This is a genomic window from Brevibacillus reuszeri, from assembly GCF_002897295.1.
Taxonomy (GTDB): domain Bacteria; phylum Bacillota; class Bacilli; order Brevibacillales; family Brevibacillaceae; genus Brevibacillus; species Brevibacillus reuszeri_A.
This window is the reverse complement of sequence record NZ_BEXF01000026.1, coordinates 1-88,587: the sequence shown is the minus strand read 5'-3', so window position 1 is coordinate 88,587 and position 88,587 is coordinate 1. Positions and strand designations below refer to the sequence as shown.

Annotated in this window: 84 protein-coding genes; 4 read left to right on the top strand and 80 right to left on the bottom strand. The window is 47.9% G+C overall.

Annotated features, from left to right (window positions below):
* Positions 1 to 188: 188 nt before the first annotated feature.
* The 3 genes from C3B52_RS28760 to C3B52_RS28745 all read right to left on the bottom strand — a co-directional run bounded on the left by C3B52_RS28760 (position 189) and on the right by C3B52_RS28745 (position 7,162).
* Positions 189 to 2,216, bottom strand: coding sequence for an Ig-like domain-containing protein (locus C3B52_RS28760; RefSeq protein WP_103109801.1), 2,028 nt, complete (start codon positions 2,214 to 2,216; stop codon positions 189 to 191).
* 152 nt (positions 2,217 to 2,368) lie between these two features.
* Entirely contained in the window at positions 2,369 to 5,491 is a 3,123-nt protein-coding gene (locus C3B52_RS28755; protein WP_103109800.1) for an S-layer homology domain-containing protein, read from the bottom strand.
* A 456-nt stretch (positions 5,492 to 5,947) separates the two neighbouring features.
* A complete protein-coding gene (locus C3B52_RS28745; protein WP_103109798.1) occupies positions 5,948 to 7,162 on the bottom strand; it encodes a TolC family protein in 1,215 nt (404 codons plus the stop codon).
* A gap of 286 nt (positions 7,163 to 7,448) precedes the next feature.
* Between C3B52_RS28745 and C3B52_RS28740 the strand changes: the two genes are divergently transcribed.
* Positions 7,449 to 8,108: a YigZ family protein gene (locus C3B52_RS28740; RefSeq protein ID WP_103109797.1), complete on the top strand. Its 660-nt coding sequence runs from the start codon at positions 7,449 to 7,451 to the stop codon at positions 8,106 to 8,108.
* A 115-nt stretch (positions 8,109 to 8,223) separates the two neighbouring features.
* Here the strand turns inward: C3B52_RS28740 and C3B52_RS28735 are convergent, their stop codons facing one another.
* From C3B52_RS28735 to C3B52_RS28475, 54 genes are all read right to left on the bottom strand, one after another.
* Complete coding sequence (locus C3B52_RS28735; protein WP_235615890.1) at positions 8,224 to 12,297, bottom strand: S-layer homology domain-containing protein; 4,074 nt, start codon at positions 12,295 to 12,297, stop codon at positions 8,224 to 8,226.
* Positions 12,298 to 12,469: 172 nt separating this feature from the next.
* A complete protein-coding gene (locus C3B52_RS28730; RefSeq protein WP_103109795.1) occupies positions 12,470 to 13,570 on the bottom strand; it encodes a glycosyltransferase family 4 protein in 1,101 nt (366 codons plus the stop codon).
* A gap of 27 nt (positions 13,571 to 13,597) precedes the next feature.
* Positions 13,598 to 14,335 carry a WecB/TagA/CpsF family glycosyltransferase gene (locus C3B52_RS28725; protein WP_103109794.1) on the bottom strand — a complete coding sequence of 246 codons (738 nt, stop codon included), beginning with the start codon at positions 14,333 to 14,335 and terminating at the stop codon, positions 13,598 to 13,600.
* A 70-nt stretch (positions 14,336 to 14,405) separates the two neighbouring features.
* A complete protein-coding gene (fabZ, locus tag C3B52_RS28720; protein WP_103109793.1) occupies positions 14,406 to 14,864 on the bottom strand; it encodes a 3-hydroxyacyl-ACP dehydratase FabZ in 459 nt (152 codons plus the stop codon).
* A gap of 164 nt (positions 14,865 to 15,028) precedes the next feature.
* Entirely contained in the window at positions 15,029 to 15,550 is a 522-nt protein-coding gene (locus tag C3B52_RS28715) for a CDP-alcohol phosphatidyltransferase family protein (protein WP_103109792.1), read from the bottom strand.
* 141 nt (positions 15,551 to 15,691) lie between these two features.
* Positions 15,692 to 15,952, bottom strand: coding sequence for a DNA-directed RNA polymerase subunit beta (locus tag C3B52_RS28710; RefSeq protein WP_103109791.1), 261 nt, complete (start codon positions 15,950 to 15,952; stop codon positions 15,692 to 15,694).
* Positions 15,953 to 15,980: 28 nt separating this feature from the next.
* Positions 15,981 to 16,802 (bottom strand): flagellar hook-basal body protein, encoded by an 822-nt coding sequence (locus C3B52_RS28705; RefSeq protein WP_103109790.1) that lies wholly within the window; start codon positions 16,800 to 16,802, stop codon positions 15,981 to 15,983.
* A 16-nt stretch (positions 16,803 to 16,818) separates the two neighbouring features.
* Entirely contained in the window at positions 16,819 to 17,835 is a 1,017-nt protein-coding gene (locus tag C3B52_RS28700) for a flagellar hook-basal body protein (protein WP_103109789.1), read from the bottom strand.
* A 6-nt stretch (positions 17,836 to 17,841) separates the two neighbouring features.
* Entirely contained in the window at positions 17,842 to 18,858 is a 1,017-nt protein-coding gene (locus C3B52_RS28695) for a rod shape-determining protein (RefSeq protein WP_103109788.1), read from the bottom strand.
* Positions 18,859 to 18,938: 80 nt separating this feature from the next.
* Positions 18,939 to 19,223: a sporulation transcriptional regulator SpoIIID gene (gene spoIIID / locus C3B52_RS28690; protein WP_003388385.1), complete on the bottom strand. Its 285-nt coding sequence runs from the start codon at positions 19,221 to 19,223 to the stop codon at positions 18,939 to 18,941.
* Between the two features lie 254 nt (positions 19,224 to 19,477).
* Positions 19,478 to 19,624, bottom strand: coding sequence for a hypothetical protein (locus C3B52_RS36885; RefSeq protein ID WP_164684985.1), 147 nt, complete (start codon positions 19,622 to 19,624; stop codon positions 19,478 to 19,480).
* Positions 19,625 to 19,997: 373 nt separating this feature from the next.
* A complete protein-coding gene (locus C3B52_RS28685; RefSeq protein ID WP_103109787.1) occupies positions 19,998 to 20,732 on the bottom strand; it encodes a M23 family metallopeptidase in 735 nt (244 codons plus the stop codon).
* Between the two features lie 90 nt (positions 20,733 to 20,822).
* Positions 20,823 to 21,836, bottom strand: coding sequence for a stage II sporulation protein D (spoIID, locus tag C3B52_RS28680; RefSeq protein ID WP_103109786.1), 1,014 nt, complete (start codon positions 21,834 to 21,836; stop codon positions 20,823 to 20,825).
* A gap of 194 nt (positions 21,837 to 22,030) precedes the next feature.
* Positions 22,031 to 23,356, bottom strand: coding sequence for a UDP-N-acetylglucosamine 1-carboxyvinyltransferase (gene murA / locus C3B52_RS28675; RefSeq protein WP_103109785.1), 1,326 nt, complete (start codon positions 23,354 to 23,356; stop codon positions 22,031 to 22,033).
* A gap of 18 nt (positions 23,357 to 23,374) precedes the next feature.
* On the bottom strand, positions 23,375 to 24,121 hold the full coding sequence (locus C3B52_RS28670; protein WP_103109784.1) for a YwmB family TATA-box binding protein: 747 nt from the start codon (positions 24,119 to 24,121) through the stop codon (positions 23,375 to 23,377).
* 100 nt (positions 24,122 to 24,221) lie between these two features.
* Positions 24,222 to 24,452, bottom strand: a complete 231-nt coding sequence (locus tag C3B52_RS28665; RefSeq protein WP_103109783.1) for a DUF1146 family protein — start codon at positions 24,450 to 24,452, stop codon at positions 24,222 to 24,224.
* A gap of 143 nt (positions 24,453 to 24,595) precedes the next feature.
* The gene (gene nuoN, locus C3B52_RS28660) at positions 24,596 to 26,122 is read right to left on the bottom strand and encodes an NADH-quinone oxidoreductase subunit NuoN (protein ID WP_103109782.1); all 1,527 of its coding nucleotides are present in this window, start codon (positions 26,120 to 26,122) and stop codon (positions 24,596 to 24,598) included.
* Positions 26,123 to 26,125: 3 nt separating this feature from the next.
* Positions 26,126 to 27,667: a complex I subunit 4 family protein gene (locus tag C3B52_RS28655; RefSeq protein ID WP_103109781.1), complete on the bottom strand. Its 1,542-nt coding sequence runs from the start codon at positions 27,665 to 27,667 to the stop codon at positions 26,126 to 26,128.
* Positions 27,651 to 29,573, bottom strand: a complete 1,923-nt coding sequence (gene nuoL / locus C3B52_RS28650) for an NADH-quinone oxidoreductase subunit L (protein WP_103109780.1) — start codon at positions 29,571 to 29,573, stop codon at positions 27,651 to 27,653. The genes C3B52_RS28655 and nuoL overlap by 17 nt, the downstream gene beginning before the upstream one ends.
* 27 nt (positions 29,574 to 29,600) lie before the next feature.
* Complete coding sequence (nuoK, locus tag C3B52_RS28645) at positions 29,601 to 29,912, bottom strand: NADH-quinone oxidoreductase subunit NuoK (RefSeq protein ID WP_049740885.1); 312 nt, start codon at positions 29,910 to 29,912, stop codon at positions 29,601 to 29,603.
* On the bottom strand, positions 29,909 to 30,418 hold the full coding sequence (locus C3B52_RS28640) for an NADH-quinone oxidoreductase subunit J (RefSeq protein ID WP_103109779.1): 510 nt from the start codon (positions 30,416 to 30,418) through the stop codon (positions 29,909 to 29,911). Before C3B52_RS28640 ends, nuoK begins: the two co-directional genes overlap by 4 nt.
* A 1-nt stretch (position 30,419) precedes the next feature.
* A complete protein-coding gene (gene nuoI / locus C3B52_RS28635; protein ID WP_049740883.1) occupies positions 30,420 to 30,833 on the bottom strand; it encodes an NADH-quinone oxidoreductase subunit NuoI in 414 nt (137 codons plus the stop codon).
* Between the two features lie 80 nt (positions 30,834 to 30,913).
* Positions 30,914 to 31,921, bottom strand: a complete 1,008-nt coding sequence (nuoH, locus tag C3B52_RS28630) for an NADH-quinone oxidoreductase subunit NuoH (protein WP_103109778.1) — start codon at positions 31,919 to 31,921, stop codon at positions 30,914 to 30,916.
* Entirely contained in the window at positions 31,921 to 33,069 is a 1,149-nt protein-coding gene (locus C3B52_RS28625) for an NADH-quinone oxidoreductase subunit D (protein ID WP_103109777.1), read from the bottom strand. Before C3B52_RS28625 ends, nuoH begins: the two co-directional genes overlap by 1 nt.
* Before the next feature lie 3 nt (positions 33,070 to 33,072).
* Positions 33,073 to 34,680: an NADH-quinone oxidoreductase subunit C gene (locus C3B52_RS28620; RefSeq protein WP_164684984.1), complete on the bottom strand. Its 1,608-nt coding sequence runs from the start codon at positions 34,678 to 34,680 to the stop codon at positions 33,073 to 33,075.
* The gene (locus C3B52_RS28615) at positions 34,677 to 35,195 is read right to left on the bottom strand and encodes a NuoB/complex I 20 kDa subunit family protein (RefSeq protein ID WP_049740880.1); all 519 of its coding nucleotides are present in this window, start codon (positions 35,193 to 35,195) and stop codon (positions 34,677 to 34,679) included. Before C3B52_RS28615 ends, C3B52_RS28620 begins: the two co-directional genes overlap by 4 nt.
* Positions 35,186 to 35,557, bottom strand: a complete 372-nt coding sequence (locus C3B52_RS28610) for an NADH-quinone oxidoreductase subunit A (RefSeq protein ID WP_103109803.1) — start codon at positions 35,555 to 35,557, stop codon at positions 35,186 to 35,188. Before C3B52_RS28610 ends, C3B52_RS28615 begins: the two co-directional genes overlap by 10 nt.
* A gap of 306 nt (positions 35,558 to 35,863) precedes the next feature.
* Positions 35,864 to 36,604, bottom strand: coding sequence for a DUF6042 family protein (locus C3B52_RS28605; RefSeq protein ID WP_103109776.1), 741 nt, complete (start codon positions 36,602 to 36,604; stop codon positions 35,864 to 35,866).
* A 221-nt stretch (positions 36,605 to 36,825) separates the two neighbouring features.
* Complete coding sequence (locus C3B52_RS28600) at positions 36,826 to 37,224, bottom strand: F0F1 ATP synthase subunit epsilon (RefSeq protein WP_103109775.1); 399 nt, start codon at positions 37,222 to 37,224, stop codon at positions 36,826 to 36,828.
* Positions 37,225 to 37,251: 27 nt separating this feature from the next.
* Positions 37,252 to 38,661: a F0F1 ATP synthase subunit beta gene (atpD, locus tag C3B52_RS28595; RefSeq protein WP_103109774.1), complete on the bottom strand. Its 1,410-nt coding sequence runs from the start codon at positions 38,659 to 38,661 to the stop codon at positions 37,252 to 37,254.
* 49 nt (positions 38,662 to 38,710) lie between these two features.
* Positions 38,711 to 39,574, bottom strand: coding sequence for an ATP synthase F1 subunit gamma (gene atpG, locus C3B52_RS28590; RefSeq protein WP_103109773.1), 864 nt, complete (start codon positions 39,572 to 39,574; stop codon positions 38,711 to 38,713).
* 74 nt (positions 39,575 to 39,648) lie between these two features.
* Positions 39,649 to 41,160 carry a F0F1 ATP synthase subunit alpha gene (gene atpA, locus C3B52_RS28585; RefSeq protein WP_103109772.1) on the bottom strand — a complete coding sequence of 504 codons (1,512 nt, stop codon included), beginning with the start codon at positions 41,158 to 41,160 and terminating at the stop codon, positions 39,649 to 39,651.
* Positions 41,161 to 41,204: 44 nt separating this feature from the next.
* Positions 41,205 to 41,732, bottom strand: a complete 528-nt coding sequence (locus C3B52_RS28580) for a F0F1 ATP synthase subunit delta (RefSeq protein ID WP_103109771.1) — start codon at positions 41,730 to 41,732, stop codon at positions 41,205 to 41,207.
* Positions 41,729 to 42,232, bottom strand: coding sequence for a F0F1 ATP synthase subunit B (gene atpF, locus C3B52_RS28575; protein WP_103109770.1), 504 nt, complete (start codon positions 42,230 to 42,232; stop codon positions 41,729 to 41,731). Before atpF ends, C3B52_RS28580 begins: the two co-directional genes overlap by 4 nt.
* Before the next feature lie 111 nt (positions 42,233 to 42,343).
* A complete protein-coding gene (gene atpE / locus C3B52_RS28570) occupies positions 42,344 to 42,565 on the bottom strand; it encodes a F0F1 ATP synthase subunit C (RefSeq protein WP_049740871.1) in 222 nt (73 codons plus the stop codon).
* Positions 42,566 to 42,621: 56 nt separating this feature from the next.
* Positions 42,622 to 43,437 (bottom strand): F0F1 ATP synthase subunit A, encoded by an 816-nt coding sequence (gene atpB / locus C3B52_RS28565; protein WP_103109769.1) that lies wholly within the window; start codon positions 43,435 to 43,437, stop codon positions 42,622 to 42,624.
* A 69-nt stretch (positions 43,438 to 43,506) separates the two neighbouring features.
* Positions 43,507 to 43,875, bottom strand: coding sequence for an ATP synthase subunit I (locus tag C3B52_RS28560; protein WP_103109768.1), 369 nt, complete (start codon positions 43,873 to 43,875; stop codon positions 43,507 to 43,509).
* An 11-nt stretch (positions 43,876 to 43,886) separates the two neighbouring features.
* Positions 43,887 to 44,096: an AtpZ/AtpI family protein gene (locus C3B52_RS28555; RefSeq protein ID WP_084766038.1), complete on the bottom strand. Its 210-nt coding sequence runs from the start codon at positions 44,094 to 44,096 to the stop codon at positions 43,887 to 43,889.
* A gap of 137 nt (positions 44,097 to 44,233) precedes the next feature.
* Positions 44,234 to 45,424, bottom strand: a complete 1,191-nt coding sequence (locus tag C3B52_RS28550; RefSeq protein ID WP_103109767.1) for an acetyl-CoA C-acetyltransferase — start codon at positions 45,422 to 45,424, stop codon at positions 44,234 to 44,236.
* Positions 45,425 to 45,575: 151 nt separating this feature from the next.
* Positions 45,576 to 46,394, bottom strand: a complete 819-nt coding sequence (gene bioC / locus C3B52_RS28545) for a malonyl-ACP O-methyltransferase BioC (protein WP_103109766.1) — start codon at positions 46,392 to 46,394, stop codon at positions 45,576 to 45,578.
* Complete coding sequence (locus tag C3B52_RS28540) at positions 46,363 to 47,106, bottom strand: alpha/beta fold hydrolase (RefSeq protein ID WP_103109765.1); 744 nt, start codon at positions 47,104 to 47,106, stop codon at positions 46,363 to 46,365. The genes bioC and C3B52_RS28540 overlap by 32 nt, the downstream gene beginning before the upstream one ends.
* A 1-nt stretch (position 47,107) precedes the next feature.
* Positions 47,108 to 48,343 carry an 8-amino-7-oxononanoate synthase gene (gene bioF / locus C3B52_RS28535; RefSeq protein ID WP_103109764.1) on the bottom strand — a complete coding sequence of 412 codons (1,236 nt, stop codon included), beginning with the start codon at positions 48,341 to 48,343 and terminating at the stop codon, positions 47,108 to 47,110.
* A 15-nt stretch (positions 48,344 to 48,358) separates the two neighbouring features.
* Positions 48,359 to 49,354 (bottom strand): biotin synthase BioB, encoded by a 996-nt coding sequence (gene bioB / locus C3B52_RS28530; RefSeq protein WP_103109763.1) that lies wholly within the window; start codon positions 49,352 to 49,354, stop codon positions 48,359 to 48,361.
* Positions 49,351 to 50,097 carry a dethiobiotin synthase gene (gene bioD, locus C3B52_RS28525; RefSeq protein ID WP_103109762.1) on the bottom strand — a complete coding sequence of 249 codons (747 nt, stop codon included), beginning with the start codon at positions 50,095 to 50,097 and terminating at the stop codon, positions 49,351 to 49,353. The genes bioB and bioD overlap by 4 nt, the downstream gene beginning before the upstream one ends.
* Positions 50,094 to 51,500: an adenosylmethionine--8-amino-7-oxononanoate transaminase gene (gene bioA / locus C3B52_RS28520; protein ID WP_201264958.1), complete on the bottom strand. Its 1,407-nt coding sequence runs from the start codon at positions 51,498 to 51,500 to the stop codon at positions 50,094 to 50,096. The genes bioD and bioA overlap by 4 nt, the downstream gene beginning before the upstream one ends.
* Before the next feature lie 100 nt (positions 51,501 to 51,600).
* Positions 51,601 to 54,765 (bottom strand): phosphodiester glycosidase family protein, encoded by a 3,165-nt coding sequence (locus C3B52_RS28515; RefSeq protein ID WP_103109761.1) that lies wholly within the window; start codon positions 54,763 to 54,765, stop codon positions 51,601 to 51,603.
* 237 nt (positions 54,766 to 55,002) lie between these two features.
* Positions 55,003 to 56,151, bottom strand: a complete 1,149-nt coding sequence (wecB, locus tag C3B52_RS28510) for a non-hydrolyzing UDP-N-acetylglucosamine 2-epimerase (protein ID WP_103109760.1) — start codon at positions 56,149 to 56,151, stop codon at positions 55,003 to 55,005.
* A gap of 18 nt (positions 56,152 to 56,169) precedes the next feature.
* A complete protein-coding gene (upp, locus tag C3B52_RS28505) occupies positions 56,170 to 56,799 on the bottom strand; it encodes a uracil phosphoribosyltransferase (RefSeq protein ID WP_103109759.1) in 630 nt (209 codons plus the stop codon).
* Between the two features lie 149 nt (positions 56,800 to 56,948).
* Complete coding sequence (gene glyA / locus C3B52_RS28500; RefSeq protein WP_103109758.1) at positions 56,949 to 58,199, bottom strand: serine hydroxymethyltransferase; 1,251 nt, start codon at positions 58,197 to 58,199, stop codon at positions 56,949 to 56,951.
* Positions 58,200 to 58,250: 51 nt separating this feature from the next.
* Positions 58,251 to 58,820: a TIGR01440 family protein gene (locus C3B52_RS28495; protein ID WP_103109757.1), complete on the bottom strand. Its 570-nt coding sequence runs from the start codon at positions 58,818 to 58,820 to the stop codon at positions 58,251 to 58,253.
* Positions 58,821 to 59,276 (bottom strand): ribose 5-phosphate isomerase B, encoded by a 456-nt coding sequence (gene rpiB, locus C3B52_RS28490; protein ID WP_103109756.1) that lies wholly within the window; start codon positions 59,274 to 59,276, stop codon positions 58,821 to 58,823.
* Positions 59,277 to 59,416: 140 nt separating this feature from the next.
* Positions 59,417 to 59,887 carry a low molecular weight protein arginine phosphatase gene (locus C3B52_RS28485; RefSeq protein WP_103109755.1) on the bottom strand — a complete coding sequence of 157 codons (471 nt, stop codon included), beginning with the start codon at positions 59,885 to 59,887 and terminating at the stop codon, positions 59,417 to 59,419.
* A gap of 48 nt (positions 59,888 to 59,935) precedes the next feature.
* Positions 59,936 to 60,496 carry a manganese efflux pump MntP gene (locus C3B52_RS28480; protein WP_103109754.1) on the bottom strand — a complete coding sequence of 187 codons (561 nt, stop codon included), beginning with the start codon at positions 60,494 to 60,496 and terminating at the stop codon, positions 59,936 to 59,938.
* A gap of 57 nt (positions 60,497 to 60,553) precedes the next feature.
* A complete protein-coding gene (locus tag C3B52_RS28475; RefSeq protein WP_103109753.1) occupies positions 60,554 to 61,645 on the bottom strand; it encodes an L-threonylcarbamoyladenylate synthase in 1,092 nt (363 codons plus the stop codon).
* A 227-nt stretch (positions 61,646 to 61,872) separates the two neighbouring features.
* Here C3B52_RS28475 and C3B52_RS28470 point away from each other — a divergent pair, with 227 nt between their 5' ends.
* Positions 61,873 to 62,667, top strand: coding sequence for a DUF3298 and DUF4163 domain-containing protein (locus C3B52_RS28470; protein ID WP_103109752.1), 795 nt, complete (start codon positions 61,873 to 61,875; stop codon positions 62,665 to 62,667).
* A 69-nt stretch (positions 62,668 to 62,736) separates the two neighbouring features.
* Here C3B52_RS28470 and spoIIR read toward each other — a convergent pair whose 3' ends face one another.
* From spoIIR to C3B52_RS28400, 14 genes are all read right to left on the bottom strand, one after another.
* Entirely contained in the window at positions 62,737 to 63,489 is a 753-nt protein-coding gene (spoIIR, locus tag C3B52_RS28465; RefSeq protein ID WP_103109751.1) for a stage II sporulation protein R, read from the bottom strand.
* Positions 63,490 to 63,631: 142 nt separating this feature from the next.
* Positions 63,632 to 64,522, bottom strand: coding sequence for a peptide chain release factor N(5)-glutamine methyltransferase (prmC, locus tag C3B52_RS28460; protein WP_103109750.1), 891 nt, complete (start codon positions 64,520 to 64,522; stop codon positions 63,632 to 63,634).
* Complete coding sequence (prfA, locus tag C3B52_RS28455) at positions 64,506 to 65,582, bottom strand: peptide chain release factor 1 (RefSeq protein WP_103109749.1); 1,077 nt, start codon at positions 65,580 to 65,582, stop codon at positions 64,506 to 64,508. The genes prmC and prfA overlap by 17 nt, the downstream gene beginning before the upstream one ends.
* Before the next feature lie 173 nt (positions 65,583 to 65,755).
* Positions 65,756 to 66,253, bottom strand: coding sequence for a sporulation protein (locus C3B52_RS28450; RefSeq protein WP_103109748.1), 498 nt, complete (start codon positions 66,251 to 66,253; stop codon positions 65,756 to 65,758).
* A 103-nt stretch (positions 66,254 to 66,356) separates the two neighbouring features.
* Positions 66,357 to 66,932, bottom strand: coding sequence for a thymidine kinase (locus C3B52_RS28445; protein ID WP_103109747.1), 576 nt, complete (start codon positions 66,930 to 66,932; stop codon positions 66,357 to 66,359).
* A 109-nt stretch (positions 66,933 to 67,041) separates the two neighbouring features.
* Entirely contained in the window at positions 67,042 to 67,242 is a 201-nt protein-coding gene (gene rpmE / locus C3B52_RS28440) for a 50S ribosomal protein L31 (RefSeq protein ID WP_005827805.1), read from the bottom strand.
* Positions 67,243 to 67,347: 105 nt separating this feature from the next.
* Positions 67,348 to 68,613: a radical SAM protein gene (locus tag C3B52_RS28435; protein WP_103109746.1), complete on the bottom strand. Its 1,266-nt coding sequence runs from the start codon at positions 68,611 to 68,613 to the stop codon at positions 67,348 to 67,350.
* A gap of 70 nt (positions 68,614 to 68,683) precedes the next feature.
* Positions 68,684 to 69,586 (bottom strand): M23 family metallopeptidase, encoded by a 903-nt coding sequence (locus C3B52_RS28430; RefSeq protein ID WP_103109745.1) that lies wholly within the window; start codon positions 69,584 to 69,586, stop codon positions 68,684 to 68,686.
* 72 nt (positions 69,587 to 69,658) lie between these two features.
* Entirely contained in the window at positions 69,659 to 70,939 is a 1,281-nt protein-coding gene (gene rho, locus C3B52_RS28425) for a transcription termination factor Rho (protein WP_103109744.1), read from the bottom strand.
* A 65-nt stretch (positions 70,940 to 71,004) separates the two neighbouring features.
* The gene (gene glpX / locus C3B52_RS28420) at positions 71,005 to 71,961 is read right to left on the bottom strand and encodes a class II fructose-bisphosphatase (RefSeq protein WP_103109743.1); all 957 of its coding nucleotides are present in this window, start codon (positions 71,959 to 71,961) and stop codon (positions 71,005 to 71,007) included.
* 28 nt (positions 71,962 to 71,989) lie between these two features.
* A complete protein-coding gene (locus C3B52_RS28415; protein ID WP_103109742.1) occupies positions 71,990 to 73,273 on the bottom strand; it encodes a UDP-N-acetylglucosamine 1-carboxyvinyltransferase in 1,284 nt (427 codons plus the stop codon).
* 81 nt (positions 73,274 to 73,354) lie between these two features.
* Positions 73,355 to 73,999: a fructose-6-phosphate aldolase gene (gene fsa / locus C3B52_RS28410; RefSeq protein WP_103109741.1), complete on the bottom strand. Its 645-nt coding sequence runs from the start codon at positions 73,997 to 73,999 to the stop codon at positions 73,355 to 73,357.
* Positions 74,000 to 74,014: 15 nt separating this feature from the next.
* Positions 74,015 to 74,869, bottom strand: a complete 855-nt coding sequence (gene fba / locus C3B52_RS28405; RefSeq protein WP_103109740.1) for a class II fructose-1,6-bisphosphate aldolase — start codon at positions 74,867 to 74,869, stop codon at positions 74,015 to 74,017.
* A gap of 106 nt (positions 74,870 to 74,975) precedes the next feature.
* Complete coding sequence (locus C3B52_RS28400; protein ID WP_049740841.1) at positions 74,976 to 75,350, bottom strand: response regulator; 375 nt, start codon at positions 75,348 to 75,350, stop codon at positions 74,976 to 74,978.
* A gap of 160 nt (positions 75,351 to 75,510) precedes the next feature.
* Here C3B52_RS28400 and C3B52_RS28395 point away from each other — a divergent pair, with 160 nt between their 5' ends.
* Complete coding sequence (locus tag C3B52_RS28395; RefSeq protein ID WP_103109739.1) at positions 75,511 to 76,305, top strand: lipid II flippase Amj family protein; 795 nt, start codon at positions 75,511 to 75,513, stop codon at positions 76,303 to 76,305.
* A 58-nt stretch (positions 76,306 to 76,363) separates the two neighbouring features.
* Here C3B52_RS28395 and C3B52_RS28390 read toward each other — a convergent pair whose 3' ends face one another.
* Positions 76,364 to 77,965 (bottom strand): CTP synthase, encoded by a 1,602-nt coding sequence (locus C3B52_RS28390; RefSeq protein ID WP_103109738.1) that lies wholly within the window; start codon positions 77,963 to 77,965, stop codon positions 76,364 to 76,366.
* Positions 77,966 to 78,281: 316 nt separating this feature from the next.
* Positions 78,282 to 78,839 carry a DNA-directed RNA polymerase subunit delta gene (gene rpoE, locus C3B52_RS28385; protein ID WP_103109737.1) on the bottom strand — a complete coding sequence of 186 codons (558 nt, stop codon included), beginning with the start codon at positions 78,837 to 78,839 and terminating at the stop codon, positions 78,282 to 78,284.
* Positions 78,840 to 79,105: 266 nt separating this feature from the next.
* On the opposite strand from rpoE, the gene C3B52_RS28380 reads away from it, so the two are divergent.
* Positions 79,106 to 79,651, top strand: coding sequence for a DUF1572 family protein (locus tag C3B52_RS28380; RefSeq protein WP_103109736.1), 546 nt, complete (start codon positions 79,106 to 79,108; stop codon positions 79,649 to 79,651).
* A 51-nt stretch (positions 79,652 to 79,702) separates the two neighbouring features.
* Here the strand turns inward: C3B52_RS28380 and icmF are convergent, their stop codons facing one another.
* The 7 genes from icmF to C3B52_RS28345 all read right to left on the bottom strand — a co-directional run.
* Positions 79,703 to 82,954 carry a fused isobutyryl-CoA mutase/GTPase IcmF gene (gene icmF / locus C3B52_RS28375; RefSeq protein ID WP_103109735.1) on the bottom strand — a complete coding sequence of 1,084 codons (3,252 nt, stop codon included), beginning with the start codon at positions 82,952 to 82,954 and terminating at the stop codon, positions 79,703 to 79,705.
* 84 nt (positions 82,955 to 83,038) lie between these two features.
* The gene (locus tag C3B52_RS28370; RefSeq protein ID WP_103109734.1) at positions 83,039 to 83,671 is read right to left on the bottom strand and encodes a TetR/AcrR family transcriptional regulator; all 633 of its coding nucleotides are present in this window, start codon (positions 83,669 to 83,671) and stop codon (positions 83,039 to 83,041) included.
* A 206-nt stretch (positions 83,672 to 83,877) separates the two neighbouring features.
* Complete coding sequence (locus C3B52_RS28365) at positions 83,878 to 85,020, bottom strand: acyl-CoA dehydrogenase (protein WP_103109733.1); 1,143 nt, start codon at positions 85,018 to 85,020, stop codon at positions 83,878 to 83,880.
* Between the two features lie 69 nt (positions 85,021 to 85,089).
* Complete coding sequence (locus tag C3B52_RS28360; protein WP_103109732.1) at positions 85,090 to 86,232, bottom strand: acyl-CoA dehydrogenase; 1,143 nt, start codon at positions 86,230 to 86,232, stop codon at positions 85,090 to 85,092.
* 32 nt (positions 86,233 to 86,264) lie between these two features.
* Positions 86,265 to 87,116: a 3-hydroxybutyryl-CoA dehydrogenase gene (locus tag C3B52_RS28355; RefSeq protein WP_103109731.1), complete on the bottom strand. Its 852-nt coding sequence runs from the start codon at positions 87,114 to 87,116 to the stop codon at positions 86,265 to 86,267.
* 13 nt (positions 87,117 to 87,129) lie between these two features.
* The gene (locus C3B52_RS28350; RefSeq protein WP_103109730.1) at positions 87,130 to 88,308 is read right to left on the bottom strand and encodes an acetyl-CoA C-acetyltransferase; all 1,179 of its coding nucleotides are present in this window, start codon (positions 88,306 to 88,308) and stop codon (positions 87,130 to 87,132) included.
* A 187-nt stretch (positions 88,309 to 88,495) separates the two neighbouring features.
* Positions 88,496 to 88,587 (bottom strand): IS3 family transposase (locus C3B52_RS28345; RefSeq protein ID WP_164684983.1); only part of this gene is annotated, 92 nt, incomplete at its 5' end.

The following is an 88,587-nucleotide window of genomic DNA, read 5'->3' as shown; positions in this document are numbered from 1 at the left end:
TAACTCAAAACTAAATGATTGGAATTTTTGCCCCTTTTTAGCCATGAAAAAAAGCACCCCCTAAAATAATCATCGGTTTTAACACCAGGGTGTTTTTCCAATGTCTACTTTAAGGGGTGCACTTCACCTGACGAGGGGGATGCTTCTGTTCGTTGAATTTCTTCTTTGAAAGAAGCTATGTTGCTTTCTTACTCAGCTGCAGCTGCAGTAACTGTTACTTTTGCTTGAGCGTTCAGGTTAGCAGTTGTTGCTGCGTCTTTCACAGCTCCAGCAGCGATAACTACTTGGCTGTCAGCAGCGCCGCCAGTGATGATTACTTTGTTATCATCAACTGCCCATTTACCTTCTGCCCATGTGCCTTCAGTAGGTTCTGCAGCGAAGCCATAAACAGTACCGTCAACAACAAAGTTTTTGGTAGCTGCGTCATCAGAAGCGTCTACAGCTTCTGTGAAGGTTACAGTAACTACTCCATCAGCAAGTACAGAGGACACTACGACTGGAGCAGCCTTGTCTGTCGCGTCGGACAGATCAGCGTTTACTGCTGCGGATTTGTTAGCAGATGCATCTGCAAAAGCTTCAGCTGCGATAACCAGCTTGTTAGCTTCAACAGCGTCAGTAGCGAACAGTTCGCCAGCTGTTTTTGGTGTCAGTGTTGCAGTTTTGCCATCTGCAGAGAGAGTAACAGTTGCTACTACATCTGCAGCAGCGCCAGTAGCGTCAAAACCGCTAACATTTACTTCTTTAGTAGCATCATAAGTTGCTGCTTCAGACAAAGTGAGTTTGATTTCTTTAGCAGAAACCAGCTCTTTTGCAGTTACTGTAGGAGCAACTACGTCGATGTCGTATTTGGATACAGGTGTTGTTTCTTCGTTTTGAAGAGCAGCAACAGTTGTATCTACTACTTCACCAGCAGCGAGTACGATACCGTATTCTTTGCCAGCAGTCAGCGCTACAGAAGAGCTACCAACGTTTTGGATCAACAATTGGTTGTTTTCCAGTTTCAGACCAGCTACGCGAGCTTCTTGGGAAGCTGCTTCTGCTTTGGAATCCAGAACAGAAAGCTCAACAGTATTAGAAGTAACAAATCCAGCGCGGTCTTGTACTTTCACATTTACTTTGCTGTCAGCAGCGTATACTGGGATGTTGAAGGTTACAACCGCATCGATTTCACCGGAAACACTCTTCACGAATGTTACGTTGCTAGCTGCAGGTACTACTTCGTTTGTTACGAAAGTGAAAGATTTCTCGATCGCTTCGTTTTTGGTACCGAAGGAGTCTTTTACAACATCTTTCGCGATGGTTACTTTGTAGTTGTGTCCAACAACCAAATCGCCGGAGAACGCAACTACCAGGTTACCATCAACGATGGTTGGTGTGCTGCCTACAGTGTGTGTTTTAGTAGCATCAGTCAAGTCAGTGATAGTTACAGAGCCTGCTGCCAAAGCTTCGTCAGTGATGTCTTTGTCGAAGTCTACAGTAACTTGTGTTTTGCTATCTACTTTTACTTCTTTCACTGCAGGAGCAGTAGTAGAAAGATCGATTGCGAATTGGTTTTTATCAAGCGCAATTTCGTTTTTGTTGATGAAAAGAGTGTAAGGTTGGCCAACAGAAGTAAGGCCAGCAACAGTCAAAGTAACTGTTTTGTTGTCAGCAGAGAGTACTGCTTTTGTTACTCCACCAGCTACAGGAGCAGAGTTTTTGTCAAGAATTGTGAAGTTGGAAGTGATTACTTTAGAAGCATCAACCTCGTTGTTGAAAGCAACAGCGATTGTTGTTGCGTTAATAGCACTTACCGATTCAACTTTCAAATCACCAGGAGTACCCTCAAATGGAGTTCCATCTGGATTTCTCTTAACTGATTCTACTGTCCCGTCTTCTTTAACAGCATTGAAACCAGTTGCACCGTCGATGTCAGCAAACATTTCATCTGTAACATCTACGAAATGAGATTTTGGATTGCTAACAAATAGCAATTCTGCAAGGTTTCCACCTTTTGCTTCGCCATCTTTGCTTACATAGATAACGTCAGGAACAGTGTTAATCATTTCATCCAGGAACGCATCCATATTGAGTCCCATAGCTTCAAAGCTATAGTATTTGTCTACATTTCCACCGATGTATACACCAGCTTTTGGTGCTGCTGCGAAAGCAGACGCTGCCATACTAGCAACGAGTGCTGTAGACAACACGGAAAGTACTAACTGTTTTTTCTTCACGTACTACCCCTCCAGATCTGTTATCTGTTTAGATATTCTGTGTATTCGTTAAAATGATCTAATAAGTTGGGACTGGTGCCACGTACGAAACGTTAGCACCAGCCAAAATTATTAGATTCTTACTCAAACACTAGCTGATCAGTAAACTTTGATTAGAAAGTTACTTCTTCAGTGATAGTTTGTTCTTTACCATCTTCATCTGTGTAAACCACAGTCAGTTCACCAGTTTGGTCAGCTTTACCAATTGCGGAAGCAGTGAAAGAACCGTCTTTGATGGTTACTTTTGTTGATTTAGTACCAACTTTAAAAGTGAAGGACTTCAGGGAGCCATCATTTTTGATTTTACCAGAAACAGTGTAGTTGAATACTCCTGGGAGCAATTCACTTTCAACTGCTTCACCTTTGATACCAGAGAGCTCAGGTGTTTCACCGTCTGGTTTTGGAATTGGTTTTTGAGCCAAGAAAGCTTCTACAGACTTCTCGGAAATGTCGTATTTCTCGATCTCGTCTTCGCTAGAAACGATTACTACGTAGTCGAAACGAGTTCCGCCAACATCTTCAGCATCGATCAATACGATGTAGTCGCCTTCTTCTACGCCGTCTGCACCATCGAGGTCATCGTATACGTCGAAGTAAGCAGTGGACGCTTTCGTGTACAGAGGCTTTTTGTTGTAAGTGATGGTGTTGCCATCAACTTTGTCAACGCGAGCCACTTGCATGTTGTCGATTCCAGCTTTAGACCAATCTTTTTGATCAAGGATTTCAGGGTAGCTATCGTCGTCGATCGCGTTACCGTTGACTACTTCCCATACATCGTCAACTTCGATTTCATCATCGGAGTTCGTAGTGAACGCAATGAAATCTCCGCGTTTGATGCCTTTGTAGTCTCTGAGATCTTCTTTGTCGCCATCCAATTTGAACTCTTTTGTAACAACGGAATCTCCGTCTTTTGTTACCAAAGTAACAGAGTCTTGTTTGTTGGATGTACCATAGTCTTTAACCATACCGAATCTTACATCGCTACCCAATCCTGTACCTTCTACTACGAAGATAGCTTCTACTTCGCCTTTGTCTTCGTTTACAGTGTAGTATACAGAAACGTCGCTCTTATCAGCGATGGATTTGAACTTAGCAGTACCAGGCGATTTCAGCTCAGCGCGTTTGTCTTTAGTGATTTCGCCAGTCATTTTGAAGATTGCAGTTTTGTCAGTTACTTCGTAGTCGCCAACAACGTTGTCATCTTCATCAGCCAGTTTATCCCAAGCGGATCCAGAGGAAGCGATCAGTTTAGTATCCAGGATTCTAACTTTGTCAACTTCACCTTTGGAATCGTAGTTCAGTTCCAACAGAACAGTGCTGCCATCTTTTCTAGGCTTCAAGATGTCAATCAGATCGTTTGCTTTACCGTTCTTGTCGTAGTTTACACCTTTAGAATCGTAGATGTCTTTTTTGTCGAGAGAGATGTTTTCTTTCTTACCTTTTTGAGTCAAAACTACGAAATCAAAAGTATCTTTGCTTGTGTTTTCTGTAGCTTGACGAGTTACGATAGCTTTTGGTTTACGATCGTCGATCGCATCTTTCGTTTCGATGTGACGAACACGGCCAGAAGCATCCAGGTAGAGTTTTACTTCTTCTCCATCGAGGTTGCTAATCAGATCCAGATTGCTGCTGTCGATCTTCTTAACATCTTTGTTAGAATTCTCGGAGTAGGAAGCGTTAGTGTATACTTTCATAGTTTTGCCACCAACAGTTACACGGATGTCTTTGCTGTTACGGCTAACTACTTTCTCAACTTTACCTTCTACTACGTTGCGGTTAGCGAAGATGAGGTATTTGTCTTCATCGCCATCAGCATAGTAGATGCTGTAAACATCGAGTTCTTTCAGATCGCTGAATTTAGCTGGTTTGCCATCGAGGAATACGATGAAATCTTTTCCTTCGTCCAGGTCTTCCAGCTCGTTGAACTTGGAGCTATCCAGGTTCGTAAGTTTTTTCTTGTCAGCGTCGATTTTGGAGATAACTTTGGAACCGTATTTAACGCCTTTAACGCTCTTGTCGATTGTTTGGTCGTCAATCACGTGGATGTAAGCAATCTCGTTAGCATCGTTCAGTACAACTTTAACACCATAAGTGTCGCTGCCTTTGTCTTTAATGATCTTTTTCAGACCATCAACTGGATCGTTGTAACGAGTGAAGTTGTAAGTAACTTTGGTATCTTTAGTCAAACGGTAGGATTTACCGCTAGCATCCAGTTCCAATTTCATATCGTCCAGATCACTCTTAGACAGGCCAGTAGCGTCTGTGTAAGCTTTTCCTTTAACAAAGAAGTCACTTACGCGGTCCATAACAACTTCTTCGTCCTCGGAGCCTTCCATCCAAACGATAACATTTTCTCTGTCATCTTTGATCCAAACTTGTACTTTTTGGCCATCGTATTCGTTAGGGTTGATACCGTCAGCTACTTTGTAAGTAGTGTTGCCCAGACCAGCATCTTTACCGTTCAAAGTAACTTCGTTAGCTTTGATTTTGCCCAAGCCGATAGCTGGAACGTTAGTTACGAGTGGCAAGTCATCGGAATCGTTACCTGCTTCGTGAGCCCAATCCATGTCACGTACAGTAACTTTCAGATATTTAGTCAAGAGAGTTTTGTCAGTGATTTCGAAACGAATGTCAGTTCCGAATTCTTTTTGCTCCATCAGGTCAACGCGAAGAGCGTTGTCGAGCATTTTGAATACATCACCACGAACTGCTGCATTGTTAGGGTTGCTGATACCTTTTGCAATGTTCAGCTCGGAAGCTTTGGAGATCATGTTGTTTGGCCAAGCGCTAGTGTTAACAGATGGCTCATAACCCAAAGCACGAACGATCATAGTTACTGCTTCAGCGTAAGTAACTTGGTTTTGTGGTTTGAAAGATTTGTCCGGGAAACCTTTTACGATTTCTTCGCCGGAAGCTACGTTTACGAAACCAGCAAACCAATCAGTAGAGTTAACATCAGTATATGTTTTGTTGAATTGTGCAAGCTTAGCACCTTGCTCCAGTCCGCGAGCGCGAACGATCAGAGTTGCAAACTCAGCACGAGTAATTGTTCTGTCTACACCGTAATCGCCGTTGCCATAACCTGCTACCAGGCCAAGAGCTTCCAAACGTTTTACGGTTTTTTCCATTGCAGCGTCCATTTTAGGAGCTGTAGTTGCATCTTCTGCTGCGAAAGCCATTGGAGCAACAGAAAGTGCGAGTGCACTAGCCAATACACTGTTAACGACCTTTTTCATAACCTTGTGTTCTCCTCCTCTAGTATAAACAAATTGTTCTTGGGGAATATTTGTTGTTAATCTATCTTTCTTTTTAAAGCCCGAATCCTGCAAGCGCGTGTCACCTCCTTTCGCAGGACAGCTTCGCTTTTTCTGTGTTAAAAACCTCTAGTATATTCAGTATTGTGTAAAATGCAACAATCACTAGTGTAACACAAGTGCTAGAATTCGTGAATCTTTTTTACACAATTCCCCGTTTTTCGTGTGACATCCTATTAAACGCCTGAGCAGATCAAAAGTTGCGGTGCCTTCGAAAAAAAGTTTATCTTTTTTTTTGAAGATCATATTCACCTGTATTATGTACGAAGTGACATCCGCCACACTTCGTATTATAGGGTACGCGGGGCGGGCTGTCACCATTGAACCTTTTTCCAATTCCATTCAAAACCTTACAAATCTTTCTTGGCTGCGTAATGTTTAATTGCCAAGAGACGTTTCAAAATTTACAACTGCCAGGTTATAGGAAAGAATCGCTTTTTGGTATTGATTCTCTCTGCTGGACAGCTCTTCTTCTGCCTGAACAACTTCGAGTGTAGTTGCAAGACCGTTTTCAAAGCGCAGATTAGTCAGGCGATAGCTTTCTGCCGCAGAATCCTTCGCTTTCTTTTGGAAATCGATTGATTGTCTCGCAGCGTCTAGATTGAGATATGCTTGCGCAACTTCTTTGGAGATTGTGCGTTTTTGCTCTTCAATTGTTTTTTCTGCTTTTTCTACATTATTGCGGGCAATTTTTCCAGGCATAGTGGAAAGGAAAGAGTATTCACTGATCAGCTTGACATTCAATTCAGCCAGTTTGAGCTCTTCCTGTACCTTTGTCATTTCCACGCGTTTGGAGAGTGCCTGTGCCTGTGCTTGCTCCATCGTCATGGTAACTGGTGCTGTTTGTTTATTAGAAGAAGTTACTTTCCATTGCTTGGTCAGCTGTACACCAAGAAAATCATTCAGATCCATGATCGCAACCTGTACGCTGTTTTCTGCTTGTGTCAGAGCAGCCTGTGCTCCTGCTACACCCATTTCCGCTTGCAGAACATCTGTTTTTGCTTTTGTACCTACATCAAAAGCAGCCTTTGCTACCTTGAGCTGTTGCTCGGCACGTTGCAAACTTTGTTTCTTCAGTTGGTAGTCATCTTGTGCAAAGATCAGATTGTAAAAGGCATTTTGCGCACCGAGCTTGATTTTACTTTCTGTCGCAGTTACCGCCAGTGCATTCAGCTTTTTAGTCAATTCACCTTGTGCGTTACCCACCTGCTTCGCCTTTGCAGCTTCGAGGGTATCTCTCATCTCTTCTGGCATGTCGGCGTTTGTTTTATAAGAAAGAGCTTGGTTTAAGTCTGCGTTTTTCGCATCAATCCGAGCATTCTCGAGTGTAACGTTAGTTTTCAATGCCTGTTCAATTGCTTTTTCAAGCGTAAGCTCTTCCGCTGTAGTTGCTGCAGGTGTAGAGGTCGTTCCTGTCTCCGCAGCTACTTTATTTGGTGTTGCTTGTGCTTGGGTTGGTGCCGTCGCAGTCGTTTTCGCTGCCTCAGAACCTGTATTTGCAGATGCAGTCAAGGTTCCTGCGCCAATCGCTGTCGTCAACACGGCTGCCAAACTGATCGTCATCCATTTTTTGCTTGAGTATGGAAAGTTCACTTGTTTCCACTCCTTTAAATTGTATTGAGTATAAAATCTTTCACCACTTGAAATATAACAGTTTGTCCCAAAATCACTATATCACAGAGTAAAGTTTCGTACACGAAAAATTAATGATATGCCAGCATTTTCATAAGGGATCATGCACACTTTATCATGTATAGATCCTCCCTTTCCGTTTTAGTCCATTCTTGCCCCATAGATTACTACGATTATGTGTCAAAAACATTTCAGTATTCGCCAACAATTCTTGCACATGCTATCCTTTTCTTGAGGTGAATGAACGATGCTTACGCAATACAAGACTGTAGCAGGTTACGGAGAAGACGTGATCGTTATTGAGCGTTCCCGGTTCATCGGTTACGCACAAAGGGTAACAACAGAAGAAGAGGCAACTGCGTTTATTGCTATGATTAAAAAGAAGCATTGGGATGCTACCCATAACTGCTCTGCTTTTGTCATAGGCGAAAATGATCAGATTCAGCGATCAAGTGATGACGGCGAGCCGAGTGGTACCGCGGGTAAGCCCATTTTGGAATGTATTAAGAAAAACGGTGTCAAGGATACCGTCGTAGTCGTAACCCGTTATTTTGGCGGAATCAAGCTGGGTGCAGGCGGACTGGTACGCGCTTATACCGCTGGCACAGTCACGGCACTAAAGGCAGCCAAAATTGTAGTACACACTCTGCACCAAACAATCTCTGTCAGTGTGGATTACACCTGGTGGGGAAAGGTCGAAAATGACCTGCGAATCGGTGAGTTTCGAGTGAGTGGTACTGATTTTACGGACAAGGTAACGGCGCATGTTCTTATACCCGAGGGTGAGCAGGATGCTTTTGTAGAGCGTATGGTGGATTTAACGAATGGACAGGCTCAGATTCATCTAGGCGAAAAAGAGTATGTAGAGGTTCCTGTAGAGGCGGTCGGGGATGATGGTGGGGAGTAATTTACGAAAATTAGATTTACAAATAACTGGAGACATACGACAAGAAAAGCTGAAGAGGCAGATGACCCCTTCAGCTTTTCTTCTATTATATACGTGTCAGGTTATAGTAGGTGACTTACTGCTTAGGAAGCTTTTTGAGTTGTGTCATGATGCGAACCGTGATTACAGCCATCTCCGCACGAGTCAAATCACCTCTTGGATTAAAACGATATGTCGTTTTTTTTGCAGTAGGATCGTTCGGCTCACCATTCATAATTTTCGCCTTGGTAACCGCAAGCACAGAAGGAACCGCATAGTAACCAGCCAAATGAGCATCTGTGAACATTTTGCCTAGAGCCAGTTTTGCAGCGTCAGGGTTTCCTGTCTTCAGGTTTAACGCTCTTGCAATCATGATGGTTGCTTCTTCTCGAGTCAACGAATCATCTGGGAAGAAACGTTCTGCATCTTTGCCACGAACAATACCTGAACGAGCAGCTGTCTCAATATACTCGTAGCTCCAATTCCATGGATTGTTGTCATTTCTATCCACGTCACTGAATGTAGGTGATGCCGGTCTTGTTTTATTATCGTCCTTGTAAGGCCCCGCATTAATTGGCATATCGAGCGCTTTTACGATCATTGTAGCGAACTCTCCGCGAGTGATTTTCATATCCGCACCAAACCAGTTGAAATCTGATTTCTCCATAATCCCTTTGGAATACAGTGTTTCAATGGCATCACGGGCGAATTCGTGGCTCACTACATCAGGGAAACTGTTTTTAATTTTTAAAACCATGTAATAACCAAATCCTCTGAACGGGACGGTTACAACCTTTTTCCCCGTATTCACTACTCCACCAATATTCACCCAACCCTCACCGTTGTTGTACATGATGGCTAACGTAGTATTGGCTGCATTCACAATTGAAGAATCGTACTTAATGGAAAGGGTCCCCTGTTTACTTGGAACCAGATTATCCTTTGCTCTTCTATGCCAAACACGAATATCTATTTCTTTTCCGTTAATGAGGACATCATCTTCCTCATAATAAGGATCTTGCCCTCCCGGTGCATCCTTGATTCCACCGTCAATATAGTACAGTGGACTGGCATAGTTGAAATTATCATCAGGATCCAAAATCCCTTCCATTACGTCCTGATCATAATCACTTGGTTCAATATCTGGATCGACTTGTCCACTTGAACGATCCGCTATTCCAAAATAAAGTGGTACATCAATGTGAATATCCCTCTTCGGATCATTCACCTCACCCCCTACACGATCATCAGAAGGTGATAACAATACAGTACCCGAAGGAAACTTCAGTTCGAGAGATTTATCAAATAAGCTGAAATTCACTTTTTTACCTAATACATCTCGATAAATCGCACCACTTACAGAAGAACTTGCATTGTAAATCTTGATTGAATCATTATTTTTATTCCCATTAACCTCAACCGTGTACTTAATCGTATTGAGTCCGGGTTTCAATGACACGGTACTCTCGAAAATATAGTACCCATTCGTTGGAATCGGTCTTCCAAACTTCTCATCGTACTCAAATACAGGGTCTGTCGTTTTATTTGCTACGACAGCATTTTTTCCAAACAAGATTCTTTCTGCGTTCTCGGCATAAATACGGATTTTCGCACTGTTTGCGTTGACTGTTACATACTCGTCACCTTCGCGCTTCATAGGCTCCAGAACTACCCACGAGTTTGTTGTCTGTTTGATGATGTATTTTTGTCGTGTGATCAGGTCGCCTTTTGAAGCTGAAATCTCAAATGTCGTAGTGCCTCCTTCTTGTAATACAAGAGGGAACATCGGTAAACGCTTAGTAGCTTCTTCTTTGTCCATTGATGCAAAAATATTTAGCAAGCGGACATAATCAAAACCATCCATCGTTGCTTCAAATTCGTTATCGCTGGATTTATTCGAGGACTCAAAGTTGCTATTCTCAAACAAGGTTCTAAGCTTATCACTTGAACTGCCTTTGATTGCCTCGTTTATACTTTTCAGGTAGTCGGAATCAACTTTTTGGAACTCCCATTGTCTTGTATTTTTACTCTCATCCGTTTCTTTGTCTTTAAAAACAGCTATAGTCTTACCATCTTTTTTTACAGTTACTTCGTCTGCTTTTTCAACTTCAAAACTCATACTGCTTAGGAACATTGCATTCGTACTGTAAACTGTGTCGGTCGATTTTTTCGTTAGGACAACAGATTCTTTGTCTTGCTCGATTTCAAACTGGACCTTATTAATTTTTGGCACAACTTCATTTACGTAGCTAATGGTGTATTTGAAGGTTAACTTTGGATCATTTAATAGTCTTACTTCTAATACTCGGACACCTGAATTCTTTTGATTTTGGAGAGCTTTTCCGAGATCTTTTGATGAAATAGTGAACTTTGAGGGATCACCAGAAACAGTTTCAAAATTAACCTCTTCATTATTGTCTATTACTACTTTTAGGTTACCTTTTGTTACTACATTACCTGAAGCATTTTTAACTTCTTTTACGATAGGTGCATAGTTTCGTACCACACCTGTTAAATCTCTATCGTTTAACGGATTATCTAAATCAGTGACGTTAAAGCCTTTTTCTACATAAACTGTTTTCCCCGAAGGATCTACATAACTGAGTTGTACATGCGAAACAACTTCAGGTCGGATTTTAAAATCTCTCGTAATCTTGTTTGTGCCTGCCTGATAAATAATCCTAACATTTGTTTCTTTCGAAGGTACTTTCTTGACTGAAATCCGGAATAAAGATTTATCTTTACTATCAACTGTCGTTTCAAAATCTTTTGCAGGATCAAGCTGCTCATCATCAGCAGTAGTAGCGCTATCATAGGTGTACGTAACAGAAAATTTATTCTTGTCACTTTCATTAATTTGTTTCGTTTTCATTTCAATCGTATATGGCGAGGAACGAATAATATTTACTCCCGTCATATCAATTGGCTGATTTCCTTCTGATGATAGAATCATGCTTTCAATTCTAGGCGAACTGCTGTCTAAGTACTGAAACGGATATTTATGGTTGCTTATCTCGACTTCATTAGGAGTCTTGGTCACCGTACCACTTTCATCCGTTGTGACTAGGTTATAAGGATACTTGAAAGCAAAGTTATAAGCATCTCCATTCACAAATTGCCCAGAAGTATTAGTAAAGGTTGTTGTAAAAGTGTAGCGCAGGTATTCTCCTAATTTATCTCGATACGTCATATCTACAGCTTTAACTTCGTTAGCTAGATATGGAGTCGTGCTTCCGTTTTTATAAATACGTAAGTATCCTGGTTCAGTAATTGTCGCTGGGGTACCCGATTTAAAAGGCTCAATGTTCGTAGCTGTATGAATAAGCAGGTCTCCTGTTACCGTAAAATTCTGATTCAGGTTTTCATCAATAACAGTTGACGTTCCGGACGAATTAAGAGGCGTATTGCCCACTTTTACATTGTAAAGATGATCATTCTTCCCTTGAGTTGAATACTCATCCGTATATATGATGGGCCGCTCAATTAAATCGATCTCCTTATTATCCGCGAGAGCTGTAATTCTTAAGTTATTTAGACCCTTAACGAGCTCCAAATCAATGGCAAAGGATCCACCGTCATTCACTTTTCTTGTATTGTATGTTTTATTAGTAGTCATATTCTCTACTCGGACATTAGTTGCATTAATCGCACGTCCAGTAATAGCAGAAGGTCTAGATGAATAGACAATGGTAGGTACAGTCACATCTGTGGATACAAGGACATTCCCCACCTTCAAATCACTGAATATCGGAGTGTCATTGTAAATGACGTAAAATGTAAATTTACCATCTTCACCCGTATTCGTTAATTCATAGAATCGAATTTCGTTCATGCCTGGTTTCAGACCAACGTTAAAAAACGTAAAAGTAGAGGTACTCTCTACAATCGTAGGCTGGTCACTCAGACTCTCTTCAACACCGCTATTTTTTCTTTTCAGTCGTAGGTTTTTTGCATCCTTTAACCCTACAAAGGTTCCACTAATTGTCATTCGCGGTTCGTAATGAATATAGGGGTCATTCTGTGTACCTTTAGAATATCCTGTAAGCGTAATTCCCCCACCACCAATATAACTCGCTGCGATTCCCGCTTTTAATGTCCCAGGTACTATTCCTGAAATGACCAAGACAGCAACGATCATCGCAATAAAAATGGATCTGATCTTTCTTTGCATTTGATACACCGTTTATCTCACCTCTCATAGTTTTCATATCACTAAGTTTGGTACCTATTCCTCCCTTTCTTTATCGGACAATTTTCCCCTTCACTTAAGAGTTTCCTCCTAATTCTTGGACAGAAAAAAAGCCCCCATGTCACCATTGTGACACAGAGGCTTTACTCACCTGTTAATTCATCCGCCGCTGCTGCTCGGCGTATTTCACTTTCAACCGTCGATACGTATTAATCAAAGGACGATGTCGTCTGCTGACGAGCCCCACAATTTCCGTCCCAAGATGAATCGCAATCAAAAGCATCACCATTACAATGATCGTGGTCCACTTGGTCGTCTTGGTCAACAGGATTGCCATCGTACCGAAGAAGATGCTGATCGAATAAATCGTCAGAACGGTAGAGCGGTGAGACAAGCCCATGTTGAGCAAGCAGTGATGCAAGTGCCCTTTGTCCGGGCTGGAAATTGGCTTTTTGTTCACGATGCGGCGCACGATTGCAAAGAACGTGTCCCACAGCGGAACGCCCAGCACGACGATCGGGATGATAAAGGAAACGAACAACGCTTCTTTAAAGCCCATGATCGACAATGCAGCGAGGTTAAAGCCTAAAAAGAGCGAACCGGTATCGCCCATAAACAGGCGGGCCGGATGAAAGTTAAAGTACAGAAAACCAAGAATCGCTCCGAGGAGCACGAAACAGTACGTTGCGACTTTATAGTCTCCCATCAATAGCGCCACTACTGCCATGGTTCCCGCCGCAATCGCGGAAACACCAGCGGACAAACCATCCAGACCATCAATCAGATTCACTGCATTGGTTACTCCCACGATCCAGAACATCGTAATCGGAATCGCGAGCCAGAACAGCCATCCACTGCTAAAATCAATGCTGCCCATGTAAGGCAGATTGACCACGCCAATTTTCAATCCGAATGGAATGACAACAATCGCCGTGGCGATGAGTTGTCCTAACAGCTTCCACTTTGGAGAAAGCTGATATTTGTCATCGAGCATTCCAACAGTCATGACAATCGTACTACCGAAGAAAATCCCGAGCATTTCAGACATGCTGGTGTACGGGACAAACAAAAAGAATGCAACCATATAGCCTAGGTAAATGGCCAAGCCCCCCATACGCGGCATGATCCGCGTATGTACCTTGCGCTGGTTGGGAGCATCTACAGCTCCAACTTTTTCGGCCAGCTTTTTGACGTACGGTGTTGCAACAAACGATATGATCAGCGAAGTCAAAAATCCGAGGATTAATGTAGACATCGACTGTTCTCCTCTCTACGGATGCATCTAGGAACGGCTACTCCATTTTTCTTTTAAAACGGTTAAGACAAACCGCGGAATAGCCAGCTGACGCTTCCAGCGAGAAGGCTGGGAAGCAAGTCGATAAAACCATTCCAAATGCAACTTCTGCCATACTTTTGGAGCGCGCTTTACTTTCCCGGAAATTACGTCAAAGCTTCCGCCTACTCCCATCATGAGCGATGCATTCAATCGTTCGCGGTGCCCTGCCATCCAATTGTCCTGCTTGGGGGAGCCCAATGCTACGAACAACAGATGAGGCGCAGCTTCAGCGATCTCCTGTACAATTTGTTCTTCATCAGCTTCTTTAAAATATCCATCTCGATAGCCCACCAAGCGCGCCCTCTGATAACGTGCTTGCAGCTTTTGTGCAGCCAGCTCGATTACTTCTGGGCTCGCACCGAGCAAATAAACTTTCCATCCATATTGATTCGCTTCTGTCATCAGCGCTTCGAGCAGCTCGACTCCTGTCACGCGCTCGTAGATAGGCTGATTGGTCCATTTCGCTGCGTATACGATTCCAATTCCATCGGGAACAACATAGGCTTGTTCTACAATAGAGCGAAAGCCCTGATGTTCTCTCGCTAGCATGACGATTTCCGGATTGGCCGTGACCACATGGGTCTTTTGTCCACCCTCAATCCGTTCGACCATGTATGCGACTGTATCGCGAAACCCGCGAGTAGAAAACGGCACATCTAATATTCTTGCGACCTGTTTGGCCAAATTTTTCACCTTCAATGCATAAGTAGCCCAATAGCCATTTTACCCGAAAAGAAAAGCACATTCAAGATAGTCATGAATGTGCTTTATCTCCAGCGGTCAATGCAAACATCATGCCGCCCTCTGCTACCACTTTTCCATCTACCAATGCTTTCCCATTCGCTTTCACGACAGTACCACGAACACGAGTCAGCTCAACATCCAGAGTCAGCGTATCGCCGGGCTTTACCTGATCCTTAAAGCGGAATTCATCAATACCTGCGAACAGGCCAATTTTTCCTTGATGTTCCTGTAAGCTAAGCATCGCTACCCCACCGACCTGTGCCAATGCTTCCACAATAAGGACGCCAGGCATGACCGGATAACCAGGAAAGTGGCCCTGGAAAAATGGCTCGTTCATCGTTACGTTTTTAATCCCGACAGCTCGCTTGCCCGATTCAAGCTCCACGATTTTGTCTACCAGTAAAAACGGGTATCGGTGAGGAATGATTTCCTGAATTTGTACGATATCTAGTGGCGCCTTAATTTCCATGACTCCCAACTCCATTTCCATACTTATCTAGACTTGTCCATGCATGAAGACCTGACAGCAAACTGAGAATAAGACAACTCCCGCCTTTCGTCAATCGAAGGGAACGGGGTTAAAATAAAGGAGCACTTCCTTCCTATGTCGGAAGTGCTCTTTTTCTGCTCACCTTACGTGCGATTCAACAATCGAAACTTCCCCAGATAAATGACGCTCGTAATAAACGAGAATGCAATTACTGTCCAGAGAATCATTTCACCGTACTCATATCTATACATGATTAATGGGATTACCACGTACAAAAAGACAGTTGTCAATTTCCCATACGTATTGGCTGGCACTGTTTTTTTACCGCGAAGGTGATAAACAGCTCCCGTTACAATCATAGCCACTTCACGTACAAAGAAAAACAGGGCGGCCCACATGCTAATCCGCTCCGTTACAAACAATGACGCAATCACTGCCAGCATCATCAATTTATCAGCCAGAGGATCTAACACGATTCCAAGCGTGGTCACGAGCTTATGCTTTCGCGCAAGGTACCCGTCCGCAATGTCAGTCAATCCCGCTATTATCAGAATAGCCAATGCGATCTCTACATGATACGGGTTTGCGGAAAAAAAGACGTACAGGTACAAAGGGATGAGAACGATGCGAAAGAGCGTAAGCAAATTAGGAAGATTCACGGACATCCCTCCGTATAAGAAAAGTCGCTTCCTTTTTCAACCACTCGGTTTATTATACTCTGTGGACAAACACCGCAACAAGTCCCCTCAAAAAAAGTAGCCCTAACCAATCGGTTGGGCTGGCAATCATGACTGCTAGTTCCTCGTTTATGTCTCGGCAAAAAGCAAGTCCCACATATGTTTGTATGTACCCAAATCAAGCACTTCAGAAGCTGGCTTATGCCCGACCACACCGTAGCCGATCATCAGGCCTATAACCAGTGAGAAAAAGAGCAGGAGTGGGACCAACACGATCTTGGCTACTGTAATTCTCCAGTTTTTACCGCTCCGTTCACGCACTTTCGCCTTAGTTTTAGCTTTAGCCTCTTGGGTATCACGCGGGAAACGTTGTCCCTTCTCTCGTTCCATTCTTCTCTCCCCCGTCATGCCGATTGGATTACCTGCTTCTAATCGAATTCGCAATGCCCATCATCCGATCACTGATTCCGATCGCCCGTGAGTTCAACTGGTAAGCGCGCTGTATGTTGACCAGCTGCGACATTTCTTCTGTCATGGTGACATTGGAGCCTTCCAATGCGCCTTGGCGCACAGTTGCGATTCCTTCAAGCACAGCGTCTGCGTATTTATCTGTTAGTTTGATTGGATCGTCTATGTCTGCATCATATAAATCTTTTCCTACTTGTTGCAGCTGATCCGGGTTATTTACTTTCCAGATGCCAATCTCCGCTACCGGATTTTCATCATCACCATTGAAAACTCTGCCCTCACCATCAATCCGTATCGGTTGGTTTGGATCTGTCAGTTGAACAGGAATTCCGCTTTTATCCAATACGTAGTCGCCTGCTGGTGTTGCTAGCGTATACCAGTTTAGCGCCTTGTGCCTCGTGATTTTAAAATTGCCGTCACGTGTGAGGAAAAAATCATCTCGGTTATCTGTCTGTCGACTAATAGCAAAATAACCGTCGCCTTCAATCATAACATCCGTTGGCACATCCGTTATTTTAACACTTCCTTGCCCAAGATCCAGTTTCGTAAGTCCTAGGCGCGCACCGCTGCCAACACGTAAACCAAAAGGCGTATTACGATTTTGATCGTCTACTCTCGGCTGCTCATTCATCGAATCAGATAATAATTCGGAGAAAGAGGCGTGCCGACGCTTGTAACCAATCGTATCCAAGTTTGCAAGATTACTGGCTGTATTATCCAATGCCTGCTGAATTCCACGCATGGCTGATGTGGATATATTTAAAGATTGCATCCTGTTTCCCTCCTTATTATCCGTTTACTCGACCAATTTCGTTCGCTGCCTTTTCCAGCGTGCCGTCAATCGTAGTAATGACTCTTTGATTCGCTTCATAGGCGCGCAGCACACTCATCATACTCGTCATGGTTTGAGCAGGGTCAACATTCGAACGCTCCTGCCAGCCCTGTTGAGTTCCGTAGCGACCTCTTACTTTGGGGTCAGTATAGACATTATTTGCTAGTGCATCAATGTCCTCTTGAAGTGCCGTCTCTATTCTTACGACGTCGTTATCGACATCATACTGTCCTTCCAGCCGAAAACGATCTGACCCTTCTCTCACCAGCTTCCTGGACGGATCTGAAATGACATTCAGTCCAAGGGTCACATTCAGTTCTTCAAGCTTTGTTTCCGCCGGTTGACCTGGTGTGTTATCCAGATACTCAATCCACAATTTCCCTTTATCATCAATCTTCAGGTTTTTTCCGGCGTTTTCATTAATGGCTGCTGCCGCTGTATCCGGATTTTTATTGACCTGTATCGCCCTGTTGGCATTATCCAGCACGTAATACCCTTCAGCCGTAACCAAATATCCTTCCGAGTTCACGCTCCAGTTGCCATTTCTCGTGAACCGAATATTTTCGCCATCTGCTGGTTGCGTGAGGTCATCGATCCGAGCAACACTATAAAACAAGCGCCTTTCATTGCCATCCTCATCCGGCTGAATGTTGTCCAACAATGCGACATCATACGGATTATGCGTCTCCTCGATATCCCCTTGCGTAAAGACAGGGAGCGCCTCTGACATGTATATCCCCGTGCTCAATCGGCCGATCATGGCAGCCTGTCCACCCATGTTAGGGATTCCCGGAATATCTGGCCCCGTATTATCACTAACACGTGAAATCAATTGCTCTGGAAAAGAACGCATCAACGCCAGGTCCTGTTTGAAGCCTGGTGTGTTGATGTTAGCCAAATTGTTTGCGAGCGACTCATGCTTGTTCTGCAGGGCCAACATTCCTGACGCAGACGTATACAAGCCTCTAATCACGTAATCTTACCCCCTGAATAACCGCTTATTCCGGTGCGCTGGTACCTTATCGAGGTAGTCCAGCATCATTCCTGTCCCTTTCGCTACGCACATCATTGGCTCGTCCGCTACTAATACTGGAACTCTCAATTCGTCTGCCAGTATTTGATCGATGCCATGCAAAAGAGCGCCGCCGCCGGTCAGGAAAACACCCTTATCAATTATATCGGCAGAAAGCTCCGGAGGTGTTCGTTCTAAAACAGATTTTGATGCTTGTACAATAGCACTAACCGACTCGGCCAGGGCTTCTTGGACTTCGCCCGATCGAATGGTAATTGTTTGCGGAAGCCCGCTTACCATGTCTCGACCACGAATGTCCATTTCGTCCTGGCGCCCGTCGGATACGGTTCCGATCTGAACTTTGATATCTTCAGCCGTTCGCTCACCAATCAGCAGCTTGTATTTGTTTTTTATGTACCGCATAATGGCCACATCAAATGTATCTCCTGCAATTTTGATGGAGGAAGACGTCACAATATCGCCCATAGACAGTACCGCTACGTCAGTTGTACCTCCACCAATATCGACTACCATGTTGCCGGACGGCTGAAAAATATCCATGCCTGCGCCTACTGCAGCTACTTTCGGTTCTTCTTCAATGTATACTTCCCGCGCTCCACCACTGCGTTCTGCAGCTTCACGAATCGCCTTTTGCTCAACAGATGTAATATTGGTCGGGCAGCAGATCAATACACGCGGACGTGCAAACATGCTTTTCCCACCGATTTTCGTCAAAAAGTGCTTGAGCATGGCTTCTGTGATTTCAAAGTCCGCAATAACACCTTCTCGCAAAGGTCGGATCGCCACAATGTTACCTGGGGTGCGCCCCACCATACGATGTGCTTCGTTCCCCACAGCCAATACTTTCCTTGTATTACTGTCTATAGCCACGACAGATGGTTCATCTAGGACAATGCCCTTGCCTTTCACAAAAACCAAAACATTGGCCGTCCCCAAGTCGATTCCGATATCTTTGCCAAACATGAAAGGTCCTCCCTGTTACCAGTTACATTTCTATCTAATATCATAGGCTCTTCTACGTGAGAGGACAAGGAAATTCTTTCTTATACACTTTCCTCCTGTTCAACACGCACTTTTTTACTACGACGTTTGTACTTGATCTTGGTTGCTTCACCGCCACGTAAATGTCTGATGGCTTTGTGGTATTCCAGAATTTCCTTTACTTGGTTGGCTAACTCTGGATTTATCTCAGGCAACCGCTCAGTCAAGTCCTTGTGCACTGTACTTTTGGAAACACCGAACTCTTTGGCGATCATCCGAACCGTATTTCTCGTCTCTACAATATATCGGCCGATTTTGATGGTCCGCTCTTTGATGTAGTCGTGCACGTCACTCGCCTCCTTGTATCTACATTGTCTGATACAATATATGGGTGGGTGCGGACACATATTCTACGTTTCCAAGCCTGACAAGCCAGCACGGCCCCATCTTTTTTCAACAGTTTGTACCACTTGGGGGATTTTGCGTAGTGGAGAGAAGCCGATTTCCAGGCTCCGCTCCGGTCTCCATCCGCAAGGATGACTGTTTTGTCCGCTACACAACGACTCGCGGGGGAACGTAAAAGTGGTAGCCGCTACGCCGTTTATTCAGGGTTACGTTCCTTTTTCCCGCGATTCGTCACTCCGCTGGGTAGGATTCCGCGAGTCGCTCGCCTGGAAATCGGCTTCTCTTTCGTTACGGTTGTTTTTCTGCGATCCGTTAAAAGAAAAATAATTTTTCGCCAACGCAAGAGCAGTGAATACAATCAGGAGTTTCCGACCTCAATGTTTATGCTTGCAAGTATTCAAAAAGACTTATCATTTTCACTTATCTTTTGAAAAGCTAGCTACGCAGGAGAAGAATATTTCCAGGCGCAGCTCCTTGTGAAGTCCTGCTTAGCGGAGCGACGAGCGGCGGGAAACAGAATCGCAACCTTGTTCATACTGCGTAGCGGCTACTGCTTTTGCGATTCCCCGCCGCTCGTCGCGGAGCGGACAGTCTATACTTCCAAGTAGGACGGAGCAGAGAGCGAAGCATGGAAATATTCTTCTCCCCACCACAGCCCCTTTCCAACACAAAAAACCACCTGCAAAAGTAATCTCTTTTACAGGTGGCTCACTAACTTATTGATTTTTCGCTTCAGTTTCCGGAGATACCAGATACTGCTCTGGATTTACCGCTTTGTTATCAACGCGGACTTCAAAGTGAAGATGAATGCCAGCGTCTTTTTCATACTCATTGCGTCCAGCAGATCCAAGAACTTGACCTTGTGTTACTTCATCGCCTGGTTTAACTGTTACATTGTCCAAGCTTTGATACACAGTGACCATTTTGTCAGCGTGCTCCACCTCGACTACTTTGCCAACCAGCGGATCAACTTCGACTTTCACTACCTTACCAGCCAAAGCAGCAATGACATCAAAGCTCTTGCCATCTGTTGCCTTCAGGTCAATACCAGTGTGCGGGAAGAAAGAATTATTGTACTTCACCAGCGCTTTTTGCTGATTTTCTTTGGAGGCTTGCTCATCATAGAAGCTCATCCCCAGATCGTACGTAACTCCTTTTCCTACAGGCCATGCGAGTGGTTGTGGAGTGCTTGCAACAGGTACAGACGGATTTTCCTGCGGTGTTGTCTCAGGATTTGCAGGTGTTGTTACTGCCGTGTTCTCATTATTGACGCTCGTCAATTTTGACACTGTGTCCATGACGCTTCCCTGATACCACATCACAAAAGCGAGAATGATTGCTGCGGTTCCGATGTAGATCGCGGGAAATGCCCACTTCTTACCCAATACTTTTTTCCAAGAACTTGACTTCTTGAATGGAATCGGTTGATTTTGATTTTTTTGATCTTCCATTTTATTCATCACCTCATCCCTCAGTATCGCCAGAATTTTAGCGTATAAACCTGAGAGAGTAGGGAAAAGTAAAAATTTGCTCACATTTAACTAGACTTGCAAAATACGAGTGTAATCCTGCAGGTTGATGCCCTGATAAAAATACTTCACGATCTGCTCTGCACTCTTTCCGTTTTTAGCCATCCCGTTTGCTCCCCACTGGCTCATTCCGACACCGTGACCATAGCCTTTTGTCGTGATAAATACCTGGTTTCCTCGCAGGTCCATCGTAAAAGAGGAGGAGTTTAGATTGAGCTTTTCACGAAACTCCCTTCCCGTAAACTCTTTTCCACCAATACTAATTTTCCCGACGCGATTTCCTGTCGTCGTCCTCTCGATTCGGTACCATGCTCCATTCGTAGATGCTTCCTGCGTGAGTTTGACTCCCAGATCCTTTTCTAGCTCTGCCGTTGTTTTGATGACGGTCTCTTCATAACGCGGAGATTGAATATCCCAAGGACTTGCTACGCTTTTTAAATAGGGAATCGGCTTTTCCCAGTACTCATCGGAGTTTTCTGTGAATCCATTGCTAGTGGAAAAAAACGTAGCGTCAATCGGCTCACCATTGTACGTCAGCACGACACCTGCAGTTGCCCGTACGGCCTGTGTAATGCGCTGGTTTTTCCATTCATATTGATCTTTCCACCGCTCACGCCGCTGATTCTCATCCATATAGACCTGATGACGAACGGTATCCAATACCTGTCCCCCTGCTGGCACATCATCGAACTTCCCTTCGTTCAGTCTACGCACGATATATGTCCTGGCTGCCAGAGCTTGTGCCTTGAGGGCCTCCAGCTCGAATTCTGCTGGCATTTCGGCAGCAACAACGCCTGTTATATACGTTTCCAGCGGCAATGTTTCCACCACCTTTTTCTCCGTGCGATACACCTTGATGGGAAGCGACGATATCTCCTGAGTCACCTGATTGCTCGGAGCTGAGACAGGTACATGGGCTGGACCTGCAATCTCTCCCCCAGGCGAAAAGAAATGGACGAGTGCTGCAGGTACCATTACGAGCAAGATCGGCAATACGATAAACCAAATGAGTAGATAGCGTTTCATGCAAGTGATCCTCCCCGCTTTGTGCTAGACACTCCCATTTTATGAATACCGCTCAGGCGATAGAACGAGAGAATGAGAGGGAAGCGAGAATGACCGTTCCTATGAAGCTCTTGCATAGAAAACAACAAAAAAGCGTGCAAAACTGTCACCAGTTCACACGCCTTTTTGTTTTTGCCATCTAGTTGACATATTGGTCAAGCAAAATTAGGAGAGAAGCTTACTTTCACCGTTTCGGTCACTGCAGCATCACGCTTCTCTGTTTCAGGTACGTATCGTTCCACGTCTGCGCCTAGTGCAAGCAGCTTTTCCGTAAAGTTTACGTAACCGCGATCAATGTGGTGCAAGGCAGATACTTCCGTTACACCCTCTGATACCAATCCAGCCAGCACCAGTGCAGCACCTGCACGCAGGTCTGTCGCTGCTACCTTGCTGCCTGTCAGCTTGGAGCCGCCTTCTACTATTGCGCTGCGACCCTCAATTTTAATATTGGCATTCATACGGCGGAATTCTTCCACGTGCATGAAACGATTCTCAAAAACAGTCTCTGTCACGATGCTAGTCCCCTCAGAAACGAGAAGCAGTGCCATCATTTGCGATTGCATGTCTGTAGGGAAGCCTGGGTATGGCAATGTTTTCAAATCAACCGCTTTGAGTGCACCTGTGCGGCGAACACGAATACCGTTCTCCTGCTCATCCACTTCCACGCCCATTTCACGCAGCTTGGCCGTTACGGATTTGAGGTGATCACAAATAGCGCCTTCGACAAAAACATCTCCACCCGTAATCGCGGCAGCAACCATAAAGGTACCTGCTTCAACACGGTCTGGAATGACACAATGCGTGCATCCAGTCATTTTTTCCACGCCCTCGATACGGATCGAACCCGTACCAGCGCCGCGGATTTTTGCCCCCATCCGGTTCAGGAAGTTGGCCAAATCTACAATCTCCGGCTCTTCTGCCGCATTCTCGATCACGGTCGTACCCTCTGCCAAAGCAGCAGCCATCATGATGTTTTCGGTAGCTCCTACACTCGCAATATCGAGGTAGATTTTCGCGCCCTTCAATCGGCCTTGTACGGTTGCTTCAATAAACCCTTGTCCGATCTCGATCTTGGCTCCCATGGCTTCAAACCCTTTTAGATGCTGATCGATCGGGCGGGTACCAATGGCACAACCACCTGGAAGAGCGACACGAGCCTTCCCTTTTCTGGCCAAAAGTGGTCCCATCACGAGGAAGGACGCACGCATTTTGCGAACCAGTTCATAGGAGGCTTCCACACTAGTCAGCTTGGAAGCGTTAATTGTCAGCACTTCGTGATCATATGTAAGGGAGATTCCCATCGTTTTCAAGAGGTCGCAAATCGTCCTGACATCGTCGAGTGCAGGCACGTCCGAAATGACGCATGTCCCTTCCTCGGCCAGGATAGATGCTGCAATAATAGGGAGTACGGCATTTTTCGCGCCAGAGACTTTTACATTCCCTGTCAATGCCTTACCACCGCGGACAATAATTTTATCCAATGTGTACCCCTCCGCGTGCTAATATTCCGCTGTGATGATTGGCGTTCCTACAGTGACCCAGGTTCCAGCATTGTTGCTATCACGATGTGTGGCTACCTGCAGGTTCATCTTTTGTCCGTTTAACGCGATGAACGGTTCCCACATAGGGGTATGCCCGGAAATACTGACAACCGTCTCATCCTGCAAACGTTCGAGTTCTGTTGCCTGAAGGGTGTTAAAAATCGACAAAATCTTACCCTCCTGTTGGTCAACACTCATATTAACATTGTACATTCCGCGAATACAAGTGCTAATTTGCGGAATAAAGTTGGCTTTGCTCAGGGCATTCGCGAACGTTTCCTGTATTTGTTCAATATATAGTAGGGTTTGACGACTTCCTGACAACTGTAGCACTACATACGTGTCAAAAGAACCATTTTTGGGGACACCTGTAACCTCATAGCGCAGTTGTACGTCGTCATGCGAATACGCAGATTGATACACAAGGATATTGTTTTTCCGCGAGAACTCGATATTGGGAAAAGGAATCTCTAGTTGTTTCGCCCATTTTTCCGCCAACTCTTTGACTTCTTCCGGATGCAGGACCTGCCCCATAGCGGTACGGGCACGCACCTGAATCGTCAATCCTGTAGCTCCAGAGTCTTCCAAAGCACCTAGCAGCTGGGCAGCCACTGGCTTCACTTCTGTCGCCTGCGCAGGCATCCAATAAACTACACCCATGACAAACAATAGAGCTAGAACGATCCAACCAGACCATTTCCCCATGACTACCCTCTCCCCATTTCACGTACATCTCTTTGTACTTCTCATTTTGCACATGAAAATGGGTGGATATACCAGCAATCTCTAAATGATGTTTGGGCAATTACGAGAACATGTTCCCAAATGCAAGGGACCAGCCCAAGTAATCGAGGAAAAAGCGCGATACCTCATAGCCGATGACAATCGACAGGAAAATCTGTAACAGCTTGGCCTGTGCGCCACTTGGCCGCTTTACTATTTTTTCAAAGCGAAACGATTGGAGAGCCCACCATGCCAATCCAATAAACACGATCGATAAAATGATGCTCAGAAAGCCGTAAATTTCTTGTGACACGCTCGTATCCTCCTGTAAGAAAACCTCTATCGAAGCCTCTTCAAGGGTGAGGCTCCCTTCTTTCTAGTAACAGAAAAAGGGACAGCCCTCCAAAAATGGGCTATCCCTTCTATTGTACATGAAGTACGTATCAGTTACGAGTCTCACTGAAAGTTTGGTGGAAGCATGTTTCCAAAATCAAACGACGGATTGAAATGTGTCTGTACATAGTCTGTAACCAGTCCCGGAAACGCCCCAAAGAATACGGTAGCGACCGCCATGACGAGCACAAATACCCAAATGCCTTTTGGTACTGCTAACCTCGCTTCTGTAGTGCCTGGACGCATGTACATTTGTCGAATAATCCCGAAGTAGTAGTAATAGGAAATGACGCTGGTCACAATCATAATCGCACTCAGCCAATAGTTCTCCTGTGCCAATGCCCCCATGAACAGATAAAATTTCCCGAAGAAGCCTGCGGTTACCGGGATCCCTGCCAGAGAGAGCAAGAAAATGCTCATCGCGACCGCCATGATCGGAGACCTGTGATACAAACCGGCAAAGCCTTTCAAATCCTCAGTTTGCTGCTCCTGTGCTACTACCATGATGACGGCAAAAGCCCCAAAGCTGACTAGCAGGTACGCAAACAGATAGAAAATTACTTCACTGAAAAAGAGCGTTGTCGGTGGTACAAACGGCACGAGCAAATAACCAGCCTGCGCAATACCAGAGTAAGCCATCATTCGTTTGACATTCGTTTGGCGAATCGCCATGGTGTTCCCGATGATCATCGAAGCTGCTGCCATGAGGCCCAGATACAGGCTGCCCTCTTGGAAAAAGAATCGTCCTACGCCGTCCGTAACGTTAAAGAACGAGATCATCACTACGCGGAACAGCAAGGAAAAGCCTGCAGCTTTCGAAACGACCGCGAGAAACGCCGTGATTGGAGTAGGAGCGCCCTGGTAAACATCCGGTGTCCACATATGGAACGGAGCCGCAGAAATTTTGAACGCTAAACCAACCACTAGAAAAGCAAACGCTACATAAACAAGGAACTGATAGCCCGCCATGCCAGCCTCTGCCAAACGCATGGAAATCTCATAAATATGGGTCGTTCCCGTCAAGCCGTAAATGTACGACATCCCGAACAAGGTAATCGCTGTGGCAATTCCTCCAGAGACGACATACTTGAATGCCGATTCATTCGATTGTAACGATTTTTTTCTCATTCCGACAAGAATATAGGAAGACAGGGACAAAAGCTCCAAGCCAACAAACAGCGTAATTAGATCGGCCGAAGAGGCCATGACCATGGCTCCCAATAAACCTGTCAGCAAGAGATAATAATACTCACCCGAGTGCTGTACCTCCCCTTTCTTTAAATAGGAAAGGGAGATCAAAAGAGCAAAGGCCGTACCACCCAGGAAAAGCAATTTGAAAGCATTCCCGTAGTCATCAATGCGGATCATGTCTGCCATATAGCTATACGGCTTATCGAGCGTATTTACGTTTACAAACACGAAGACTGCTGCAAGTACCACACCCACCAAGGAGAGCCAGCCAATCACCTGCTTGCCGAGACGTTTCCCTGCAAAAAGATCTAACAGTGACAACAGCGTGGCAAAACCAAGGATGATAAATTCGGGCAGAAGGTAACTCCAGTCATATGAGAAAATATCTTTAACGTCCATGGATTACCCTCCTATTCCCGTGACGATGGGTACGATCGTTTTTAGTGCTTGTTGCATCGGATTGCCAAGTACTGCCGGGTACACACCAATCAGGATAATGCATCCCAAAAGAACGACCATCGGAATGACTTCCATCGGTTGCGCATCCGCAATACCCGTAAAACGGCTAGGTGCCTGCCCAAATGTCGTTTTCAAGATCGCTCGCAGTAAATATACCGCTGTCAAAACGATTCCGATTGCCCCCACTGCTGCAAGCACAGGCATTCGCCCGAACAATCCCAGGAAGGCGAAGAATTCGCTGATAAATCCTGACATGCCGGGAAGACCGAGAGAAGCCATACCACCTGCCAGCAAAACACCGCTCACGAACGGCATTGACTTGGCCAAGCCGCCTAAATCGTCGAGCATCGAGGTCTGGGTACGGTCCCAAATGACGCCAATCAGGAAGAACAACAGCGCCGAAATAAAGCCGTGCGATATAACCTGGAACATCGCGCCTTGAAACCCGATTGTATTCATCGACGCAAAGCCTAGCAGCACGATTCCCATATGGCTAATACTGGAGTAAGCCATCACCATCTTCAAATCCTTTTGTACGAAAGCAAGCACCGCTCCATACAGAATGTTGATGATTCCCAGTACTGCCAGCCACGTAGAGAACTGGTACGCCTGTTCAGGAAAAAAGCCGATTCCCATGCGCAGCAAGCCGTATGCACCCATTTTCAACAAAATCCCCGAGTGGATCATAACGATGGAAGGCGGCGCCTGAACGTGCACCTTCAGCATCCACGTATGGAATGGAAATACGGGCAGCTTGATCGCAAAGGCGATGAACAAAGCCATAAACAGTCCAAAGCGGAATTCTGGAGTAAGTGCCGCTGAAATCGGATGCTCCGGTGTCGTCAGAATGGCACCAATTTGGTCAATATTTAATGTGCGCATCACGACAAAAATCACGATGAACGCGATAAGCATGATCCCTGAACCAATTCCGTTGTACAAAAGAAACTTGTTTGCCGCCTGCTCACGCTCTCCGTATCCCCAGATTCCAATAAGGAAGTAAGTAGGAACCAGCGTCAATTCGAAGAAAATGAAGAACAGGAACAGGTTATCTGCTGCAAAAACCCCCAGCATTCCGATCAACAGCAGATGAAACAGGATAAAAAACTCTTTCAACCGCTTTTTAATCTGCCAGGAAGCAACTGCTGCAAGAGTTGCGATAATCGCTGTCAACAAGATCAGCGGCATCGAGATACCATCTACACCAAGCTCGTAGTTGATATCAAAGGTAAATACCGCGCCTGTCTGTGCCATCCCGATCGGAATCGATATCCAGTCGTGCTTTTCGATGAACTGAAGATTGGCCGTGTCGTAATTGAAAAGCCCAAACATCCACAGAGCCAAAATGAGTGGTAGCAAGGTACCGAGGATACCGACCAGCTTGATCGTTCCACCCTTGTGACTCGGCATAAATGCGATAATGATGATCGCCAGCAGCGGGGAAAACACCAGTGACGACAAGAGGATATTAGTGACCGAATCCAAAGAGTCCACCTCCCTGTGCCGTCAAGCTAATAGCGATAATGAGCAGCAGCAATCCAAACAGCACCACAGCTCCGTAAGACTGGATTTGTCCGCTTTGGGCTCTGGCGTGCAGAGACCCGATTCCCTGCGTAATCTTCGCTGTCAATCCTACTAATCCATCCACTACGTACTTGTCAAATGCGTTCAAGATAAAGCCCAGCCATCCGAGTGGACGAACAATTACATAATGGTAGAGCTCATCAACAAAGTACTTGCGGTAGGAAAGCTGATAGAGCCATGGCATTGCTTCGGGAATGGTGTCGGACGGAATGGATTTTTTTCCGTACATGAAATACGCCAAAACCACTCCGAGAATCGAGATTACCAGCGCTACGATTTGCAGCCATGCCGCAGCGTGCTCGCCTCCGTCTCCAAATACACTTGTAATTGCCGCACCTGTTCCTGTAGATAGCAGCCAGTCAGAGAGCATCGGAGCATAAGGTGTATTCACAAAACCTGCTACAACGGCAAGCAATGCCAGGATCAGCAGTGGCCCTGTCATCACTGCAGGAGACTCATGTGCCTCATGCTTGCTCCGCGGCTCTCCTGCAAACGTCAGGAAGAAGAGTCGGAACATATAGAAGGCGGTAAAGAAAGCCGCCAACAGCGCGATAAACAATAAATCATAACGGTGCGCACCGTACACCGCTCCCAAAATAGCTTCCTTTGACCAGAAGCCTGCAAACGGGAAGATCCCCGCGATTGCCAAACAGCCGATCAAAAAGGTCAGTGCAGTCACAGGCATCTTTTTCCACAGTCCACCCATCTCAAATACATCCTGTGTATGTACGGCATGGATGACGCTGCCCGCTCCCAAGAAGAGCAACGCTTTGAAAAAGGCGTGAGTCATCAAGTGGAACGAGCCTGCTACATATCCAGCTGCGCCCGCTACGCCAAGGGCCATCATCATGTACCCGAGCTGACTGACGGTTGAATAGGCAAGCACGCGTTTGATGTCGCGTTGTGTGAGACCAATTGAAGCTGCGAATATCGCTGTAAAGCCACCCACGTACGCCACTACGGTCAATGCCGTTTCCGAAGCGATGAACAACGGATAAGTCGCCGCGACCAAGTACACACCAGCTGCAACCATCGTAGCAGCATGGATCAGGGCAGATACAGGTGTGGGACCTTCCATGGCGTCAGGCAACCATGTGTGCAGCGGGAATTGACCCGATTTTCCCATAGCTCCCACGAAAATGAGGATCGCAGCCAATGTAATCATCCATGGCTCCAAGCGCCCCAGTGCTACACTCTCAAAGATTTGCGAGTATTCAAAGCTTCCTGTCCACCAGAACAACAGGCAAATTCCGATGAAAAGCCCCAAATCCCCGATACGCGTCACGATAAAAGCCTTTTTGGCAGCAGCCTTCGCTTCGCGTTTGAAATAGTAGTAGCCTACGAGCAGGAATGAACAGACACCTACCAACTCCCAGAAAATGTAAACCTGCAGTAGATTGGGCGAGATAACCAGCCCAAGCATGGAGAAAGTAAAGAGTGCCAGATACTGATAAAACACGGGAAAACGTTCGTCCCCATGCATGTAGCCTTTTGAGTAAATTTGAACCAGCAGGCTGACTAAAGTCACGATGACCAACATCATGGCATTGAGCTGATTGACTTCAAATCCCATGTTGATGATAATATCGCCGACCTGCAGCCAATCGAGTACGAATTTGTAGTCCGCTGCTCCATTCTGGAATCTCGCCCAAAATGTAAGCAACGCAATCACGAATGAAACAGCCGTCAGCGAAATGCCGATCAAGGCCGCTCCTTCTTTCAGCTGGCGACCAAATGAGACGATCACGATGAAAGCAAGAAGCGGAAACAGAGGGATCAGCCAGGCATAATGAAAGAGAGTATCCATCTTTGTCCTCCTTATCAGGTCTCCATCTTATCGTTTCATTTGGTCCATTTCGTCTACGTTGACAGTAGCTTTGTTACGGTACAACGCAATCAAAATGGCTAATCCCAATGCTACCTCAGCAGCAGCTACGGTCATGGTAAACAGCGTGAAAATTTGTCCTGCCACCGCTGGATACAAGCCGAATTTAGAAAAGGCAACCAGATTGATATTCACTGCATTCAGCATCAGCTCGATGGATAGCAGCACGACGACTGCATTGCGCTTGGTCAGTGCTCCATACAAGCCGACACAAAAGAGAATCAGAGCGACCATCAAATAGGAGGTAATGCTTACCGTCATTCGTTATCCCCCTCCTTTTTCGCCATAATGATCGCACCTATCAATGCGACCAATAGCAGTACGGACAACAGTTCAAACGGGATGACGTACTTGGTGAATACCTCTATACCGATTTCTTTGGCATTGCTCACCGTGGAAGCCACTGGTGCTGGTGGAGCGGGCCATGGTGTATTTTGAACCCCCCAGAACAACAGTCCGAATATGCCAGCCACGAACAGCAGGATAAATCGGTTTTTCCACGTCCGTCCTGTTCCTTCGTCGTTGGCATCATGCTTGGTCAGCATGATCCCGAATAGCATCAAAATCGATATGGCACCTGAATAAACGAGTACCTGTGCTACCCCTACGAATTCTGCACCTACCAGCACGAACAGTCCCGCAATGCTGATAAACGTAATCCCCAGTGAAATGACCATGTGTACGACGCGGGTAAAGCTGATCATGAAGACGGCGCCACCAATCGTCAGAAGAGACAGGATGAAAAAGGCTACAAATTCGCCGGTCATGCTAATTCTCCTCCCTGACGTTCGTATTGTTGGCGTCCAGCCATTTCAAGTTCTTGTACAATTCATCCCTGCTGTAAGCAGCAAGCTCAAAGTTGTTGGTCATCACGATCGCTTCCGTCGGACATACCTCCGTACAGAGATCGCAAAGAATGCATAGCTCAAAGTTAATGTCGTACGTGTCAATGATTTTCCCCTTTTTCTCTGGGTCAGGATGCGGTTTCCCCGTCAATTGAATACACTCAGTCGGACATACACGCGCGCATTGATTGCAGACGATGCATTTTTCCGGTGAAAAGTGCTGAATGCCGCGAAAACGGGGCGGCATGGGAAACGGCACATCCGGGTAGAAATGGGTTACCTTTTTTTCTGTGAGCTTTTTAAATGTATACCCCAGGCCTTTGGCCAGTCCTAGCATGTGTGTCACCCCTCAGAATTTGAGAACTTGGCTGCGCCGAGCAAATGGCGAAGCCTGCGCTATGAAACACGAGCCGTCTATTAAAACATGCCGTTCTGGTAAGAGACAACGACTGCTGTGAGCAGGATATTGAGCAGCGCCACTGGCAACAGCACTTTCCAGGCAAACGACATCAGTTGGTCGACACGCATGCGCGGCATCGTGGCGCGAATCCAGAACTGGAGGAAGACGTACAGCGAAAATTTAAGAATAAACCAAACGATCCCCGGAATAAAGTCCAACGCTGGATGAATCGGCAGCCATCCACCCAAAAAGAGAATCGTGATCAATGTTCCCATACCAAACATATACACGTATTCAGCAAGCATGAACATCGCAAACCGGAAACCCGTGTACTCGACGTGGTAGCCACCTACCAACTCTGACTCTGCTTCCGGCAGGTCAAACGGGGAACGATTCAGCTCAGCCTGTGCAGCAATAATAAATACACAAAAACCGATGAACTGCGGAACGATATTCCAGACATCCCGCTGAGCTTCGACAATTTCGCGAAGATTCATGCTGCCCGTCAGTAGAACGATACCCACTACGGACATGACCAGCGGCACTTCATAGCTGATCATCTGCGCAGCGGAGCGGAGACCCCCGATCAGCGAGTACTTGTTATTGGATGCCCAGCCTGCTGTAATGACGCCTAACACCGTAATTCCGGATAGAGCGATATAGTACAGTAGGCCGATGCCCAAATCAGCGAATTGAATGCTTTCTGTAAAAGGCATCACAGCCAGTACAGCAAAGGCAGGCGCATAGGCTAAAATCGGCGCTAAAGTAAACAGCGCTTTGTCTGCATCCTTGGGACGGATATCTTCTTTAAGCAGGAGCTTGGCTACGTCCGCAACAGTTTGCAGTAAACCGAGTGGACCTACTCGATTCGGTCCGATCCGCAGCTGCATCCATCCGATTACTTTTCGCTCAAAGTAAATGGCGTACGTAACGAACCCCAACAACACCGCAAGCAGTACGACTGCAGCCAGGATAAACCAGATAGCGGTTCCCCATGAGGGTGTTTGCTGCAAGAGTGCACTCATTAACAGTCAACCTCCCCAAGCACGATGTCGATACTGCCCAGAATGGCGATCATGTTGGCGATGCTTTCTCCCTCCAACAACTTGGGCAGAATTTGCAGATTCGTAAACGATGGACGTCTAAATTTCAATCTCCAGGGCTTATCCTTACCTTGGCTGGCGATATAGCAGCCGATCTCTCCACGTGGTGATTCGATGCGGACATAAGTTTCGCCTGCTGGCGGACGGATCACACGCGGTACCTTGCCCATAACTTCGCCCTCGCTAGGGAATTGCTCGAGCGCCTGCTCAAGTATGCGCAACGATTGCTCGATTTCGGCCATGCGCAGATTGTACCGTGCCATGCAATCTCCCTCAGTAGCTGTTGGTACATCGAATTCAAAGCGGTCATAAATACAGTACGGTTCGTCCTTGCGCAGATCCCATTTTACACCAGTAGACCGCAGCATAACACCTGAGAGCGAGTAATCCAAGGCTGTTTTGGTGTCGAATTTTCCAATACCCTTGATGCGGCTGATGAAAATTTCATTGCCGGTCACTAAATTATGATAGTTGTTCAATTCTTTCTTCATGTATTGGACGAAATCTTTTGCCTTGTCTGTCCAACCTGGCGGCGCATCCCACTTGACTCCGCCCACACGCATGTAATTAAAGGTCATGCGCGCGCCACACAGCTCGTTAAACAAATCAAGAATCGTTTCCCGATCACGGAACGCATATAGGAAAGGACCCATCGCCCCAATGTCGAGCAGATACGTTCCCCACCAAACCAAATGACTCGCCACCCGGTTCAGCTCCATCGCAATCAGCCGCAAAAACTGGGCACGCTCGGGAATTTCCAGACCCATCATTGTTTCTACTGCATGACAGAGCACATAGTTGTTGGTCATAGCTGACACGTAGTCCATCCGGTCTGTATACGGGATGATTTGTGTATAGGTCAGGTTTTCCGCCAGCTTTTCTGTGCCACGGTGCAAATACCCCATTACTGGGACGGCTTCTTTGATCGTCTCCCCATCAATCTTTACGACCAATCGAAATACTCCGTGTGTACTAGGATGCTGTGGTCCAACGTTCAAAAGCATCTCTTCCGTGCGAATTCCTGTGTCAGAAGAGGTCTCTATTTGAGTTGTGAGGATGTTCTGGTTCATCTTCTAAACCTCCTCGTCGTATTGCACATAATCTTTGCGTAGCGGGTAGCCTACCCATTCGTCTGGCAACAGGATTCGACGCATATCCCTATGTCCCGGGAAATGAATCCCTAAAAGATCGTATGTTTCCCGTTCATTCCAGTTGGCTCCGTGCCAAATGTCCATAACAGATGCAACACTTGACTGCTCCCGGCTCGTTTTGACCTTTACTGCCACACTGTGCCGATTCTTGTAGGAATAAAAATGATAGTAAACCTCTAGCCGATCCTCATAGTCAACACCATGCAGATTGGCTAAGTATTCGAAGCCTAATTGCTCGTCATCCCTTAAAAACTGGGCTACTTCATGCCACCGTTCATTTTGGATCGTCAAGGTAGGAACCTCTTTTGCTAATTCATTAATATACGCAGCTTCAATTACGTCTTTTCCAAACACATCTGTAATACGTGCGACGTACTTATCAAGATACGGTTGGTTTTTAGACGGTGCCTTCGGTGCTTCCTCCTCAGCAGTTGCATCTCCGGTCTGAGCAGCCTTTGCCTTTGCTGCGGCCGCTGCGGCTGCTTTCGCTTTTGCAGCTGCTGCTGCTTTAGCCTTGGCATCATCGTTACCTGCGTCTGAAGCATCTGCGCCAGCTCCACCAGCTTCTCTTGCTGCTTTTGCCTTCGCTGCGGCTGCTGCGGCAGCTTTTGCTTTAGCCGCTGCTGCTGCCTTTGCCTTGGCATCTGCATCTCCGCCTGCTTCTGCAGCTTCTGCGCCCTGCTCTGCCGCTTCCTTTGCCTCTTTCGCAGCCTTTGCTTTTGCAAGCGCCGCTGCTGCCGCTGCTTTTTTCGCTTCCGCTTTTTCCTCAGGCGTCATTTCGGAGACTGGCTTTGCTGGCGGAGCTGCTTCCGTTCCTGCTCCAGCTTCGGCTTCCTTCGCTGCTTTCGCCTTGGCGATAGCTTCAGCTGCCGCTGCCTTCTTCGCTGCCGCCTTTTCCTCTGGTGTCATTTCAGAGATTGGCTTTGCTGGCGGGGCTTCTTCCGTTCCTGCTCCAGCTTCTGCTTCCTTCGCTGCTTTCGCCTTGGCGATGGCTTCAGCTGCCGCTGCCTTCTTCGCTGCCGCCTTTTCCTCTGGCGTCATTTCGGAGACTGGCTTTGCTGGCGGAGCTTCCGTTCCTGCTCCAGCTTCAGCTTCCTTCGCTGCTTTCGCCTTGGCGATGGCTTCAGCTGCCGCTGCCTTCTTCGCTGCCGCCTTTTCCTCTGGCGTCATTTCGGAGACTGGCTTTGCTGGTGGGGCTGCTTCCGTTCCTGCTCCAGCTTCAGCTTCCTTCGCTGCTTTCGCCTTGGCGATGGCTTCAGCTGCCGCTGCCTTCTTCGCTGCCGCCTTTTCCTCTGGTGTCATTTCAGAGATTGGCTTTGCTGGTGGGGCTGCTTCCGTCTCTGCCGCAGCTACTGCCTGCGGTTCTTCCTTTATGTGTTGATCTGCCTGTGATTCTTCCCCGGCAGTCGCTTCTGTTTGGGGCTGTTCTTCTTGTTCTCTTAATTTTCGCAAAGCTTCGGCCTTGGCTCGGGCCTCAGCCGCTGCCTTCGCTTTTTCCTCTGGCGTTGGCTTGCGATTTTCGTCCGTCATTGACTGGTCACCTGCTTCCCAGTCTTCGCTTCATAGCGAATCTTTTCCTGAAGCTTGTTGATTCCGTAAATTAATGCTGCCGGATTCGGCGGACAGCCAGGAATGTACACATCGACGGGTACGATTTGATCTACCCCTTTTACCACGCTGTAGGAGCGCACGTACGGTCCGCCTGCGGTCGCACAGGACCCCATGGCAATTACCCATTTTGGTTCGGGCATCTGATCGTACAGTCTGCGCAGAAGCGGGGCCATCTTTTTCGTTACCGTACCAGCTACGATCATCACATCAGACTGTCTTGGCGAGGCACGAAAAATGACACCAAATCGGTCAAGGTCATACCGCGCTCCACCTGTTCCCATCATTTCGATTGCACAGCACGCTAGACCAAAGGTGAGTGGCCAAAGCGAATTGCTGCGAACCCATCCTTTTACCGTTTCCAGTGTCGTAAACATCACGTTTCGATTCAGTTCTTCTTGTAGTTCAGGCGCAATACTTGTCAGATCTAGTTCCATTCCAGCACCTTCTTTCTCCACGCGTAAATCAGTCCTACTACCAGTAAGGAGATAAAGATGACCATCTCCACCAAGGCAAACAGCCCCAGCTCTTTGTAAGCGACGGCCCACGGGTACAGAAAGAGCGTTTCTACATCGAAAATGACAAACATCAGGGCAAAGATGTAATACTTCACATTGAAGCGTACCCAACTGTCACCGATCGGAATGTTACCGCTTTCATAAGTAGTTTGCTTTTCACGTGTCGGTTTCTTTGGACGCAACAATGAACCAACAAAACTGACAGTAGCCACGGGCAACAGCACACCAAGAATCAAAAAGATCGCGACGATGACATAATTGTTGGCATAGATGTCAATCACCCAGTTCCCTCCGCTTCTACAAAGGTATAAATCCATTTTGTACTGCCCTTTTAAAGAGGCTAAACCTGCATTAAAAGGCACTGCCTGCAGCATCAAGGATGATGGTATGATCGCTGTCACTTTTTTGATACTGCTAGAAAAAAATACCTTTATCATTATATCAAATTGCCCACAGAGTGTCTAACGAAAGCCTTCCTTCTGTGCCATAAATAGGGAAAAAACTCAGGGTAAATGCCCTAAGTTTTTCCAACGGAGTATGATGACCAAACGAATCGAATATCGGGGTCACCATCAATATACGTTTATTTATTGGACGTTAGAAGAGAATTGTTGTCCCAGGAAGTCCTCATAGATTCTTTCCCATACGATCGTGAAGGCCATTGGCTCATCATCTGGAATATCCAATACGTTTTCAATCGCTTCTTCCATATATGGAGTCAGCTTGATCAGAACCTCAGCCAGCATCGCGTCATTAGTACCCAGCATTTCCTTCAGGTCTGCCTTGGAAAGGTTGAACGTATTCTCCTCTTTTTCGTGCAGCATCATGACCAAACGGCTAAATACCGGATGTACCAAGGATTCCAGCTTGAGATGAGCCAGAGCCATAGACTCAGCTTCACTCAATTGGAACAGCTCGGATGCATCTGGGAATGGCTGAACAGGCACGTCCCATGCGTCGCCATTATCAATAACCAGCCCCCACTTGATGAAAAGCTGGATTGCCTCTTCACGGGAAGTTGGATATTCAATATTGGAGCGTCCCAGGAATGATTTGAAGCGATTCAACAGGTTCACATAGCCCTTAAAATCTTCCTCAGATTTAAATCCTTCAGCAACAGGCTCTGTAAAAGTGCCTTGCAAAGCCTCAATCTCATCCAAAGCTTTTTCCATTTCAGCTTTTGTTTCTTTTTCTGTAACTACGTAGCATATAGCTTGAAACAGAACATTCATTTCATGAGACAATACACTTGACCAACCATTGGCTCTAAAGCCGTTAGGAATCACTACGCCATCTTGATTATGGCGGATATCGCGAACGGTTTGCATCAGTTACACTCTCCTTATAATCCCAGTCGCCAATGCCGTTTCATTCCGCTGTCATCCTTATCGAACACGCTTGTCGGCAGGGCATTAGGTTTATTATACACAGAAACATTAGGCAATTACCAACTGGAAATATCATGCCCTGTTACCACCTGTGCTCATTCATGTATGCGAAGCGAAAAATCCCCGCTGCCACAAAGGGCGCGGGGATATCAGCTTACGCTTTACTTCGTTACGTCGAGACGTGCCATCGCACGTTGCAGCGCGCGTTCTGCACGCAGTACGTCGAGCTCGGCATACTTCTCAGCCAAACGCTTTTCAGCGCGAGCTTTCGCTGCCTTCGCGCGGTCGACGTCGATGTCTCCCGGCAATTCAGCCGTTTCAGCAAGGATGGTAACTTTATCGCCGCGCACTTCCATGAAGCCGCCGCTTACAGCCATCAATACTTCTTTATCGCCTTCTGTCTTAATCCGAACTGGCGCTATTTTCAGCGGGCTGACAAGCGGCATATGGTTCGGCAAAATACCGAGGTCACCTTGAACGCCGCGAGCAATGACCATTTCAGCCTGACCGCTGTAGACAACCCGTTCAGGAGTTACGACTTCAACTGTCATTTTACTCATTTAATCGTCTCCCCTTTCCAGGGTGTCTTACGCCATTTTCTTCGCTTTTTCTACCGCTTCTTCAATGGTACCTACATACAGGAACGCTACCTCTGGCAGATGATCGTGCTTGCCTTCGAGGATTTCCTTGAAGCTGCGAACAGTTTCTTTCAGTGGTACATATTGACCAGGGTTACCTGTGAACTGCTCAGCAACGTGGAAGGACTGGGACAAGAAGCGTTGAATACGACGAGCGCGTCCAACTACTTGCTTGTCATCATCGCTGAGCTCATCCATACCAAGGATCGCGATGATATCTTGCAGTTCTTTGTAGCGTTGCAGGATTTTTTGTACGCCACGAGCTACATCGTAGTGTTCTTGACCTACGACGTCCGGAGACAGAGCACGGGACGTAGACGCGAGTGGGTCTACCGCAGGGAAGATACCAAGCTCAGCGATAGAACGCTCCAGGTTAGTTGTAGCGTCCAAGTGAGCAAATGTAGTAGCTGGAGCCGGGTCAGTATAGTCATCCGCTGGTACATAAATCGCTTGAATAGACGTTACGGAACCTTTTTTCGTGGAAGTAATGCGCTCTTGCAGCTGACCCATTTCGGTAGCCAGTGTTGGCTGGTAACCTACCGCAGATGGCATACGGCCGAGAAGTGCGGAAACCTCAGAACCCGCTTGAGTAAAGCGGAAGATGTTGTCGATAAACAGAAGAACGTCGCGGCCTTCTTCATCACGGAAATATTCCGCCATAGTCAGACCGGTCAAAGCTACACGAAGACGTGCACCAGGTGGTTCGTTCATTTGACCGAATACCATCGCAGTTTTCGGCAGAACGCCTGCGTCTTTCATCTCGTGGTACAGGTCGTTACCTTCACGGGTACGCTCCCCTACACCAGCGAATACGGAAATACCACCGTGCTCTTGCGCGATGTTGTTGATCAGCTCTTGAATAGTAACGGTTTTACCTACACCCGCACCACCAAACAGACCGATCTTACCACCCTTGATGTACGGAGCCAAAAGGTCAATTACTTTGATCCCTGTTTCCAGGATTTCAACAGTAGTTGCTTGGTCTACGAAATCAGGAGCTTTACGGTGAATTGGGTCACGACGATCTACTTGACCGAGGTCTTGCAGGTCGATCGGCTCTCCCAAAACGTTAAATACGCGTCCGAGAGTAACTGCACCCACCGGAACGGAGATAGCTGCACCAGTATCAACCGCTGTCATACCGCGAACCAAACCATCGGTGGAAGACATCGCAACGGTACGAACCAGGTTATCACCCAGATGAGTAGCAACCTCAACAGTCAATTCGATGTCGCGCTCGCCAGCGCTTTGTGCTTTATGTTGAATCTTGATCGCATTATAAATGGCAGGCAGGTGTCCGCGGTCGAACTCGACGTCAACAACCGGACCCATTACCTGAACCACGCGTCCATTCGCCATCTTACTTCTTCCCTCCTGTAAAACTAAATTGGGAGCTATTCGCTGCCACTTAAGCCTGTGCGTTTGCACCTGCAACGATCTCGGAAATCTCTTGTGTAATGGCTGCCTGACGTGCACGGTTGTAGATCAGCGTGTAACGGTTGATCATATCCGTAGCGTTGTCGGTCGCGTTGCCCATTGCTGTCATACGGGAACCTTCTTCGGAAGCCTTCGCTTCCAGAAGCGCACTGTACACCAGTGTTTCCGCGTATTTTGGCAACAGATCGGCCAATACTTCTTCCGAGGACGGCTCGTACTCGTAATTGATTGCGCGCACATCAGTGCTCTCGGGAGCTTCCAACGGCAGCAAACGTTTTACGGTAGGTATTTGCGAAATTGCACTTTGGAACTTGTTGTAGCACAGGTACAGTTCGTCAATTTGTTCATTCGCGAACAGTTGAACCGCCGCACCGGCAATTTTCTTGATATCAGCAAAGGCAGGGCTGGCTGGCAGACCTGTAACCTCTTCAACAATCGGGTAGTTCCGTTTATTGAAGAAGTCGCGACCTTTACGACCGATTACAAAAATACCGTACTCATCCTTGGACTTGTGCTTTTCACCGATCGTTGTAATCACGGCACGAAGCATGTTGGCATTATAACCACCCGCAAGACCACGGTCAGAAGTGATAACAATGTAACCAGTCTTTTTCACTGGACGCGATTGAAGCATCGGATGCTTGGAACCAGAGGTCCCACTTGCGATACTTGCGATCACTTCCTGGATTTTATCAGCATACGGACGTGCTGCCTCAGCCTTCTCCTGGTTACGGCGAAGCTTTGCAGCCGCCACCATTTTCATCGCTTTCGTGATTTGACGCGTATTTTTTGTACTTTTGATACTGCGTCGAATCTCACGTATTCCTTTAGCCACTCGTTTTCACCACCTTGAGGACGCATGTCCGGGCCCTCAGCCCGGCATGCATCTGATGTCTATCAGGTTAACGATTAGCGAGTTACCGAAAAGCCTTTTTTGAACTCTTCGATCGCTGCGTTCAATTCTTTTTCATCTGGGAGCTCATGCGTCGTACGGATATGCTCCAACAGTTGTGGTTTGTTGGAATCCAGGTAGGACAGAAGCTCCTTCTCAAAGCGGCCTACGTCTCCAACTGGAATATCATCCAGGAAACCTTTTGTTGCTGTATAGATAGAAGCGACTTGCTTCTCAACAGGCATTGGATCGAACTGACCTTGTTTCATGATTTCCATCAAGCGCTCACCACGTGTCAGACGAGCTTGGGTCGCTTTGTCCAGGTCAGAACCGAACTGAGCAAATGCAGCAAGCTCACGGTATTGAGCCAACTCAAGCTTGAGTGGACCTGATACCTTTTTCATCGCCTTGATTTGCGCCGAACCACCTACGCGGGATACGGAAAGACCAGTATTTACAGCAGGACGTTGACCTGCGTTGAAAAGGTCTGTCTCAAGGAAGATCTGACCATCGGTGATGGAGATCACGTTCGTTGGAATGTATGCAGAAATGTCACCCGCTTGGGTTTCAATGAACGGCAGAGCTGTAATAGAACCGCCACCCAGATCATCAGACAATTTCGCAGCGCGCTCCAGCAAGCGGGAGTGCAAGTAGAAAACGTCACCAGGGTATGCTTCGCGACCTGGAGGACGACGGAGCAACAGGGACATTTCGCGGTATGCAGAAGCCTGTTTAGACAGGTCATCGTATACGCACAGAACGTGTCCGCCCTTGTACATGAAGTATTCACCCATTGTTACACCACAATAAGGAGCCAAGTACAGCATAGGAGCTGGGTCAGATGCTGTAGCGGATACGATGATGGTGTACTCAAGAGCTCCTGCTTTACGCAGGGTTTCTACGATGTTTGCAACGGTGGATTGCTTTTGACCGATAGCAACGTAGATACAAACCATGTTTTTGCCTTTTTGGTTGATGATCGTGTCGAGCGCCACGGATGTTTTACCCGTTTGGCGGTCTCCAATGATCAACTCACGCTGTCCACGACCAACTGGAATCATCGCATCGATTGCTTTGATACCCGTTTGGAGCGGTTCGTGTACGGATTTACGCGCCATAACACCAGGAGCTGGGCTCTCGATAGGGCGGAAACCATCGTTTGCGATTGGGCCTTGACCATCGATTGGTTGACCCAGTGGGTTTACTACGCGACCAAGCATCGCTTCCCCAACTGGAACTTCCATTACGCGGCCGGTACGTTTTACAGTATCGCCTTCCTTAATGTCGCGGAAAGGTCCCATAATAACGACACCCACGTTATCTGCTTCCAAGTTGAGTACCATACCCATTACGCCATTTTGGAACTCGAGGAGTTCACCTTGCATGGCTTTTTCCAAACCGTGAACGCGGGCGATACCGTCACCTACCTGGATAACAGAGCCTACATCCACAACTTCGATTTCAGATTTAAAGTTAGCGATCCGCTCTTTAATGAGGGAGCTAATCTCTTCTGGTCTGATTGCACTCACTTAATTCACCCCATTCATCCAACTTCTTAAAGAGCCATCGAACTTTACGCGTGATGCGCAAAGGTTTCCAACTTCGTTTTCAGGCTGCCATCATAGAGACGGTCGCCAATCTTGATAATAATGCCGCCGAGAATCGTAGGATCTACGATCGCTGTTAGACGCAGCTTTTTGTTCAGTGTTTGACCGAACTTCTCAGCAAGCTCCGCTTGTTCTTCAGCAGAAAGCGGTTTTGCACTTGTAACTGTCGCATCTGCGAAGCCACGTGCATCGTTTGCCAATTGAACGAAAGAGCTGTAGATATCAGACAGCTGAACCTCGCGTCCATTTTCAATCAGGACGTTCAAGAAGTTGAAGCTCTCTTCACCTACGTGGCTTTTGAACAGTTCGTCAGCCAGCTTGCTTTTCGCATCTGCTGCAATGTGCGGGTGCTGCATGATCTTTTTCAGATCTTCGTTTCCTTCAACAGCCTCCACAATCGCACCAAGGTCAGCTTCTACCTGATCAATCTTTCCACGCTCGCTCGCTACTTCAAAGAGAGCGCGAGCATAGCGTTTCCCTACTGCGCTACTCATAGGCGATCTCCCACTTGTGCGAGAAATTTATCAACAGTAGACTTTTGAGCAGCTTCGTCCAGTTCTTTTTCGATAATCTTGGAAGCCAAGAGTACGGAAAGACCAGTCATTTGCTCACGCAGTTCGAGTTTTGCTTTTTCTACTTCACGAGCCAATTCAGCACTTGCGTCCGCTTTCATACGCTCGGATGCAGCTTGTGCTTCAGCTACGATTTTGCTTGCTTCATCAGACGCTTGCTTTGCAGCACGGTCAATGATTGCTTTGGATTCAGCACGAGCTTCATCCAGCACGCGGCGTTGTTCAGCCAGCAGTGCTTCTGCCTCAGTGCGATTGCGTTCAGCCGAGGAGATTTGGCTTTCAATATGCTGACGACGCTTTTCCATGATACCCACGATTGGGCCCATAGCTAATTTACGAACTAGCAAGAGCAACAACAAGAATACAATTGCTTGGGTTAAGAGCGTTCCCCATTCCAGGGAGACAGCACCAAAGTCTAACATTCGTTTCACTCCTTCCTGCGAAAAGAAAGATGTATCTTCAAGGTTTAAACCTTATATTCCAAAAATAGAGGCGGGTAACAAGCGCCCGCCTATGTGTTACTAGTTGCTCGCTTACAGACGACCGTAAAGGATGAAACCGATCGCAACAGCGATAATCGGAACTGCCTCTACCAGACCAAGACCCAGGAACATGAGACCCATCAGGTTACCACGTGCTTCTGGTTGACGAGCTACGCCTTCAATTGTACGAGAAATTACCAAAGAGTTACCGATCGCTGCACCAAGAGCAGCCAGACCAAATACGATACCAATTGCTAATGCCAAACCTTCCATTGTTTAAAAACCTCCTTAGTGTTGTAAAACCGAGAATGAAATACGGAAATAGCTGATTAATGATCTTCGTTCACTTGCTGTGACAGGTAAACCATCGCCAGCGTTGTGAAAATGAACGCCTGTACAGAACCGACGAACACGGAGTAGCCCAGCCATACGAACAACGGAATGCTACCGAAGATTCCTACACTGAGCAGGAATGAGATCAAAACCTCACCTGCAAAGATGTTACCGAATAGACGCAAAGGAAGCGTCAGCGGCTTAATGATGAACTCCTCCAAGATGTGAATCGGGTTCAGGAATGTATGTTTCAACCATCCGCCAAAGCTCTTCTTGATTCCCAAATAGTGTGCGTACAGAAGAACGATGAACGCCAGAGCGAAGGTTACGCTCGGAGTTGCGGTTGGCGATTTCCACCAGCCAATGACTACACCGTGAGAGTGCGGATCGCTAGAAGTCAACTCTTCCTCCAGCTTAGCCATCTTTTGCTTCTTCATATCTTCACTCGTGGAAGCTGTCAACATGTCTTTGACCGGTTGGCTAACTTCATGACCATCACCATTGTGGTGAGACGTATTTACGTTAAAAACAAGTCCCAACTGGTTGCCAAGGAAAATATACAGGAACAAAGTGAGTGCTAAGGACACAAAACCCGCAGCCTTCTTTGGTGAGATATAGCTTTTTGTGATACCAGTTACAAAGTCAACAATCCATTCCATCACGTTTTGCGCGCCGCTTGGAGTAGCGGAGGTCAGATTGCGGCTCATACCGATACACATAAAGAGTACCACCAGAGAGGTTACCAAAATCATGAGAATAGTGGAGATGTCGAATACCATGCCCAACCATTCAAATCGCAGAGAATAATGCATGTATTTCACCCCTTTCTTCCGCGCGAGTATGTTTCATAAGCTACATCATAAAGAAAGAATCCCTACTATCTATTTAAAGGAGCGATACACAAAAAGGAAACTGAGAATCTGAAAGAGGAACAAACCAATCAGCACTCCAGCGAGACCAAACAAGTGGGGAAAACGCATGGTCAAGAAGACGGCAAATCCTGCAACAACAAGGCGTTGTAGCATGCCAGTCCCTTTAGGTCGAACACTTGGGTCGACAGCCATCTGACCGATGCGCCAAGTTTTACTAAAGAGGACTGTTCCATTCACGAGACTTCCAGCCATCCCAAGCAGGAGGCTTTGCAGAAAAAAGCGATATGATGGCAATACCGCCCACAGTATCGTAGCGATTGCCATACAGAAAAAGGCATAGCGAAAAGTGGCTCGCATAGCCGAAGAAAACGTTTGCATGTCCCATCTCCCTAGAGGTAACCGCGAACAATGCGGTAGACGCTGTACACGCCAATACCTAATCCTGCGAGCAATCCAACCATCAGAAACAGAGGGTTGGTAGCAAAGAAGCCATCCAGGTATTTCCCTAGAAGAACCCCGCCGATGACACAAACGGCCATGTCGACACCAATAAGGGTAACTAACGTGATAGCCCGCCAAGGATTATCAATTTTCGACACAGAGCAACATTCTCCTTTCATACATAAGGAGAGGGCTGGTGTCAAGTACCCCTTTGCCCTCATCCATATTAACGAAGAATTATTCCCTTTGTCAATGTTCGGCTTCGTCTGTACACAAAGCGTTCACAATTGAAACTTTATATTTTTTCAATGATGGTTGCAACGCCTTGACCACCGCCAATACACAGCGTTGCTAACCCATATTTTACCCCGTCTCGTTTTTGTAATTCGTGGACAAGTGTAACCAAAATTCTTGCCCCACTTGCACCAATTGGATGACCTAAAGCGATAGCTCCACCATTAACGTTCAGCTTTTCCCGATCGATTTCAAGTGCTTTTCCAACAGAAAGGGACTGGACGGCAAATGCTTCATTCGCTTCGATCAAATCCATGTCGGATAATGACAGTCCGGCTTTCTCCATGACTTTTTGTGTCGCAGGAACAGGGCCGTACCCCATAATGCTAGGATCGACACCAGCGCTTGCATTGGCAACAATACGTGCGAGAGGCTTGACACCCAGCTCATCTGCTTTTTCACGAGACATGATTAATAGAGCAGCTGCGCCATCGTTGATACCTGATGCGTTACCTGCTGTTACTGTTCCATCCTTTTTAAATGCCGGCTTCAGCTTGCCTAGCATCTCAGCTGTCACACCTGCACGAGGGAATTCATCTACGGAGAAAAGTAAAGGATCGCCTTTTCGTTGCGGGATCGCTACAGGTACAATCTCATCTGCAAAGCGTCCAGAAGCGATTGCTTGCTGTGCTTTTTCTTGGCTCCAAGCGGCAAACTCATCCTGCTCTTCGCGTCCGATCTCGTATTTTGTGCACAGGTTCTCTGCAGTGATTCCCATGTGATAATCATTGAACGCACACCACAAGCCATCCCGAATCATCGAATCTACGACTTTTTGATCGCCCATGCGATATCCGGAGCGCGCTCCCTCCATCAAATAAGGTGCCTGGCTCATGCTTTCCATGCCTCCAGCGAGTACCACGTCGGCATCTCCGCTTACAATTGCCTGAACAGCCAGATGAACAGCTTTGAGACCGGATCCGCAAACCTTGTTAATCGTCAAGGAAGGCACTTCATTCGCAAGACCTGCTTGAATCGAAGCCTGACGAGCAGGATTTTGACCGAGACCTGCAGAGAGAACATTTCCCATGATCACTTCATCTACCGAATCCTTGGATACGCCTGCACGCTCAAGCGCTGCCTCCAGCACGACTGCCCCCAGCTTGGTGGCACTGACACCTGCTAGTGTCCCTTGAAAGCTTCCTATCGCAGTGCGCACGGCACTCACAATAACGATCTCTTTATGACTCATCATTTACACCCCTTACGAACAGGATAGTCAACCTTCATATGATTCCCTCTTTTTTTACAAATTCCTGCAAGAAATCGCTTTCTTTTGGAAACTTATCTGTAAAATACAAATCGTCACACTCTCATGCGAGGAGAATGTTTATTTCCTCCTACTAGCCGCGCTTCCCGTGCACGTATATGATTTCATACGTTACAGGTATGCCTTGCTCACTTCTGTATTGCTGCTCATAGTTTTCTATCATCTTTAGCATCAGCTTCCTGCGCCCCAAGCCAGCCGCCTGATCGCGACTTGTATTGGCACCGATCGCTTTGACCGAATAGAGAAAGTCTCGTACCGATGGATATGTCAGGATAACCTTTTGGCTCGTTGCCTGAATATCCTCATAGCCGACATTTTCTAGCATCTGAATCCATTGACCTGCATCCAAGAGGGATAACCCGTGTCGTACGCTCTCCTCTCCCAAACTGGCATGTGCTCGTGTGAACGAATCGTGCAGCTCACAAAAGGTATCCGTTCCAAACGTCGAAAAAAAGAGAGACCCGTCTGGTCGCAGCAATCGATAAAGCCCACTTAGTGTACACTCCGGCTGCACAAACCATTGAAAGCATGCACCGGACAGAATCAGGTCTTTGGACTTTTCCGGCTGATTCCATACCCACTCTTCGGCATCCCCTTGAATAAATGTGCATGATAGTTGAAGCTGGTCCATTTTCTCCTGAGCTTTTTGCAGCATACCCGGCGCCACATCCAGCGCCTCATAGCTTGCCTCATGAAAATGCTCGCGTGCCAAATGTGTCAAGCCACCTGTTCCACAGCCAATTTCAAGAATATGCCTGATCCTGCTGCTTTGGCGAGTCGATTCCTTTATCATCGCAAGCAAGCCTGCGGCCATCTGTTTTTGCACCAAGGCGTACTTTTCATAGGATTCTGCCTTTGCACTAAAACGGCTGCTGACGACTGAGCTCCCCATCCATTCCCACCATCCTTTTTATCGCTTCGCCAATCACGTCTGGGTAGCTAACAGGTGGAGCATGACCACAACCGACTATCGGCAATAATGAAGCACCTGGTATGAGCGCAGCAAGCTCTTCCCCTGCTGCCAGCGGACAAATGACGTCCTCTGTCCCATGAATCACGAGCGTAGGACATGCCAGAGAGGAAAGCAGCGGTCGACAATCCTCTGCGCACAAATACCCAAGTCCAGCTACTAACGCCTGTAGACTCCAGTCTGAACCGGATAAAATATGTATGGGCAAACCAGCTGCTAACTCCCGGTCTTTTTCTGTCAGCATCCGTTCCACGAAATCCGTCATGACCCGCTTACGATCCAGTGGCAACAAATGCTTCATACGCAGTAGCAAGGCCTCGCTCCAGCCTTTTTCCCGTTCGGCTCTTGCGCGGACAAAGCGAGCGGTGCTTCCAATCAGGACGAGTCCAGCTACCGGATACGCTGAAGTAAGGCGCATAGCCAGCATCCCTCCCATAGACCAGCCAACTACAAGCAGAGAACGAACATCTACACCGCTAACAGCTTTTTCGACCGCTTCATAAAAATGATCCGGACCCTCCACCCGAGAATAATTAGGGGCGATGTGACGACACAAAGGAAGCCGGGCACGAATCGCACTCCAGCACTGCTCTGACATACCCCATCCGGGCAGCCATAATATAGTCCTCTCCATATCACCCCTCCTTTGTTTGCACAATACAGCTTGGGGCAAAGCTAGCTAATTCTGATTGCATCAGTTCGCCATGTATGGCTGCAAGCTGGTCCGCTGCCCATTCCAGCTCGGCATGAGTGTGCGTTGCCATCACTGTAAAACGTATGCGCGCACTGCCAGCTGGGACTGTGGGCGGGCGGATTGCAACTGCTGAAATACCTTGTTCGCAAAGCAGCTTGCTGTATTGCAAAGTCAGCTCGTTGGCTCCCAGCATCAGTGGAATGATCGGAGTATCTCCGTCTCCAACCAAAAAACCGCGTGAACGCAGCATTTGCCGAAACAAAACGGCATTCTTCTTGACTGTGTCCCGTCTCCACGTCTCCGTCTGGACAAGCGACAACGCCTCTAAGACAGAACCGATAACAGCAGGAGGCAGCGCGGTTGAATAGATGAGAGAACGCGCTTTGGAGGTCAAATAGCGAATGACCACCTGATCGGCGCAAGCATATGCGCCATAGACACCAAATGCCTTGCTGAAGGTTCCGATCAGCACATCTACCTTTTCAGCAACACCCATTTCATGACAAAGCCCCTGTCCCTCATCTCCACGCACTCCGCCTCCATGTGCCTCATCCACGATCAGCATGGCCCCAAAGCGTTTTTTTAGCACCACCAGCTCTGTGATGTGTGCTGTATCGCCATCCATGGAAAAGATGCTGTCCGTAATGATCCATTTTCGCCCGGCATGCTCGTGACGGGATAGCAGCTCCTCCAAATGCTCCAGATCATTGTGTCGGTAGCGAACATGCTTTGCACGGCTGAGAATAATTCCGTCCACGATACTGGCGTGATTCCAGCGATCGCTAAATACGATGTCACCTCGACCGACTAACGACGAGATCACTCCTGTATTAGCCTGGTAGCCATTCGCAAACACCAGTGCGCCCTCCCGTTGCTTCCAGACAGCCAGCTCTTTCTCCAGCTCCTTATACAGGGCGTAGTTCCCATTGACCAGTCGGGAGGCAGTGCCGCCTGCCCCCCATTTATGCGCTGCTCTTGCTCCGGCGTCCACGATACGCCGATCATGTGCCAGCCCAAGATAGTTGTTGGAGGATAGATTCAGTAGCCTACGCCCCTCCACACAAATCCAGGTTCCTTGGTCTTCACCACTAGGCTCTACAGCCTGTAAGCTCCTGGTCGTTGCTTCTTGCTCCATCTGCCGCCATTCTTCTTCCAGCCATGGATATCGCTTGTCCATTACGCTCTCTCCCGCCTACAGCGCACACAGCTCGATTTCAAAGCCGAGGTCTTCAATCATTTGATGGTCGGTTGTGATTTCTTGTCCCGGGGTCGTCAAATAATCCCCTACGAATAGCGAATTAGCGGCATACAGGGACAATGGCTGCAAGCTTCTCAGATTGATCTCCCGTCCTCCAGCGACACGAATTTCTTTATCCGGGCAAACGAATCGGAACAGGGCGAGAACACGCAAAGCTTTTTGTGCTGGTGTACGGCCCATATTCTCTAATGGGGTTCCGGGAATCGCATTTAAAAAGTTGACCGGAATCGAATCGGCATCGAGCGCACGCAAGGCAAATGCCATTTCCACAATCTCCTCATCGCTTTCGCCCATGCCGATAATGACCCCTGAGCAAGGAGACAAGCCGGCCCGCTTGGCAGTATCTACGGTATCTACCCGCTGATCATACGTATGGGTCGTAGTGATGTCCTCGTAATGCTTGCGGCTTGTATTCAAATTGTGGTTGTAGCGATGGACTCCCGCCTCTTTTAAGCGAGTCGCCTGATCATCGCTGAGAATACCTAAACAGGCGCAAATTTTGAGTGGCATCGTGGCGCGAATTTCCTTTACAGCTTCCTCTACTTGGCTCAGTTCCTTTTCGGTAGGTCCACGCCCTGAGGCTACAATGCAATATGTACCTGCCCTTCGATTCATTGCTTCTCGTGCACCTGCCAGTAGCGTTTCTTTATCGAGCATCGTGTATTTGGCAACAGGCGCTGTCGAAACAATCGATTGAGAGCAGTATCCGCAATCTTCTGGGCAGAGCCCGCTTTTTGCATTGAGAATCATGTTTAGCTTTACTTTTTTCCCAAAAAAGTGCTTTCTGACGAGGAATGCAGCGTTCATCAAAGAAAGCAGCTCATCATCTTCTGCCTGCAACACTTGCAATGCCTCTTCCTGCGTCAATTCTGCCTTTTGTATAGCCTTGCTTGCGTAATCCGTCCACTCTATGCCGATCGTTTGTGTCATCTGCTCATCTCTCCCGTTTTCTTTTGGCTTCTGATACAACTACGAATCTCCTCAAGATCAATCCGCTCCCGAACAAGGGAAACAAGCTTCTGCTGGTGGAGGTTTTTTTCGATCCACGGAAATGTTCCCCAAACCGGCACCTGACCATAGCGCTCAATCATACGGGCGTTCGTCTTCACGCTCTCATCCGCGCTTACCTCCGGGCTAGTTTCATTCAAAATGACTCCTGCTACCTCTATACCAAGCTCACGAGCGTACCAGATAGATAAAAGGGTATGGTTGATCGTCCCCAGCCCAGCCCGCGCCACCAACAGCAGAGGCAGTCTCAAGCGAGCCGCCAGATGCGCCATCATCTCCGTACGGGTTAACGGAACAGCCAGACCCCCAGCCCCTTCGACCAGCAATGCCGAATGACGCTTCTGTAACAATCGCCCCGCGTCTACTACCTCATCCATGGTCAAGCTTTTGCCGGCTGCTTCTGCTGCAAGCAGCGGTGTCAAAGGTGCAGGAAAAACGAGCGGTGCAATTTCGGTGCAAGAGTCCTCTACGCCACTCAGCTGCTTCAAGCGATAAGCATCACTATCCGGGTCATTTGCCAATGCCCCTGACTGAACAGGCTTCCATACGCCGATGTCCTCTCCGTCGTCTCGCAAAGCAGCGGCGATTCCAGCAGTGACCATTGTTTTGCCTACACCCGTATCTGTCCCCGATAGAAACAGCCCGGAGAATTCATGCTTGTTCATAGCTGTTCCACCGCTTTCTGGGTGGTTACCTCCCAAATGGATTCAGAGAGGATTTGGACCATTTCACTGAGTTCCTCGTTGGTAGACGCTAGCGGCGGAATCAAGACAATCACATTCCCCAATGGACGTGTCAAAAGCCCCTTTTCTCTAGCCAGCTGGCAAACTCGCACCCCGATTCGCTCCTTCCATAAATAAGGCTCCTTGGTCTGTTTATCGCGAACAAGCTCAATCCCGGCCATTAAGCCTTTACTGCGAATCTCACCGACATGAGGCTGGTCTCCAAGCGGCGCGAGCATGCCCTGCAGAACGTCTGCTTTCGCTGCTACCTCCGCAATCAGTCCCCGCTCCTCCATCAGGCGCAAATTTGCCAGCGCTACAGCACACCCCAAGGGATTGCCCGTAAACGAATGTCCGTGAAAAAACGTTTTTTGCTCTTCATAGTCAGCGTAAAACGCGTCGTAAATTTTCTCTTTGACCAATGTGGCGGCAACAGGCAAATAGCCTCCAGTAATCCCTTTGGCAACCGCCATAATGTCGGGCACTACCTCATCGTGCTCGCAGGCAAACATTTTTCCTGTCCGCCCAAAGCCTGTTGCTACTTCGTCCGCGATTAGCAGCACATCATAGGCTTGCAGGAGCTCAGCAATTTTCTTCAAGCAGCCATCTGGCATGATAATCATGCCACCTGCTCCCTGCACGACTGGCTCGACAATCATCGCCGCTATCTCATGTCCTCTCTCGGATAAGAGCCTCTCCAAACGCTCCAGCGTGTTTTCCACTGCTGCACTCTTCCCACCATCTCTGTACGGATATGGATACGGAATAACATGAGGCGAAAAAAGCAGCGGCTTGTACACCTGATGATAAAGCGGAATCGCTCCTACGCTGGTTGCCCCGATCGTATCGCCATGGTAGGCATTGTTCATCGTAATGAAAGAATGCTTACCTGCTATTCCGCGATTTTGCCAATACTGAAACGCCATTTTCAAAGCGATTTCTACCGCAGTCGCTCCATTGTCCGAATAAAATACTTTGGTTAAGCCTGGCGGAGCAATGCGCACCAGCTGTTCTGCCAAAAGAATCGACGGTACATTAGCCATGCCCAGCAGTGTAGAATGCGCTACCTGACCTAGTTGTTCGATAATGGCTTCGTTGAGCTCTGGAACATTGTGACCATGGACATTGAGCCACACGGAAGAAAACCCGTCATAATACGCACGTCCGTTCACATCAATGAGCTTGATGCCCTCTCCTCTGGTAATAATCAGCGGCTCCTCTGCTACGTAATCCTTCATTTGCGTAAAAGGATGCCAGAGGTACTGCTTGTTTTTGGCAGCAAGCTCACTATACGAATATGACAACCAAATCACCTCTTTAGTTAACAAATATTTGTTAACTAACATTTTAAAATGGTTAACTCATTTTCGTAAAGAGTTTTTCTTCCAGAACGCAAAAAGACCAAGCTCCTTTTTACAGGTAGCTTGGTCTTTTTCATATCGCTCTTTATTTCGTTTGATGCAAAATCCGGTACAGCGCCACAACGCATACAGCACGACTTGTTGCACTGTTCGGCTGATATTTCCCATTTACCGGATCAATCAACCCAAGACCGACCATGTTGGTAATGGACGCAGATGCCCAGGATGGCCACGTCCCCTTATCTGAAACGGTCTTGGCCGCTCCTTTTTTATTCAAAAGACGGTCCAGAATAACGGCTGCTTCCGCACGAGTCACGGTTTGATCCGGACGGAAGGTTTTATCTGCATACCCTTTTACCAGACCCTTGGAGACGGCAACCTGTACAGCTCCTTGCGCATAAGCAGGCACCTTGTCCTTGAAGTTTAGTTTAGGAGTAGCGGGGAGATCCCATTCAAACGTCCGAGCCAGCAAGGTCACAAACTGTGCTCTGGTCAAAGAAGCGTTGGGGCCAAAGGTCGTTTCGGTCAGTCCTTTTACGTACCCTTTTTCCGCCATGTAGCTGATTTCTGCTTTAGCAGGGTGGTTCTCGATATCGACAAATGGAGAAGCTCCTGTACCCGCGTTGTCCAAATAGTACGGTACGTATTTGCCATAGCTGTTCACTTCATATGACCACTGACCCTGTGCGTTGACAGTGCCCAGAAGCGGATCAAGTGTTTGATTGGCTTCATTTACGAACAGCAGCCCAATTCCTTTGCCTGCAATCCATTGCTTCGGTGCAAGTGTCAAGTGCAGTGGCGATGTTGAAATTTGGTCCTCTTGACCAGCCTTCAGATCGCCTGGCTTGATCGTAAAGGAGTAATCAGCTGGTACATAGCCAGGGAGTGACTGCGTCACAATCGAATCAATCTCCACTGTTGCGCTCTCCAGGAATGCTGCTGCATTGACCATGGAGTAGTTCAGATCCAGCTCTTTACCCAATGAGATGCTTCCAGGAAGCTCAGGGACAACTGCTGTATCGCTTGGCTGACCTGTCTGGTTTGGCAAGAGCAGCGAGAATTCATCGAAATACAGCGTTCCTTTATCTTGCGTGATTCCATCATTCGGCTGGTCAACGACGTACACACTCTTCAATTGCAATGGATATGCGACGCCGCTTGGGAAGTATCCTTTGACCTGCTTCCAGCCTGTCCAGTCGATTTCTTTTGCCAGATCGACGTACACGCTCTTGCCGTTTGCATCGATTGCTTCAGCTCTTAGCCAATGTCCACTGTTGTCGCCATTCACCCATAAGCCTAATCCTAAAGGCTTACCTGGAATCGCAACTGGACCCGGGCCTAGGATGCCATACGCAAAACGCATGCCGCTGCTTGGTGCTCCTGAGAAGTTGTACACCAGCTTGGCTGCTTTCTTCGTTCTGAATACTTGATCGGTAACGGTCGTAAAGGAACCACTGGAGCTGATGCTCGTAGGATTTCCTGCATGGTACATGCCCGTCAGGTTGTCAAAAGTGAGCCATGGCTCTTCAAACTGTCCAACCGCGATTGGTACGTTGGTAGACACACCATCATAAGTGATCGTCAAGGTTGCATTGCCAGGTACGTTTCCTGCTACCAGCTGGAGCTTGTCGTTTATCGTAGCGATGTCAGAATTGATGCTAGTCTGTACGCTCAAAGGCGTTGCTTGTACGACTGAGCCTTTCTTTGTCTTGATTTTCACATCAAGATTCAAGGCTTGTCCCGGTGCGATCGTCAGAGGATTTGGCGATACGACGATCTGCTGGACATCATTTCCAGAAATCACATGAATCTCTTTATTTTGCGACACATTTCCGAGTCTTGCTGTCAGTGTAATTTGACCCGAGCGGGCAGGTGTAAAATGCTGTCCGTTTACAGTCCCCGCCTCAGACTGACTGGCATCCCAAGTGACGTTGGAGGCATTAATCGCGTACGGCTGGTAATGCGTGTCATACCCTTTGGAAGCTGTCAGCGGAATGCTTTGACCGATCAGCACATCGGATGGAACATCAATTTGGAATCCTCTTAATTCTCCTGGCGGTGCTGTGTTGTAAACGGCAAGCCCCGTAGGAACGCGTCGTTCTGACCCGCCACTTGGTTTGTTGGACAAAGTGGCATATGTATCTCCCAGTGATCTGGTTGCCATCGTCGTGGAGCCACCGCCATCAAAGTTGACTGCGCGATACGAGCCCAGCTCCGCCATAATTTTTGCCAGCTCGTCGAGGTAAACCCCATTGCTTCCATCAATCGTAACCATGTAGAGCGTTTTGCCGTCCCCGGAAACCCCGACAGCTGTACGCGCTGTTAATGAAGTAATCGATTTATCTGCCTGGAAAGAGGTCAATGCTTTTCCCTGGTCCACCAGCAGCACGTTCCCGCCAACCGCCTGTGTCAAACCAATGTTTTGAGGTGTCGTCTGGTATTCAGCCACTGCGCTGGCACCAACAGGGAGGTTTTGCTTGAGAAAAGCAGCGGCTTCGCCATGCCCCCACAGAACGAATCCGTTATAAGGGATAGGTGCCCCCGGCTGGTTCATGCGCACTTCTTTGACAACATGGTCAACCACAACTACCTCTACAACATCCTTGTAGCCTGTAATAGCTCCAAGGCTTGTCTTACCAAAAGCAGGTGTATACAGATTCAGCTGGTTTTGGTGACTTTTTCGGCCGTCACTCGGATTGTATTCTTCCTTGTTCACACCCTGCAGCGGATAAGTCGCACCGCTACCTGTTGTCACCTTTCCGCCAAAGCCGAACTTGTCAATAAAGGCTGTCTTGTCGCCCTTCAGTCCCAAGCTGTACCAGTACGAGATCAAACCCATCGAAGAAATCGTCTGCTCGTCCTTCACTACAATACCGAACGGCGCACCGCGTTTGGACATATTGAAAAAGTCAGCATTGATCGCAGCTACTGCACCCGTTTCCCGCGCCATTTGGGTTACGGTTTGTCGGTCAGTCAGCTTGCCTGCCGTCCCGTATACAGGCTTCACTTCTACATACTGATTGTTCAGATCCACCTTGGTTACCATTACGGTAATGGGCTTATCCGCAAAAGATTTCGTGTATTTGAGTAAAGTGGTTCCCTCTCCAATCGGGGTCTGCCACACCATTTGCAATGCGCTGCTTTCCGCTCTAGCCTGTGCAACATTCGTCGCAAGCGGCGCAAACGGAACAAAAGCTCCCCAGGCCATTGTCGTAGCCGTGAGCAGCGTCACTATTTTTCGCGCTCTCATATTGTGACTCCTCTCCATTTTCCAATCTTGTGTCTGTAAGTTATGTATGGGTACAACTAAAATATAGACGCATCATAGTGGGTGATAGTTTCGCGTAATCGCTATATTCATAATTAGAAAAACATACCAACTATATAACAACTGGCAAAAAAAGAAAACCCTCCCGGTTACTTGAATAAACCGGATGGGTTCTCACAGCTTGATGACGCTTATTTAGAGCCATATTATTATGGTTGATTATTGACCTGTCCGAAAAGGTTCTGGACGCTCAGCACGCATTCCGAAATGATGCAAGATCGCTTCGACAATTCGTCTGGACGCTTCCCCATCGCCGTAAGGATTGGCTGCATGTGCCATGGCATTGTAAGCTTCCTGGTTAGTCAGCAGTTCCTTTGCCATCGCGTACACCTCTGCTTCATCCGTACCTGCCAGCTTCAAGGTCCCAGCTGCGATACCTTCCGGACGCTCTGTGGTATCACGTAGCACCAGCACTGGCACACCAAGAGAAGGAGCTTCTTCTTGTACTCCGCCAGAGTCAGTCAGAATTAGATGAGCACGACGTGCAAAGTTGTGGAAATCAGTCGCATCCAAAGGATCAATCAACTGGATGCGGTCATGACCACCAAGCAGCTCTTGTGCTACTTCCTGCACAGCCGGATTCAAATGAACAGGATAAACAACCGCGATTTCCGGATGCTCGTCCACGAGTCTTCTAACCGCTCGGAAAATTTGGCGCATCGGCTCACCCAGGTTCTCGCGACGGTGAGCAGTCATCAGCACCAGCTTATGGTCACCTACACGGTCCAGCACTGGATGCGTGTAATTTTCACGCACAGTTGTTTTCAGCGCATCAATCGCTGTATTACCAGTAATGTAGATGCGCTCCTCTGGCTTGGCTTCACGGCGCAGATTGTCTGCAGAGCTTTCTGTTGGTGAAAAATGCAGGTCTGCCATGACACCAGTCAATTGACGATTCATTTCTTCCGGGAACGGCGAGTACTTGTCCCACGTACGCAAGCCAGCTTCCACGTGACCGATTGCCACCTGGTTGTAAAAAGCAGCCAGACTGGCAACAAAGGTCGTAGACGTATCACCGTGAACCAACACGATGTCCGGCTTCACTTCCTTCATTACTGCATCCAGACTTTCTAGCGCACGGCTAGTCAGACCAACGAGTGTTTGTCTTTCCTTCATAATGTTCAAGTCAATGTCCGGCTTGATTTCAAAAATCTCCAGCACCTGATCGAGCATTTGGCGATGCTGGGCGGTCACGCAAACGATAGATTCGATCTCTTCGCTGTGCTTGTTTAGCTCGTGCACCAGTGGAGCCATCTTGATCGCTTCCGGGCGTGTGCCGAATACCGTCATTACTTTACATGTTTTCATCGGTTTTTCCCTCTCCAACTACTTCGTGCCGTACAAGCGGTCTCCCGCATCCCCCAAACCAGGCACGATGTATCCATGGTCATTTAAGTATTCATCTATAGCGGCTACGTAAATATCCACATCCGGATGCTCATCCTGCACCATTTTGATTCCTTCTGGAGCAGCAATGAGACACATCAGCTTCAGGTTTTTCGCACCGCGATTTTTCAATGCAGTAAGCGCAGCAACAGCAGATCCACCCGTTGCCAGCATTGGATCTGTTACGATCAGCTCGCGTTCAGCGACATCGGAAGGCAGCTTGACGTAGTATTCCACTGGCTTCAATGTCTCTGGATCACGATAAAGACCTACGTGTCCTACCTTTGCAGCTGGAATCAGCTTCATCAGACCGTCTACCATACCAAGACCTGCACGCAGAATCGGTACCAGACCTACTTTTTTACCAGCAATTACATTCGATTTACAAGTAGCTACTGGCGTCTCGATTGTCGTTTCCTCGAGCGGCATTTCACGCGTGATTTCATAGCCCATCAGCGTAGTTACCTCGTCCACCAGCTCACGAAATTCCTTGGTTCCCGTATTCTTGTCACGGATAAACGTAACTTTATGCTGAATTAGTGGATGGTCAAACACATATACACGGCTCATTTAAGCTCCTCCGTTTCCCTATCAATGCATCTTTTTCATAATAGCGAAGGAGTGTGCCGACGTCAATTTGCCCAATCTTCATTCTTTTGTTGTACAAAAAGACAGGCCCGCATGAAAAAACTCCATGGGGCCTGCTATAGTAGCGTCTATTAGATATTCAAGCCTTCGTACATTGGGTAGCGTTGGCACAAAGCTGCCACACGTTGACGTGCTTCTTCGTGTTTCGCTGCGTCTTCTGGATTTTTCAAAGTGAGTGCGATGATCGCTGCTACTTCTTTCATCGCCTCGTCGTCAAAGCCACGGCTAGTCACAGCTGGGGTACCCATACGAACACCGCTTGTTACAAACGGGCTTTGTGTATCGTAAGGAATGGTATTTTTGTTTGTCGTGATGCTTACTTCATCCAGAAGATGCTCGGCTACTTTACCAGTCAAACCGATTTTGCTTACATCAACCAGTACGAGGTGGTTGTCGGTTCCATCAGATACGAGAGTCAAGCCTTCTGCTTTGAGAGCTTCTGCAAACGCACGTGCATTTTTTACGATATTATTCGCATAATCTTTGAAGTCTGCTTGCAGTGCTTCACCGAAGGAAACCGCTTTTGCCGCGATTACGTGCATCAATGGTCCACCCTGTACGCCAGGGAATACGGATTTGTCGATTGCTTTTGCAAACTCTTCCTTGCACAGGATCAAACCGCCACGTGGACCACGCAGTGTTTTATGAGTAGTGGAAGTAACGAAATGCGCATGTGGAACTGGATTTTGATGCACGCCTGCTGCTACCAGACCAGCAATGTGCGCCATATCTACCATGAAATAAGCGCCTACTTCATCAGCAATTTCACGGAACTTGGCAAAATCGATCGCACGTGGGTATGCACTCGCACCTGCAACGATCAGCTTAGGCTTGTGCTCCAAAGCTTTGGCACGAACATCATCATAGTTGATCAAATGAGTTTCTTGATCTACTCCGTACTCTACGAAATTGTACAAGGTACCGGAGAAGTTAACAGGGCTTCCGTGAGTCAAGTGACCACCATGGGACAGGTTCATCCCGAGTACAGTATCGCCTGGCTGCAGAATGGTGAAGTAAACAGCCATGTTCGCTTGTGCGCCAGAGTGTGGCTGTACGTTTGCATGCTCAGCGCCAAACAGCTCTTTTACACGATCGCGAGCGATGTTCTCAACGATGTCTACGTATTCACATCCGCCATAGTAACGACGGCCTGGATAGCCTTCTGCGTATTTATTAGTCAGTACAGTGCCCATTGCTTCCATAACGGCACGGCTAACGAAGTTTTCAGATGCAATCAGCTCAATCTTGTCGCGCTGTCTTCCGAGTTCCAGTTGAATGCCTTCTAATACTTGTGGGTCCTGTTTACGCAAAAATTCTAGCATGATTTATCTCTCCTCCTTGAATATGGGCTTGGACTGCTTTGAAAGCCCTTTTTAGGTACAGCTATCAGTAGGGGGTGTAACTTCGTATACCGCTCGGGCGCCACCAATCAGCTTGGGTCTTGTAGAAGCGGCTGTAACATGGGCTTCTCCCACGCTGCGCAGCGTCGGGCGAACAGGTACCGCGACATGCTTCAAATGCATGCCGATAAAAGTATCGCCGATGTCAATTCCGGCATGAGCCTGGATATGCTCGACTACCACGGGGTCCATCATCTGTAAAAAGGCATGAGCTGCCATGGAACCACCTGCTGTAGGAACCGGAACAACCGAAACCTCTTCTAGTCCGTTGCGCTCCATTACTTCACGCTCGAGCACCAGCGCTCTGTTCAAATGTTCACAACATTGAAATGCAACAGCAAAACCAAGCGGCTCCTGCGCAGTACGAATCCCTCGATAAATCGCGGCCGCTACGTCCTTGCTGCCTGCTTTGCCAATATGATTTCCGAGAACCTCGCTGGTACTGCATCCGATCACCATGATTTGTCCTGTCTTCATGTTGGCAAGACGAGCCACTTCTGCGACTATCTCATGCACTTGATTTTCGATGGCGGACAGATCCACTTACTTCCCTCCCGCGTGCTTCTCTTCAATCTGGGTGATCTTGTCTACACGGCGTTCATGGCGTCCACCCTGAAATTCTGTTTCCAACCAAATTTTCACGATATCGAGTGCAAGTCCAGGACCAATGACACGCTCACCCATAGCCAGTACATTTGTATTGTTATGCTCACGGGTTGCTCGTGCAGAGAACGTGTCGTGTACCAAGGCACAGCGGATACCAGGGACCTTGTTGGCAGCAATCGACATGCCGATGCCTGTCCCACAAACCAAAATCCCACGATCAAACTCGCCCGCCGCCACTTTTTCAGCTACTGGCAAAGCATAATCGGGATAGTCTACCGATTCCTCACAAGTACAACCGAAATCTTCCGTTTGGATGTTCATGGAAGTCAGAAGCGTCTTGATCTCTTCCTTTAGCTTATATCCACCGTGATCAGCAGCAATCGCCACTTTCATCTGTCATCCCTCGCTCGTTTTATAATCTCAATCATTATACATCAAAATGCGCCAAGTAAAAAGTGAACATTTTTTACTTCAAACCAAAACAATGTTCGTGCTATCGACATAAAACAAGGTCCTGACTCTCTGCCAGCACCTCATTCAGCTCCAAATTCACGAAAACGCGGGTGTTGCAGCATCGCAAACAGCCTGTCCAACGATTCCTCAATTTCCTCTGCACACAGCCGATAATCTTCAAGTGCGCCCCCGAACGGATCGGCAATATCGGTTATCCCTTCTACACCAACGAACTCTCTAAGCGTATACACCTTGGGCAGCGCCAAAGGAAAAAAGGTTTGTATCGCGTGCTTGTGACTGTTCGTCATCGTTAATATGACATCCGACCATTCAATTAGCCCCTCATCTAGTCGGCTTGATGTATGTGCGTGCTCGATTCCTCGTTCATCCAATACCTGCTTGGCGTGCAAGGAAGCCTCTTGTCCTGGAAAAGCCGCTACTCCAGCCGAGCGTACTTCATAGCCACGGCCTGCCGTTTTTGCACGAAACATCGCCTCTGCCATCGGGCTGCGACACGTATTCCCCGTGCAAACAAACAATATGCGCTTCACGAAACGCCCCTCCTTGTGTCCAGCAGCTTTGTGCAGTCGTTATGTCGCCTATAAGATAAATTTTAACCCAAAACAAAACAAAATAAGCCCACCTACTAGTTCGCTGTAATCCCCCAGCCATCCTCCCACGCTTTTTCCGAGCAATAGGCCAAAGTATGACATAGCTCCTCCCATAATACCAAAAAGAGCGATCGCCAAAACCCTGTTTACTTCGATTAAGCCAAATGAGAACCCAACGGTAAGAGCATCCAGACTGACGCTGAATGCAAAGAGCAACAGCCCGAATCCTTTAGTTTTTAAGACACTGCGCTGATCTCCATGGATAAAACCGTTCCATAGCATATGCATGCCGATGGCCATCAGGACCCCACCGCCAATAAAAACGGCTATATCCCCGACCAAATCGGATAAATAAGCACCGACAAAAATCCCAATTACAGGCATAGCCACGTGGAAAAGCCCGATTGTAATACTCACCTTCAAAATTTCCCTCAAGCGGATTCCTACCATGCCTACGCCGATCCCGAGTGAAAAGGCATCCATACTTAAGGCAAAGGCAATCATGAGCAAGGTCAAAAATTGCCCCCATTGAAACAAGACCTGATCCAATCCGCCTCCCCCTCCTTGTCTCTTCACCTTATGCGGACAAGGAGGAGTTTAGACGCTTTATACGGATAGAATTCGACCGCCTGCGGCCTTCTCTAGCCGATTCATTACAGCCATGCCCAGTCCATCCCGTGAGAAGGTTTCTCCCACAATGAATTGAACCTGATGATCATCAAAATCACGCAATACAGCATACAGCTGCTGCGCTACCTCTTCCAAATCAGCGTGAGAGCCAACCGAGAGGACGACATCAGCTTCCGGCTGCTGCTCCCAATAAGAGAGCGATTCTTCCGTAGCGAGTACACCCGTTTTTTGACCATGCTGTTTGGCATCGCGGAGCATTTCGGTCATTTTTTTCCGCACGTGATCAGCTTCTCCCGTTACCAGCCACAGCTCACCTTCAGGAGCATAATGAGTATATTTCATCCCAGGAGCACGAGGGGTTTCTACTGCCCCCACCTGAAAGGACGGGTCCAACGCAACCGTTCCGATTACCGCTTCCATCTGCTCACGGGTAATTCCACCTGGCCGCAAAATGATTGGTGGGTCGACAGTTACATCGATCACTGTTGATTCCACTCCCACACCTGTAGCCCCTCCGTCCAGAACGCCTGCTACTCTACCTTCCAAATCAGTGAGCACATGGGCAGCGGTCGTAGGGCTTGGACGTCCAGAACGATTGGCACTGGGGGCTGCAATCGGCACGCCAGCTTCCTCAATAATAGCAAGTGCCACCGGATGATCCGGCATGCGTACACCGACAGACTCCAGACCAGCCGTCACCAAGGATGCTACCCGATCTGTTTTTGGCAGGATAATCGTTAAAGGCCCTGGCCAAAAAGCATCCATGAGCTGCTTGCCTTTTGTCGGAATCTCCCCAGCTACTGTAGCCAGCTGCTCACTCGCACCTATATGAACAATTAGCGGATTGTCGCTCGGTCTGCCTTTTGCTAGAAATATTTTTTCCACAGCTTCGTCGGATAATGCATTCGCTCCCAATCCATAGACCGTCTCAGTAGGAAAGGCTACGACTTCTCCAGCGCGCAGAAGACTGGCGGCATCCACAATCTGTGTACAACTCCGGAGTTTTTCCACAGTATTTTCCACATCGTTATCCACAGACCAGACTTTTGTCATTTGATTTGTTTCCATCGTGAAAATATCCTTTCTCTAGCTCGTTTCATAATAATTGAGTGCCTTTAGTATAGTTGCGCAGGTAAAAGTTTTCAACAGCCTGTGGGTAACTTGTGAATAACTTTATCCCATGTACGTGGAAAACATGATTGTTACCTGTTTTTAACTTATTTTTTCTGAGCTCTGTAGTAAGATGAGCTTAGAAAAAAAATCTACCTGTCCTCATGAAAGGATTGTGAATCGATATGTCATCCTTTAAATCCGCTGCTACAAGCTTACTCGGAACTGCTGTCCTACTCACAGCTGTAGCAGTTCCAGCACTTGCTGCCCCTGCTGCTACTTCTCCCGCTAAACCAGTTGCTCCTGCTGTCCAAGTGCAAAAACCACAGGCACAAGGAGTTGTCATCACTCCTAAGACCATTTTGTCAGAGACGAAAGAACATGCCATCAAAGTAAATGTTCCTGTCATCAGCGGTCTCGAAGATAAAGCATTCCAGGCACAATTGAATGCTGCTCTGCTCAAACAAGCCCAAGACGCGATAGCAGAAACCCAGCAGGGAGCAAAGGAAAATGCCGCAGATGCTAAGAAATACGGCTATGATTTGCGACCATATGCCCTCGATATTTCCTATGAAGTCCAATCCACCGGCAAGCTCGTTTCGTTTTCAGTTCAAACCTATGTTTATACTGGCGGGGCACATGGGATGACGGATGTAACCTACTACACCATTGCCAATCAGCCAAAAGCAAAGCAGCTGACTTTAGGTGATTTGTTTCAGCCTGGCTACAACTACCGCACGATTTTAAATCAATTGATTAAGCAACAAATTAAGGAAGTGAACGCAAAGGAAGGATTTGAAGTCTACTCGTTTGAAAGCATTGCTGACAACCAATCCTTCTCGTTTGAAAAAGGAAATCTGGTCATCCATTTCAGTCAATACGAAATTGCGCCGTATGCTGCTGGAATGCCTTCCTTTACCATTCCCGCTCATCGCTTCCAAAATCTCTTGAAACCGGAAATTGCAGCACTGCTAAAGTAAAAAGCTTCTATACGCCTACGCACAAACGACACCTGACATTTGCTCGGTGTCGTTTGCTTTTTCTATATCTTACGAGAACCAGCTCTCCAGCTTTTCCCACAGATAAAATCTGACCTGTACTTCAGGAGCAGGTGCAGGCTCTACCTTCTCCATGGAAATGCTTGTTTGCTGTTGCTCTGGCTCCAAACGAGCTTGGCGCCACTGCTGCAATTCTGAAAGCGAGCTGTCCATCGAGCTGATCGAGGAGGTGGTCTGCGAAATAGCATTTCCCACTGACAAGCTGTCTGCTCCTTCCGTCTGCTCCTTGCTCACTTCCGCTGCTGCGGCAACTGCATCGCCGTTGGACATATCGATAAAGCAGAGTGGCGGGAATAATACGCACCACCAGTTTTGTCCTTTAGCTTCCCCGATTTGTACACGCAGTGCCTCATAATTTCCAGCAGGGTACACATAAGAGCCGTACAATTTAGTCGGAAAAGGCACTTGGCCGAAATCTACCACAGCTGTATAGGAAAAACCACGTTCACGTATCGTTTTGTCTACCACTTCCTGCAATACTGGCAAATTAGCCTCAACGACCTCCTGCGCTTCCTCAAAAGACTTGATATCGTCAGCCCAAGTTTCCATCTGAGCAATGAGTGCATCCCGTACTTCACGCTTCAACCATTGATCCTGAACCGAATCACTATTGGCAATGATGCGCAACCGAATTGATTCCTGAGGGATCGGCCCATTATCCAAAACATTAGCCGAAGTAAGCTGTCCCTCCCAGCTCATCATAAGCACGATCAACGTAAATCCTAAAAGTAGCGTCCGTTTCATATCCTTCCGTCTCCCTCTCTACTGATCTTCCGAGTCTCTTTTCTCTTCTTAGGATCAGTATGGACAGAAGCTTCGAGATTCAAACGTCGACTAACGAATATTCGCGCAATTTCAGCAAAAAGACGGCGAGAGGACTACGCCTCTACCGTCTTACGCCGATAACAACCCGCTCAATTCCAGCCAAATCATTGACGATGCTCACGGCTTCAATAACACCTGAGCCTGTCATCAAATCTGCTACATCTCTTGCCTGGTGAATCCCTACCTCAAAAGCAACGATTGCTTTCGGCCTCAGTATCCGTGGCAATGCCTCACACAAGCGCCGATAAAAAACAAGTCCGTCCGCGCCCCCATCCAAAGCCATCCGCGGCTCGTGAACGCGCACTTCCTCGTCCAGCTCATCCACATCACGACTCGGAATATACGGCGGATTGGAAACCAAAATATCAACTTGTTCACCAGCCTGCAGGAGTGGCTCTACTAAATCCCCCTGTAAAAAGCGGACAGTAGCGCCTAGTCTTTCTGCATTTTCCTTCGCAATGGCTGTCGCTTCCGGTGACAGGTCCACCGTTGTTACATTCCAGTGCGCACGCTCGCTAGCAATGGTAATACAAATCGCTCCACTGCCGGTACCGATATCGGCGACTGATAGCTTTTCATCTGCTTGCCATAGCTCGTCTGCCAGTCTGATAACCTGCTCGATTAAAATTTCTGTCTCCGGACGAGGAATCAGCACACCAGGACGGACATGGAACACACGCCCATAAAACTCCTGAGAACCAAACATGTACTGAAGTGGTTCAGACTGTGCACGCCGCTGGCAAAGCGCAACCAATCGCTCGATCACATCGCGAGAAATAGGCTCCATCTGTGAGATCAAAAACCGCGTACGGTCTAGGTCCAGGCAATGCCGAATCAACAGCTCCGCTTCGAATAAAGGGTCTTTTGCCCCGTGCTCCCGCAAAAACGAAGAAGCCCGCATTTGGGCTTCTCGAATCGTTTTGACATCAGACCAATCAAGCGGAGTGTGCATGGCTTTTCAAAAGCTCCGTTTGTTCATGCATGATGAGGTTATCGATCACTTCATCCAGCTCGCCTTCCAGAACGGATTCCAGACGGTGCAGTGTCAAACCGATGCGGTGGTCGGTTACACGGCTTTGCGGATAATTGTACGTACGGATGCGCTCGCTACGGTCGCCAGTACCAACCAGGCTTTTCCGCGTAGCATCTGCTTCCGCATTTTGCTGCTGCATGTAAAAGTCATACAGACGTGCACGCAATACGCGCAGCGCCTTGTCTTTATTCGAGTGCTGGGACTTCTCATCCTGACAGGAAACCATGATACCTGTAGGAATATGCGTAACACGCACCGCCGACTTGGTGGTGTTAACGCTTTGTCCACCCGCTCCACTGGAACAGAAGGTGTCGATGCGGATGTCTTTTTCGTGTACTTCCACTTCCACGTCTTCCGCTTCTGGCAGAACAAGTACAGTTGCTGTAGACGTATGAATACGTCCGCCAGATTCAGTCGCCGGGATACGCTGCACACGATGGGCACCGCTCTCGAATTTCATTTTGCTGTAAGCACCGCGACCGCTGAGGGAGAAAACGATCTCCTTGTAGCCGCCGATATCGGTAGGACTTGCCTCCAATACCTCGATTTTAAAGCCGTTACGCTCAGCAAAACGTGTATACATACGGAAAAGAACAGCTGCAAACAAGGCTGCTTCCTCACCGCCTGCCGCACCGCGCACTTCCACGATCACGTTTTTGTCGTCGTTAGGGTCTTTTGGAAGCAGCAGGATTTTCAAGCGCTCTTCCAATTGCTCCTTGCGTGCAGTCAGTTCGCTGATTTCCAGCTTAACCATTTCACGCATTTCATCATCGAGCTTTTCTTCCTGCATGGCTTTTGCATCATCCATCTGACTTACAACTGATTTATATTCACGGTATGTTGTTACGGTTTCTTCCAACGATGACTGTTCTTTGGACAGCTCGCGCAAGCGCTTTGTATCACTAATGACGTCGGGGTCACATAGGAGATTGGTTACCTCTTCAAAACGCTCTTCAACAGCAGATAAGCGTGTAAACATTGTATTTCACCCCATAACAAAGAATGACTAAAAAAACAATCATAACAGATAAATTATAGGAGGAAAGTAGAAATAAGTCAAAGCGCATTATTTTACTGGGAATCTTTTTCAAAATACAAAAACAGGCCCGGGATTCCCGAGCCTTTCTACACGCTTCCCTTTTGCCAAAAAGGTTAACGATGGAATCCTTCATTGGAGGTTACGTGAAAATCATACCGTGGTATTTTCTGCTTCAGGGCGGCAATGACGTCTTGTTCAACCGTCCGCGCCTGCCCAGCAGTAATGTTGTGCACGAGATCAAGAGTAACATATGCATTTGCACCGTTTAAGGTGATACGAGCGCCCTCCACACCCGGAACCGATTTAGCCATCATTTCCATGTTGTTCATATCGATTTGGGAATTCCGTACATTTGATTGTCCGATGATCATATTCGGGTTTTGATTGCGCCCCATCAAGGAGTCTCGATCCTGTGTATGTGGTGCCGGGCGATGTAGTGTATCTCCGCTACTCTCTCCGGCTATCGTAGCCGGACGCTGCCCCTCTACTCTTTGTGTATTATAGCTTTTCTCCTGGGTCGTGCTGCGACCACACCCAGCAGTCAGGACAGACGAAAGAACAAGCACGCCCACAACTGCCAGCCCGCTTTTCCAAACCGACGTTTTACGCATGAAAAAGCCACCTCCTGTTTTGCTTTAGTCTGCGCATCCCATGACGGGCTCATGCACATCCAAAACGGAGGTAGCTTCTATCCAGAACGTTATGCAAAATGCGTTAGCTATTGAGCGGCGGACGATAGTAGTGCTGGCGACAAACGCTGCTGTATGTATCATTTCCAGCGATTTCAATCGTCTCTCCAGTATATACCGGTTGTCCATTTTTGAATTTTAAAATATGGGTCGCCTTTTTATTGCAGTACACACAGACGGTCTTGATCTCTTCTACCTTATCCGCCTCACAGAGCAGCGCCGCACTTCCCGGGAAGAGCTCATTTTTAAAGTTTTTCAAGAGACCGTAAACAATAACAGGTATGCCTAAGCGATCGACGATCAAAACGAGCTGCTCGACGTGATGCTTGCCAATAAATTGCGCTTCATCCACTAACACACAATCTGGCTTGACTGCTTCGGCTGCTACGATTTCGTACAGGTTTGTCTCTTCGCTAATCGGAATCGCTTCTCGGCTGATCCCTACGCGCGAAGCCACTTTGCCTACACCGAAACGATCATCCACCGCGGGAGTAAACACCATGACCTTTTTTCCCGATTGCTCGTAATTGTGCGCGACCGTCAGTAACTGAATGGATTTCGAAGCGTTCATCGCCCCATATCGAAAATATAATTGTGCCACGTTTCTATCTCCCTTTGCCCAGAAGTGGTTATTCATTTTCTCTGAAAAATGGCCAGACAAAAACAAAACCAGGTAGATCGCTCTACCTGGTTGCTCCAATCCTTTCCGATTAGGAAAGATTGTATTTGCGTTTGAAACGGTCTACACGTCCGCCAGCGTCAACGAATTTTTGTTTTCCTGTGAAGAAAGGATGGCAGTTGGAGCAGATCTCCACTTTCAACGCTTGTTTCACGGAACCGGATTCAAATTCGTTACCGCATGCACATGTAACAGTTACTACGTTGTACTTAGGATGAATACCTTGTTTCATCTTATCTACACCTCTTTCCGCCCTGAATCGTTTGCCGAAACAGAGTTATATCAACACATATCAGATAGTAGCACGCTGACAGCCGAAATGCAACAGCTTGGACGATTAGGCCATGTTTTTCCTGCGCTGAAGCTCCTCTGGCGGAATATGCGTAAACGAACCGATTACCACATCTGGCAATTCTTCCTGATAAATTTCAATCGCCTGCTTCATTCCAAAAACCTCACCTTGTGCCTTTGGAATCATGGACAGATAGCTTTCTGGATCGATGTTCAGATTTCGCATCTGGATCAGCTTGATTCCTGTTCGACGAATGAAGTTAATCATAGCCTCCATCTCTTCTTCACGGTCAAAAACACCCGGGAAGCAGAGGTAGTTAATCGAGGTGTATACCCCTTTGGAAGCCGCATACTCAGCCGAGCGCGCAACATTTTCCAGCGTATAGTTGCGAGGGCGGTAATAAGCGTTATAGTGCTCGTCAATGGCACTGATGATACTTACGCGCATCAGGTCGAGGCCTGCGTCTACAATCCCTTTGATGTGGTCGGTCAGACCCGCATTCGTATTAATGTTAATGAAGCCCATATCAGTTGCCTCACGGACACGTCGCATTGCCGGAACGATGATGGAAGCCATCGTCGAAGGCTCGCCTTCACAGCCTTGGCCAAAGCTGATGATGCTCTCTGGTGTTTGCAAATGGTGGAGCATGACCTCAACCAGCTCGTCCTCTGTCGGCTTGAAATTCATCCGGGTTTGCGGTGAAGGGAAGCCGCTGTCCTCTGGCTGCTCGGAAATACATCCGTAGCAACCCGCGTTACAGGTATAAGAGACAGGCAAGCTGCCTTCCCAGCGGTTGAAAAAGTTATTGGAGGCTGTCAGACACTCGTATTCCAAAGCACAATGGGACAAGTGGTTTAAAATCCGGTTTTGCGGGAACAGCTCCAATGTCTTTTCCACTCGCTGACGTAGCTCATCCATCGGAAAGTTCAGCGGGTCCCATTTATAAATATCATCACTCGCACGACCAGCGACCCAAAAACGATTGTCCTTCCAAACAACAGCGGAATAGCCAAACAGGGGCAGCTTGCTATCCTTGTTGCTTTTTACGTAGCCTGGCAGCAGCAGACGTGTAATCCCCTGCGGCACGAGCGCTCCTACAGCCGTACAGCCATCCAGCTTGACCATTTCACCGGTCTCTGGGTTCATTCCGATCGGTACTGTATCTGGCAAGCTGACCAGCGTAGCTCCTTCCGGGAGCGGGATTAATTCTTCTTCCAGTACTTCTGTCAATATATCTCCGTTACGAGCCACAGCGAATAAGCCGGGGTGATCGTAAACATTGCCTTTTTCATCTGCGTATACTAAATGCATAGGGAAATCGCCTCACTTCTTTGCTTTGCCCATTGTATCGCATTGAAAAAGCAATGTAAATTGTGAAGGGTTACCTGCCGAGGTATGGGAGCGGGTTAATCGGCACATCGTCCTGCCTCACTTCAAAGTGTAGGTGATAACCTGTCGAGTCTCCTGTCTGACCCATATAGCCGAGCATGTCCCCGGCATCCACCATTTGCCCAGGTGCTACAGAAATACTGCGCATATGCGCGTAAAACGTTTGGAGACCGTCTCCATGATCCAACACGACCATGCGACCATACCCAGAGCGGTTTGCCCCTGCCTCCAAAACCGTACCTGCCTTTGCAGCGTAGATCGGTGTTTGTGATTCTGCTTGGTTCCACAGATCTACCCCTTTATGCGCTCTTCCCCAACGAACGCCAAATCCGCTCGTAATCGTCGCCTCTTTGACCGGCCACTCCATCCCGCCTCTAATCCTGCCTACCACCTGTCTACTCGCTGCTTGCGTCGTATTCCGTCTTTTGGCAAGCTCTTCCGTCTGCATCTGCTTCGTGCCCGCGATAGGGATGTAGAGTACCTGTCCAATATACAGGTTGTCCGACAGCCAATTAAGCAGCGGATTGCGCTCAATCAACAGCTCCCTGCTGACACCATATCGCTGCGAGACATAGTTTAATGTTTCTCCTCTTTTCACCATATGAGTGACTTCGTCTTGACTGATAACGAGCTTCATCCCTACCGCAAGAAGATGAGGGTTATTTATCTTGTTGGATTCTACTAATTTTCTTAAAGTCAGCCCATACCTTTGGGCGATTCCTGAGAGAGTGTCCCCCTGGCGAACTGCGTACATCATCACGTTTCCTTTTGGCGACGCATTCGGCCGGGCCAGGCTCGCATACGGATTAAATGCTTGGAACAAAGCCTGCTCCACAACGGCCGTTTTCGCTTCCTCCTGGCTCGTTACCGGAGCAGTTACTTGCACGTACTCCACAGAAACACTCCTCCTTTTTTCAGCCACTCCTTCCTAACGGTATGCCTTTAGGCAAAAAAAAATGACGGAGAGTCATGAAGAACTCGCCGTCGTATTTGCTGTTTTCCCCCGACCTTGCTTGGATTCCAGGGTTTGTAAAAATTCGTCATTTGTCTTGGTATCTGCCAGCTTTTTAATAAATGAATCCACAAACTCGTTTGTTTCATTCATATTTTTACGGATCATCCACAGCTTATCCAGCTCTTCTTTGGTAAGCAGCAGCTCTTCGCGGCGTGTTCCAGAGCGACGAATATCGATCGCTGGGAAAATGCGGCGTTCTGCTAGCTTGCGATCCAAATGGAGCTCCATGTTTCCCGTACCTTTGAATTCTTCATAAATCACGTCGTCCATGCGCGAGCCTGTCTCTACCAAAGCAGTTGCCAGGATCGTCAGGCTGCCGCCCTCTTCAATGTTACGCGCAGAACCAAAGAATCGTTTCGGACGGTGGAAAGCCGCTGGGTCAATCCCTCCGGATAGCGTACGTCCACTTGGTGGAATCACCAGGTTGTATGCACGTGCCAAACGAGTAATCGAATCGAGCAGAATTACTACATCTTTTTTGTGCTCAACCAGACGCTTCGCTCGCTCCAATACAAGCTCAGCTACTTTGATATGGTTCTCCGGCAGCTCGTCAAACGTAGAGGCCACTACCTCACCTTTGACTGAGCGCTGCATATCCGTAACCTCTTCTGGGCGCTCATCAATGAGCAGCACAAACAAATGAATATCAGGGCGACTCTCTGTAATGCTGTTGGCAATCTCTTTGAGTAGCATCGTTTTCCCCGCTTTTGGCGGAGCAACGATTAATCCGCGTTGTCCAAGTCCAACAGGAGCCAGGAGATCCATCAGGCGGGTAGAAACTCGTTCAGGAGCTGTTTCCAACACAAGCTTGGTTTGAGGATACAGCGGTGTCAAAGCGGGGAAATGAAGACGCTCTGCAGCTGTTTCAGGGTCTTCTCCGTTTACTGCTTCTACTTGCAAAAGGCCGAAATATCGCTCGTTTTCCTTTGGCGGACGGGCTTTACCCGACACCACATCCCCCATTCGCAGATCGAAGCGACGAATCTGCGATTGGGAGATGTAGATATCCTCCGAGCTCGGGAGATAGTTGATCGGGCGTAGAAATCCATAGCCTTCTGGCAGGATTTCCAAAACTCCCTCCATAAACATCAGACCGTCTCGTTCAGCTCTCGCGCGAAGAATTGCGAAAATCAGTTCTTTTTTCTTCAGCTGCGAGTAGTAAGGAATGTGGTATTCCTTTGCCAGCTTATAGAGATCAGTCAGTTTCTTTTCTTCTAGTTCAGAAAGTAACATACATCCACCACTCTTTATTTACTTTAACGCTTCTATGGAGCTAGACCCTACGAGCATCACTCGATCTACAAAGTCGTTCTGCGTTCCAAACGGTGGTTCCCCTCAATGAATCGTACCGTACCTGTTTTCGCGCGCATAACCACGGAGTTTGTGGTTGCCCGCATTCCTTGAAAGCGAACGCCTTTTAACAATTCACCATCGGTTACACCTGTAGCAGCAAAAATAGCGTCGTCGCCTTTTACCAAATCGTCCATGAACAGAACCTGATGTGGATTCGTTAACCCCATTTTCACACAGCGTGCGATCTCTTCATCATTTTGTGGCAACAGTTTTCCTTGGATTTCTCCACCCAGACATTTTAGCGCTACAGCAGCCAATACACCTTCAGGCGCTCCGCCAGAACCAAACATAATGTCTACACCGGTATTTGGAAAAGCGGTGTTGATTGCAGCTGCAACGTCTCCGTCCGAAATCAAACGGATGCGTGCACCCGCTTCGCGAATTTCATGGATAATTTTTTGGTGACGATCCCGATCCAATACAATCGCAACTAGATCACTAATGTCTTTTCCTTGTGCCTGTGCGACAGCTTTTAAATTATCCCGAATAGGAGCGTTAATATCTACTTTGCCCACCGCTTGCGGTCCTACTGCAATTTTCTCCATATACATATCAGGAGCATGCAACAAATTTCCCTGGTCAGCAATCGCAATAACAGAGATGGCTCCCCAGGTTCCTTTGGCGAGAATGTTGGTTCCTTCCAAAGGATCGACGGCTACATCCACGGCAGGAGCTACGCCTTGGCCCAAACGCTCTCCAATGTAGAGCATCGGTGCCTCATCCATTTCTCCCTCACCGATAACAACAACTCCGTCCATTGGTACTTTTTCAAACTCTTTACGCATGGCGGTTGTTGCTGCATCATCAGCCTCATCTTTTTTCCCTAGACCCATCCAACTGGCAGATGCCAAAGCTGCTGCCTCGGTCACCCTAACCAATTCTAGTGTTAAACTGCGTTCCATTCTGGAAGACTCCTCTCCTGGTGGTTGGTTAACGCTGGTGGTTTTCTGAAGGCTGCAAGCCTACCCGTTGAACATCTGCTCCCAACGCTTGTAGCTTTCCTACTAAATTTTCATAGCCGCGATCAATATGATCCAGCCCTTCCAGCTCAGTCGTACCGCTCGTCGCTAATCCAGCGATGAACAAAGCTGCCCCTGCGCGCAAATCTGATGCTACGACCTTGGCGCCGTTCAGCTTGACTCCGCCCTCAATCACTGCGGAGCGCCCCTCGACTTTGAGTGTTGCACCCATGCGTCGCAGTTCATCAACATGGCGAAAACGCGAGCTATAGATGTTGTCCGTCACAATGCTTGAACCTTTTGCCAAGGTCAAAAGAGTTGTGATCGGCTGCTGCAGATCGGTTGGAAACCCAGGATATGGACTCGTCTTTACGTCGATAGAACGATATCCTTCCTGTCCGATTACTTGAATACAATCATCCAGCTCTACAACTTGTGCTCCGATTTCGCGCAGCTTGGCAGTAAGTGACTCTAGGTGCTTGGGAATGACGTTCTCCACCAGCACATTGCCATTGGTCGCTGCTGCTGCAATCATATACGTGCCTGCCTCAATCCGATCAGGAATGATCGTGTGACGGCAGCCGCGCAATCGTTCCACACCCTGAATACGGATCATATCCGTACCGGCGCCTTTGATGTTCGCACCCATATTGTTCAATAAAGTAGCTACATCAACGATCTCCGGCTCACGCGCAGCGTTTTCAATAATAGTCACGCCCTCGGCTTTGGCAGCAGCGAGCATGATATTGATCGTAGCTCCGACACTTACGAGATCGAGATAAATGCGCGCGCCTTGCAGACGTCCATTTTTAGCGCGGATGGTCATTACACCATTCTTGTTTTCCACCTCAGCGCCCATCATCTCAAAGCCTTTGATATGCAAATCGACAGGACGAGGCCCTAAATCACAGCCGCCTGGCAATCCGACCTGCGCTTCTCCGAATTTGGCCAAAAGCGCGCCCCAAAGATAATAGGAAGCTCGAAGCTTTTTGATCCGACCATTCGGCATCAGCATCAGTCGCATCATGCGTCCGTCTATTTCCATCCAGTCTTCTTCGAACAGCACGTCAGCTCCCATTTCTTGCAGGAGCTCATGATAAATATCGACATCCTGAATACGGGGCAGATTTTCGATGACAACGGGTCCATCTGCCAGCAACGCGGCTGGAATCAGTGCGACTGCGCTGTTTTTTGCTCCGCTGATGGTTACCGTCCCCGCGAGCGGTTTCCCACCATTGATGATCAGCTTATCCATGCTTTGCTCTCCTCAGGCGTAATCGGGAAAGAAGCACCTTCCCCAATGGAAAAGGTGCTCGGACTTTCAATAGGTGTCCTATTATTTTTGCATGCTTGCCCAGTCAGCTAGGAATTTTTCCAGTCCGCTATCTGTCAGCGGGTGAGCAATCAGTTGTTTGAATACTTTTGCTGGGATCGTCGCGTAATGCGAACCGCGGCGAGCTGCCTCTGTCACGTGGACAGGGTGGCGAACGGACGCTGCGATAATTTCGGTATCAATCCCGTGTACAGAGAAGATCTCTGCGATATCCTCGATCAGTTGCATCCCGTCTTGTCCAATGTCGTCCAAACGACCCAAGAACGGAGATACGAAGCTAGCGCCTGCACGTGCAGCCAGCAACGCCTGATTTGCTGAGAATACCAGGGTTACATTGGTTTTGATTTTACGCTTGGAAAAGTATTTCGCTGCTTTCAGTCCTTCAGCAGTCATCGGCAGCTTGATTACGATGTTTTTGGACAGAGAAGCTAGCTTCTCTCCCTCTTCTATCATGCCCTTTGCATCAACGCTAATTACCTCAGCACTGATCGGGCCATCAACGATATCAATAATTTCTTTCAAAGTCTCGACGAAATCACGGCCTTCCTTTGCTACCAAAGAAGGATTTGTGGTAACGCCCGCAAGAACGCCCCACTCGTGAATTTCGCGAATTTCTTCAACATTTGCTGTATCAATCAAAAAACGCATGATAGGCCTCCTTGGTTACGCGCGGTTGCTACTGCCGAATAGACGCATTTTGCCTTTGACTACTTCCTTGATCGCATCGCGAGCAGGACCCAGATATTTGCGCGGGTCGATCTCATTCGGTTTGGCAGCTAGTGCTTTGCGTACCGTTTCGGTGCATGCGACTTGACTTTCTGTGTTTACATTGATTTTTCCTACGCCCAGACTAATCGATTTTACGATAGCTTCGTCTGGAACTCCGGAACCACCGTGCAGCACGATTGGCGCACCGATGTTGTTCGCTACTTTTTCGATGATGTCAAAGCGGATTTTTGGAACCCCTTTGTACATACCGTGTGCTGTTCCTACAGCGATTGCTACATAGTCTACTTTGGTCTCTTCCCAGAAGCGGATCGCTTCCTCAGGATTTGCCAGGGTAGCATCTTCCTCGTCAACGGACAGGTCATCTTCTACCCCACCGATGGTACCGAGTTCACCTTCAACAGAAACGCCAACTGCATGCGCAGCCTCAACAACCTGCTTGGTCAGGCGAAGGTTATCTTCAAATGAATGGTGGGAGCCGTCAAACATAACGGAAGAGAATCCTGCGCGAATGCATTTCATAACCATGTCAAAGTTGCTACCATGATCAAGATGCAACGCTACTGGAACTCCTGAGCGTTCTGCTGCCACTTTGGCAATGGCTACGGTATAATCCAACCCCATGTATTTAAGTGCCCCTTCAGAAACACCAAAGATTACAGGCGATTTTTCTTCCATCGCTGCTTCCGTAATCGCTTGAGTAAACTCCAGATTGTTCAGGTTAAATTGACCGACGGCGTATTTATGCTTCCTGACGTCTTCGGTAAAAGCGGTCATAGGTACCAGTGGCATTATTGTAAATCCTCCTCTAGCAGACTTCAGTCATGTGGCTTATTATACCACAGTCACCAGCTTGTTAACAGGTACGCTTGTACCCATACAAGCGAGGCATAAAAGACTAGCAAGCCAGCTGCTGATGAACGGCCATCCGCAGTTCGTCTATATCGAATGGTTTGGTAAAATGCGTCAAAGCGCCAAGCTGTGTTGCTTCTTTAATCATGTCCAGCTCTCCGTACGCTGTCATCATGATTACTTTGATATCCTGATTGATTTTCTTGATATGCTTCAAAATTTCGATTCCATCCATGCCAGGGATCTTCATGTCGAGAATGACCAGATCTGGCGATTCCTTTTCCACGATCTCCAGCGCCATTTTCCCATTTGCTGCCTGAAACGTCTTGTAGCCTTCCTTACCCAGTACCTCATACAGCAAAATACGGATTCCATACTGATCGTCAACAACCAGTACTTTTTTATCATGTTTGTCCAACACTTCGATTCCCCCCTGACGAAAGCCTTTTCCTTAAATCATTAGGGTTCGCCTAAAATCAGGAAACTCCTGCCGGACCACGTTGAAATTTTCCCACTTCAATCACTTACTGTATAATAGGAATACCATTTTTCAGCTTGAGTGAGGAGTGCTGATTTCTCTCATGGATGCTTTATGGCTGATCTGTTTGTTAACATTCGTTATTCACACTACAGAGACCCTGTCCTACGGAATCCGTTTTGCAGGAGTTTTGACAGGCAGATTGGCCGTTGCCTTGTCACTCGTCGGGATCGTCCTACTGATATCGCGTACCTCCAACCTGGTTCAAGGGCCATTCACTGGCGGCTTGATGGACCAGGCGGCTATCTCTCATACAGATCCAAGTATGAAGCTCCACTTGATCATCGGTGCGTCCTCTCTGGGCACATTGGCGGCTATTTTTTTGTTTCCGACCTTTGTTCAGCTCTCCAAGCGATTGATTTCGCATCTGGAGCTTGCGGGGTCAATTCCGCAAATGCTGCGCACAGCTGTGACGGTAGATAGTATCAGGCGCGTTCGCCATCATGTCCGTATTCCTAACCTGCAGTTTATCTCACGCTTTCGTATCCAGGGAATCCCAAAACGGCTTCTGCTTCTCAATGCGCTGGGGACAGCCGTTTACACAAGCAGCGTGCTCGCAAGCCTCTACGCCATTCTTCTGGTGCCGGACTACAAAGCAACGGTATTGATGTCATCTGGGATGATCAACGGATTCGCTACCATTTTCATGACCATTCTGGTAGACCCCCAGGTGGCTCTTTTAACCGAAAAAGCCATGCAGGGACAAGCTACACACGAATCCATACGCAATATGTACCTATGGCTGATGATCTCTCGCTTTTTCGGCACGATATTGGCGCAAATCCTGCTTGTTCCAGCAGCGTATTGGGTGGCTTGGCTCGCTCCCCTTTTTCACTAGGTAACAGAGAAAACGCACCAACGACGCTCGGTCGCTGGTGCATTTTTTATGGTGCCATTTATTTGTTCAGGTTCAGGGAAGCTTTTACAAAATCACGGAACAACGGTTGTGGACGGTTTGGACGAGAAGTAAATTCTGGGTGGAACTGTGTAGCCAAGAACCAAGGGTGGTCTGGAACCTCCACGATTTCTACCAAACGTCCATCTGGTGTAGTACCTGCGATGCGAAGTCCTTGCTCCACCAATTGTTCACGGTACTCGTTGTTCACTTCATAACGATGACGATGACGCTCATATACTAATGTACTGCCGTAAGCTTGTGCAGTCAGGCTGCCTTCTTCCACTTTGGAAGGACCAACGCCAAGACGCATGGTTCCGCCCTTGTCCTCGATTTCCTTTTGCTCTGGCAACAGATCGATAACCGGGAACGGTGTGCTTGGGTTGATTTCGGAGCTGTTTGCTCCGTCCATACCTGCAACGTGGCGAGCGTATTCGATAACAGCAATTTGCATACCCAGGCAAATACCGAAGAAAGGTACTTTATTTTCACGAGCATAACGCGTAGCGATGATTTTGCCTTCGATACCGCGATCACCGAAGCCACCTGGTACGAGAATTCCGTTTACATCGCTGAGCAGTTCGCCTACGTTTTCAGGCGTTACTTCTTCTGCGCTTACCCATTTGATTTCTATGTTAGAATCATTGGCATATCCAGCATGGTATAGTGCTTCTGCAACAGACAAATAAGCGTCATGCAGCTCTACATACTTACCAACGATTGCGATAGTTGTTGTTTTGGACAGGTTTTTGATCTTGCTAACGAGTGCTTTCCATTCGGTCATATCTGCTTCGTGGCAGGTCAGGCCGAGATGGCGGCATACGTAATCGTCCAAGCCTTGTGCTTGCAATTGAAGGGGAACATCATAAAGCGTCTCTGCATCCACACACTCAATAACAGCGTTTTTGTCGATGTCACAGAACAGAGCAAGCTTGTCTTTCATCTCTTGCGTCATAGGTTGTTCTGTACGTGTAACGATGACGGTTGGTTGGATACCCAGGCTGCGCAATTCCTTCACGCTGTGCTGAGTCGGTTTTGTTTTCATTTCACCTGCAGCCTTGATGTAAGGAACCAAGGTCACGTGAATGTACATAACGTTCTCACGGCCGATATCGCTTTTGATTTGACGGATTGCTTCGAGTACTGGCAAGCTCTCGATATCGCCAACAGTTCCGCCAATCTCTGTAATAACTACATCTGCTCCCGTTTCGCGGCCAGCGCGGAATACACGGTCCTTGATCTCGTTGGTAATATGAGGAATAACTTGAACCGTTCCGCCCAAATAGTCACCACGACGCTCTTTTGCGATGACTGTGGAGTAAATTTTACCACTCGTTACATTGGAGTTTGCACTCAGATTGATATCAATGAAACGCTCGTAGTGGCCCAAATCCAGATCTGTTTCCGCACCGTCATCTGTAACGAATACTTCCCCGTGCTGATACGGGCTCATCGTACCCGGGTCAACGTTGATGTATGGGTCAAATTTCTGGATGGTTACCTTCAGTCCCCGATTCTTCAGGAGTCGGCCCAGAGAAGCCGCTGTAATTCCTTTTCCTAACGAGGATACGACCCCGCCTGTCACAAAAATATACTTCGTCATCGTTAACGTCCCCTCTTTCCCTAACCCTTAAGTTGTAGTGAAAAAACCTTGATCGTGGCCTACTCAAGAAGAAGCGACCGCGTCTTTGCGGAAGGTTTTACCGCAGTGATTCCAGATGCAAATGGCTTCGCACACCACTTTTCTACACGAAAAAATACGAATGAAGACGGCTCCCAAAAAAAGAAAAACAAAAGCGAGTCCTATCCCGTGCAGACATGGGGTAGGGGCACTTTTGTTTTATAGTTTCCCTTATTTAAACTTCTTCATGTGAAGCCCAAGGAGTATTTTATCTGTCCATCAAGCGGAAGTCAAGGACTTATAATTTCTCTTCATCCTCATCGACGTCGTCAGCCGAATCCTCATCTTCCATCTCTTCGTCTTCAAACATTTCTTCCTCTTCTTCTATCTCTTCTTCGTCGATCTCGCCATCAATCTCTTCTTCCTCGATCTCAGCGTCTTCATCAACGAAATCATCTTCGTCTTCAAAAATGACAACATCGTCTTCTTCGAATTCTTCAACGCCCTCATCTTCGGCATCGTAGTCATCGAAGTCGTCGTCCAGAACCACTTTCTTCTTCTTGGTTCCGCCGCCTTCTTGTGTTTCCTCAACGGTATCAGTCGGGTACCAACGCTTCAAGCCCCAGACATTGTCACCAAGACAAACGAAACGACCATCAATATTAATTTCTGTGTATACTTGAGCGATGATAGCCATGAGTTGTTCGTTTGTCATCTTACGCAGGGTAACCAGTTCATCCATCAGCTCGCGGAAGTTGTAGGTACGATTGGTTTCACGCAAGATTTCATACGCAATGTCAACCAATGCCATCTCACTCAGTTTCTCGGAATCAATATGAGCAAACAATTGACTCACTCAGGGCACGTCCTTTCCATTAGAAAACTATTGGCTTCAATACAGTCCTCGCCACAATCAAGAGACGCAGGTTTTGTATAGGTAAATCAGGAATAATAGCGGATTCTTCGATTGTACAACATACGAAGGCTATCATACAGTATTCCTTATTTTAGACGAAAATGCAAGGCTTTCAAACGGGGGCAGTCCATTTATTATCGACACCCATTCCCTTCCCGTTTTTTCCCATTCCCTGTATCATCTTTATGTATACAGGAAAGGGGAGAATGCCAGTGGATCTAGCACAAGAATTTCTTTCATGTACAATCGACAAATTTCGTGAAGTAAAAAATTTGGCCGAAAGAACAATGGATCAGCTCACACTTGAAGAGCTTCATCAATCGCCTTCCAGCGAGTCGAACAGCATCGCTGTCATCGCCCGGCACCTAAGCGGAAACATGATTGCGAGATGGACAGACTTTTTAAACAGTGATGGAGAAAAGACTAACCGCAATCGTGACCTGGAGTTCGAAGGCGGTTACCAAAGCAAGGAAGAGCTGCTCTCTGCTTGGGAAAAGGGCTGGACCACTCTGTTTACAGCTTTGTCCTCCCTTGGGCCTGATGATCTGATGAGGACTGTGACGATTCGAAATGAACCCCATACCGTGCTAAAAGCGATCCAGCGCCAGGTCTCCCATTATTCCTACCATGTCGGTCAAATCGTGTATGTCGGAAAGCAGATAAAAGACACTGCCTGGCTATGTTTAAGCGTTCCCCGCGGAAAATCAGAAGAATATACAGAGCAAGTAAAAAATCAACACGCAAACAACTAAACTTCGCGCGTCAGCAAACAATCCCTCGGCATAGCACCGAGGGATTCTTTTTTACATATTTCTGCGGTATTGTCCGCCTACTTCATACAAAGCTGCACTTATTTGTCCCAAAGACGCTACCTTCACCGTCTCCATTAGCTCCGCAAAGATGTTGCCGCCTGCCATCGCCACTTCCTGCAGCTTCCGCAAGGCTGCCTGTGACTTGTCACGGTTGCTCTCCTGGAACGCACGGAGATTGAGAATCTGCTGCTCCTTTTCGTCTTCTGTCGCACGAGCCAGCTCGATCTCGTAATCGTCCTCAGACGCGTTTGGATTAATAAAGGTGTTCACTCCGATAATCGGCAGCTCACCTGTATGCTTTTTCATCTCATAATACATAGACTCATCCTGGATTTTGCCACGCTGGTATTGTGTCTCCATCGCACCCAGCACGCCACCACGTGAGCTGATACGCTCAAACTCCTGCATAACCGCCTCTTCAACCAGATCAGTCAGCTCGTCGATGATAAACGCACCTTGCAGTGGATTTTCATTTTTGGCAAGACCCATCTCTTTGTTGATGATCATCTGTATCGCCATCGCACGGCGCACAGAGTTCTCTGTCGGGGTCGTGATCGCTTCATCATACGCATTGGTATGAAGAGAGTTGCAGTTGTCGTAAATCGCTACCAGGGCTTGCAGAGTCGTTCTGATATCGTTGAAATCCATCTCCTGCGCATGCAGAGAACGCCCGGAGGTCTGGATGTGATATTTCAGCTTTTGACTGCGATCATTGCCGCCATATCGATTTTTCATCACGGTAGCCCAAATACGGCGAGCTACACGTCCGATGACCGTGTACTCAGGATCGAGTCCATTGGAGAAGAAAAAGGACAGATTCGGCGCAAAGTCATCAATGTGCATGCCACGGCTCAAATAATACTCCACGTACGTAAAGCCGTTAGACAGCGTAAATGCCAGCTGCGTAATCGGATTGGCTCCTGCCTCCGCGATGTGATAGCCAGAGATGGAGACCGAATAGTAGTTACGCACTTTGTTGTCGATGAAATACTGCTGGATATCCCCCATCATGCGCAAGGCAAACTCGGTGGAGAAAATGCATGTATTTTGTCCCTGATCCTCCTTGAGGATGTCCGCTTGCACCGTTCCACGGACAGTCGAGAGCGTATACACTTTAATTTTTGCACTCTCTTCCTCAGTAGGCTGACGCCCCTCACGTTGGATAAATGCTTCGATTTGCTGCTCAATCGCCGTATTCATGAACATCGCCAAAATCATCGGAGCCGGTCCGTTGATCGTCATAGATACAGAAGTGCTCGGCGCGCACAGGTCAAAGCCTGCATACAGCTTTTTCATGTCATCCAGCGTACAAATGCTTACGCCACTCGTACCGATCTTCCCATAAATGTCTGGGCGATAATCCGGGTCTTCCCCGTAAAGGGTAACCGAGTCAAAGGCTGTACTGAGTCGCTTCGCTTCGTCATTTTGCGACAGGAAATGGAAGCGTCGATTCGTCCGCTCAGGAGTGCCCTCACCAGCAAACTGCCGCTTCGGGTCCTCTCCTTCCCGTTTGAACGGAAAGACACCTGCTGTATAAGGAAACTCCCCTGGCACATTTTCTTTTAACGACCATTTCAGCAGCTCGCCCCAGTCCTGATAGTCAGGAACAGCCACTTTGGATATACGTGTACCTGATAAAGACTCGCTGAACAGCTTGGTGACGATTTCCTTGTCACGGATTTTGGTGACGAACTGATCTTGCTTGTATGCTTCCTTTAGCTTTGGCCAGTTTTCGAGAATACGCTTGCATTCTGGATGGAGCTTTTCTTCGAACAAAGTGATCTGCTTCTCAAGTACACCTACCACTTCAGCTGCAGCAGAATCTCCCGAGGCAAGCAGCGTTTCCTTTGCTCCATGCAGCTGAAACAGCTTGCGCGCGATGGCAGACTGTTCTTCTGCGTATTGACGATAGTTTCTCACTGTATTGGCTATCTCTTGCAAATAGTTGATTCTTTCTGTCGGAATCAACGAAGTTTTATGAATTTTTACAGGGGTCGTATCCAGACCGTCAACAGCCCATTCCACACCGGTTTTCTCGACGATTCGATGCATCAATGCCGCGAACAATACATTGGTTCCAGGGTCGTTGAACTGGCTGGCAATTGTACCGTATACAGGCACCTTTTCATCTGGAAGCTCAAACAGCTGGTGGTTTCGGCGATACTGCTTGCGTACCTCCCGCAGAGCATCCTCCGAGCCTTTGCGTTCAAACTTGTTAATCGCAATCAGATCGGCAAAGTCGAGCATGTCGATTTTTTCAAGCTGAGAAGGGGCACCGAATTCGCTGGTCATCACGTACATGGAGACATCGCACACTTCCGTTACTTGCGCATCTCCCTGACCGATCCCGCTGGTCTCTACAATAATCAGATCAAAATGAGCCGCACGTGCTACCCGGATTGCGTCCTTTACTGCTGCGGACAGCTCCATCCCGGATTTTCGTGTAGCTAAACTGCGCATATAAACGCGCGGTGTGGTATTGGCATTCATGCGAATACGATCGCCAAGCAATGCCCCACCGGATTTTTGCTTGGATGGGTCGACAGACAAAATCGCGACTGTCTTATCTGCATATGTGCGAACAAAACGGCGAACCAGCTCATCGGTAAGCGAGCTTTTTCCTGCACCCCCCGTACCTGTGATCCCGAGTACAGGGATAGTGGCTTCTGGTTCACTCAGATTGTTTTTGAGCGGCTCGGCCCATTCTGCCTGATCAACCGCATACTCCGCAACGGAAATAAGCCGCGCTATCGCCTGGTGATTTTGTTCTTGCAGTCCTGCAACCTCGGCGCCAAGCTGCTTGACGGTAGGGAAGTCAGACCTCTGAATCATATCATTAATCATGCCTTGCAGACCTAGATGTCTGCCATCATCAGGTGAATAGATTTTACAGACTCCGTATTCCTCGAGTTCTCGAATCTCGCGTGGAACGATGACACCGCCTCCGCCACCAAATACGCGGATGTGCTCAGCTCCTCGCTCGCGCAACAGATCAATAATGTACTTAAAATACTCCACATGACCACCCTGATACGAGCTGATGGCAATTCCTTGCACATCCTCTTGTATGGCAGCCGTCACGATGTCGTCAACAGAGCGGTTATGACCTAAATGGATCACTTCCACTCCAGATGATTGCAAAATGCGACGCATAATATTGATCGAGGCGTCATGACCGTCATACAAGCTGGCTGCGGTCACAAAACGAACCTTGTTTTGCGGACGATACACTTCGGTTTCCATCGTTCCACTCTCCCCGAGAATCTTTTTAGAAAAGCAGTTCAAAAAGACCCGACATAAGCTCCGGACTCTCTAAACGTTTTCTATTCATTCGGAGACACTAATTTCACGAAGCAACAGTGTAATCTGCTTCTCGGTGTACTCCTCTAATGAATAGTGCTTGTGCAGCGCCCAGCGGCGGAATACCCACATCTCACCCAGCACCATGATATTGTCAGCCATCAGCTTGACATGCTTTTCATCAATGCGCAGTGATCCGTCGTCAATCCCGCGATGCAGGATCTCCACAAAAATTTGCGAAATTTCTTCCTCACGCCCCAGCACATAGCGAAGCGTTTCTTTTGGAAGTGATTTGGATTCTTGATAAATGAGCAATACGCGGTCGCTCATCTGGTCCATCACACGAATGAGGCTCTTCAATGCGAGCTTTAAAATTTTCAGACCCGTTCCGTTAAAGTTAATCGCTTCACGCAAACGAGTTTCCATCTCCGCATGGATCGCATCGCATACGAGATAGAGAACATCTTCTTTTGACTCGATATATTCGTATAAAGTCCCGATACTAAAACCAGACGCCCGAGCAATCTCTCTCGTCGTTGTTTTATGGAAGCCTTTATGAATAAAGAGATGAACAGCAGCCTCAATAATCTGTTCCCGCCGTTTTTCAATCAGCTTCGGGTCCTTTACTAGGGACGGTATGGTTTTTCTTTTTTCGGACACAACAAATCCACCTTTCCAACCGACTGAGCGTTTGGTCAGACACCTTATGGAAAAGAAAGGCGCAAACACTCTACTCAGTATCGTTTCGCAACCATTATACGCGAGTAAGAGCCTAATGCCAAACCTTTCTTTTCCCGTTCCTACATACAGAAAAACCGTTTACCGCTATGAAAATTTTTTCTGACGCATTTTATAACATAGTGATTCTATTCTTTGAGCAAGTAATTGCTAATAACAACACGCTGAATTTCGTTGGTTCCTTCATAGATTTGGGTGATTTTTGCATCCCGCATGAAGCGTTCCACCGGATATTCACGCGTGTAGCCGTAGCCACCGAATACTTGCACAGCTTCGGTAGTGACTTCCATCGCCGTATCCCCTGCAAATACTTTGGACATCGCAGAAGCTTTTCCGTATGGCAAGCCTTGATCCTCCAACCAGGCAGCTTGGTACGTAAGCAGACGCGCCGCCTCGATTTTGGTCGCCATATCCGCCAGCTTAAACTGGATAGCCTGCAGGGCAGCAATTGGTTTGCCAAACTGTTTGCGTTCTTTGGCATAATCACGCGCATGCTCGAATGCTCCTTGAGCAATTCCCAATGCTTGCGCTGCGATTCCGTTTCGTCCTCCGTCCAAGGTCATCATCGCGATCTTGAAGCCTTGGCCCTCTTCGCCCAGCATGTTTTCTACTGGTACGCGGACGTTGTCAAAATTGACCGCGAGTGTTGGCGAGGAGCGAATCCCGAGTTTCTTTTCTTTTTTCCCCATCGTAAAGCCGTCCATGCCTTTTTCCACGATAAAGGCTGTGATTCCTTTGTGCTTCAGCTCAGGACTGGTTACAGCAAAAACGATGTAAATTTCGGCTTCGCCTGCGTTGGTAATGAAGATTTTGCTACCATTTAATACGTAGTGGTCTCCATCTAGTACCGCAGTCGTGCGCATTCCCGCCGAATCAGAACCAGAGCCTGGCTCCGTCAAACAGTATGCACCCATTTTCTTTCCTTCTGCCAGCGGACGCAGGAACTTTTGCTTCTGCTCCTCTGTACCAAACTTGTAGATTGGCCAGCTAGCCAATGAAACCTGTGCGGACAAAGTAACGCCAATCGAGGCGTCCACACGGGAGAGTTCTTCCACTGCAATGACGTAGCTCAAATAGTCAGCGCCTGCCCCGCCGTACTCTTCCGGCCATGGAATACCGGTCAGTCCAAGCTCTGCCATCTGTTCGAAAATGGAACGGTCAAAACGCTCTTCCTCATCACGTTCCGCTGCTGTCGGAGCCACTTGGGTCTCGGCAAAGTCGCGGATCATTTTTCGCATCATGTCATGTTCTTCAGTCAGTTGGAAATTCATATCTATCACTCCCCCATGTGCTGTTCGCAAGTCCGTGCCCGAGAATGTCCCCCGCCGGACTTTGCTCTATTAGTCAGCAAGCAAATGCTTGGCGATCACAATACGTTGAATTTCGTTGGTGCCTTCATAAATTTGCGTAACCTTGGCATCGCGGAACAACCTTTCAACCGGGTATTCTCTCGTGTAGCCATAGCCGCCAAAGATTTGCACAGCTTCTGTCGCCAGCTCCATCGCGGTATCGGTCGCAAAGCGTTTCGCCATGGACGCTTCCATCCCACAGGAAATGCCCTGACTTCTGAGCCATGCTGCACGATAGACCAGCAGGCGGGCTACCTCCGCCTTTGTTGCCATATCGGCAAGCTTGAAGCCAATCGCTTGCTGTTTGCCGATTGCTTGACCGAATTGCTTGCGCTCTTTTGCATACTCCGTGGCGTACTGCACCGCTGCCTCGGCAATTCCTAATGCTTGTGCAGCAATCCCGATTCGACCTGAGTCCAGATTAGCCATTGCGATGCAAAAGCCTTCTCCTTCATCACCCAGCAGATTAGCGGCAGGTACACGTGCATTGTCGAAGACCAGCTCTGTTGTATAGGAGCCGTGCAGGCCCATTTTCTTTTCTTTTTTCCCAACGGAAAATCCTGGTGTATCCTTTTCCACGATAAAGGCAGAAATTCCTTTTGTTCCTTTGCTGGAATCGGTTACAGCAAACGCGATATACGTATCTGCTTCGCCGCCGTTTGTGATAAACACCTTGTTTCCGTTGAGGATGTACTCATCACCTTGTCTGACGGCAGTCGTCCTGATACTGCTCGCATCCGAGCCAGCATGAGGCTCCGTGAGCGCAAACGCTCCGAGATATTCGCCACCTGCCAGCTTTGGCATGTATTTTTTCTTCTGCTCGTCAGTCCCGAAATAAAGAATCGGATTCGTGCCCACTGAAGTATGCACAGACAAGATCACGCCGACAGTTGCACTCACTTTAGATATCTCGTGAATCGCCAAAATGTAGGAGATAAAGTCCGCTCCAGCTCCGCCCCATTCCTCGGCGATCGGAATTCCCATCAGCCCCATTTCGCCCATCTTCTTAATAATGTGACGCGGGAATTGATCCGTTTCCTCCATGACCGGGACGAAGGGCGCTATCTCCTTTTGGGCAAAATCGCGCACCATGCGTCGCATCATTTCTTGTTCTTCATTTAATCGAAAATCCATGTCCGTCCTACCTTTCCATACGAATTTCTCTGTTAGTTGTAAACGTAGAAACCTCGACCGGATTTTTTACCGAGCCAGCCCGCTTTCACATATTTCCGCAGAAGTGGGCATGGGCGGTATTTGGAGTCCGCAAATCCTTCGTGCAGGACCTCCATGATGTAGAGGCATGTATCCAGACCGATAAAATCAGCGAGCTTGAGCGGTCCCATCGGATGATTCATCCCCAGCTTCATCACTTCGTCAATCGCCTCTGGAGTTGCAACGCCTTCGTATACACAGTAGATCGCTTCGTTGATCATCGGCATCAGCACGCGGTTAGAGACAAATCCCGGGAAGTCGTTCACGCTGACAGGCACTTTGCCCATCTGCTTGGATAGATCCTCTGTAAGCTGGTAAACCTCGTCCGCTGTTTGCAATCCTCGAATAATTTCGACCAGCTTCATCACTGGAACCGGGTTCATGAAGTGCATTCCGATTACCTTTTCAGGGCGTTTGGTGACAGCCGCGATTTCGGTAATAGGCAACGAGGAGGTGTTGCTCGCCAGGACAGTATGCGGTGGGCATACTTCATCGAGCTTGGTGAAAATTTGTGTTTTGACAGCCATGTTTTCGGTAACTGCCTCTACTACAAAATCTACATGCTGGCCGTCAGCCAAATCAGTCGACAAAACGAGACGAGAGAGAATCGCTTGTTTTTCCTCTTCACTGAGCTTGCCTTTTTCCACGTTGCGTGAAAGATTGCCTGTGATCGTAGCAAGACCGCGCTCGACGAATTCTTGTCGGATGTCATTCAGATATACCCGAAAGCCTGCCTGCGCTGCTACTTGAGCGATACCGCTGCCCATTTGTCCCGCTCCGATGACCATAATCGTTTGTACGTTCATGAAAAAGGCCTCCCTACTCCACTTTAATCAAGATAGCGTCACCCTGTGCCGCTCCACTGCATATCGCTGCGATGCCCAAACCGCCACCGCGTCTTTTCAGCTCATACGCGAGGTGCATGATAATGCGTGCTCCACTCGCTCCGATCGGGTGACCGAGCGCGATCGCTCCCCCGTTTACATTTACTTTTTCATCATCCCATCCAACGATTTTGCCGCTTGTCAGCGTTACTGCTGCAAACGCCTCATTGACCTCAAACAAGTCAATTTCATCGAGGGAGATTCCCGTCTTTTCCAAAAGCTTGTTGATGGCGAGGCCCGGAGTTGTCGCAATATAAGGAGCTTCTGCCCCTACCTGTGCATGTCCGAGGATTGTTGCGAGGGGCTTGATCCCGAGCTCCTCTGCTTTGGCATCGGACATCAACACCATTGCTGCTGCACCATCATTAATCCCGGGTGCATTGCCCGCCGTAATCGTTCCGTCCTTTTTATAAACCGGCGGCAGCTTGGAAAGTCCCTCTATTGTTGTATCCGGACGCGGTCCCTCGTCTTTGGTGACCTGCACTGGCTCGCCTTTTCGCTGGGGAATCGATACGGCTACAATCTCTTCGTCAAAGCGTCCACCGGCAACCGCCAGTGCTGTACGCTGCTGGCTGCGGAGTGCCCACTCATCCTGAGCCTCACGTGTGATTTCATACTCTTCTGCGACATTGCTTCCGTGAACCGCCATCGGCACCTGATCAAACGGACATGTAAGCCCGTCGTACATCATCAGATCACGAACTGTCGCGTCTCCCATCCGCATCCCGTAACGAGCGTCTGGCAGGGCATAGGGCGCGTTGCTCATGCTTTCCATGCCACCTGCGACAATAATTTCGCCATCACCCGCACGGATGATCTGATCTCCCATCGTAACGGCTCGCATACCGGAGGCACATACCTTGTTGATCGTCTCGCTCGCTACATCCCAAGGCAGTCCCGCTTTTCTGGCGGCTTGACGGGACGGTACCTGACCCGCTCCTGCCTGTACGACCATGCCCATGATGACCTCGTCTACCTGGGCACCTGAAACACCGGAGCGCTCAAGTGCTTCCTTGATCACTACCGCTCCCAAATCTACAGCAGACAAAGCTTTCAATGAACCTCCAAACTTACCGAACGGGGTACGTGCTGCCCCCACAATCACTGTCTTCATCGAATGACCCTCCATTCTGCTGCAGAATAGCTCATCAACAAAAATTGAATTGATCGAGCGTTCGCTCATTTTGTATATCTACATTTTGCCGTCTTCCATCCGATTAGTCAATGAATTACGAAAAAAAGAACAGCCTGACTTTTCCTGCTTGTTGAAGTGACCCCATAAAGTTGGACACGTATTTTATTTAAGCAATCTGAAGGGTTTGAGTTCGGTATTGTACTGGACTCAAGCCTTTTAATTTTGTCTTGATTCGCTTGCAGTTATAGTAGTCGATAT

What these genes read in the sequence shown, in the direction of transcription:
- C3B52_RS28755 (WP_103109800.1), bottom strand. Translation starts at nt 5,491, where the DNA reads ATGAAAAAGGTCGTTAACAGTGTATTGGCTAGTGCACTCGCACTTTCT.
- C3B52_RS28740 (WP_103109797.1), top strand. Translation starts at nt 7,449, where the DNA reads ATGCTTACGCAATACAAGACTGTAGCAGGTTACGGAGAAGACGTGATC.
- C3B52_RS28735 (WP_235615890.1), bottom strand. Translation starts at nt 12,297, where the DNA reads ATGCAAAGAAAGATCAGATCCATTTTTATTGCGATGATCGTTGCTGTC.
- C3B52_RS28730 (WP_103109795.1), bottom strand. Translation starts at nt 13,570, where the DNA reads ATGTCTACATTAATCCTCGGATTTTTGACTTCGCTGATCATATCGTTT.
- fabZ (WP_103109793.1), bottom strand. Translation starts at nt 14,864, where the DNA reads ATGGAAATTAAGGCGCCACTAGATATCGTACAAATTCAGGAAATCATT.
- C3B52_RS28715 (WP_103109792.1), bottom strand. Translation starts at nt 15,550, where the DNA reads ATGTCCGTGAATCTTCCTAATTTGCTTACGCTCTTTCGCATCGTTCTC.
- C3B52_RS28710 (WP_103109791.1), bottom strand. Translation starts at nt 15,952, where the DNA reads ATGGAACGAGAGAAGGGACAACGTTTCCCGCGTGATACCCAAGAGGCT.
- C3B52_RS28705 (WP_103109790.1), bottom strand. Translation starts at nt 16,802, where the DNA reads ATGCAATCTTTAAATATATCCACATCAGCCATGCGTGGAATTCAGCAG.
- C3B52_RS28695 (WP_103109788.1), bottom strand. Translation starts at nt 18,858, where the DNA reads ATGTTTGGCAAAGATATCGGAATCGACTTGGGGACGGCCAATGTTTTG.
- C3B52_RS28685 (WP_103109787.1), bottom strand. Translation starts at nt 20,732, where the DNA reads ATGGAAGATCAAAAAAATCAAAATCAACCGATTCCATTCAAGAAGTCA.
- spoIID (WP_103109786.1), bottom strand. Translation starts at nt 21,836, where the DNA reads ATGAAACGCTATCTACTCATTTGGTTTATCGTATTGCCGATCTTGCTC.
- C3B52_RS28670 (WP_103109784.1), bottom strand. Translation starts at nt 24,121, where the DNA reads ATGGGGAAATGGTCTGGTTGGATCGTTCTAGCTCTATTGTTTGTCATG.
- nuoN (WP_103109782.1), bottom strand. Translation starts at nt 26,122, where the DNA reads ATGGACGTTAAAGATATTTTCTCATATGACTGGAGTTACCTTCTGCCC.
- nuoL (WP_103109780.1), bottom strand. Translation starts at nt 29,573, where the DNA reads ATGGATACTCTCTTTCATTATGCCTGGCTGATCCCTCTGTTTCCGCTT.
- nuoK (WP_049740885.1), bottom strand. Translation starts at nt 29,912, where the DNA reads ATGACGGTAAGCATTACCTCCTATTTGATGGTCGCTCTGATTCTCTTT.
- C3B52_RS28640 (WP_103109779.1), bottom strand. Translation starts at nt 30,418, where the DNA reads ATGACCGGCGAATTTGTAGCCTTTTTCATCCTGTCTCTTCTGACGATT.
- nuoI (WP_049740883.1), bottom strand. Translation starts at nt 30,833, where the DNA reads ATGCTAGGACTGGCCAAAGGCCTGGGGTATACATTTAAAAAGCTCACA.
- nuoH (WP_103109778.1), bottom strand. Translation starts at nt 31,921, where the DNA reads ATGAGTGCACTCTTGCAGCAAACACCCTCATGGGGAACCGCTATCTGG.
- C3B52_RS28625 (WP_103109777.1), bottom strand. Translation starts at nt 33,069, where the DNA reads ATGAACCAGAACATCCTCACAACTCAAATAGAGACCTCTTCTGACACA.
- C3B52_RS28620 (WP_164684984.1), bottom strand. Translation starts at nt 34,680, where the DNA reads ATGACGGACGAAAATCGCAAGCCAACGCCAGAGGAAAAAGCGAAGGCA.
- C3B52_RS28615 (WP_049740880.1), bottom strand. Translation starts at nt 35,195, where the DNA reads ATGGAACTAGATCTGACAAGTATTGCGCCTGAACTACAAGAAGAACTG.
- C3B52_RS28605 (WP_103109776.1), bottom strand. Translation starts at nt 36,604, where the DNA reads ATGCAAACCGTTCGCGATATCCGCCATAATCAAGATGGCGTAGTGATT.
- C3B52_RS28600 (WP_103109775.1), bottom strand. Translation starts at nt 37,224, where the DNA reads ATGAGTAAAATGACAGTTGAAGTCGTAACTCCTGAACGGGTTGTCTAC.
- atpD (WP_103109774.1), bottom strand. Translation starts at nt 38,661, where the DNA reads ATGGCGAATGGACGCGTGGTTCAGGTAATGGGTCCGGTTGTTGACGTC.
- C3B52_RS28580 (WP_103109771.1), bottom strand. Translation starts at nt 41,732, where the DNA reads ATGAGTAGCGCAGTAGGGAAACGCTATGCTCGCGCTCTCTTTGAAGTA.
- atpF (WP_103109770.1), bottom strand. Translation starts at nt 42,232, where the DNA reads ATGTTAGACTTTGGTGCTGTCTCCCTGGAATGGGGAACGCTCTTAACC.
- atpE (WP_049740871.1), bottom strand. Translation starts at nt 42,565, where the DNA reads ATGGAAGGTTTGGCATTAGCAATTGGTATCGTATTTGGTCTGGCTGCT.
- atpB (WP_103109769.1), bottom strand. Translation starts at nt 43,437, where the DNA reads ATGCATTATTCTCTGCGATTTGAATGGTTGGGCATGGTATTCGACATC.
- C3B52_RS28560 (WP_103109768.1), bottom strand. Translation starts at nt 43,875, where the DNA reads ATGCAAACGTTTTCTTCGGCTATGCGAGCCACTTTTCGCTATGCCTTT.
- C3B52_RS28550 (WP_103109767.1), bottom strand. Translation starts at nt 45,424, where the DNA reads ATGAGTCATAAAGAGATCGTTATTGTGAGTGCCGTGCGCACTGCGATA.
- bioC (WP_103109766.1), bottom strand. Translation starts at nt 46,394, where the DNA reads ATGGGGAGCTCAGTCGTCAGCAGCCGTTTTAGTGCAAAGGCAGAATCC.
- C3B52_RS28540 (WP_103109765.1), bottom strand. Translation starts at nt 47,106, where the DNA reads ATGGAGAGGACTATATTATGGCTGCCCGGATGGGGTATGTCAGAGCAG.
- bioF (WP_103109764.1), bottom strand. Translation starts at nt 48,343, where the DNA reads ATGGACAAGCGATATCCATGGCTGGAAGAAGAATGGCGGCAGATGGAG.
- bioB (WP_103109763.1), bottom strand. Translation starts at nt 49,354, where the DNA reads ATGACACAAACGATCGGCATAGAGTGGACGGATTACGCAAGCAAGGCT.
- bioD (WP_103109762.1), bottom strand. Translation starts at nt 50,097, where the DNA reads ATGAACAAGCATGAATTCTCCGGGCTGTTTCTATCGGGGACAGATACG.
- bioA (WP_201264958.1), bottom strand. Translation starts at nt 51,500, where the DNA reads ATGTTAGTTAACAAATATTTGTTAACTAAAGAGGTGATTTGGTTGTCA.
- C3B52_RS28515 (WP_103109761.1), bottom strand. Translation starts at nt 54,765, where the DNA reads ATGAGAGCGCGAAAAATAGTGACGCTGCTCACGGCTACGACAATGGCC.
- wecB (WP_103109760.1), bottom strand. Translation starts at nt 56,151, where the DNA reads ATGAAAACATGTAAAGTAATGACGGTATTCGGCACACGCCCGGAAGCG.
- upp (WP_103109759.1), bottom strand. Translation starts at nt 56,799, where the DNA reads ATGAGCCGTGTATATGTGTTTGACCATCCACTAATTCAGCATAAAGTT.
- glyA (WP_103109758.1), bottom strand. Translation starts at nt 58,199, where the DNA reads ATGCTAGAATTTTTGCGTAAACAGGACCCACAAGTATTAGAAGGCATT.
- rpiB (WP_103109756.1), bottom strand. Translation starts at nt 59,276, where the DNA reads ATGAAAGTGGCGATTGCTGCTGATCACGGTGGATATAAGCTAAAGGAA.
- C3B52_RS28475 (WP_103109753.1), bottom strand. Translation starts at nt 61,645, where the DNA reads ATGGAAACAAATCAAATGACAAAAGTCTGGTCTGTGGATAACGATGTG.
- C3B52_RS28470 (WP_103109752.1), top strand. Translation starts at nt 61,873, where the DNA reads ATGTCATCCTTTAAATCCGCTGCTACAAGCTTACTCGGAACTGCTGTC.
- spoIIR (WP_103109751.1), bottom strand. Translation starts at nt 63,489, where the DNA reads ATGAAACGGACGCTACTTTTAGGATTTACGTTGATCGTGCTTATGATG.
- prmC (WP_103109750.1), bottom strand. Translation starts at nt 64,522, where the DNA reads ATGCACACTCCGCTTGATTGGTCTGATGTCAAAACGATTCGAGAAGCC.
- prfA (WP_103109749.1), bottom strand. Translation starts at nt 65,582, where the DNA reads ATGTTTACACGCTTATCTGCTGTTGAAGAGCGTTTTGAAGAGGTAACC.
- C3B52_RS28450 (WP_103109748.1), bottom strand. Translation starts at nt 66,253, where the DNA reads ATGCGTAAAACGTCGGTTTGGAAAAGCGGGCTGGCAGTTGTGGGCGTG.
- rpmE (WP_005827805.1), bottom strand. Translation starts at nt 67,242, where the DNA reads ATGAAACAAGGTATTCATCCTAAGTACAACGTAGTAACTGTTACATGT.
- C3B52_RS28435 (WP_103109746.1), bottom strand. Translation starts at nt 68,613, where the DNA reads ATGCATTTAGTATACGCAGATGAAAAAGGCAATGTTTACGATCACCCC.
- rho (WP_103109744.1), bottom strand. Translation starts at nt 70,939, where the DNA reads ATGTTACTTTCTGAACTAGAAGAAAAGAAACTGACTGATCTCTATAAG.
- glpX (WP_103109743.1), bottom strand. Translation starts at nt 71,961, where the DNA reads ATGGAACGCAGTTTAACACTAGAATTGGTTAGGGTGACCGAGGCAGCA.
- C3B52_RS28415 (WP_103109742.1), bottom strand. Translation starts at nt 73,273, where the DNA reads ATGGATAAGCTGATCATCAATGGTGGGAAACCGCTCGCGGGGACGGTA.
- fsa (WP_103109741.1), bottom strand. Translation starts at nt 73,999, where the DNA reads ATGCGTTTTTTGATTGATACAGCAAATGTTGAAGAAATTCGCGAAATT.
- fba (WP_103109740.1), bottom strand. Translation starts at nt 74,869, where the DNA reads ATGCCACTGGTACCTATGACCGCTTTTACCGAAGACGTCAGGAAGCAT.
- C3B52_RS28395 (WP_103109739.1), top strand. Translation starts at nt 75,511, where the DNA reads ATGGATGCTTTATGGCTGATCTGTTTGTTAACATTCGTTATTCACACT.
- C3B52_RS28390 (WP_103109738.1), bottom strand. Translation starts at nt 77,965, where the DNA reads ATGACGAAGTATATTTTTGTGACAGGCGGGGTCGTATCCTCGTTAGGA.
- C3B52_RS28380 (WP_103109736.1), top strand. Translation starts at nt 79,106, where the DNA reads ATGCCAGTGGATCTAGCACAAGAATTTCTTTCATGTACAATCGACAAA.
- icmF (WP_103109735.1), bottom strand. Translation starts at nt 82,954, where the DNA reads ATGGAAACCGAAGTGTATCGTCCGCAAAACAAGGTTCGTTTTGTGACC.
- C3B52_RS28365 (WP_103109733.1), bottom strand. Translation starts at nt 85,020, where the DNA reads ATGAATTTCCAACTGACTGAAGAACATGACATGATGCGAAAAATGATC.
- C3B52_RS28360 (WP_103109732.1), bottom strand. Translation starts at nt 86,232, where the DNA reads ATGGATTTTCGATTAAATGAAGAACAAGAAATGATGCGACGCATGGTG.
- C3B52_RS28355 (WP_103109731.1), bottom strand. Translation starts at nt 87,116, where the DNA reads ATGAACGTACAAACGATTATGGTCATCGGAGCGGGACAAATGGGCAGC.
- C3B52_RS28350 (WP_103109730.1), bottom strand. Translation starts at nt 88,308, where the DNA reads ATGAAGACAGTGATTGTGGGGGCAGCACGTACCCCGTTCGGTAAGTTT.